Consider the following 111,355-nt stretch of genomic DNA (forward strand, 5'->3'; position numbering starts at 1 on the left):
TGAAGTCCCGGTGACAGCGCGCGCCGGGCGAAACGACCGCCATGGCCGCGGGCGCGAGCCGGGCGGCGGGGCGGTGAATGCTTGTTATGAGCCGGTCCCTCCCGGACCTGGTATCCGTGGGAAAGTCCTTTGAGGTTGAGTATGGACGGATTTCACCTGGGCCTGATCGTCAATCCGCTGGCCGGTATCGGCGGCGCCGCCGCGCTCAAGGGCAGCGACGGCGTGGCTGAGCAGGCCCTGGCGCTGGGGGCCGCGCCGCGCGCGGCCGAGCGCACCCGGCAGGCGCTGGAGGTGCTGCTGCCGTTGCGCGAGCGCCTGCGCTTCCTCACCTTCCCGGGGCCGATGGGCGGCGACCTGCTGGCCGACATGGGCTTCCACTTCGAGGTGATCGGCGAACTGGCAGGCGAGCGCACCAGCGCCGAGGACACCCGCCGCGCCGTGACCCTGCTGCAGGACGCCGGGGTGGCGCTGATCCTCTTCGCCGGCGGCGACGGCACCGCCCGCGACGTCGCCGCGGTGGCGCGCGAGGGCCAGCCGGTGCTGGGCATCCCGGCTGGGGTGAAGATCCATTCCGGGGTCTACGCGGTCAGCCCGCGGGCGGCCGGCGAGCTGGCCCGGCGCCTGGTGGAAGGCGGCCTGGTGCGCCTGGCCCAGGGCGAGGTGCGCGACCTCGACGAGGCAGCGCTGCGCGAGGGCCGGGTGGCGGCGCGCTGGTACGCCGAGCTGACGGTGCCGGAGGAAGGCCGCTTCATGCAGCACGTCAAGCAGGCCGGGGTGGAGACCGAGGAGCTGGTGCTGGCCGACATCGCCGACTGGCTGCGCGACACCTGGGAAGACGGCGTGCGCTACGTCTTCGGCCCCGGCTCGACGCTGCACGGCCTGGCCCGCGAACTGGGCCTGGAGACCACGCTGCTGGGCGTGGACGTGATCGAGAACGGCGAGGTGATCGCCCGCGACGTCACCGAGCAGCAGCTGTTCGAGCTGGTGGACGACTACCCCAGCTGGCTGCTGGTGACGGTGATCGGCGGCCAGGGCCATGTGATCGGCCGCGGCAACCAGCAGATCAGCCCGCGGGTGCTGCGCGCCATCGGCCTGGAGCGCCTGCGGGTGGTGGCCACCAAGCGCAAGCTCGGCACCCTGGAAGGCCGGCCGCTGCTGGTGGACAGCGGCGACCCGCAGCTGGACGCGAGTTTCCCCGACGCGCTGCGGGTCTGGGCCGGCTACAAGGAAGAACTGCTCTACCCGCTGGCCGAGGCGCTGTAGCCGCCCAGGCCGAGGAAGCGGGCGAGCGGGGCGATGCGCGACAGCAGGCAGCGCTCCAGCAGCCAGACCAGCAGCAGCGAGGCGCCCAGCAGCGGCAGGTACAGCCCCAGCAGCACCAGCACGACGAAGGCCAGCGCCGGGTAGCGCGCACCCGCCAGGGCCGCCGGCGCGCCCAGCACGCCCTGCGGGCGGCGCCGCCACCACAGCACCAGGGCGCTGAGCGCCAGGCAGATCAAGCCCAGGGTGGTAAACAGCCCGAGCGCCTGGTTGGCTACGCCGAACAGTTGGCCCTCGTGGGCCGCCACGCCATAGCCGATCACGCGGTCGAGCAGCGGGCGCTGGGCGAAGTCCACGCGCTTGAGCACTTCACCGGTCTGCGCGTCCAGCACCAGGTTGACGCGCTGCGGGCGGTTGGCCGCGTCCGAACGCGCGGTCCACTGCGGGGCCATGGCCGAAGGCGGAGCCAGCAGAACGGGGTAGGGCAGGTCCAGCGCCTGCACGGTCGGCAACATGCGGTCCAGCGCGGCGTAGTCCGGCGTCGGTGGCGGCATGTCGGGCATGGCGTGGTGCATGCCCGACATGTTCGCGTGCTCGTCCGTCGGGGCGGCATTCTGCGCGCGGCGCTGGGCCATCTCCTCGGCGCGGCCGGTGGTCCAGTCCTGTTGCACCGTCTGCTTCGCCGCCCACTGGCGGACCTCCTTGAGCGCGCCGCCCCAGAAGGTCGCCCAGGGCAGGCCGCTCAGGATCAGCAGCAGGGCGAACAGCGACACCCAGAACCCGGTCACCCCATGCAGGTCGCGCCAGAACAGCCGGCCGCGCTGGCCCAGGCGCGGGTAGAGCACCCCGCCCAGGCGCGTGCCGCGCGGCCACCAGAGGTACAGGCCGGTCACCAGCAACAGCACCGTCCAGCAGGCCGCCAGTTCCACCAGGTAGGAGCCGGTGCTGCCCATCAGCAGCTCGCCGTGCAGGTGGAACAGCTGGCGAGTGAAGCGCTGGTCCTCGACGACCTGGTGCAGCACCTGGGCGCTGGTTGGGTCGACATAGACGCGGCGCAGGTCCTCGCCGTTGCCGACCAGGACCTGCGCGGCGTCGCGCGGGCCATCCGGCAACTGGTAGGCATTCAGGCGCGCGCCGGGCACTGCGGCCAGGGCTGCGCGCACCTGTTCGCTGACCGGCAGCCGCGCGGCGGCCGCGTCCACCTGGTTGTAGGGGCTGTCGAGCAGGGCGTCGATCTGCGGGCGGAACAGGTAGATCGAGCCGGTGAGCGACAGGGCGAGGATGAACGGGATGCAGAACAGCCCGGCGTAGAAGTGCCAGCGCCAGATCAGGCGGTACAGCGCGGCGCGGTTGGCTGGTTTCATGGCGGGCCTCAGTAGTCGTAGCTCAGGCCGAGGAAGGCCGTGCGCTGCGGGTAGGGGTGGCTGACGTAGTACTTCTCGTTGCCCAGGTTGTCGATCCCGGCCGAGGCGGTCAGGTGCTCGTCGATGCGGTAGCTGGCCTTGACGTCGAACACGCTGTAGCGGCTGATGCCTCCGTAGGTGTCATGGTTGTCGTCGGTGTTCAGCAGGGTGCCGTAGGAGGCGCTGGCGTAGCGGTAGCCCAGGGCGTAGGTCAGGCGCGCATTCTGGTGGTAGACCGCGGACAGGCGCGCCCGCCAGCGCGGGATGCGCGGGTAGTCGTTGCCTTCGGCGGCCGGGGTCAGGGCGTCTTCGAGGATTCGCGCCTGGGTCCAGGTCAGGCTGGCGGACAGGTCCAGGCCGGGCAGGCCGACGTCCTGCGCATCCAGCGCGCTCTCGATGCCGCGCAGGCGGGCGCGGTCGATGTTGTCGATGCGGGTGACGTTGGGGCTGACGCTGGTGTCGGTCTGCGAGAACAGCGCGTCGTGGCGTTCTTCCTGGAACAGCGAGACGCGCAGCAGGTAGCGGTCCCAGCCGTACTGGGTGGTCCAGTCGAAGGAGCGCACGTCCTCGGGCTTGAGGTCCGGGTTGTTCTGCACCAGCTGGGTGCCGCTGCTGATCTGCTGGAACAGCTCGCCCACGGTCGGGTAGCGCACCGCGCGGCCATAGGAGAAGCGCGTCTGCAGGGCGTCGGTGATGTCGAAGGTCAGCGCCGCCTTGGGCGAGATGTTGTTGCGCTGCTGGTCGTCGTAGCGGACCTGCTGCGGGGTGGTGGTGGCGTCGCGGTTGAAGCCGTCGAAGGCTTCCCAGTGTTCGGCGCGGGCGCCCAGGGTCAGGGTCCAGCGCGGGGCGAACTTCCAGGCGTCCTGCAGGTACAGCGCCTGGGTGCGCGTCTCGCCGCCGGAGGCCGCGACCTTGGCGCCGTTGCCGCCGGACTTCCAGTCGTCCAGCTGGTAGGTGCGCTGCTTCAGCAGGTAGTCGTCGATGTGGTAGCCGAAGCTGACCTCGTGGCTGTCGGGGCGCCAGATGCCGCGCAACTCGCCGGTCTGCCAGCCGGTGCCGTCCTGCACCTGGCGGGTGCCGGCCTGGCTCTGGCCGTAGTTGGAGGCGGTGCGGGTGGAGGAGTCGAGGTAGCGGTAGTCGCTGGCCGAGGCCTGCCAGTCGAAGAGGCCGCCGCTGTGGCTGGCGAACGACAGGCCGTTGAGCAGGTGCAGCTCGTCGGTGCGGCTGGGGTTGAGGCCGGAGACCTTGTACGAATGACCGTCGATGTTGACCGTGCCGTTGTACAGGGTGCGCCCGCTGGCGTCCTTCAGGTAGCTGTCGACGCCGGTGTGGGAGTCGTTGGACCACAGGCCCAGGGTGTAGACCGCGGTGATGTCGTCGTTCAGGTCCCAGCCCAGCTTGAGCTTGCCCTGGTCCTGCAGGCTGTGGTCGATGGAGTAGCCGCCGAACACCAGGCGCTGTTTGCCGTTCTGGTCGCTGTCCGCGTGGGCGCCGCCGGCCGTGGGCGCGCCGGCCACCGGCGCCTTGCTCGACAGGCCGGCGGTGGCGTAGCTCATCGGCTGGCCCTGGCTGTCCAGGTGGTCGTAGGACACCCACACCGACAGCGGCCCGCGGCGGTTGCCGGCGGCCAGGCTGATATTGCCGGTGGCGTAGTCGTCGTGGCTGCCGTAGAGGTCGAAGTCCTGCCGCGAGCCGGTGACCGAGGCGTGGAATTCCGGGCGCGTGGGCATGCGCGTTTCCAGTGTCACCACGCCGCCCAGGGAGTTGCCCGGGTAGAGCGCGCTGAACGGGCCGTAGAGCACGTCGACGCGGGCGATTTCGGCGGGTGTCACCAGACCCCAGCGCGGCGGGAAGGCGTAGCTGTTGCCGAGCAGGTTGGAGAGCAGCAGGTCGTCGGCGTAGACCAGCGACTGCGCGCTGGAAATGGTGCCGGTGGTGCGGGTGGCGAGGATGCCGTTGCGGTCGCCGATGAAGCGCTCGCGCACCTCGAGGCTGGGCAGGTACTTCAGGGCCTGGGCGGAAGTGACCAGGTTGGTGCTCTCGCGCAGCTGTTCGGCCGTGCGGCTCTCGACCACGGCGGGAGCGCTGGCCAGCGCGGCGGGCAGCGGCTGCTGGCCTTCGGCGCTGACTACCACGTCGGCCAGGCGGGTGGGGGCGTCGCCGTCGGCGGCGGTTTCGGCGTGGGCCGGCAGCAACAGGCTGCCGGCCAGGCCGCAGAGCAGGGTGCGGGCGGCCGGGGGCTTCAGTGCGTGGGCAACGCACCGGCACAGGGATGTGGACATCCGGATGATCCTTGTTCAGGACGACGGGAGCGCGGCCGGGCATGCGCGCAGGGGCACGCACGCCGGGGGCGCGGGTTCGGGGTGTCGTGGAACGGGATCAGGCCAGGGGCGGGCCGCGCGGACGGACGTCCAGCAGGTGCAGGAAGGGCGGGAGGGGCAGCGTCGGCGGTGGCGCCTGGGCATTGACTGGCCCCAGCGCCGGGGCCATGGCGATGGCCCAGAGCAGCGCCGGGCTGTCGTGCAGCAGGGTGCAGTAGCCGCAGGCGGGGTCGAGGCTGTTGTGGACCATGCCGCCGTGGTCGCCGGCCGGGGCATGCTGCATGGCCCCGTGGTCCATGGGCATCTGCCCCATGTCATGGGTGGAACACCAGGCGCCCTGGGGCGGCGGGGAGTGCTCGACGGCTTCGAGGGTGCGCGAGAAGGTCGGGGCGAACAGCAACAGCCCGAGGGCCATGACGGCCAGCCAGGTGGCGAGGCGGTACTGTGCTGAGTGACGGCGCAAGATGGAACGTCCCGATCGGTGGGGCCGGGGTCTGGGGGCGCTATGCTGCCATGCCGGGGGTGGGGGCTTCAATGTGGGGGGCTGAGAATGAGGGGGCCGTTCGGAGCGGGCGGCGAATCTGGCGTAATCGTCATGCCCGCGAACGCAGGAACGCAGGGCGGACGGAGTCCGCTCGGTTCCTGGGAAGCACGGGCGTAGGAGCAACTGTCTTGCCCACTGCGCCGGGGTGCTTTTCATAGGATGGGTATCGCTTCGCTCAACCCATCCTACGGACGTTGTGTTTACCGGAGGATGTAGGAGCGGACTCCGTCCGCGATTGGACTCACTGGCCCCGCCGAACTATCCGGTGGCACGGCCAACGGCGGATAACCGCGAACGGTTATGCGCCCTACGTTCCTGTGTTCGTAGGAATGGCGAGGTGAAGTTACCAGGGCCCGCAGCCTAGGCATCCCCCGGCTTCTGCTGGGCGTAGGCGCGGGCCTTTTCCTCCATCAGCCGCAGCACCCGGGTGGCGGTCTCGACGTCTTCCCGGGGGATGCTGCCGAGCACTTCGGCGCGCAAGGCGTTGAGGGCTTTCTCCAGGCGCTCGGCCAATTCCCGTCCCGCATCCTGCAAATGGATGGCGCGCAACCGCCGGTTGCCCGGCACCATGCGCCGTTCCAGCAGGCCGGCGGCTTCTGCCTGGTCGAGGGTGCGCACCAGCGCCGCCGGGTGCACGCCGATGCAGTCGGCCAGCACGTTCTGCAGCACCCCGTCGCCCATGCGCGAGACCAGCAGCACCGGCGTGGCCACCGCCAGCGACAGGCCGCTCTCGGCCAGCACCAGGCTGGCGGCCTGCTGCCAGGCGCGGCGCGCCGGTTGCAGCGAGCCGGTGAGGGCGAACAGGTGATCCTGGGGCGGGCTGGGCATGGGGCGGTCCGTTGCGGGTGGATTTCGCGCCGATGATACGGGCCCGGGCGGGGAGTACCAAACCCGCCTCGGCTTATCTGTGCAAAGTCAATAATTGCATTGACAGCAATTTGTCGCCGGTTCCAGAATTCGCCCAGGCCGGCGGCAGCACCGGCACCTCACGACCCACCCCAGGTTCGCCTTCCATGAGCACCGAATTCCGCCCGCCGAGCCTCGCCCTCACCACCCTCGGCCTGGCCCTGGCCATCTTCATGCAGGTGCTCGACACCACCATCGCCAACGTGGCGCTGCCGACCATCGCCGGCAACCTGGGGGTGAGCGCCAACCAGGGCACCTGGGTGATCACCTCGTTCGCCGTCAGCCAGGCCATCTCCCTGCCGCTGACCGGCTTCCTCTCCCGGCGCTTCGGCGAGGTGCCGCTGTTCATCGGCTGCTCGCTGCTGTTCGTGGTCGCCTCCTTCCTCTGCGGCGTGTCGCAGGACATGGGCATGCTCATCCTGTTCCGCGCGCTGCAGGGCGCCGTGGCCGGGCCCATGTACCCGATCACCCAGAGCCTGATGATCAGCATCTACCCGCCGCACAAGCGCGGCACCGCCCTGGCGCTGCTGTCCATGGTGGCGGTGGTGGCGCCCATCACCGGGCCCATCCTCGGCGGCTGGATCACCGACAACTATTCCTGGCCGTGGATCTTCTTCATCAACCTGCCCATCGGCGCCTTCGCCGTGTTCGTGGTCAGCCGGCAGATGCGCGGCCGCCCCGAGCGCCTGCAGCGCACCCGCATCGACTACGTCGGCCTGGCGACCCTGGTGGTCGGCGTCGGCGCGTTGCAGATCCTGCTGGACAAGGGCAACGACGAGGACTGGTTTTCCTCGCCCTTCATCATCGCCTGCGCGGTGGTGGCGGCCATCGCCCTGGCGGCCTTTCTCATCTGGGAGCTGACCGAGGACGAGCCGGTGGTGGACCTGCGGCTGTTCCGCCACCACAACTTCCGCTACGGCACCCTGGCGCTGGTGCTGTCGTTCTCGGCCTACTTCGCCATCAACCTGCTGCTGCCCCAGTGGCTGCAGCGCAACCTCGGCTACACCGCTACCTGGGCGGGCCTTGCGGCGGCGCCGCTGGGCATCGCGCCCTTGCTGCTGAGCCTGCTGGTGGGGCGCTACGCGGCCAACTTCGACCTGCGCCTGGTGGCCTCGGTGGCCTTCGTCGCCATGGGCGCCACCTGCTTCCTGCGCTCGGACTTCACCCTGGACATCGACTTCCGCCACGTCGCCCTGATGCAGGCGCTGATGGGCGTGGGCGTGGCGCTGTTCTTCATGCCCACCACGGTGATCCTGCTATCGGACCTGGAGGCCCACGAGATAGCCGCCGGCTCCGGGCTGTCGACCTTCCTGCGGACCCTCGCCGGCAGCTTCTCGGCCTCGCTCACCACCTTCCTCTGGGACCGCCGCGCGGTGCTGCACCACGCCCAGCTCAGCGAGAGCATCACCACGTTCGACAGCGGCACGCGCAACAGCCTGGAGCTGCTTGGCCGGGGCGACCCGCACCTGGGCGCCAGCCTGCTGAACCAGATGATCACCCAGCAGGCCTACCAGATCAGCTTCAACGAGCTGTTCCACGCCCTGGGCTGGATCTTCCTGATACTGATGAGCGTGATCTGGCTGACGCGCCCGCCGTTCAGCGGCAAGGCGCGGGTGGCGGTGGCGGACCACTAGGGCCGCCGTGCCCGCGCGGGGCACGGCGGGTCATTCAGTCTCCGGACTTGGGCGGCGTTCAACCGGTCGCCGTGGGCCTCCAGGGTGGCCAGCGCCGCTTCCAGGCGCGCCACCGGCCAGCCTAGTTCGCGGTCGGCGAAGGCGATTTCCGCCTCGGCCACCTGGCAGCGCGCGCGGACTACGGCTTCCGCGGGCCGAAGGCGCGGGCGGCGGCGTTGATCAGGGCATCCATCGGTCGGCTCCCGCAGTCTAGCCAGCGCACCGCTTGTGGGCATTCACACTGCGGCCGGCGAGTGGCGGCTTGCCCATGAGCGGTACACGACGAACGGCGCCAGCCCCGGCAGAGCGGGCGTCGTGGCGGCGCGGGCGGCAGCCGGGCAGGGCGCCAAGGCATGGGCCTTGCTGAACTTGCCGGGCCCCTGGAAGGTCCGTCCCAGGGCGGAAGATGCAGCCGGCGCGCTGGCCGCCCGGTGGATTTTCCCGTGTTAGTCTTTTGCATTCTCATTCGCTTCGCCGTCCGCAGCGACTTTTCGCGGGCGGCCCGAAACGTGGAGATCGGCCCATGTCCCGCCCGATCGATTCAGGTCTGGCCGACGCGGCCATTGCTGCTTGCGGTGATGCCTCGGCCAGGGCCCTGCTCGATGACTGGTTGAGCGAGCGCGACGCACCCTGCGCGCTCTTTCTCGATGTCGACGGTACCCTTCTGGATATCGTCGAAACCCCCGATGCGGTGCGCGTTCCCGACGACCTGCGCGCCGCCCTGCAAAGCCTGCACCGCCAACTGGACGGTGCCCTGGCGCTGGTCAGCGGACGCCCGCTGGCGCAGCTCGACGACCTGTTCGCTCCCCTGCGCCTGCCGGCCAGCGGTGGCCACGGCGCGCAGTGGCGCCTGGCCGGCGGGCAACCCCTGCAACAGTTGCCGGCGGCCCATCTTGGCGCGCCGCAGCGCGACCAGCTGCTGGCCCTGGCCCGGCGCCACCCCGGCGTGCTGGCCGAGGACAAGGGCAGCAGCCTGGCCCTGCATTACCGTGCCGTGCCCGAGGCCGGCCCGGCCCTGGCGGCGGCCCTGGAGCGCCTGCTGCGCGGCCCCGAGGGCGCCGGGCTGCGGCTGCTGCCGGGGAAGATGGTGTTCGAGGTGCTGGCCCATGCCAGCGACAAGGCCCAGGCCATCCGCCGCTTCCTCGGCGAGCCGCCCTTCGCCGGGCGCCGGCCGCTGTTCATCGGCGACGACCACACCGACGAGCCGGCCCTGGCGCTGATGCCGCAGTTGCACGGCCTGGGCCTTTCGGTCGGGCGCCTGGCGCCCGGCGCGCGGGCCGCCTTCGACCACCCGCGCGCGGTGCGCGAGACACTCATTCAGGCCACGAGGAGAACACAGGCATGAGCAAGCACAACGGCGCGCTGGACCTGGGGCTGATCGGCAACTGCCGCGTCGCCGCCCTGGTGAACCGGCAGGCGCGCCTGGTGTGGTGGTGCTACCCGAATTTCGACGGCGACCCGGCCTTCTCCCGGCTGCTGGCCGGCGACGAGGAAAAGGGCTTCTGCGACGTGCTGCTCGACGGCATGGTCAGCAGCCACTCGGAGTACCAGCCCAACACCGCGATCATCCGCACCACCCTCACCGACGCCGCGGGCAACGCCGTGCGCATCACCGACTTCGCCCCGCGCTTCCTGCAGTACGGCCGCTACTTCCGCCCGGCGCAGCTGTGCCGGCTGGTGGAGCCGGTGCAGGGGCTGCCGCGGGTGACCCTGCGCATGCGCCCGACGCACCACTACGGCAAGCCGTGCGAGGCGGTGGCCGGCTCCAGCCACATCCGCTACCTGGGCGGCGACCAGGCGCTGCGCCTGACCACCGATGCGCCGCTGTCCTACGTCATGCAGGAAACGCCCTTCGCCCTCAAGCACCCGGTGAGCCTGGTGATGGGCGTCGACGAACCGCTGGACGAATCCCCCGAGCAGGTGGTGCGCAGCTTCCTCGAACGCACACGCGCCGGCTGGTACGAGTGGGTGCGCTCGCTGGCGATCCCCTTCGAATGGCAGGACGTGGTGATCCGCGCGGCCATCACCCTGAAGCTGTGCAGCTTCGAGGAGACCGGGGCGATCATCGCCGCGGTGACCACCTCGGTGCCCGAGGCGCCGGGCACCCAGCGCAACTGGGACTACCGCTACTGCTGGCTGCGCGACGCCTACTTCGTGGTGCTGGCGCTGAACCGCCTGGGCGCCACCAAGACCATGGAGCGCTACGTCGACTTCATCACCACGGTGGCGGTGGAGGGCGCCGAGCTGCGCCCGCTGTACGGCGTGGTCCCGGCCATGGACCTGACCGAGCGCATCGAGCCGGACCTGGCCGGCTTCCTCGGCCACGCCCCGGTGCGCGTCGGCAACCAGGCGGTGGAGCAGGTGCAGCACGACGTGTTCGGCTCGGTGGTGCTGGCGGTGCTGCAGAGCTTCGTCGACCAGCGCCTGCCGCACCCCGGCGACGAAGGCATGCTGCGCCTGCTGGAAAGCCTGGCCGAGCGCGCCGCGCGCAACGCCTTCGTGCCCGACGCGGGCATCTGGGAATACCGCGGCCGGCAGCGCGTGCACACCCATTCGGCGATGCTCTGCTGGGCCGCCTGCGACCGCGTGGCGCGCATCGCCGCGCGCCTGGGCCACGGCGAGTCGGCGGCGCGCTGGCGCAAGGAGGCCACGCGCATCCGCGAGGGCATCCTGCGCGAGGCCTGGAGCGAGCGGCGGCAGTCCTTCACCGGCAGCTTCGGCGTCGACGACCTCGACGCCAGCGTGTTGCTGATGCACGAGCTGGGGCTGATCGAGGCCGACGACCCGCGCTTCGTCGCCACCGTCGACTGCATCGGCCGCGAACTGAACGTCAACGGCCACCTGCTGCGCTACGCCGCCGCCGACGACTTCGGGGTGCCGGAGACCGCCTTCCTGGTGGTCAAGTTCTGGTACCTGGACGCCCTGGCCGCCATCGGCCGCCGCGACCAGGCCCGCGAGCTGTACGCCGAGCTGCTGGCCGCGCGCAACAGCTTCGGCCTGCTGTCCGAGGACCTGCATCCGCACACCGGCGAGATGTGGGGCAACATTCCGCAGACCTACTCCATGGCCGGCTTGATCAACACCGCCATGCGTCTGTCCATGAGCTGGGAGGAGGGCCTATGTCGCGGCTTGTAGTGATTTCCAACCGGGTGGGCATGCCCGATGCCGAGGGCCGGCCCGCGCCGGGCGGCCTGGCCGTGGCGGTGGCGGCCACCCTGCGCGAGCGCGAGGGGCTGTGGTTCGGCTGGAGCGGCCAGGTGGCGGAAGTGCCGGCCGAGCCGACCACCCTGCAGAACGACAACATCACCTACATGGTCACCGACCTGCCGCCGCAGGACTTCCAGGAGTACTACAACGGTTTCGCCAACCGCGTCCTCTGGCCGATCCTGCACTACCGGGTGGACCTGGCCGAGTTCACCGAGGCCGACTTCGGCGGCTACCTGCGCGTCAACGAGTTCTTCGCCGAGCGCCTGAGCCCGCTGCTGCAGCCGGACGACGTGCTGTGGGTCCACGACTACCACCTGATCCCCCTGGCCGTGGCGCTGCGCGAGCGCGGCCACCGCAACCGCATCGGCTTCTTCCTGCACATCCCCATGCCGCCGCCGGACCTGCTCACCGCGCTGCCGCACCACGAGGAGCTGGTGCGCGCGCTCACCGAATACAACCTGATCGGCTTCCAGACCGAGAACGACGCCGACAACTTCGCCCGCTACCTGACCCGCGTGGTGGGCGCGGCCACCCCCGATTCGCGGCGCTTCAGCCTGGGCCACCAGCACTTCCGCGTCGGCGTGTTCCCGGTGGGGGTGGACGTCGAGGGCTTCCGCCGCCTGGCCGAGGAGGCCGAACACGGCCCGCTGGCTGCCAAGCTGGAGGAGAGCCTGGTGGGTCGGGCGCTGATGGTCGGGGTGGACCGCCTGGACTACTCCAAAGGCATCACCAACCGCCTGGACGCCTACGAGCGCTTCCTGGAGAAATACCCCGAGCGGCAAGGCAAGGTGACCTGCCTGCAGATCGCCCCCGGCAGCCGCCAGGAAATCCCCGAGTACGCCGAGATCGACGCCGCGGTGAGCGCCCGCGTGGGGCACATCAACGGCCGTTTCGCCGCGGTGTCCTGGGTGCCGCTGCGCTTCGTCAGCCGCAACCTGGGCCGCGAGGACATCGCCCTGGTCATGCGCCGCGCGCGCATCGGCCTGGTCACGCCGCTGCGCGACGGCATGAACCTGGTGGCCAAGGAATTCGTCGCAGCGCAAGACCCGGCCGACCCCGGCGTGCTGATCCTCTCGCAGTTCGCCGGCGCCGCCGCCGAACTGGGCGCCGCGCTCATCGTCAACCCCCACGACCGCGACGCCCTGGCCGATGCCATCGAGCGCGCCCTGGAAATGCCGCTGGAAGAACGCCAGGCGCGCCACCAAGAGATGTATTCGGTGCTGGAGGCCAACCACATCCGCTACTGGGGCCACGGCTTCATCGAGGCCCTGACGCGCCCGGGCGTGCCGCTGAACTGGCTGTCCAGCCGCGGGGCCAACCGCTGAGGGGGATGGTGCAGGTTGCACCGAGATGCTCTTCGTAGGAGCAACTGTCTTGCGCCGAGGTGCTCTTCGTAGGATGGGTTGAGCTTGCGAAACCCATGCGGTTGCGGTGATGGGTATCGCTTCGCTCAACGCCATCCTACGAAAAGCCGTGCTTCCTGGAACGTAGGAGCGAGCTTGCTCGCGAACGGGTGTTTACTAAGGTACAAGCCGGCTAACGCGGAAACATCAGCGCACGCCGAACGGTCCCCTCTCCCTTCAGGGCTGGGCGCGCAGCCGAGGGTTAGGGAGAGGGGACGGGACCAAGCCCAAACACCGTCATTCCCGGCCGGCATCAAAAACTCACTCCCCCTCAAACGTCCCCCACAGACAAGCCCTGCCACCAAGCACCACCTGCCGCCCCCGCGCAAAGGCCTGCACCAACTCCAACCGCTCATCCAGCAACAGGATGTCCGCCTCCAACCCCACCGCCAGGTGCCCCTTGCGCCCCTGGAGGCGCAGCAGGTCGGCCACGTTGCTGGTGAACGGCCGCAGTGCCTGCTCCAGCGGCAGTTGCTCGCGCAAAACCAGATCACGCAACTCGTTCATCAGGCTCTTGCAGCCTGCCAGGGCCAGGCCGGTCAGCCGGCCTTCGGCGTCGAACACCGGCTGGCTGCCGTTGGCGTCCGAGCTGATGGTCAGCCGCTGCAGCGCGACGCCCGCGCTCAGCGCCTGGATCACCGCGCGGCTGGACTTCAGCGCCTGCTTGGCGCCCAGTTCGGGGTTGATGCCGCTGGTGAGGTCGATGTTGCCGCCGTCCAGGGCGAAGCGGATCGCCGCCTCGTAGAGCGCCGCCGTGCGGTTGACGTGGGTCGGCAGCAACTGGCCGATGGGGACGTCGCTGTGTTCGAGGATGCCGTACAGCGGCTCCAGCGCCCGGCGGCCGTTGCCCAGGTGGAACACGCTGATGCCCGCCTTGCCGCCCAGCAGGCCGCCGAGCCGGGCTTCGGCGGCGATGCGCGCCAGTTCGCCGATGCTCGGCGCGGACGAGCGATGGTCGGAGATGGCCGTCTTCACCCCGATAATGGGATCGATGAAGGCGATGTCGCGCTGGATGCTGCCGGTGATGGTGGGCGTCGGGACGCCGTAGGCGCCCGTCAGCATGAAGGCTGTGATGCCCTCGGTGTTCAGCGCGCGGGCCTTGGCCAGCAGCGATTCGGGGTGGCGGGTGATGGCGTCGGTGCCGAGCAGGCCGACCACGGTGGTGATGCCACCCTCCAGCAGGCTGGACAGGCGCACCTCCGGCGTGCGGCTGTGGGGCCCGGCTTCGCCGCCGCCGCCGATCAGGTGCAGGTGCTGGTCGATGAGGCCGGGGCAGAGCGTCAGGCCCCGCGCATCGACCTCCTGGCAGCCCGGCAGGTTGGGCGCTTCCAGGTGCTCGGCGATCGCCAGGATGCGTTCGCCGCCGATCAGCAGGTCGCGCCGGCCGAGCTTCTCGGGGGCGTAGAGTTCGCCGCCGCGCAGCAGCAGGAACGCCGGCGGCGCGGGGGCCGCGTTGGTCATCGTCATTCGGCCCAGCCGCCTTGCAGTTGTTCGCGGGTTTCCTCGACGCCGACCTGCCACAGCTCCTGCATCAGCGCGTCATCCTTGTGGTAGGCGCCGCCGTAGTTGCCGTCGCCAATGTAGGCGCGCACGTCCTGGGCGCCCAGTTGGCGCAGGCGGGCCAGGTCGACCATCGGCTTGCGTTCCTCGGGCGGGGTCTGGCCGGGGATGCGCGTCCAGGGGAAGTTCTCCATCCACGAGGCATGGGAGGCCAGCGCGTCTATCTCGCGGACCTTGGCCAGGGTGCGCGGCGTGCTCCACCAGTTGTGCAGCTTGACCCGCGCCTGCGGGTGCCGGCACAGCCACTGCTGGATTTCCGCCTGCACCGGGCAGTTGCCGCCATGGCCGTTGACCAGCAGGATGCGGCGGAAACCCTGCTGGTGCAGGCTGTCCAGCACGTCGACCAGCAGCGCGAAGTAGGTCGCCGGGCGCAGCGAGACGGTGCCGGGGAAGTCGCCGAAGTAGGGCGTCATGCCGTAGGGCAGGGCCGGGAACACCGGCAGCCCCAGGGGCTCGGCGGCCTCGATGGCCACCCGCTGGGCGAGGATCACGTCGGTCATCAGGCTGAGGTAGGCGTGCTGCTCGGTGCTGCCCAGCGGCAGCAGGACGCGGTCGTCCAACTGCACCTGGCGCTCCACCTGCATCCAGTTCATGTCGCCGATGAACATGGCTTGCTCCTGTCGTTGCGGGCGGTTGTGAAGTGCCGTTCCAGCACCTCGCGTTCGACGGCCGGGGTGGCCAGGCTGACGACCACGGCGACGGCCATGCCGAGCAGCCAGGCCGGCAGCAGCGGGTCGGTCCGCAAGCTCAGCCAGCCGTCCAGCCAGCCGGCCTTCAGCACGACGAAGCACAGCTCGCCGAGCAGCACGCCGGCCAGCGCGCCGGCGGCGGTGGCGCGCTTCCAGTACATGCCGAGGATCACGGCGATGACCCAGATGCCCAGGCCGCCGAAGGCGAAGCGCACGATCTCGAAGATGCTGGCGGGCTTGAGCACGCCGATGGCGATGCCGGCCAGGCCGATCAGCAGCGTGACCCAGTGCGACAGCCGGAGCACCCTGGCGTCGCTGGCCGCGGGGTTGATCAGCTTCTGGTAGAGGTCGCGGCTGATGCCGCCGGTGGCCACCACCATCAGCGCCGACACCGTCGACATGCCCGCCGAGACGATGCCGGCGATCATGACCGAGGCCAGGATCGGGTCCAGCGAGCGCTGCAGCAGCATCGGCACCACGAAGTCGGCGTCGCGGCCGACGAGGCCCGGCAGCGAGACGAAGGCGTTGACCCCGGCCCACTCGATCAGGGTGGCCGAGACCAGCATGCCCAGAGTGCCCAGCAGCACGCTCTTGAACAGCACGGCGTGGCTCTTCATGGCGTAGAACTTGGTGAACAGCGTCGGCTGGCCGATGGTGAAGAAGCTCCACATCAGGATCATGGTGACGTAGACGCTCCAGCCGTACTCGCCCTTGCTGCCGGGGTGGGCGAGGTGGCCGGGGCTGTCCGCCGCCAGCTGCGCGTTGATGGCCTCCAGGCCGCCGCCGGCGCGGACGGAGATGACGAAGGTGACCACCGCGGTGAGCACCATCAGGCTGCCCTGCAACACGTCGGTGAGCATGGCGCCGCGCATGCCGCCGTACATGCAGTAGAGGATCACGATGCCGCCGGTCACCACCACGCCGACCCACTCCGGGTAGCCGGTGAAGGTCTTGACGATGATGCCGGCGCCCACCAGTTGCGCGCCGGTCATGGCGACCAGGAACACCACCATGGCGATGGCGTGGATGGCGCGCATCGGCGAGGACTGGTAGCGGTCGGCCAGGTAGTCGCTCATGGTCAGGTAGTGGTTGCGCCGGCCCAGCTCCATCAGCCGGCGGCCGACCAGCAGCGCGGGGATCAGCATGGAGAAGGCCACCCCGGGGATGGTGATGCTCATCCCGGCGAAACCGTTGCCGTAGGCGATGGCCGGCACGCCCATGAAGGTGCTCATGCTGTACTGGGTGGCGAAATAGGCGATGCCCGAGACGATGGCGCCGGCCTTGCCGCCCATCACCAGGAATTCCTTCATGTTGCGCGTCTGGCGCGCGGCGACGTAGCCGATGGCGGCGATGACCAGGAAATAGACGCCCATGGTCAGCAGGAAGGGGCCGGGCGTGGGCGTCAGCAGATGATCGATGTCAGACATGCGCGTCGGCTCCTTCCTGTTTCGCCTGGAAGCCGCGGTATTCCGGGCGCTTCAGGCATTGCACGGCGAACAGCGCGGTGAGTGCGATGACCACGCCGCCGTGGACGATCCAGCCGAAGAGAAACAGCGGCACGCCCCAGGGGCCGGCCACGTAGGTTTCGCTGTAGTACCAGGGCAGCGGCAGCATGATCAGCCCGTACATGAACATGAAGACGAGGAACCAGCCCCGCTCGAATCGGTTTTCCCAGACGCCCATCGTTACTGCTCCTGAATGCGAAGTGTGGTGAGGGGCCCGGCGAACGCGGGGCCCCGCATGTGCGTGCAAGGGCGGGCTACGGAGGCTCGTCCAGGTAGAGGTAGGGCAGCAGCCGTTCGGTCTGGGCGCTGATGGCTTCGAGCGAATCCCCGGTGTGCTGGGCCAATGCCGCGCCCAGGGCCTCGATGAGCGCGACCATGCCGGCGTTGGAGGCGTACAGCAGCGGGTGCTCCGCAACGGCATAGAGCGCGGTGTCGGCCAGCGCTGCGATGGGCGAGGCCGGGCCGTCGGTGAGGGCCAGCACCTTGCAGCCGCGCTGGCGGGCCAGGCCGAGCAGTTCGACGATGCCGCGGGAATAGCGGGGCAGGGCGATGCCGATCACCAGGTCGCCTGCGCGCAGCACGTTGATCCGCCGCAGGGCCGACTCGACGCCGCCCATGGCGGCGAGGTCCTTGACCCCGGCGCGGAACGGCTCCAGGCAGTTGGCGGCGAAGGCCGCGTGGATGGCGCTGACGCCGAGGCCGGCGACGTACACCTGGCTGGCGTTGGCGACCAGCTCGACGGCGCGGCGCACCTGCTCGTCCCGCAGCAGTCCGTGGCTGCGGCGGATGTTGCCGGCGGCGCTGTCGAGGGATTCGCGCACGACGCCGGCGGCGCCGATGTCCCGCGCAAGGCCCAGGCGCAGCTTCTCCACCGGGGCGTAGGCGCTTTCGTAGAGCTTGCGCAGCGTGGCGCGGAAGGGCGGGTAGCCGTCGCAGCCGCAACGGTGGGCGAAGCGGTTGATGGTGGCGACCGAGACGCCGGCGGCCCTGGCCAGCTCGTCGATGTTCATGGTGGAGACCGCCAGCGCGTTGTTCAGCACGAAGTCGGCCAGCTTGCGGAAGGCCGGGGAATAACCCGGGCGGGCGCGGGCGATGGCGCCGAGCAGCAAATGGGAGGGTTCATCGGACATGGCGGCGGGCCCCGCTGCGCTTGTGCCTGGAAAGCGCTGCTGTCTGGAAATCGGTTTTTACTTTTCGTGTTGCCTGAAAATTAATTTACAGGCAGGCACTTATCGGCCTCGCTGAATAGTTGGGAGGGAATATTCCGAAGAACTTGTGCGACTGGATCAGGCCCGCGCCCGGAGCCTGATCGCGGCGGTCATTCGATCTCGAACAGGCCGTTGCGGATCGGCCCCACGCTCAGGCGCTCGCGCACGTCGTCGTCGATGCGCGGGTCGTCCGGGCGGTACAGCTTCACCTGGCGGTAGGCGTTGATCCGGTTGATCTCCGCGCCCAGGTATTCCCAGACCACCCGGGTGCACGCCGGGGTGCGCCGGTCGCCGCTGGAGACGCCGGTCTTCAGGCCGTTGAGGCGGGTGATGCGGCTCTTGAAGCTGGGGATGAGGATGGTCTGGCTCATCTCGTTGACGGTGAGCGATTCGTAGTCGATCAGGAACAGCCGGTCCTGCAGCTGGAAGGCCGCGCCCAGGTAGCGGCAGCGCACCCAGTCCTCGGCCTGCACGTCGGTGCTGCTGGAGCGTTCCTGGCGCTCCTGGCGCTCGAACAGGAAGTTGCCGTCCTCCTCCCACAGGTGCACCAGCGACAGCAGGATGGAGCCGGGCACCGACATGCAGTTGGAGTATTCGAAGTAGTAGCCGCAGTAGCGCGACAGGTTGCCGGCCTGTTCGCGCAGCGGTTCGAGCAGGCGCAGCAGCGGGTCGTTCGCCTGCGTGCCGGCCTGGCTTGCGCGGGCGCCGATCAGGCGGGCGAACTGCTCCGGCGGCAGGCCCAGCTCGTAGTCCTCGACGCCGAAGAAATCGCCGATGCGCTTGAGGTTGAACGGGGTGGGGCGGCTCTGCCCGCTAAGGTACTTGTTGAACTGCGCGCGGTTGATCTGCAACTGGCGGCAGACCTCGGAGATGGAGCGGTAATGGCTGCAGGCGAGCTTGAGGTTTTCGCCCAGGTGATCGGACATCGACGGTATTCCGGTGTGATGCGAGTGGCGCAAGCCTAGCATCAACTCGCGCCAGAGCGTAACAAGATGCGAAATTGTCACGTCCCCTCGTCTTGGCCAACCTTGCCCGCCAGCGCCAGGCCCAACCCGCGCGCCTGGCGCCTCTCTTCCAACCGAAGAACAAGAATCGAGGTCACACCCCATGCTCGAAGCGCTCAACGACTTCCTTTCCGGGAAGGTTCTCATCGTGCTCATCGTCGGACTCGGCAGCTACTTCACCCTGCGCTCCCGGTTCGTCCAGTTCCGCCATTTCGGCCACATGTTCGGCGTGTTCAAGGAGTCCATCCGCGGCCAGGCCGGCCAGCTGAGCTCGTTCCAGGCGCTGATGCTGAGCCTCGCCGGGCGCGTGGGCGCGGGCAACATCGCCGGCGTCGGCATCGCCGTGACCCTCGGCGGCCCGGGCGCGGTGTTCTGGATGTGGGTGACCGCGCTGGTGGGCATGTCCAGCAGCTTCTTCGAGTGCACCCTGGCCCAGGTCTACAAGCGCGCCGACGGCGACGGCCTGTACCGCGGCGGCCCGGCGTACTACATCCAGCACGGCCTGAAGCTCAAGGGCATGGCCGTGGTGTTCTCGGTGCTGCTGCTGGTGACCTACGGCTTCGCCTTCAACGGCCTGCAGTCCTACACCGTGACCCATTCGCTGCAGAACGCCTTCGGCTTCGCCCCGCAGCACACCGGCATCGCCCTGGCCGTGCTGCTGGCCATCGTCTTCATCGGCGGCATCAAGCGCATCGCCGCGGTGTCCGACCTGCTGGTGCCGGTCAAGACCCTGGCCTACATCGGCGTGACCCTGTACGTGATCGGCAGCCAGATCGAGCACGTGCCGGCCATGCTGGAAACCATCTTCAAGAGCGCCTTCGGCCTCGACCCGGCCTTCGGCGGCCTGCTCGGCAGCGCCATCGTCATGGGCGTGAAGCGCGGCGTGTTCGCCAACGAGGCCGGCCTGGGCAGCGCGCCCAACGTCGCCGCCGTGGCCGCCGTGCGCCACCCGGCGTCCCAGGGCGTGGTGCAGGCCTTCAGCGTGTTCCTCGACACCTTCGTCATCTGCACCTGCACCGCGCTGCTGATCCTGCTCTCGGGCTTCTACACCCCGGGCTTCGAAGGCGACGGCATCGTCCTCACGCAGAACTCCCTGGCCGCGGTGGTCGGCGACTGGGGCCGGCTGTTCGTCAGCGTCGCGCTGTCGCTGTTCGTCTTCACCTGCATCCTCTACAACTACTACCTGGGCGAGAACAGCCTGCAGTTCCTCAGCCGCAACCGCCTGGTGCTGATCGGCTACCGCGCCCTGGTGCTGGCGCTGATCGTCTGGGGCTCGGTACAGAACCTGTCCACCGTGTTCGCCTTCGCCGACATCACCATGACCTGCCTGGCCTTCGTCAACCTGCTGGCCCTGGCGCTGCTGTTCAAGGTTGGCCTGCGGGTGATGGGCGATTACGATGCACAGCGTCGCGCCGGCGTTCAGCAGCCGGTGTTCGACTCCGCCCAGTTCGCCGACCTCGACCTGGACCGCGAAGCCTGGCCGGCCAGCCAGCGCGCCGAGGCCGCCCGCGAAATCCCCGCCGGCCTGCCGCAGGCGCAGGGCTGACGGCCGCGCGGGCCGTCCCGGCGGTCGGCCCGCGCCACTACAAGAACGCAGGATCAGCCCATGCGCGCAGTCAAGAACCTCTTCGTCCTCTACACCGGCGGCACCATTGGCATGCTGCAGACCTCCGAAGGCCTGGCCCCGGCCAGCGGCTTCGAGGCGCGCATGCGCGAGTGGCTGGCCGGCAGCGGCCGGCAGCCGACCTTCGCCTGGGCCTTCCGGGAAATGCAGCCGCTGCTGGACAGCGCCAACATGCAGCAGGCGAACTGGCTGGCCATGCGCGACGCCATAGTCGACGCGGTGGAGCAGGGCGGCCATGACGGCGTGCTGGTGCTGCATGGCACCGATACGCTGGCCTATACCGCGGCGGCGCTGTCGTTTCTGCTGCTGGGGCTGGATGTGCCGGTGTTGCTGACCGGCTCCATGTTGCCCGCCGGTGCGCCGGGCAGCGATGCCTGGGCCAACCTTGGCGGTGCTCTGGACGTGCTGGAAGGTGGCCAGGCCATTGGTGTGCAGCTCTACTTCGGTGGCGCGCTGCTGCACGGTGCGCGGGCTACCAAGCTGCACAGTGAGGCCTTCGACGCCTTTGCCACGCTGCCGCGTCAGCGTGATGGTCAGCGCGTGGGGCAGGTGCCGCCGGCCCTGGATTACCGCCAGCCGCGTCAGCCGGTGAGGCTGGCTGTGCAGCCGTTGTTCCCCGGTCTGCAGGCTGAGCAGTTGGAGGCTGTACTGAATAGCGGTGTGCAGGGGCTGCTGCTGGAGTGCTATGGCAGTGGCACCGGGCCTTCCGACAATGAAGCCTTGCTTGCTGCGCTGGGCGCGGCCCGTAAGCGTGGGGTGCTGCTGGCTGCCATCAGTCAGTGTCCGGCGGGTAGTGTGGTGTTCGATACCTATGCGGCCGGCAGTCGCTTGCGCGACACCGGTTTGGTGTCTGGTGGCGGTATGACCCGTGAGGCGGCTCTGGCTAAGTTGTTTGCTTTATTGGGCGCGGGGTTGGATGTGGAAGAGGCAGAGCGTTGGTTTGGCCTGGATCTGTGTGGGGAGTTGGCTGGTTAGTATGGGCCTGATGCCGTTTTTCTCCATGGGAGAAACGGCATTTTTCATAACGAACTCCCCAGCCACGAGGTCCGAACTAGGCGTCCCCCCCACGAGCGTACATCTCTGCAGCCCGCGGGGCTCTCGCGACATCCATGTCGCATGACCTCCTGAGCGCGGGTTTCGCTCGGCCTTCTGAAGGGGCGTTTCGGTGCGCTCGGGTATTTCTCTGGAAGTCCCAAAGCCAGAGCAAGAGCGAGCTTGCTCGCGAACTGGCCGGTGATATCTGCGCACCGGTTCAACGCCGCCCCTCTCCCTAACCCTCGGCTGCGCGCCCCGCCCTGAAGGGAGAGGGAATCGTTGGGCAGACGTTGGTGCTCTGGAGTCAGCCGGCTAGCACAGAGATTGTCGGCTAAAGCCAGGCCTCTTCTCTGCACGGACGGCCCCCTCTCCCGCTTGCGGGAGAGGGTTGGGGAGAGGGCGCTCTTGAGGCCAGCACCAAAAGTCCCCGGCAACTCCTGTTCGCGAGCAAGCTCGCTCCTACGAAAAGCGAAAAGCGCGTCACTCCGGCATTCGCCCCAGCCGCTGTTGCAGGCGCGTCAGGAAGCCGATCTCGAAGGCCATTCGCCGCCAGTTGTCCATGTGCTCTATGCGCCCATGGACGAGGCGCGTCCACAGGTAGCCGTCGGCTTCGCCGGCCAGCCAGCTTTCGGCCAGGAGAATGCCTTGGTCGGCGGCTGGCTGCGTGGGAATCGGCCAGGTGAGCGTCAGGCCGGGCTGGCCGTCGGCGGCGGGGATTTCGACGGGATGGGTGTTGCTGGGGAGGACGATCAGATTGTTGGAATTGGTCATCTAGAGCTGCTCCGTTTCGTTGGATTCAGGAGCTGCCGCCAAAGCTGTCAACCAATGGAGGCAGACCGCGCGGGGTTGACAGACCGGGAAACGGAGCCGGCAGACCCGAAGGTCTCCCCGCGCGATCTGCCATGACACTTGCGGTACGAACCGCGGACACGAGAGGGCCTGCAAAAAGCGTTCGCCGCTTTCGCATGCACCTCGGAGGGCAATCGCGCCGTTTCTTCAGGCTGTCAAACCCGGTCGCGGATGAGCCGCGACCGGCGCAGCTTAGGAACCGGCCGGTAGCGCAACAAGGGCAGAAACACGCTGCAGGAGAGTATCGGATATTTCCCGCAACGGGCACCGATGCGGAAGAAGGGAGACGGCGTAGGAAGAAAGAACTACAGCCCCTGGCCCGCAATGGCCTTGCGCATGAACACCCGGGCAAACCCGTTCTCCGTGGCCCGGTGCGTTTCGCGGTAGCCCAGCTTCGTGTAAAGGGCGATGTTCTCGGTCATCAGCTGGTTGGTGTACAGCTCGATGGCCTGGAAGCCCTGGGCCCGCGCACGTTCCTCGCAGAACGCCAGCAACGCCTTGCCGATGCCCTGGCCCTTGAACGCCGGCGCCACCGCGATGTTCTCCAGCAGCAATGCCGGCCCCTGGGGGCGCAGCACCAGCACGCCGGCGACTTCGCCATCGCGGGTACACACGAACGCATCGGCTTCGGCGATCACCTGCCGGTAGTCGTCGAGCATGGGCGCGGGCTTGCGGCCCATGCGCGGGATATAGGGGCTGTAGGCCTCGTCCACCAGCCGGGCGATGGCGGGTGCGTCGTCGGGAAGGGCCTGGCGGATTGCTGCTACGTCCATTGGCTGTGCCTGGTCATGTCGGGTGGAGAGGGCACTCTAGCGGATTCGCCGTTCCCCCGCCTCCCGCCGGCCATGGGCCGGCGGGATAGCAGCGCTCGCTCAGCCTAGCCGCAGGCTCAGCTCGACGTCTTCGGCGAAGGGCACCGACAGGTAGCCGTTGCCGATGTCGCGTACTCGCGCCAGGTACTCCGGGCTGTGGTCGGCGTTGTCGGCGACGATCAGCGCGCCGGGCCGCAGGCGGCTTTCCAGCAGGGCGAGGATTTCCGGGTAGAGCGCCTTGGCGCCGTCGAGCAGCAGCAGGTCGATACGCTGCGGCAGGTCGCGCGCCAGGGTTTGCAGGGCATCGCCCTCGCGGATTTCCACCAGGTCGGCGAGGCCTGCGGCATTCAGGTTGGCCTGGGCGCGCAGCACCTTGGAGGCTTCGAACTCGCTGCCGATCAGGCGGCCGCCGCCGTTGTCGCGCAGGGCCGCGGCGAGGTGCAGGGTGGAAATGCCGAAGGAGGTGCCGAACTCGACGATGCTGCGTGCCTGGCAACTGCGCGCCAGCATGTAGAGCAGCACGCCGGTGGCGCGCGAGACGGGGAGCGGCAGGTCCTTCAGGCGTCCGTAGAGCTCGCGGTACTCGGTCTTGCTGGCCATCAGGCGCGCCAGTTCCTCGCCGGACAGGCCGGTGACGGCGGGGCTTCTGCCCGGCTCGCTGGCATCGGCCTCGGCGAACAGGCGTTCCAGCAGTGGGGCGACGGGGGCGGTGGTGAGGGTGCTCATGCGGGGACTCCGAAGGTTGGTTGAGCGCTCCAGGGCGCCCGACTAGAATGCGACGAATTCGTCAGGTTTCACTATTCGCATTCCCGGAGCACCCCATGAGCGAACGCCGCAGCCCGCGGATTTCCTCGCGCAAGCAGCCGCGCCAGGCCCGCTCGACCGAGCTGGTCGCCGCCATTCTCGACGCCGCTGTTCAGGTTTTGGCTAAGGAGGGCGCACAGCGCTTCACCACCGCGCGGGTGGCCGAGCGGGCCGGCGTCAGCGTCGGCTCGCTGTACCAGTACTTCCCGAACAAGGCGGCGATCCTGTTCCGCCTGCAGAGCGACGAATGGCGCCAGACCGGCGAGATGCTGCGCGGCATCCTCGAAGACTCCCGGCAACCGCCCCTGGCGCGCCTGCGCACGCTGGTGCACGCGTTCGTCCGCTCGGAATGCGAGGAAGCGGCGGTCCGCACCGCGCTCAGCGACGCCGCGCCGCTGTACCGCGACGCCCCCGAGGCGCGGGAGGCCAAGGCGGCCGGCGAGTGCATCTTCCAGGCCTTCATGGAGGACGTGCTGCCCGATGCGTCGAACGAGGCGCGGGCACTGGCCGTGGACCTGGTCACCACCACGCTCAGCGCGGTGGGCAAGCAGTTCTCCGAAGCGCCGCGCACGGAGGAGGAAATCGAGCGTTATGCCGGGGCGATGGCGGATATGTTCTGCGCCTACTTGCAGGGGCTCGCGGCGGGCTGACGGGGATGTAGGGCGTATAACCGTTCGCGGTTATACGCCGCCATTCCGAGCGGCATGATCAACCGGGCGTCAGATGGGCCCTCCGAACGGCGGATAACGCTTCGCGTTATTCGCCCTACGTATCGCCGTAAGGCACGACGCTGCCGCCGTCGTAGGATGGGTTGAGCGAAGCGATACCCATCGCCACCACCGCATGGGTTTCGCAAGCTCAACCCATCCTACGAAAGCACCTCGGCGCCTAGGATGACGGGGAGGATCGCGGACGGAGTCCTCCTACAGGTTGATGCCGCCGCGGGCAAAAAAATCCCCCGACCACTCGCGCAGCCGGGGGATGAAAACGCCGGCGCAGGGGGTAACGCGCCGGACGCGGTAGGACCTTTTGCCTTACAGCTTGATCAGCACCGATTTCACCTCGGTGTAGTGCTCGATGGCGGCGGCGCCCATTTCGCGGCCCAGGCCGGACATCTTGTAGCCGCCGAAGGGCAGGGCCGGGTCCAGGGCGCTGTGGCAGTTGACCCAGACCGAGCCGGACTTGATCTTCGGGATCATCCGGTGCACCGCGCCCAGGTCGTTGGACCAGATGCTGGCGCCCAGGCCGTAGGGGCTGTCGTTGGCCAGGCGGATGGCTTCGTCGAGGTCGTCGAAGGGCATGGCCACCAGCACCGGGCCGAAGATTTCTTCCTGCACCAGCGGGTTCTTCTGGTCGACGTCGACGATCACCGTCGGTTTCACGAAGTAGCCGGGGCCGAACTGTTCGCCGCCGCAGGCGATGGTGGCGCCTTTCTCGCGGCCCAGTTCGATGTAGTTGTGCACGCGCTGCTGCTGGCGGGCGGAGATCAGCGGGCCCATGTCCACGCTCGGGTCCAGGCCGTTGCCCAGCTTCATGCCGTTGGCGATGCCGGCGATGTCGGCCACCACGTTGTCGAAGTGCTTGCGCTGCACGTACAGCCGCGAGCCGGCGCAGCACACCTGGCCCTGGTTGAAGAAGATGGCCTGGGCGGCGCCGGCGGCGGCGCTGTTCAGGTCGGCGTCGGCGAGGACGATGGTCGGCGACTTGCCGCCCAGTTCCAGGGTCACGCGGGTCATGTTGTCCATGGCCGCCTTGCCGATTTCCTTGCCCACGGCGGTGGAGCCGGTGAAGGTCAGCTTGTCCACCAGCGGGTGGTGGGTGAGGGCGGCGCCGGCGTTGACGCCGGTGCCGGTGACCACGTTGAACACGCCCGCCGGGTAGCCGGCCTCCAGGGCCAGCTCGGCCAGCTTCAGGGCGCTGAGCGGGGTTTCGTCGGCGGGCTTGAGCACCACGCTGCAGCCGGTGGCCAGCGCCGGGCCGAGCTTCCAGCAGGCCAGCAGCAGGGGGAAGTTCCAGGCGACGATGGCGCCGACCACGCCCACGGCCTCGCGGCGGATGAAGCCGTGGAAGTCGTCATTGGGCATCAGCGGCATGGACACCTCGACGCTGGAGCCTTCGATCTTGGTGGCCCAGCCGGCCATGTAGCGCAGGAAGTCGATGCCCAACTGCACGTCCATCACCCGCGCCACGGCGGCGCTCTTGCCGTTGTTCAGGCATTCCAGTTCGGCCAGCAGGTCGGCGTCGCGTTCCATCAGGTCGGCGAGCTTCCACAGCAGGTTCTGCCGCTCGCGCGGACGCATGCGGCTCCAGGGCGAATCGTCGAAGGCCTGACGGGCGGCGCGCACGGCGCGGTCGACGTCGGCGGCGCTGGCGGAGGGCACCTGGCAGAGCACTTCGCCGGTGGCCGGATTGCGCAGGTCCATGAGGGCGCCATCGGCGGCACCGGTCCAATCGGCACCGATGAGCATCTTCGGCGCGCGCTGCAGGAAGGCGCGGGATTCGGGCTTGATGGGCAGGGAAGCGAGCATTGCGGTTGCCTCTTGTTGAGTTGTCCAGGCAGCTATCGCAACCGCTATGCCAAGCCGGTCAATTTCATTCAACTTATTGAATCAAAACGATTTAATCGAAAAAGAGCCGAGCAATTCCGCGCCCCGCTGTCGCAGCTTGCGACAGCCCTGAGACAGCCTCCAACGAAACAGCCCGCGCGGGGCGGGCTGTTTCGCGAGGCGGGCGCGGCTCAGGCGTGGTGGATTTCGCGGTCCTTGGTTTCCGGGAGGAAGAAGGTGCCGAGGATGGCCGTCATCACCGCGATGACGATGGGGTACCAGAGGCCGTAGTAGATGTCGCCGGTGGCCGCCACCATGGCGAAGGCCACGGTGGGCAGGAAGCCGCCGAACCAGCCGTTGCCGATGTGGTAGGGCAGCGACATGGAGGTGTAGCGGATGCGCGCCGGGAAGAGTTCCACCAGCCAGGCGGCGATGGGGCCGTAGACCATGGTCACGTAGATCACCAGCACGGTCAGCAGCAACAGCACCGCCAGGTGGTTGGTCTTGGCCGGGTCGGCCTTCTCGGGGTAGCCGGCGTCCTTGAGCGCGGCGCCCATCTGCGCGGTGAAGGCCTCGGACTGCGCCTTGAAGTCCGCCGCGGGCAGGCTGCCGCCCTCGAAGCTGGCGATGACCTTGTCGCCGATGTGTATCTGGGCCACGGCGCCGGTTTCGGCCTTGACGTTCTCGTAGGGGATGGCTTTCTTCGCCAGCAGGCTCTTGGCCAGGTCGCAGGAGCTGGTGAATCTGGCCTTGCCCACCGGGTCGAACTGGAAGGCGCAGGCGGACGGGTCGGCGACCACGGTGACCGGGTTCTTCTCCTGGGCGGCGAATACCTCGGGGTTACCGAACTCGGTCAGGCCCTTGAAGATCGGGAAGTAGGTCAGGGCCGCGAGGATGCAGCCGGCCATGACGATCTTCTTGCGCCCGATGCGGTCGGACAGGCTGCCGAAGAACACGAAGAAGGGCGTGCCCAGCAGCAGCGAGCCGGCGATCAGCAGGTTGGCGGTCTGCGCGTCTATCTTCAGCGTCTGCAGCAGGAAGAACAGCGCGTAGAACTGCCCGGTGTACCAGACCACGGCCTGGCCGGCGGTGCCGCCGAGCAGCGCCATGATCACCACCTTGAGGTTGTCCCAGCGGGCGAAGGATTCGGTCAGCGGCGCCTTGGACGCCTTGCCTTCTTCCTTCATGCGCTTGAACACCGGCGACTCGGAGAGTTGCAGGCGGATGTACACCGAGATGGCCAGCAGCAGGATGGAGAGCAGGAAGGGGATGCGCCAGCCCCAGTCCTCGAAGGCCTCGGTGCCCATGACGGTGCGGCAGGCCATGATCACCAGCAGCGAGAGGAACAGGCCAAGGGTGGCGGTGGTCTGGATCCACGAGGTGAAGAAGCCGCGCTTGCCCTTGGGCGCGTGCTCGGCCACGTAGGTCGCCGCGCCGCCGTACTCGCCGCCCAGCGCCAGGCCCTGCAGCAGGCGCAGGCTGATGAGGATGATCGGCGCCGCCACGCCTATGCTGGCGTAGCTGGGCAGCATGCCCACCACGGCGGTGGAGATGCCCATGATGACGATGGTGATGAGGAAGGTGTACTTGCGTCCCACTAAATCGCCCAGACGACCGAACACGATGGCGCCGAAGGGGCGCACCGCGAAGCCGGCGGCGAAGGCGAGCAGGGCGAAGATGAAGGCGGTCGTCTCGTTGACCCCGGCGAAGAAGTGCTTGGCGATGATCGCCGCTAGCGAGCCGTAGAGGTAGAAGTCGTACCATTCGAAGACGGTGCCCAGGGAGGAGGCGAAGATGACCTTGCGCTCCTCCCGGGTGATGCCGTTGTGGGGTGTGTTGCCCGCGGTCGGGCTGTAGGTCTGCGCCATGTTCTTCTCCGTCTTGTTCTTGTGATGGGCCGGAGTCCTTGACCACCGTTGCCGCACTCGGGCCATGGGGTTGATGCAGCGGAACACGGATAGTCGAAGCGAGACTGCAGACAGGCTTCAGGCTGGCCCGGCAAGGCGTGCGGGCCATCTAGAAGCATAAACGCCATCTTCCAGATATCCAGCCGCGGCGGATCGGCTAGAACTAAGGGAGCTGTCTCAGGCTGCAATGGCTGTCGCGAATTGCAACGCCGCGCCGCCCCCGGCTTTGCGCCAAGCCACTGTCGCGCAAGGTGTTTTCGGCGCTGGCACACAATATGTAGAGGCCCGGATGCGCAATCCCGCGGACACAAGCGGGAGACATTCCAAGGAGGCCCGATTTGAAGAGGACGTTCACTCCGTTGCCCGTGTTGCCCGGGTTTGGCGCCCTGGTCGCCACCTGCCTGCTGCTCTGGTTCCTGCCGTTGCTGGGCAACGCCTGGCTGTGGATCGCCGCCGTGCTCATCGTCCTCGGCGCCGCGCGGCCTCAGTGGCGTTCCCCGGCCTGGCCGCTGGCCCTGGGGGCGCTGTGCGGCGCCTGCCTGGTGCTGGCCCTGCACCTGCTGGCCGACCATTTCCAGCTGCGCTACGCCTGGCTCTATAGCAGCGCCGGGCTGCCCGGCTACCTGAAGATGGCCAACCTCTGGGGCGGCGACGAGGGCACCGTGCTGCTGCTGGCGACCTTCTGCACGGGCATCGCCGCCGGCCAGGCGCGCCAGGCCGGCTGGGCCGGGCGCGGCATGGCGCTGGTGGCCGCCTGGTATGTGGCTACCGCGGCCTGGCTCGGACCCTTTTCCGCAACGCCGGCGGACTGGCTGGCGGCGCAGCCCAGCCAGGGCATGAACGCCCACCTGCAGACCTTCTGGATGGCCTTCCACGCGCCCCTGGTGTTGGCCGCCTACGCCTGGGCCCTGGCGCCGGCCGGGGCGGCGCTGGATGCCCTGGGCGGTGGTGGCGAGGCCTACGCCGCCGTGGCCCTGCGCTACGGCCGGCGCGCCTGGCTGGTGCTCAGCGCCGGCATCGGCGCGGGCATGGCCTGGGCCATGGAGGACTTCACCTTTGGCCAGCTGTGGCACTGGGACCCGGTGCAGACCTCGGCCTTCGTGGTCTGGGCGCTGCTCGGCGCGGTGCTGCACGGCGCGCGGCGCTGGCGCCCGGACGGGGCCAACCGGCGCCTGCTGCCGCTGCTCAGCCTGCTGGCGGCGGCCATGGCCTGCGGCGCCCTGGCCGTTACCCGCAGCACGGTGCTGGCCAGCTCGCACCGCTACATAGGCACCACCTCCTGGCTGGCCCACCTGGGCCTGGCGGCGGTGCTGCTGGCCCTGGCCGGCTGGGCGACGCTGCGGGCGCCGCGCACGGCGGGGCGCAAGACGCGTTCGGACTGGACCATGGACCTGGCCATCTACCTGTTCGCCGGCAGCGCATTGCTGGCCCTGGGCGCGCTACTGCAAGCGCACCTCTATGAATGGCTGGGGCTGGAGCGGCCGAGCGACCTCAAGCCGTTCTTCGAGACGCTTACCGCCTGGGCCACCACCGACGAGATGAACGGCCTGCGCCGCGCCTTCGACCAGTGGGACGTGGACGGCTACGGCCTGGTGCGCTGGCTGCTGCCGCTGCTGGGCCTGCTCGGCCTGGTCGGCGGCTACAGCTTCCTGCGCCGCAGCGGCTGGCCGAAGCTGGCGTTGCTGGCGAGCCTGGCGATGGCCGTGGCCATGCTGCTGGTGGGTTGGCACGGCGGCTGGCTGAGCGCCGGCTACAGCGGCCAGGGCATGCTTTCGCAGAACATCGTGGTGGTGCTGCCCTGGCTGGATGCGGCGCTGCTGGGCGGGGCCTTCCTGCTGGCGTCCTGCGCCTTCTGGTGCGTGCTAGCCCTGTGGCGCAGCCGGCGCCTGGGCAACCTGCGCTACAGCGGCGGTGTGGCGCTGATCCATGGCGGCGCGGTGGTCGCCCTGGTCGGCGGGCTGGCGGCCACGGCGCTGAACACCTACCTGCAGGTGACCATCCCGCCCGGCGCCTCTTTCGAGCAGTGGCAGGCGCTGGCCAACGGCATGCAGTTGCGGGTACTGCCCGACAGTACCCGGGCGGACCGCGCCGGCTACCACTCGGTGGCGCGGGTGGAGCTGCGCGAGGGCGGTCGCCAGTTGGAGGGCCACGCGCTGTTCCAGGACAGCCGCGGCAACCCGCCGGCCTACCAGGGCCCGGTGCGCCAGCTGTGCGAAATCCTCGACTACCACTACGCGCGCTTCGCCTCGGACCGCGGCTACGTGCTGCACCCCTTCATCATCCGCGGCTGGCTGGGCGACCTGCAGGTGTGGGTGCCGGCCTCGCCGCGGCTTATGGGGCAGAAGGGCGAGGCCATCGAGAGCCTGGTGGTGATCCGCAGCTACCCGCTGCTGTCGTTCGTCTGGCTGGGGCTGGCCTGCATGCTGCTCGGCGCCTTGCTGCTGCCCGGCGCGGGCGTATCGCGCAAGCGCGTCCATACTGCATCCCAGGCGCGCCTCGATGGCCTGTCTCAGAGTTAGACAGCAATCGCGAAATTAGACGCGCCAACTTGTCGCAGGGTGGGCCGGAATACCGTCGAAAGCCTGATTCGACGGGGCTTCCAGGGTAGTGGCACACAACCTGCTAAACAGCTGGAGAGCTAGACGGAACCAGCTGTTCGCCCAGCGGTGGGCACAGAACAATTTCAACAAGAAACACCGAGGAGGCCTGATCTTGAAGATGACACGACTTCGGCACTACCTGGGCGCCGGAGCCCTGGCCACGCTGGCCATGGCGCTACAGCAACCGGCCCATGCCGCCGATGGCCAGACCATCATCAACGCCAAGTGCATGGCGTGCCACACCCCTGAGGGCAACAATTCCCTGAGCCGCATCAGCCACCAGCGCAAGACGCCGGAGGGCTGGCTGATGAGCATCGCGCGGATGCAGGTGATGTACGGCCTGAAGATCAGCGACGAGGATCGCCGCGCGGTGGTCAAGTTCCTCGCCGACAAGCAGGGCCTGGCGCCCAGCGAGACCGACGGCGTGCGCTACGCCCTGGAGCGCCGGTTGAACACCGTCGAGCACTTCGATACCAACTTCGAGCAGATGTGCGCCCGCTGCCACTCGGCCGCGCGCATCGCCCTGCAGCGCCGCCCGGCGGCGGAGTGGGAGAAGCTGGTGAACTTCCACCTGGGCCGCTGGCCGTCGCTGGAGTACCAGGCGCTGTCCCGCGACCGCGACTGGTTCGACCTGGCGAAGAAGGAGATGGTCCCCGAGCTGGCCAAGCGCTACCCGCTGGACAGCAAGGCCTGGAGCGACTGGCAGAAGAGCCGGCCCAAGGCCGAGTCCCTGGCCGGCGAGTGGAGCTTCGCCGGGCACATGCCGGGCAAGGGCGACGTGGCCGGCACCATGAGCGTTTCCGGCGGCGCGGACGACCAGTTCAAGGTCAGCGTCAAGGGCCGGTACGCCGACGGCACGCCGTTCGACGGCGAGGGCAGCGCGGTGCTGTACAACGGCTACGAGTGGCGCGGCAACGTGAAGGTCGGCGACGTGACCCTGCGCCAGGTGTTCGCGGCGCTCAAGGGCCAGATGCAGGGCCGCATGTTCGACAAGGCCCATGACGAGCGCGGGCTGGACTTCGTCGCCGCGCAGAAGGGCACCAGCCACGTGCTGGGCGTGCAGCCGGCGTTCCTCAAGGCCGGCAGCGAGGCCGAGGTCAGCGTCATCGGCAGCGGGCTGAAGGGCAAGCCGTCGTTCGGCAAGGGCGTGGAGGTGATCTCCGTGGTCTCGGAAACCCCCGAGCGCGTGACCGTGAAGGTCAAGGCCGCCGCCTCGGCCGCCGCTGGCGAGCGTGAAGTCAGCGTCGGCAGCGCCAAGGGCGGCAGCCTGGCGGTCTACCAGGACATAGCCGAGGTCAAGGTGGTGCCGGAGTTCTCCGTCTCGCGCATCGGCGGCAACGGCGGTTCCACGCCCAAGGTGCAGGGCAGCTTCGACGCCGAGGCCTGGGGCAAGGGCGCCGACGGCAAGCCGTTCCGCATCGGCGTGTTCCCGGCCAAGTGGTCGGTGGAGCCCTTCGACGACCGCGCCAAGGAAGACCAGGACGTCAAGTTCGCCGGTGTGATGGACGCCGATACCGGCATCTTCACCCCGGGCGACGCCGGCCCCAACCCCGAGCGCAAGATGATGACCAACAACGCCGGCAACCTGAAGGTGATCGCCGCCGTGGACGACGCCGGCAAGACGCACCAGGGCGAAGGCCACATGATCGTCACTGTGCAGCGCTGGAACAACCCGCCCATTCCGTGATCCGGGGTGGGATGAACTGAACGCATGAACCCCCGCCCGCGGGCGGGGCGTACCAAGCAAGTTCCGGGAGGTCGCCATGGGCGCCATCTTGAATCTGGTCGAACGCAACCTGCACGAAGTGCGGGTGGACGCCGACCGCCTGTTGTTCCACATCCCCAGCTCCTCGCTGTTCGCCAGCGACGAGCTGACCGGCGGGATCATCGATGCCCTGCGCGGGCACGCCTGCTCGCCGGACGAGCTGACGCAGCGCCTGGCCGGGCGCTTCGAGGCCAACGAGATCGACGAGACCCTGCGCGAGCTGATCGCGCTGGAGCTGGTCAGCGACGGCTCGCCGCTCACCCCTCTTTCTTCACAAGAATTTGGCGGCATCAAGAAGGTCACCCGCACCGCGCTCAACACCGTGGTGCTGAACGTCAACACCGGCTGCAACCTCAGCTGCACCTACTGCTACAAGGAAGACCTGGACAAGCCCTCGGCCGGCAAGAAGATGGGCGCGGAAACCGCCGAAGCCTCGGTGGAGATGCTGCTCAAGGAATCGCCCGACGAGAAGCGCTACACCGTGGTGTTCTTCGGCGGCGAGCCGCTGTCCAACCGCCCGCTGATCGAGCACATGGTGGCCTACTGCGAGCGCCGCTTCGGCGAGCTGGGCAAGCAGGTGGAGTTCGTCATGACCACCAACGCCACGCTGCTCACCGAGGAGATCGTCGACTGGCTCAACGCCCACCGCTTCGGTCTTTCCGTCAGCATCGACGGGCCCAAGACCGTGCACGACCGCAACCGCATCACCGTGGGCGGGCAGGGCACCTACGACGTGGTGCGGCGCAAGGCCGACATGCTGCTGTCGCGCTACACCAGCCGCCCGGTGGGCGCGCGGGTGACCCTGACCACCGGCGTCACCGACGTCGAGACCATCTGGAACCACCTGTTCAACGAGATGGGCTTCGCCGAGGTCGGCTTCGCCCCGGTGACCTCCGGCGACATCAGCAGCTACAACCTCACCACCGACGAGTTGCAGCAGGTGTTCGCCAACATGAAGGCCCTGGGCCGCCGCTACCTGGCGGAGGCGCTGGAGGGGCGCAACATCGGCTTCTCCAACCTGCACCAGCTGATCACCGACATCCACGAGGGGCAGAAGAAGGCCCTGCCGTGCGGCGCCGGGCTGAAGATGCTGGCGGTGGACCACAAGGGCGAGCTGAACCTGTGCCACCGCTTCACCGGCTCGTCGCTGCCGACCTTCGGCAACGTGCATAACGGGGTGAAGCAGGCCGAGCTGAACGAGTTCCTCTCCCAGCGCCTGGACCGCACCGACACCGGCTGCGCCAGCTGCCGCATCCGCAACCTGTGTTCCGGCGGCTGCTACCACGAGAGCTACGCGCGCTACGGCGACCCGGCGCACCCCACCTACCACTACTGCGAACTGATGAGGGACTGGGTGGACTTCGGCATCGAGGTCTACAGCCGGATCATGGCTTCGAACCCCAGCTTCATCGACCGCCACATCACTCCGCGGAAGGCGCACTGACATGAAACATCTCAAAGCGATCAACAACAAGGCGCAGCAGCTGGAGCAGGCCGCCGCCGAGGACCGCATCGAGGACGTGGTGGCGATGAACTCGGTCGCCGGCTGCGCCTCCACCACCGACCCGGGCTGGGAGATCGACGTGTTCGGCGGGGTTTCCTCGCTGTGCCAGCCGATGGAAGCCGACCTCTACGGCTGCTCCGACCCCTGCTGGTGGCCGGCCCAGGTGCCGGACATGATGAGCACCTACCCCGACTGGAACAAGGACGCGCAGGCCTCCGCGGAGAACTGGCGCAACCTCGGCACCGTATTCCCGGACGACAAATGAGCGGACAGAAGAACAAGAGGAAGCACTGCATGTCCAGAAAAGCATTCGCCGCCGTCCTCGGTGGCCTCTCGCTGGCCTGCGCGCTGCACGCCGCAGCCGCCGCCAACGAGGACAAGGCCCTGGAAAGTGGCCACGAGTACCTGGTGTCCACCAACTACCCGAACAACCTGCACGTCATCGACATGCAGACCGACAAGCTCTACAAGACCTGCACCATTCCCGGCGCCTATGGCCCGGGCATGATCCAGCTGTCGCCCGACCGCAAGATCGCATACGTGCTGAGCAATCACTACGCGGACATCTATGGCCTGCAACTGGACGACTGCAAGCCGGTGTTCCACGCCACCATCGCGCAGAAGCCGGGCGAGAACGCGCGCTCGATGTTCTCCATGACCGTCAGCCACGACGGCAAGGAGGTCTATGCCATCGCCAACCCGACGCTGATCCTCGCCGAGCACTACGAGGTGCAGCAGCCGCGCCTGCAGGTCTACGCCGCCGACGGCGGCATGGACGCCAAGCCGATCCGCACCTTCCCGGCGCCGCGCCAGTTGACCATCATGCAGACCGGCGACGACGGCACCCTGTACGTGGCCGGCCCGGACATCTACAAGGTGGACGTGAAGACCGGCAAGTTCGACGTGCTGATCCCCAGCCGCAACTGGAAGCGCCCGAACTACTCGCCGCCGGACGTGCTCTACGTGTGGAACCAGCAGACCTACCCGCGCGACTTCTCGCTGCTGTACACCACCGCTAAGTTCAAGGACGCCAAGCAGGACCCGGCCACCGCCGACTACCTGTACGGCTTCTTCAACATCGACCTGGCCACCGGCAAGACCGAGACCGTGGACTTCGGCCCGGTCACCGAGGTGTACTTCAGCGGCATCCGCTCGCCGAAGGACCGCAACGTGATCTACGGCGTGCTCAACCGCCTGGTCAAGTACGACATCAAGGCGCAGAAGGTGGAGAAGGCGGCCAACCTCGACCACTCCTACTACTGCCTGAGCGCCAACAAGGCCGGCACCAAGCTGTACCTGACCGGCACCCTGAACGACGTGGCGATCTTCGACGCCGACAGCCTGGAGCGCATCGGCGACCTGAAGCTGCCCGGCGGCGACATGGCGATCACCACCAGCCAGGCCTTCATCCGCTGAAAACGCCGGGCGCCGCCTGCTGGCGGCGCCCGGTCGGGCTTTTTTTCAAGCGCCGGGGTCGACGACCTCCGGCTCCGCCTCCTCCGCGCTCAGGTAGCGTTGTGCGCCGCAATGGCTGCAGCGCTGATGAAGCATCAGCACCTCGCCCACGCGGGTGGGCATGCCCTCGCTCCAGCGGCAGCCCAGGAAAAAGCAACGTAATCGCATGAGACCTCCCGTCGGGAATGGCTCCCGAGCGCAGAACAGGCAGCGTGGGTTCGGATCGTCCCGGCTTGTTCTTGTCTGGCGACGGTCGCGGCCAGCATCCGCCCGGCGCTCTAGAATGGGCAATCTAATCGCCGCAGGGCCCGCGGGACGGGGCTGCGCGGCCTTGTCGCTCCAACTGGCGTCACCTTTTCGGTCGATTGACCCGCCGGGGCATATCCCTAGCATCCGGGGTGGCGGCGGTTCCGCACCCGGTGCGGACGCCAGGTTTCGAACGATGGGGGCCACGAGGGCCCGGGGTGAAGCAATGAGCAAGAACAAGAACGGCCGCGCGCTGGTGACCGGCGCCTCCGCCGGCATAGGCGCGGCCTACGCCCAGCGCCTGGCGTCGCGGGGCCACGACCTGCTGCTGGTGGCCCGCGACCGCGAGCGCCTGATGGCCCTGGCCGCCTGCCTGCAGGCCGAGTACGGGGTGGACGTCGACATCCTGCCGGCGGACCTGACCGAGCCGAAGGAGCGCGCCCGGGTGGAAGCCCGCCTGGCCGCGGACGCCGACATCGACATGCTGGTGAACAATGCCGGGATGGCGGTCAAGGGCAGCATGGTGGAGGCGGGGCTGGACCAGCTGGAGCAGATGATCACCCTCAACGTGCTGGCCTCGGCGCGCCTGGCCGGCTGCGCGGCCAAGGCCTTCGCCGCGAAGGGGCGGGGCACCATCGTCAACCTCACCTCGATCCTGGCCCTGGCGCCGGAGCAGTTCAACGGCGTGTACAGCGGCACCAAGGCCTTCCTGCTCAACCTGAGCATCTCCATGCAGCAGGAACTGGCGCCCCTGGGCGTGCGCGTGCAGGCGGTGCTGCCGGGCGCGACCCGCACGGAAATCTGGGACCGCTCGGGCACCGACGTGCCGGAAGACATCCTCATGGAAGTCGGCCACATGGTCGACGCCGCCCTGGCCGGCCTGGCCCAGGGCGAGGTCATCACCATCCCGGCCTTGCCCGACATGCAGGACTTCGAAGCCTACACCCGCGCCCGGCAGAACCTGGCGCCGCTGCTCTCCGGGCGCCTGCCGGCGGAGCGGTATGGGGTGCGGGTGGATTGAGCCGGGGCATTCCGGAGCGCGCGGCTTTTCGTAGGAGCGAGGGGGACGCCTAGTTCTTGCTCGCGAACGGTGTTTTGCCTGGCGTTGCGGGTGCCGGAGCTGAGAGCGCCCTCTCCCTAACCCTCGGCTGCGCGCCCCGCCCTGAAGGGAGAGGGGACCGTTGGGCAGAGCTGGATGTTCTGGAGTTAGCCGGCAACACAGAAGGTTTCCAGCTGAAACCATTCCTTCTCTCGGCACGGCCTAGCTCCCTCTCCCTTCAGGGAGAGGGTTGGGGAGAGGGAGCGGAGTCAAACCGAGGCGCCGACGCTGCCAGCGAATTCCCCTGTAGGAGCGCGCCCTGCGCGCGAAATCGCGGGCAGGGCCCGCTCCTACACTGGCCGAGAATACCGCGCTTCCCCGTAGGAGCGGACCTTGTCCGCGATAGCCGGACATATCGGCGCGATTCGCGGATGAGATCCGCTCCTACAGTTCACCCGCAATATCGCGCTTCAGGTAACGCCGGGTGCTTTCCAGAATGCGCCCGGACAACGCCGGATCGGCCACACTGCGCGACAGCAGCAGGGCGCCGACCAGCGTCGCCAGGGTCGCCACCGCCTGGTCCGGATCATGGCCCTCGGGCAGAACCTTCTCCAGGCGCTCCAGACGCTCGGCGAGGGCCAGGTCGGTAGTCGGGCTGGGCTTGCCGCGGGCGCCCAGCTCGGCGCTCAGGGTGGGGAAGGGGCAGCCGCGCTCGGGGTGGTCGCGGTGCTGCTCGGAGAGGTAGTCGTCGATGAAGTTCGCCAGCGCGTCCGGCCCGCCGAAGGTCCTGCCGGCCACTTCGGCGAGCTGCTCGGAGGCCGCCTGCAGGGCGATTTCCACCAGCTCTTCCTTGGACTTGAAGTGCGCATAGAAGCCGCCATGGGTCAGCCCCAAGGCCTTCATCAGCGTCTGCAGGCCGGTGGCTTCCACGCCTTCGCTGCGGAAACGCCGCGAGGCCTCGTCGATGATGCGCTGGCGCGTATGGGCCTTGTGGTCTTCGGAGTAGCGCATGGGCGTGTTCCCGGGCTGAATGACATGTCGGTCGTCATTCTAACCCCCAGGACCGATCCTGCGTCGTAGGACTTCAGACCAGGCTGTCGGGATCGCCGACGAACATGCTGATGCGCGAGCGCAGCCAGCGTTCGGCCGGGTCGTTGTCTTGGGCGCCGCGCCAGACCAGCGACAGCTCCGCCGGACGCGGGGTGAAGGGCGGGTCCTCGGCGCGCAGGCCGCCGGCGGCGGTCAGCGCCAGGGCCGCGTAGTCCGGGACGGTGGCGATCAGGTCGGTGCCGGCGAGCAGCGCTCCCAGTCCGTTGAACTGCGGCACCGCCAGCACCACCTGGCGCTTGCGCTCGAGGGTCGCCAGCTGTTCGTCGACGAAGCCTTCCAGGTCGCCGGCGTAGGACACCATGGCGTGGGGCCGGGTGCAGTAGTCGTCCAGGCTCAGCGGGCCGGGCACCGAGTCGGCGCGCAGCACCTTCCATTTGCTGCGGCGCAGGGTCTTGCGCTTGGCATTGGCCGGCAGCTCGTCGGTGTAGCTGACGCCCGCGGAAATCTCGCCGGAGGCCAGCAGCTGCGGCATCAGCAGGTAGTTGGCGCGGCGCACCACCAGGACGATGCCCGGCGCCTCGGAGCGCAGGCGGCGCAGCAGCGCCGGCAGCAGGCCGAACTCGACGTCGTCGGAAAGGCCGATGCGGAACACCGACTTGCTGGTGGCCGGGTCGAAGTCGGCGGCGCGGCTCAGCGCGGTGGAGATGGAGTCCAGCGCCGGCGACAGGTGGCCGAAGATCTCCTGGGCCCGCGCGGTGGGCTCCATGCTGCGGCCGGTGCGGACGAACAGCGGGTCGTCGAACAGGTTGCGCAGGCGCGCCAGGGCCGCGCTGATCGCCGGCTGGCCGAGGAACAGCTTCTCGGCGGCGCGGGTCACGCTGCGCTCGTGCATCAGCGTTTCGAAGACGATCAACAGGTTGAGGTCAACCTTGCGGAGGTCGTTGCGGTTCATGGGGGCTCCCTGACGATGGGGGAAAAGTGAAGCGCGGCGCGTCTGGCGTCAAGGTCTGACGGATAAGTCCTTGATCATTTTCCGCATTCTTCCTTAGCAAGACGCTTCATTGCCGTTATCCTTCCCTACTGCGCAGCCGTATTTTTCGGGCGTTGCCTGGCGCTCCGGCCTGCGCGATCGATAGGCCTGCGGAATCATCGGCATTTATGTCGACTATCGATAGCGGTGGGTAGCAAGCACAAGAAAGCCCGGATAGAGTCCGTGGCTATAAAGCATCAAAGGCGAGGTATGTGATGTCCCGCATGATCCGATTCCACCAGTTCGGTGATGCCTCGGTACTCAAACTCGAGGAAGTCCCGACCCCACGGCCGGGGCCAGATGAAGTCCTGATCCGCACCCAGGCGCTGGGCGTGAGCTGGCGCGACGTGCTCTGGCGGCAGAACCTGGCGCCCGACCAGGCCCAGCTGCCCGCCGGGATCGGCTACGAACTGGCCGGCGTGGTCGAGGCGGTGGGCGCGAACGTCACCGATCTTGCGCCCGGCATGGCCGTGGCCAGCTTCCCGGCCGACTCGCCGAACCAGTACCCGGCCTGGGGCGATTACGTGGTGATGCCGCGCACCTCGCTGACGCGCTACCCGGACAACCTGAGCCCCGTCGAGGCCGCGGTGCACTACACCGGCCTGCTGTACGCCTACTTCGCCCTGGTCGAGCTGGCCGGGCTGCAGCCGGGCCAGCACGTGCTGATCACCGAGGCCGGGCACTGCCTGGCGCCGCAGTCGATCCAGCTGGCCAAGGCCCTGGGCGCCAAGGTGATCGCCACCACCAGCCACGAGAACACCCGCGACTTCATCCGCAGCCTGGGCGCCGACAAGGTGATCTACACCGAGGAGCAGGACCTGGTGCTGGAAGTCGAGCGCTTCACCGACGGCAAGGGCGTGGAAGTGGTCCTGGACCAGTGCGCCGGCCCGCAGATGAAGCTGCTGGGCGACGTCGCCGCGCCGCGCGGCAAGCTGATCCTCTACGGCATCAACGGCGGCAACGACGCCACCTTCCCGGCCTGCGCGGCCTTCAAGAAGCACCTGCAGTTCTACCGCCACTGCGTGCTGGACTTCACCGGCCAGCCGGAAATCGGCCTGACGCGCAACGACGAGGCGGTGCAGCGGGCGTTGCAGGCGATCAACCAGATGACCGCCGACCAGTTGCTCAAGCCGAGCATCGACAAGGTCTTCGACTTCGCCAAGTTCCGCGAGGCCAGCAACTACATGGAAACCTGCCCCGGCGGCGGCCGGGTGGTGATGAAGGTCGCCGACTGACCTGCCTTCCCGCGCCATGCCAGAAGCCACTCCCCGGAGTGGCTTCGACGTTTCTGCGCACCCGTTTTTCGTAGGAGCGCCTCGGCGCGGGGAAACCTGTAGGAGCGGGCCCTGCCCGCGATTCGCGCGCAGGGCGCGCTCCTACAAGGGGCACGGTGCGAGGCAACCCGTAGGAGCGGATCTCATCCGCGAATCGCGCCGGGACCTCCGGCTATCGCGGACAAGGTCCGCTCCTACGGGGACATGCTGTGCCTCCCGGAGACCTGTAGGAGCGGGCCCTGCCCGCGATTCGCGCGCAGGGCGCGCTCCTACAAGGGCACGGCGCGAGGCAACCCGTAGCGGATCTCATCCGCGAATCGCGCCGGGATGTCCGGCCATCGCGGACAAGGGCCGCTCCTGCAAGGAATGGCGTGGGTGGGCCGCATCCACCGCAGGATCGGGCAAGCCTGCGCAGGACCGGGCAAGCCACTGGGCGGGGTTTTCCCGTATCGTCGCGGCATTCGGCCAGGGAAGCGCCTAGGCTGAATCCATTCCCCACGGAGCGGCCTTGGCTCCGGACTTCCACATCACCCGAACAAAGAGGTGAGCGCCTGATGATCAAGCTGAAACTCAACGGCAAGGACCACGAATTCGACGCGCCCGGGGAAATGCCCCTGCTCTGGGCGCTGCGCGACGTCGCCTTGCTCACCGGCACCAAGTATGGCTGCGGCATGGCCCTGTGCGGGGCCTGCACCGTGCACGTCGACGGCCAGCCCACGCGCTCCTGCGTGACGCCCCTGGCGGCGGTGGCCGGCAAGCAGGTCGCCACCATCGAGGCGGTGGCCGAGCAGGCCGCCGGCAAGGCGGTGCAGGAGGCCTGGCGCAAGCTGGACGTGGTGCAGTGCGGCTACTGCCAGTCCGGCCAGATCATGTCGGCCACGGCGCTGCTGGCCGGCAACAAGAGCCCCAGCGACGCCGACATAGACGCGGCCATGAGCGGCAACATCTGCCGCTGCGCCACCTACGTACGCATCCGCGCGGCCATCCACGAAGCCGCACAGAACCTGGCCTGAGGAGGCGCGACATGGCAGACCTGCAGCAACGAGCCAGCCGTGAGCCGGAAGACGCCGGCGCCGGCATCCTCAACGTCAGCCGCCGGCATTTCCTGCGCGGCGCCGGCGGCCTGGCCCTGGGCATCTACTTCGCGCCGCTGCTGGGCCGCTTCGGCGACCCGCAGGCCGCCGCGGCAAAGGCCTTCGAGCCCAACGCCTTCGTGCGCATCGCCCCGGACGGCACGGTGACGGTGATCGCCAAGCACGTGGAAATGGGGCAGGGCAGCTACACCGGCCTGGCCACCCTGCTGGCCGAGGAACTGGACGCCGACTGGAGCAAGGTCCGCGTCGAAGGCGCCCCGGCCGACGCCAAGCGCTACGCCAACCTGGCCTTCGGCACCCTGCAGGGCACCGGCGGCAGCAGCGCCATGGCCAACTCCTTCGAGCAGATGCGCAAGGCCGGGGCCACGGCCCGGGCCATGCTGGTGGCCGCGGCGGCGCAGCAGTGGAAGGTGCCGGCCGAGCAGATCGAGGTGCACGACGGCGTGGTCGAGCACAAGGCTTCCGGGCACAAGGCCGGGTTCGGCCAACTGGCCGAGGCGGCGGCCAAACAGCCGGTGCCGGCGGAGGTGAAGCTCAAGGCGCCGGAGGACTTCAAGCTGATCGGCCAGGTGAAACTGCCGCGCAAGGACAGCCAGGACAAGACCGACGGCCAGGCGCGCTTCACCCAGGACGTGCACCTGCCGGACATGCTGGTGGCCGTGGTGGCGCACCCGTCGCGCTTCGGCGGGGTGCCGGCGAAGGTCGACGACAGCAAGGCCAAGGCCGTGCCCGGCGTGGTGGCGGTGGTGCAGTTCCCGGGCAGCGACTCGCGCTTCGCCGGCGTCGCCGTGCTGGCGAAGAACACCTGGGCCGCGCGCCAGGGGCGCGACGCCCTGCAGGTGGAGTGGGACGAGAGCAACGCCTTCCGCATGGGCAGCGCCGAAATCTTCGCCAAGTACCAGGAACTGGCGGCCAAGCCCGGCGTGGTGGCGCGCAACGAGGGCGACATCGCCAAGGCGCTGGACAAGCCGGCCAAGCTGATCGAGGCGCAGTACCAGTTCCCATTCCTGGCCCATGCCTCCATGGAGCCGCTGAACTGCGTGGTCAGGCTCTCCGACGGCGCCTGCGAGATCTGGAACGGCGAGCAGTGGCAGACCGGCGACCAGATGGCGGTCGGGCAGTTGCTGGGCATCGCCCCGGAGAAGGTCTCGATCACCCAGCTGTACGCCGGCGGCAGCTTCGGCCGCCGCGCCAACCCACACTCGGACTATGTGCTGGAGGCCGTCTCGATCGCCAAGGCGGCCCGCGAGCACGGCCACAAGGGGCCGGTGAAGATGGTCTGGACCCGCGAGGACGACACTCGCGGCGGCTACTACCGCCCGGCCTTCCTGCACAACGCGCGCCTGGCGCTGGACGGCCAGGGCAACCTGGTGGGCTGGGAGCAGCATCTGGTGGGGCAGTCGTTCATCGTCGGCACGCCCTTCGAGAAGGTGATGGTCAAGGACGGCATCGACAAGGTGGCGGTGGAGGGCGCGGCGGACCTGCCCTATGCGGTGCCCAACCTGCGCGTGGAGCAGACCCTGGTGCCGGAGATCAAGGTGCCGACGCAGTGGTGGCGCTCGGTGGGCCACACCCACACGGCCTATTCCACCGAAACGCTGATCGACGAAGCCGCGGTGGCCGCCGGCAAGGACCCCTACGAATTCCGCCGCGCCCTGCTGGAGAAACACCCGCGGCACCTGGGCGTGCTCGACCTGGTGGCCGACAAGGCTGGCTGGAAGCAGCCGCTGAAGGCCGGCGGGGAAGGCGAGAAGCGCGGCCGCGGGATCGCCGTGCACGAGTCCTTCGGCAGCTTCGTGGCGCAGGTGGTGGAAGTCACGGTGAAGGCCGACAAGAGCTTCCGCATCGACCGCGTGGTCTGCGCCGTGGACTGCGGCCTGGCGATCAACCCGGACGTGATCCGCGCGCAGATGGAGGGCGGTATCGGCTACGGCCTGGCCATGGCCCTGCACAGCGCCATCACCCTCAAGGAGGGCGTGGTCGAGCAGTCCAACTTCCACGACTTCCAGGTGCTGCGGATCAACGAGATGCCGGCGGTGGAGGTGCACATAGTGCCGTCCAGCGAGGCGCCCACCGGCGTCGGCGAACCCGGCGTGCCGCCGGCGGCGCCGGCCCTGGCCAATGCCCTGGCGGCGGCCACCGGCAAGCGCATCCGCAACCTGCCGATCGGCAACCAGCTGCAGGCCTGAGGCCGGTGATGAGGGCGGCCCATTGCCTCGTGCAGCGGGCCGTTGCCTTTTCCGCGGCCGGCGCCCGATATTTCCGGCGCGGCCGCGCCAAGGCAGGTATCCTTGTCGGCAGGCGTCCGCCCGGATGCCCCTTTCTACTGGAGCTGTGACATGACCCGCGACAAGCAACTCTTCCCCGACGACGAGATCGGTGACGCCCTGTGGGCCCTGCAGGAAGATGGCGAGGACCTTTCGTTCGAGCGTGAGGTGGAATTCGCCGTGATCTTCCCGGAAGAGCAGGCGGCGCTGGATTTCGCCATCCTCCTGCTGCAGAACGGCCAGAAGGTGGCCTATTCCGAATACGACGGCGACCCGGCCAACCCCTGGCAGGTCCTGGCCTACCCGGTGATGGAGCCGACCCACGAGAGCATCAGCGGCTACGAGGAACTGCTGGCCGAGCATTCCGAACCGCTGGGCGGCAAGACCGACGGCTGGTCGGCGCTCTGAGGCGGGATGTGGTGGAAAAAGCCGGGGCAGGTCCCCGGCTTTTTTGTGGGCGCGGGATCTTATCCGCGATTGGGCATTACCTGTAGGAGCGGGCCCTGCCCGCGATTCGCGCGCAAGGCGCGCTCCTACAGGGGGATGGCGCGGGTGGGGTGGCGTAGGAGCGGATCTTATCCGCGAATCGCGCCGGGACGTCCGGTCATCGCGGACAAGGTCCGCTTACAGGTCGACGCCAAGCTTCCCGTGCGCGCCGAACGGCCCCCTCTCCCTCTGGGAGAGGGCTGGGGTGAGGGAACGGAATCACCCCGAACCCCAGCGGCTACCGGCCAACACCGTCGATTGCCCGCATCAGGATTTCAACTCCTCCAGCTCCCGATACAACTCCAGCGCCTGCGGGTTGGCCAGGGCGTCGGTGTTCTTCACCGGCCTGCCGTGCACCACGTTGCGTACCGCCAGCTCGACTATCTTGCCGCTGAGCGTGCGAGGGATGTCGGCCACCGCGATGATCTTCGCCGGTACGTGGCGCGGGGTGGTGTTGGCGCGGATGGTCCGGCGGATTTTCTCCTCTAGCGACTCGTCCAACTGCACGCCTTCGCGCAGGCGCACGAACAGCACCACGCGCACGTCGCCTTGCCAGTCCTGGCCGATGGCGATGGATTCCAGCACCTCGTCGACCTTCTCCACCTGGCGGTAGATTTCCGCCGTGCCGATGCGCACGCCGCCGGGGTTGAGCACGGCGTCGGAGCGGCCGTGGATCACCAGGCCGCCGTGGGCGGTTTCCTCGGCGTAGTCGCCGTGGGCCCAGATGCCGGGGAAGGTGGCGAAGTAGGCGTCGTGGAATTTCTCGCCCCGCGGGTCGTTCCAGAAGCCCACCGGGATCGACGGGAAGTGCCGGGTGCAGACCAGCTCGCCCTTGCCGCTGCGCAGGCGCCTGCCCTCGTCGTCCCAGACCTCCACCGCCATGCCCAGGCCCTTGCATTGCAGCTCGCCGCGCCACACCGGCGCCGTGGGGTTGCCCAGGGCGAAGCAGGAGACGATGTCGGTGCCGCCGGAGATGGACGACAGGCACAGGTCGGCCTTGATGTCGCGGTAGACGTAGTCGAAGCTCTCGTGGGCCAGCGGCGAGCCGGTGGAGAGCAGCGTCTGCAGGCTGTCCAGGCTATGCGTCTGCGCTGGCTTCACGCCGGCCTTTTCCAGCGCGGCGATGTACTTGGCGCTGGTGCCGAAGACCTTGATGGCCTCGGCGTCGACCAGGTCCATCAGCCGTTCCGGGCCGGGGTGGAAGGGCGAGCCGTCGTAGAGCACCAGGCTGGCGCCCACCGCCAGGCCCGAGACCAGCCAGTTCCACATCATCCAGCCGCAGGTGGTGTAGTAGAACAGCACGTCGCCGGAGTGCAGGTCGGTGTGCAGCGCGTGCTCCTTGAGGTGCTGCAGCAGCACGCCGCCGGTGGAGTGGACGATGCACTTGGGCACGCCGGTGGTGCCGCTGGAATAGAGGATGTACAGCGGATGGGCGAAGGGCACCGGGGTGAATTCGGGCTCGCCGCCGCTCTGGTAGAAGTCGTTCCACAGGGTAGTTAGAGCAACTGACTTGTAATCAGTTGGGCGAGCCTCTGGCCGCGCGTAGGGCACCACCACCAGTTGCTGCAGCGATGGCAGCTTTTCCAGTATCTCGTTGAGCTTGCCGGTCAGGTCCAGCACCTTGCCGGCGTAGCGGTAGCCGGCGCAGGCGATCAGCACCTTGGGCTCGATCTGGCCGAAGCGGTCGATCACCCCCTGGGTGCCGAAGTCCGGCGAGCAGCTCGACCAGGTGGCGCCCAGGCTGGTGGCGGCGAGCATGCCCACCAGAGTCTGCCAGGTATTGGGCATGAAAGCCGCCACGCGGTCGCCCACGCCCACCCCGGCAGCGCGCAGGCTGCGTTGCAGGCCGGCGACCTGGGCGGCCAGCTCGGCATGGCTGAGGCTTTCGCGGCTGCCGTCTTCGCCTATGGCCACCACTGCCGTGGCTTCGTCGCGGCGGCGCAGCAGGTGTTCGGCGAAGTTCAGGGTGGCGCCGGGGAACCAGCGCGCGTCGGGCATCCGCGGGCCTTCCTCCAGCACCGTGCGCGGCGGGCTGTGGAAGCGCACGTCGAAGCTGTCGACGATGGCCTGCCAGAAGGCCTCGCGGTGTTCGATGCTCCAGGCGTGCAGGGCGGGGTAGTCGGCTAGCGCCAGGCCATGGCGCTGGTTGACCTGCCGGCGGAAGGCGTCCATCCGGCTGGCGGCGATGCGTTCGGCGGAAGGGGTCCACAAGGGCTTCATAGGGGCGTCCGTCCATCCACTGCTTGTCCTGTCAGTGTGGCACGGGATTGCGACGTCTTCCGCCCGGCGACGATCCGGCGCTGGCCCCCGCCGGCTGGCGGCGGGGGCGGACGCTCACTGGGCGACCCAGCCGCCGTCCATGTTCCAGGCGGCGCCGCGCACCTGGGCGGCGGCCTCGCTGCAGAGGAACAGCGCCAGCTCGCCCAGTTGTTCGGGGGTGACGAACTCCAGGGACGGCTGCTTTTCCGCCAGCAGGTCGTGGCGCGCCTGCTCGGGGCTGGCGCCCTCGGCTATGCGCGCGTCTATCTGCTTCTGCACCAGCGGCGTCAGCACCCAGCCGGGGCAGATGGCGTTGCAGGTGATGGGCGTGGTGGCGGTTTCCAGGGCGACGCTCTTGGTCAGGCCGATCACCCCGTGCTTGGCGGCCACGTAGGCGCTCTTGCCGGCGGAGGCCACCAGGCCGTGGGTGGAGGCGACGTTGACGATGCGCCCCCAGTTGCGCCGGCGCATGCCCGGCAGCGCCAGGCGGGTGCTGTGGAACACCGCGGAGAGGTTGATGGCGATGATCGCGTTCCAGCGTTCCACCGGGAAGTCTTCCACGGCGTCCACGTGCTGGATGCCGGCGTTGTTGACCAGGATGTCCAGCGCGCCGAACTCGCGCTCGACGTAGGCGATCATCTCGGCGATCTGCGCCGGCTCGGCCATGTCCGCCGGGTGGTGGCCGATCCGCGTGCCGTGGCGGCCCAGCTCGGTCAGGGCGCCCTCGACATCGCCGAAGCCGTTGATCACCACCTGGGCGCCGGCCGCGGCCAGGCTGTGGGCGATGCCCAGGCCGATGCCGCTGGTGGCGCCGGTGACCAGCGCGATCTTGCCTTTGAGGTTCATGGTCGTTTCTCCTGCCTGTGGCGGCCCTCAGCGGGCCGCCGGGTGGTACTCGGCATCAAACGATGCCGGTTGCGTAGAAGGTAGCGATCACCACGAAGACCGCCAGGGTCTTGATCAGGGTGATGGCGAAAATGTCCTTGTAGGCCTCGCGGTGGGTCAGCCCGGTGACCGCCAGCAGGGTGATGACCGCGCCGTTGTGCGGCAGCGTGTCCATCCCGCCGCTGGCCATGGCGGCGACGCGGTGCAGCACCTCCAGGGGGATGTTGGCGGCATGGGCGGCGGCGATGAACTGCTCGGACATGGCCGCCAGGGCGATGCTCATGCCACCGGAGGCCGAGCCGGTGATGCCGGCCAGGGTGGTGACGGTGATGGCCTCGTTGACCAGCGGGTTGGGGATGCTCTTGAGCGCATCGGCCAGCACCAGGAAGCCCGGCAGCGAGGCGATGACCGCGCCGAAGCCGTATTCCGAGGCGGTGTTCATGGCCGCCAGCAGGGCGCCGGACACCGCGGTCTTGCTGCCTTCGGCGAGGCGGCTGCGGATCGCCCGGTAGCTGCTGACCAGTACCAGCAGGATGCCCAGCAGCAGCGCCGCCTGCACCGCCCAGATGCCGGTGAGCTTGCTCACGTCGCTGGCCACCGGCGCGGCCATGCCGGCCAGCTGCAGGCTGTGGGTCTTGCCGTAGAGCTGCGGAATCCAGTGGGTGAACAGCAGGTTGGCCACGCCCACCAGCACCAGCGGCGACAGCGCCAGCAGCGGGTGGGGCAGGGCGATGTCGCTGGCGGTTTCCGGCTCGTTGCGCAGCTCGTGGCCGTAGCCCTCGCCGGCGGCGCGGGCGCGTCCGGCCTGGCGGCGCAGGAACAGCATGCCGACGAAGAACACGAACAGGCTGCCGATCAGCCCCAGCCAGGGCGCGGCCCAGCCGTTGGTGCCGAAGAAGGCGGTGGGGATGATGTTCTGGATCTGCGGGGTGCCGGGCAGGGCGTCCATGGTGAAGCTGAAGGCGCCCAGGGCGATGGTCGCCGGGATCAGCCGCTTGGGGATGTCGCTCTGGCGGAACATCTCGGCGGCGAAGGGGTACACCGCGAACACCACCACGAACAGCGACACGCCGCCGTAGGTGAGCAGGGCGCACACCAGCACTATCACCAGCATGGCCTGGCGGGTGCCGAGCAGGCGGATGGCCGCCGCGACTATGGAGCGCGAGAAGCCCGACAGCTCGATGAGCTTGCCGAACACGGCGCCGAGCAGGAACACCGGGAAGTAGAGTTTGACGAAGCCGACCATCTTCTCCATGAACACGCCGGTGAAGGCCGGCGCCACCGCCGACGGGTCGGTGAGGAGCACGGCGAGCAGCGCCGCGATAGGGGCGAAGAGGATGACGCTGTAGCCGCGGTAGGCGGCCAGCATCAGCAGGGCGAGGGCGGCGAGGGCGATGACCACGCTCATGGGCAGTTCTCCTGGAGCCGCGCGGCGCCGTGGCCGCGCATGATTATTGTGATGGTGGCGCGAATGCCGGCGATTACCAGAGCGGCAGCACGTAGCTGAGGATCAGCCGGTTCTCGTCCAGGTCGTTGCCGAAGTGGCTGGAACGCACGGTAGCGTTGCGCCATTTGACGCCGAAGTTCTTCAGCGGGCCGCTCTGCACCACGTAGCCGATGTCCGTGTTGCGCTCCCACTCCTTGCCCTCCGGCTTGCCGGCGCCCAGCTCGATGTCGTCGCCGGACAGGTAGCGCGTCATGAAGGTCAGGCCGGGCACGCCCAGGGCGGCGAAGTCATAGTCGTAGCGTAGCTGCCAGGACTTCTCGTCGCGGTTGGCGAAGTCGCCGATCTGCACGAAGTTGACCAGGAAGGCGTCGGTGCCGCCGATGTAGGCGAAGCCGGTGTCGCCGTTCATGACCTGGTAGCCGGCGCCGAAGGCATGGCCGCCGAGGCTGTAGGTGAGCATGGCGCCGAAGGCGCGGTTGTCGACGTTGCTGTGGCCGTCGTCCTTGGAGCGGGCGAAGCGCAGGTCGGTCTTCAGCGATTGGCCTTCGGCGATGGGCAGCACGTGCAGCAGGTTGACGATGTGCTGGTCGTACAGGCCGTCGAGCCTGGCGTAGTTGTAGCCGGTGGTCAGCTGCGGCGTCCATTTGTAGCTCAGGCCGGCGAAGTCGAAGCGGTCGCTGTCGGCGCTGGCGACGATGCCGCGGGCGTTGCCGGTGGTGAGCGTCATGTCCTCGCTGTCGGAGGAATCGCGCTGGCTGACCTGGCGCAGGCGGCCGGCGTCGAAGGTCAGGCCGGCGAATTCGGCGGAATTCAGGTGCGCGCCCTGGAAGGTCTGCGGCAGCAGGCGCGAGTCGTTGGCCAGCACGCTGGGCAGCTTGGGCAGCAGGGTGCCGACCTTGAGCACGCTGTGGGAGGCGCGCAGCTTGGCGGTCAGGCCCAGCTCGCTGTAGTCGTCCTGGGCGCCGTGGACCTTCTCGCGATCGCGCGGCAGCAGGCCGGAGCCGGCGCGGTCGGGGCTGGAGTCGAGCTTCACGCCCAGCAGGCCGATGGCGTCGACGCCCACGCCTATGGTCCCCTCGGTGAAGCCGGATTCGTAGCGCAGCAGGAAGCCCTGCGCCCATTCCTCCTGTTTCGACTGGGGCGCGGCGTCCTGGCGGAAATCACGGTTGAAGTAGAAGTTGCGCAGTTCGAGGCTGGCCTTGCTGTCGGCGAGGAAATCGGCCTGGACGGGGAGCGCGATGCCGAGGGTGGAGCCCAGGGTGGCGAGGGCGACGGCATGGTTGAGCGGGGTTCTGCTCATGTTTGCTAGTACTCCTGGCGCGGCGCGGCGGCGAACCGGGGCGGGCCGTGGGCCCCATGGGTAACGTTCGTGCGCGGACGGCGTTGGTTGTTGTTATGTCGGCGTGCGGCGGATGGCCGCTCGGGCCGGATAGCGAGAACCGTGCCAGATGTTTAACTAGTTGATTTTAAAGGGATTTATTTTGGTTTGCGGAAAGCGTGCGCCGGGCTTTGTCTCCATTCGTGGACAAAGACGGTTGCCATGTACCTGAAGGCGCGTGGAATCCGGGTTGTCTCTGAATATAGAAAAGTCTCTGTTTCAGGACGAAAGGCCCAGGGCGGCCATCTTCTTGTACAGCGTCGAGCGGCCCAGCCCCAGGCGCCGCGCGGCCGCCTCGACGTTTCCGGCCTGTTCGGCCAGCACGTTGCTGATCAGCTCGCGTTCGAAGGCCTCGCGCGCGGCGTAGAAGTCCTGGCCCTCGGCCAGGCTGGCGCGGTTGCCGTCCGCCTGCGCCGGCGGCGCCTGCAGCGGGCCGAGGGCGGTGCGCAGGGCCTGGGCGTCCAGTTGCGCCCGGTCGTTGAGCAGCACGGTGCGCTCCAGCAGGTTGCGCAGTTCGCGCACGTTGCCCGGCCAGGCGTGGCGGCGCAGCAGGGCGAGGGCGTCGGCGTCCAGCTCGTAGAGGGCGTGGTTGTCCTCGCGCAGGTCGTCGAGGATCGCCTCGCACAGCGCCGGCAGGTCCTCCAGGCGCTCGCGCAGCGGCGGTATCCCGATGGGCACCACGTTGATGCGGTAGTACAGGTCGGCGCGGAAGCGGCCCTCGCGCACGGCCTTGTCCAGGTCGATGGAGGTGGCTGCGATCAGCCGCACGTCGCTGCGCAGCACTTCGTTGGAGCCCACCGGTTCGAATTCCTTCTCCTGCAGCACGCGCAGCAGTTTGCTCTGCAGCGGCAGGGGCATGTCGCCGATCTCGTCGAGGAACAGGGTGCCGCCCTGGGCGATCTGCAGCTTGCCCGGGCGGCCCTTGCGGTCGGCGCCGGTGAAGGCGCCCGGCGCGGTGCCGAAGAATTCCGCCTCCAGCAGGGTTTCCGGAATGGCCGCGGCGTTGATGCTGACGAAGGCCTTGCCGGCCCGCGCCGAGGCGCTGTGGATGGCGTGGGCGAGCAGCTCCTTGCCGGTGCCGGTCTCGCCCAGCAGCAGCACCGGCGCCTCGCTGGTGGCGGCGCGGCGGGCGCGGCGCTTGACCTCCAGGCTGGCGCTGCCGTTGCCGATGAAGTGCGCCAGGCTGTACTTGGCCTGGCGCGCCTGCAGCAGCGAGCGGGTTGAGGCCAGTTCCTGGCGCATGCGCTGGTAGCGGCTGAGCAGCGGCGACAGCGAGCGCAGCTCGTCGAACAGGGCAAAGCCGATGGCGCCGATGACCTGCCCGGCGTCGTCGCGGATCGGCATGCGCATCACCACCAGCGGGTCGCGCGGCATGTCGAGGATGTCCAGCAGCATCGGCCGGCCACTGCGCACCACCTCGCGCATCAGGCTGCCGGGGATCACGCTCTCCACTGGCCGGCCGACGGCCTGCTCGGCCTCGTCCAGGCCGAAGCGCTGGGCGTAGCGCTGGTTGATCCAGACGATATTGGCGTCGCGGTCGACGATCACGGTGCCCTCGCTGAACTGCTCGAAGATTTCGAACAGCGAGCGGATCGCCAACTGGCGGACGCTCTGGTAGTCCGTGAGGGGAGAGTTGTCGTGCATGGGCGGCCTGGTGCTTGGGGGCTTTGAGCGGGCACTGTACCGGGATGTGGGAGGTGGGTCAGTAGGGAAGGGGGAGAAAGCGGGAGTGGAGTATGGGGTGGGTTCTGGTGTGGCGGCGGAGTCCGCAACCCTCTCCCCAGCCCTCGGCTGCGCGCCCCGCCCTGAAGGGAGAGGGGGCTAGTCCGTGCCGAGAGAAGAAAGGGTTTCAGCCGGAAACCTCCAGCGTTGCCGGCGAACTCCGAAATACCCGAGCACACCGAACGGTCCCCTCTCCCTTCAGGGAGAGGGTTAGGGAGAGGGCGCTCTCACCCCCGAACACCCAAGCCCCCGGTAAACACCATCACTCCGCCGCCTGCATCCCCTGCGTCTGCTTCGCCTGCTTGTAACGCAGCGCCACCGCCGGCACCGGCGAGGCCTTGCCGGTTTCCACCCAGCGGCGGATGCGCGCGGCGTCGGCCACGTGGGTGCGCTTGCCGAAGGCGTCGAGCAGGGCCAGGGCCACCGGGCGGCCGTTCATCACCGTGACCATCACCAGGCAATGCCCGGCCTGGTTGGTGAAGCCGGTCTTGGTCAGGCGGATGTCCCACTTGCCGGCGCGCACCAGCGGGTTGGTGTTGAAGAAGCTCAGCGCGTAGTTCGGGTGGCTGAAACGCGCGTCCTTGGTCGCGGTGGTGCTCAGCTCGCGGATCAGCGGGTACTGGTAGGCGGCCTTGACCAGGCGGATCAGGTCATGGGCGGTGGAAGTGTTGTCGATCGACAGGCCGGTGGGCTCGACGTAATGGGTGTGCAGCATGCCCAGGGACTTCGCCTTGGCGTTCATCGCCTTGACGAAGGCCACGCTGCCGCCCGGGTAGTGGTGGGCCAGGCTGGCGGCGGCGCGGTTTTCCGAGGACATCAGCGCCAGCAGCAGCATCTGCCGGCGGTCGATGCGGCTGCCCAGGTGCACGCGGGAGAACACGCCCTTCATCTCGGCGGTCTCGGAGATGTCCACGTCGATCTGCTCGTCCAGCGGCAGCTTGGCGTCGAGCACCACCATGGCGGTCATCAGCTTGGTCACCGAGGCGATCGGGCGGACCATGTCGGGGTTGCTGGAATACACGACCTTGTCGGAGTTCAGGTCCACCACCAGGGCGCTGCCGGAGGCCAGGACCAACTGGCTGGGGGTGACTTCCGCCTTGCTGGCGGCGAGGGCGGGCAGGGCGAAGGCAAAGGTACAGGTGAAGAAAAGGCCCAGGATCGAACGACGAATGTTCATGGATGTGATTCGCACAAGTGGGAGGGTCTACATCCATGTAGGCAATTTCCCAGAATTCTAATCCATGACCGGTGAGCGTGCATCAGCCTGGCAGCGGGCCAGGGGAAAGAATTTCAAGGGCTTGCAGGCACAAGTGCGTGTATCACTTTGAAAGCGCAGCGGCGGGAATGAGAAAGTGTCTCGCCAAGTGTTGCGAAATGCGAATCCCGCGCCCGGGTGTCGGCTGTCGGATTATTCCAAGTGTCTGATTCTCAAGGTGTTGTACTTCTGTGGCATGAAGCTTGACTGGCTAAGCTGTAGAGAACGAGGCGGATTGCGGGCTTGCGTTTACCTTTACGTTAACGTAAAGATGCTCCGCGAGCCGCCGACCGGCCGGTCATGCCCATGCCTGTGGGCCCGGTCGTGAGCCCAGTCCCAGAACAAGCACAACAAGGGAACGCCATGAACCACCCGAGCTATACCCGTGGCCGCCAGGACAAGCCGCTGCTGGCCATGACCATAGGCGCTGCCTTCGACGACACCGCCAGCCGCTTCGCCGACCGCGAAGCGCTGGTGGTGCGGCACCAGAACCTGCGCTACACCTGGGCCCAGCTGGCCGAGGTGGTGAACGCCACGGCCCGCGCCTTCCTCGCCCTGGGCCTGCGCCAGGGCGACCGCCTGGGCATCTGGGCGCCGAACTGCGCGCAGTGGTGCATCACCCAGTTCGCCAGCGCCAAGATCGGCGCCGTGCTGGTCAACATCAACCCGGCCTACCGCGCCAACGAGCTGGAATATGCACTGAAGCAGTCCGGCTGCCGCTGGCTGGTGTGCGCCGACGCCTTCAAGACCTCCGACTACCACGGCATGCTCGCCGAGCTGCTGCCGGAGCTGCGCGACTGCCGCCCGGGCGAGCTGAACAGCGCGCGCCTGCCGGAGCTGAATGGGGTGGTCAGCCTGGCCGCCCAGGCCCCCGCCGGGTTCCTCCGCTGGGACCAGCTGGAAGGCATAGGCGCCTCGGTATCCGCCGAGGAACTGGCGCAGCGCCAGGCGCTGCTGCAGTTCGACGAGCCGATCAACATCCAGTACACCTCCGGCACCACCGGCTTCCCCAAGGGCGCCACCCTCAGCCACTACAACATCCTCAACAACGGCTACATGGTCGGCGAGAGCATCGGCCTCACCGAGCACGACCGCCTGGTGATCCCGGTGCCGCTGTACCACTGCTTCGGCATGGTGATGGGCAACCTCGGCTGCATGACCCACGGCGCCACCATGATCTACCCAGCGCCCAGCTTCGAGCCGGAAGCGACCCTCGCTGCCGTGGCCGAGGAACGCGCCACCGCGCTGTACGGCGTGCCCACCATGTTCATCGCCGAGCTGGACCACCCGCGCCGCGCCGAATTCGACCTGTCCAGCCTGCGCACCGGGATCATGGCCGGCGCCACCTGCCCGATCGAGGTGATGCGCCGGGTCATCAATGAAATGCACATGGCCGAGGTGCAGATCGCCTACGGCATGACCGAGACCAGCCCGGTGTCGCTGCAGACCGGCCCGGACGACGAGCTGGAAATCCGCGTGACCACCGTCGGCCGCACCCAGCCGCAGCTGGAGAGCAAGATCATCGACGGCGACGGCCGCATCGTCCCGCGCGGCACCATCGGCGAGCTGTGCACCCGCGGCTACAGCGTGATGCTCGGCTACTGGAACAACCCCCAGGCCACGGCCGAGGCCATCAGCCCGGCGCGCTGGATGCTCACCGGCGACCTGGCGGTGATGGACGAGGCGGGCAACGTGCGCATCGTCGGGCGCAGCAAGGACATGATCATCCGCGGCGGCGAGAACATCTATCCGCGCGAGATCGAGGAATTCCTCTACACCCACCACGCCGTGGCCGACGCCCAGGTGATCGGCATCCCCGACGACAAGTACGGCGAGGAGCTGGTGGCCTGGGTCAAGTTCCATCCCGGCCACGGCGTCGACGAGGAGGAACTGCGGGCCTTCTGCAAGGCGCGCATAGCCCACTTCAAGGTGCCGCGCTACTTCCGCTTCTGCGACGAGTTCCCGATGACGGTGACCGGCAAGATCCAGAAGTTCCGCATGCGCGAGATCAGCATCGAGGAACTGCGTGGCTGACAGACGCGAGGCGCCATGCCGGTAGAGAAGGGCACCATCTCCATCCGCCTGGTCAACGAGGCCCTGGCCGAACCCGTTCGCCAGGGCCTCGACGCGTCCGTGCTGCTGGCTGCGGCGGGCATCGCCGGCGAACTCGTCGGCAAGCCTTACGCGCGGGTGCCGATCCAGGCCTATTCGCGGCTCTGGCTGCGCCTGGCGAAGGCGCTGGACGACGAATTCTTCGCCATGAACCCGCGGCGGATGAAGTCCGGCAGCTTCAACTTCATGGCCCGCACGGCGATCCACGAAGCGACCCTGGAGGCCGCGCTGGAGCGCGCCCTGGCCTTCCTCGGCCTGGTCTTCGACGGCCTGCAGCCGCGCCTGGTGAGCCAGGACGGGGTGGCCGCCATCCAGCTCGACGAGGGCGCGGCGCCGCCGCAGCGGGCCTTCTGCTACTTCACCCTGTACCTGATGGTGCACGGCCTGGCCTGCTGGCTGGTGGGCCGGCGCATCCCCATCCTCGCCATCGACCTGCGCAGCCCGCAGCCGGACTACATCGAGGACTACCGGGTGATGTTCAGCGACAACCTGCGCTTCGCCCGCCGGCAGACGCGCCTGCTGTTCAACGCCGAGGCCCTGGCCCTGCCGGTGCGCCGCGACGAACGCGAGCTGCGGCGCTTCCTGGTCGGCGCCCCGGCCAACATCCTGGTGCGCTACCGCGACCCGCAAAGCCTGGCGGCGCGCATCAAGGCCTACCTGCGCAGCCAGCGCTGCGAGCGCTGGCCGGACCTGGAGGCGCTGGGCAGCCACTTCTACATGGCGTCCTCGACGCTGCGCCGCAAGCTCGCCGCCGAAGGCCAGTCGTACCAGGCGCTGAAGGACCAGCTGCGCCGCGACCTGGCCATCGCCCGCCTGGACGCCGGCGAAGGCAACTTCGCCGAACTGGCCGAGGAACTCGGCTTCGCCGACACCAGCGCCTTCTACAAGGCCTTCCGCAAGTGGACCGGCTCCACCCCCGGCCAGTACCGCGCGCTGATGCAGCAGGAAAACGACTGGCCCGACGCCTGCAGAAATCCTCCGCCAGGCCGATAGCCTGGGGCACTCCCACGTTCCTAGGACCTCCGCCCATGTTCCTGACGCGCCTTTCGATCCAGTGGAAGATCACCCTGCTGGCCGGCCTCTGCCTGTTGTGCACCGTGGCTTTGCTGGTGGGCAGCTCGCTGCTGCGCATGAACCACAACCTGCAACTGGTGAAGACGGCCAACGCACAGATGCTCGAGGACGCGGCCCAGGCGCGCATGCAGGCGCGGGCCGAGCAGCAGGCGGAGACCATCCAGCGCTTCTTCACCGACGTCTACCACTTCGGCGACCAGTTCAGCCGCCAGGTCGCCCAGTTGCGCGCCCAGAGCGCCCGGCACGGCGTCGATGCGCAGGTGCTGCGCGAAGACCTGGTGAAGCTGGTGCACGATGGCCTGAAGTCCAACCCGACGCTGCTCAGCCTCTACGTGGTGTTCGAGCCCGAGGCCCTCGACGGCCAGGACGCCCGCTTCGCCGGCCAGGAAGCCTTGGGCAGCAACGAGAAGGGCCGCTTCGGCGCCTACTGGGCGCAGAAGGCCAGCGGCGACAGCAGCCTGGCGGTGACCGAGGCGATGATCGCCGACACCACCGCGATGCTCGACGGCACCCCGTTCAACACCTGGTACCAGTGCCCGAAGCAGAACTTGCGGCCCTGCGTGCTCAACCCGTACTTCGACGACGCCTCCGGCCAGCGCGTGCTGATGACCACCGTGGTGTTCCCGCTGATGGAGAACGGCAAGCTGCTGGCCGTGGTCGGCGCCGACATCAGCCTGAGCCGCCTGCAGCAACTGGCCCTGGACGGCGACCGCGCGCTCTACGACGGCCAGGGCGCCATCCGCATCCTCAGCCCGGCCGGGCTGCTGGCCGGCGACAGCCAGGACGCCAACCAGCTCGGCCAGCCGCTGGCCAAGTCGGTGGCCAACGCCGCCGAACTGCTCGCCGTGCAGGCCGCCGGCACGCCCAGGGCGCTGATGGGCGAGGACAAGCTGCAGGTGGTCGAGCCGCTGCAGGCCATCCCCGATTCGAAGAACTGGGGCGTGCTGCTGGAAGTGCCGCGCGCGGTGCTGCTGGAGCCGTCGCTGAAGCTGCAGGGTGAGCTGGATGCGCGCAACCTCAGCGGCGCGCTCTGGGAAACCGCCTTCGGCGTCGGCCTGGCGCTGGTGGTGCTGGTCCTGCTGTGGCTGACCGCCCGCGGCGTGACGCGCCCGATCCTCGGCGTGGCCGGCATGCTGCGCGACATCGCCAGCGGCGAGGGCGACCTGACCCAGCGCCTGAAATACCAGGGCCAGGACGAACTCGGCGAGCTGGCCGGCTGGTTCAACCGCTTCCTCGACAAGCTGCAGCCGATCATCCGCGACGTGAAATCCTCGGTGCAGGACGCCCGCGCCACCGCCGACCAGTCCGCCGCGCTGTCGACCCAGACCAGCGCCGGCATGCAGCAGCAGTTCCGCGAGATCGAGCAGGTGGCCACCGCCTCCCAGGAAATGAGCGCCACCGCCCACGACGTGGCCAACAGCGCGGCCATGGCCGCCGACGCCGCCCGCGGGGCCGACGGCGCCACCCGCGACGGCCTGGCGGTGATCGACCAGACCACCCGCGCCATCGACGAACTGGCCCGCGACATGAGCCAGGCCATGACCCAGGTCGAGGGCCTGGCGGCCAGCAGCGAGCAGATCGGCTCGGTGCTGGAAGTGATCCGCGCCATCGCCGAGCAGACCAACCTGCTGGCCCTCAACGCCGCCATCGAAGCGGCCCGCGCCGGCGAGGCCGGGCGCGGTTTCGCGGTAGTGGCCGACGAAGTGCGCAACCTGGCCAAGCGCACCCAGGACTCGGTGGAAGAAATCCGCCAGGTGATCGAAGGCCTGCAGAACGGCACCCGCGAGGTGGTCCATGCCATGCACAGCAGCCACCAGCAGGCCCAGGGCAGCGTCAGCCAGGTCGAGCAGGCGGTGGCCGCGCTGCGCCGCATTGGCGAAGCGGTGGGGGTGATCAACGACATGAACCTGCAGATCGCCAGCGCCGCCGAGGAACAGAGTGCGGTGGCCGAGGAGATCAACCGCAACGTGGCGGGCATCCGCGACGTGACCGAATCGCTGTCCGGCCAGGCCCAGGAGTCGGCGCAGATCAGCCAGTCGCTGAACGACCTGGCGAATCACCAGCAGGGGTTGATGGGGCAATTCCGGGTGTGATCGGCGGGCTCCCATACACCCGTAGGATGGCGTTGAGCGAAGCGATGCCCATCACCACGGCCGCATGGGTTTCGCAAGCTCAACCCATCCTACGAAGAGCGCCTCGGCGCAGGGGCGTAGGGCGCATAACCGTTCGCGTTTATCCGCCGCTGGCCGAAACACCGATGCCTCGGTCCCACACACAACCCCCGTAGGATGGCGTTGAGCGAAGCGATACCCATCACCCCGCCCGCATGGGTTTCGCAAGCTCAACCCATCCTACGAAGAGCGCCTCGGCGCAGGGACGTAGGGCGCATAACCGTTCGCGGTTATCCGCCGCTGGCCGGAGCACCAATGCCCCGGTCCACACACCCGTAGGATGGCGTTGAGCGAAGCGATACCCATCACCGCGGCCGCATGGGTTTCGCAAGCTCAACCCATCCTACGAAGAGCGCCTCGGCGCAGGGACGTAGGGCGCATAACCGTTCGCGGTTATGCGCCGCTGGCCGGAACACCGATACCTCCGCCCCACACACAACCCCCGTAGGATGGCGTTGAGCGAAGCGATACCCATCGCCACGGCCGCATGGGTTTCGCAAGCTCAACCCATCCTACGAAAGCACCTCTGCGTCAGCCCTTGCTCACGCTGGCCGCGGTCTGGCCGAAGAGGATCTTCTTGCCTTCCTCGGTCACCGACGGCCGCGACGAATACGCCTGGCCCTTCTCGTAGGCGCGCACGGTCGCCGGCCGTGCCGCTATGCCTTCGAACCAGCGCTTGAGGTGGGGGAAATCGTCCAGGTCCTGCTGCTGGCGCTGCCACGGCACCACCCAGGGATAGCTGGCCATGTCGGCGATGCTGTACTGCTCGCCGGCGAGGTAGGGCACTTTCGCCAGGCGCTTGTCCATCACGCCGTACAGGCGGTTGGTCTCGTTGATGTAGCGCTGCATGGCGTAGGGCAGCTTTTCCGGCGCGTACTGCACGAAGTGGTGGTTCTGCCCGGCCATCGGGCCCAGCCCGCCGACCTGCCAGAACAGCCATTCCAGCACCGTCTTGCGCCCGCGCACGTCGGCCGGCATGAACTGGCCGGTCTTTTCCGCGAGGTAGACGAGGATGGCGCCGGATTCGAACACGCTGATCGGCTCGCCGCCGTCCGCCGGGGCGCTGTCGATGATGGCGGGCATGCGGTTGTTCGGCGAGAAGGCGAGGAACTCCGGCTTGAACTGGTCGCCGGCGCTGATATCGACGGGGTGGATGCGGTAGTCGAGCCCCGCCTCTTCGAGGAACAGGGTGATCTTGTGGCCGTTGGGGGTGGGCCAGTAGTACAGCTCGATCATGGGACCTCCTGAAATGGCGACGCCCCGGCACCATGCCGGGGCGTGCAACGCCCGCGCCCAGGAGAGCGGCGCGGGCTGAAAGCCAAGGCTATAGCTTTACTTGCGGTCGATCCAGACGGTCTGCGGGTTGAGGAACTCGCGCAGGCCGAAGTGCGACAGCTCGCGGCCGAAACCGCTCTTCTTCACGCCGCCGATCGGCACGCGCGGGTCGGAGGCGGAGAAGCCGTTGATGAACACGCCGCCGCTGACCAGGCGCCGCGCCATGTGCTGGGCCTTGGCCTTGTCGGCGCTCCAGATGGCGCCGGACAGGCCGAACTCGCTGTCGTTGGCCAGTTCCAGGGCGTGCTCGGCGTCGCGCGCGACTATCACCGAAGCCACCGGGCCGAAGATTTCCTTGGCGAAGGCGGTGTTGCCCGGCTTCACGTCGGCCAGCACGGTCGGCGCGTAGTAGTTGCCTTCGCCTTCCAGCTTGTGGCCGCCCAGCAGCAGGCTGGCGCCGTCGGCGATGGCCTGTTGCACCTGGCCGTGCAGTTCGTCGCGCAGGTCGAAGCGGGCCATGGGGCCGACGAAGGTGTCGTCCGCCAGCGGGTCGCCGATCTTCAGCGCCTTGACCGCGGCCAGCAGCTTCTCGGTGAAGGCCGGGGCGATGGATTCCTCGACGATCATGCGCTTGGCGGCGATGCACACCTGGCCGCAGTTGCCGAAGCGGCTGGCCACGGCGGCCTTCACAGCGGCGTCCAGGTCGGCGTCGGCCAGCACGATGAAGGCGTCGGAACCGCCCAGCTCCAGCACGCACTTCTTCAGCGCGGCGCCGGCCTGGGAGGCGATGGCCGCGCCGGCGCCCACGCTGCCGGTCACGGCGATGGAGGCGATGCGGTCATCGACGATGGCCTTGGAAACCAGCGGCGGCTCCACGTTCAGCACCTCGAACACGCCCTCGGGCAGGCCGGCCTGCAGCCAGGCATCGCGCAACTGATAGGCGCAGCCCATGACGTTCGGTGCGTGCTTGAGCACGTAGGTGTTGCCGCCGAGGATGATGCTCACCGCGCCGCGCATGACCTGCCAGGTGGGGAAGTTCCACGGCATCACGGCCAGCACCGGGCCCAGCGGCAGGTAGGAGATGTACGCGCCTTCGATGCTGGTCTTCTCGTCTTCCAGCATGGCCGGGCCGTGCTCGGCGTACCAGTCGCAGAGGTTGGCGCACTTGTTGATCTCGCCGCGCGCCTGAGTGACCGGCATGCCCATTTCCCGGGCTTCCATGCGGGCCATGGGCTCGACGTTGGCGCGCAGCACCTCGGCCATCCTGCGCAGCACGGCGACGCGCTCGGCCACCGGGGTTTCGCGCCACTGGCGGAAGGCGGCGTCGGTACGGGCCAGGGTGCTTTCCAGCTGGGCGGCGTCCTCGAAGGGGTAGCGGGCCAGTTCCTGGCCGGTGGCGGGGCTGCGCGAGATGGCAGCGGGGATGGCGGCGATCTGGTTCATGGAAGGTCCTTGCACGGCAGGTGGGGCTGGCCGCCGTCGGTCGGCGGCGTCGGTTGTCCGGCCGGCGTCACTGGCGCCGGCATGGGGAAGAAAGTAAGGTGGCGCTTCATTCATGACAAATGAATAATTCAGAAAGGATCATTCTCCCGGAGAGAAACGTGGACCTGACCCAACTGGAGTTCTTCCGCGCCGTCGCCCAGGACGGCAGCATCACCGCCGCCGCGGGCCGCCTGCACCGCGTGCCGTCGAACCTGACCACGCGCATCAAGCAGCTGGAAAGCGAACTGGGCGCCGAGCTGTTCATCCGCGAGAAGTCGCGCCTGCGCCTGTCGCCCACCGGGCGCAGCTTCCTCGACTACGCCGAGCGTATCCTCGACCTGGTGGAAGAGGCGCGCCAGGTGGCCAGCGGCGCCGAACCCCACGGCAGCTTCTCCCTGGGTTCGATGGAAAGCACCGCGGCGGTGCGCATCCCCGAGCTGCTGGCGCGCTACCACCAGCGCTTCCCCAAGGTGCAGCTGGACCTCTCCACCGGCCCCTCGGGCGAGATGATCGACGGCGTGCTCTCCGGGCGTTTCATCGCTGCCTTCGCCGACGGCCCGGCCAACCACCCGCAGCTGGACGGCCGCCCGGTGTTCCAGGAGGAACTGGTGCTGATGAGCGCCCAGGGCCACCCGCCGGTGCGCGACGCCCGCGACGTGGCGGGGGAGACGGTGTTCGCCTTCCGCGACACCTGCTCCTACCGCAAGCGCCTGGAAGGCTGGTTCGCCGAGCAGCGCGTGGTGCCGGGCAAGATCATGGAGATGGAGTCCTACCACGGCATGCTGGCCTGCATAGCCGCCGGCGGCGGGGTGGCGATCATCCCCAAGGCGCTGTTCGACAGCCTGGCCGGCGGGCGCAACGTGACCATCCACCACCTGGCCCCCAGCCACGCCGAAGCCACCACCTGGCTGTTCTGGCGCCGCGGCACCGACACCCCGGCATTGCGCGCCTTCATCGGCCTGCTGGAACCGGAGCAGCGGGAGGCGGCGTAGGGCGTATAACCGCGAACGGTTATACGCCCTACGGTGCTGTTAGGGATCAGGATGACTCTGAACTCCCCGGCCCCTCAGGACAGCCCCCTCTCCCGCTTGCGGGAGAGGGTTGGGGAGAGGGCGCTCTTCGTCATCAATGCGCCGCAGCCTTCACCGTCCTTGGCGGCGCATGTTCGGCCTGTTCGTGCTCCTCGTCGATCACCGGCACTTCGTTGCCATCCTTGTCGTGCAGCCTGCCGTTGAGGAAGTAGTCGCCCTCGTTCAGCGCGGCGATGTCGCGGTAGCGCAGGGTGCGCTCCTCGGCGGCGACGAACACCGACTGCTGGTCCGAGTTGCCGGTCTTGAAGTGGTTGAACAGCAGGTTCAGGGCGATGGCCATGATGGCCGAGGAGCTGATGCCGGAGTGGAAGATGGTTTCCACCCAGCCGGGGAAGTTGTGGTAGAAGTTCGGCGCCGCGATCGGCAGCATGCCGAAGCCCAGGGCGGTGGCGACTATCACCAGGTTCATGTTGTTGTGGTAGTCCACCTTCGACAGGGTGCGGATGCCGCTGGCCGCCACGGTGCCGAACAGCACCAGGCCGGCGCCGCCGAGCACCGCCGGGGGCACCGCGGCCACCACCCGGCCGACCACCGGCAGCAGGCCGAGGGTCACCAGGATCAGCCCGCCGGTGGCCACCACGTAGCGGCTCTTCACGCCGGTCACCGCCACCAGGCCGACGTTCTGGGCGAAGGCGCTCTGGGTGAAGGAACCGAAGATCGGCGCCAGGATGCTCGACAGCATGTCGGCGCGCAGGCCGTTGCCCAGGCGCTTGGAGTCCACCTTGGTGCCGATGATCTCGCCCACGGCGAGGATGTCCGCCGAGGTTTCCACCAGGGTCACCAGGATCACGATGCTCATGGAGATGATCGCCGCCAGGTGGAAGGTCGGCATGCCGAAGTGGAAGATCTCCGGCATGGCCAGCATCGGGCCTTCGGCGACCTTGGAGAAGTCGGTCATGCCCAGGGCGTAGGCGATGCCGGTGCCGATCACCATGGCCAGCAGGATCGACAGGCGCGAGATAGCGGCGCTGCCCAGCTTGCTCAGCAACAGCACGATGACCAGGGTCACCGCGGCCAGGCCGATGTTCGCCGTGCTGCCGAATTCCGCCGCCTTGGGGTTGCCGCCCATGGCCCAGCGCGCGGCCACCGGCATCAGCGTCAGGCCGATGGTGGTGATGACCACGCCGGTGACCAGCGGCGGGAAGAACTTGGTGATGCGCGAGAACACCGGGGTGATCAGCAGGCCGATGGCCGAGGCCGCCATTACCGCCCCCAGCACCGCGGGGATGCCGCCGCCCTCGTAGCCGGTGGTGAGGATGGCGAGCATGGTCGCCACCCCGGCGAAGGACACGCCCTGCACCAGCGGCAGCTGGCTGCCGAAGAAGGGCAGGCCGAGGGTCTGCAGCAGCGTGGCAAGGCCGCCGGCGAACAGCGACGCGGCGATCAGGGTGCCGATCTCGGCGGGCGACAGGCCGGCGGCCTGGCCGAGGATCAGCGGCACGGCGACGATGCCGCCATACATGGTCAGAACGTGTTGCAGGCCGTACGCCAGGTTGGCGCCGACACCGAGGTTCTCGTCTTCCGGGCGAGTGCTGGAAGACGCTACAGCTGAACGGTCATTCATGGCTGGAGGACTCGCTTGTTTTTGTTGTGCCGAGCACTGTAAACACGGTTGTTCCTGTTTGGCTACTGCCTTGTATACAAAATCTCGTTCGACAATCTGAACTATCTGATTCGAAAGAGAAAATAATCTTCCGAGAAATGCGCAAGCGACCGCCTGCACGCCGTCCGGAGCGAAGCAAGAATCTGGCCAGGTCGTCAGGAATTTTGGATACAAGGGTGTCGCTGGTCGGCACGGCCCGCGTGGCGCGAGGGCATGGCCATTGCGTCGGCCATGGAGCCAGGTGGCCAGAGGGAAGAAGTGCACGGAAGTCGGGCGCCGCGGCCTCAAGATGGTGCCGCCTACGCCCGGCTTCACGGAATGCGGGCGCGCAAATGAAAAACGCCGCGACGGGGAACCGTTCGCGGCGTTTTCGCAAGCTGCCGGGAGGGGCTTCAGATCATGAAGCGCAGGATGTCCGCCCGGTTCATCTCGGTGCGGCCTTCCTCGTACCAGCGCGGGATGACGTCCTTCAGGCCTTCCTTGGTGTCGTCCAGGTTGAATGGCGCCGGGTAGCGCTTCTTGCGGTAGGAATAAATGTAGTAGGTGCCGTCGCGGTAGAGGATGCGGTCGAAGGTGTAGAAGCCGATGTGCGAGCCGTTGCAGCGCGCGGTCAGCACCACGTCGCCTTCCTCGTAGGGCAGGGCGCCCTCGGCGCATTCGTAGGTGAAGAACTCGCGCACGTCGTCCCAGTCCACGCCGCTACTGGCGCGCAGGAAGCCCTCGGCGGTGGTCTCGGAGTCCTCGGAGTGGTCGCTGTACCAGATGAACAGCGGGATGCTCTGATTGGACTCCTCGCCCAGCCAGCTCTCGCCGTCCAGGTACTGCGCGGTGCGCGCCAGGCCCGCCTGCATGCGGCGGTGGTTCCAGCGGTAGGTTTCCAGCGCCTCGTCGAAGGCCTCGGTCTGGGTGCTGGGCAGCACGCCTTCGGTGGCCTTCAGCTGTTCGACGCGGGCCAGGTGCTGCTGGTAGAGCGCGGCGTCCTGGATGACCACGGCGTTGTCGCGGGACAGGCCGACGCCCAGTTCGGTGAAGTTGGCGCTGCCGAGGATGACCACGTCCGGCTCGATCAGGTAGAGCTTCCAGTGGATGCTCTTCTGGTAGCGGAAGTCGACGGACAGGGCCAGGTCGTCGCCGCCTTCGCCGATGCAGTACTCGATGAAGTCCGGCGAGGTGAAGGAGTTGATGGTCCCGACCACTATGTCCAGACGGTTGCCGTTGGCGCGCAGGCTTTCCACCAGGGGTTCGGTGCCGGCGGCGAAGGCGGTGACGACCGTGATCTTCTTGTCGCGCTGTTGGCCGAGGTAGCCCGCGAGGTCGTTCCGATTATCGAGGATCTGCATAGGTTCTCCAGCAGCATGGGTTCCGCAAAATGTAGGCATTGTCGCACGCCGTTGGGGGAGGTTTCACGCTTGGCGCGTAAAGGCTTGCGGTAGAGCAGGGGGCTTGGTTTTTTTGTAGGAGCGAGCTTGCTCGCGAACCGTGCTCGCCGGCGATCATGGTATTTCCGGTTGACTCCGCACCCTCTCCCCAGCCCTCTCCCTGAAGGGAGAGGGGGCCAGACCGTGCCGAGAGAAGGAATGGTTTCAGCCGGAAACCTGCGGCGTTGCCGGCTGACTCGGGAAAACCAGACCGCGCCGAACGGTCCCCTCTCCCTTCAGGGAGAGGGTTAGGGAGAGGGAAAGGAGCTGAAATCGGCGCCGAAGCAACCAGCAAGCACCGTTCGCGAAAAGCCAACCAAAAAAAAGCCCGCCGTAAGGCGGGCCGAAGCGGAACCAAAGGAGTCTTTCAGTCGCCCATGCCATCCTCGATGGCGATGCCCTGCTTGCGCATCTGGGCGATCAGCTGGGCGCGGGTTCCCGGCAGGTTGAGCATGGTTTCGTGGCGAATCCCCGCCACTTCCTCCGCGCTGTACGGCTGGTAGCTGGCCGGCATGCTGTTGCCGGCCATGCCGTCCTTGCGCAGCAGCCAGTTGAGCATGTCCGCCAGCTGCGCATCGTTGAGCGCCGACATCGACATGCCCGGCACCCGCACCAGGAACTGGCGGCCGCCCTCCACCTTGAGGAAGTTGCCGACGAAGCCGAGCATCCTCGGCACGTCGTTGGCCTTGGAGCCGGCGCCGTCGGACAGGTGGCAGCCCGCGCACTGCAACTGGTAGTTGGTGGCGTTGCTGTAGCCGGCCTCGGCGATCGGCGTCTGCGGCGCCTCGTTGCCCGGCGCGTGTTTCTGGTGCGGGTCGGGGATGCTGCGGGCCTGGGCCGCCGAGGCGGCCAGCAGGCACAGCAGCGCGAGGGTCGGCAGCGAGCGCTTCATCTGCCTTATACCGCGACGCCGCGGATGACCGAGACGGTGCAGTGGTAGATGTGCGACTTGGCCGCCAGGCACCAGTTCACGTCGTTGTTGTTGAACGGACGGTAGGCCGGTTCCTCGCTGTCGTTGCGGGTGCAGGCGCACTGGTTGCAGCTGTGCTTACCGCAGCAGTCGTTATAGGAAATGATGTAGTTCTTGCCGTCGGCCGGGTTGTGGCAGGTGCCCACCCAGGCCACCTGCGACACCTCGGTGCCCGGCGGGCAGCTGGACACGCTGCCGCCGCAGCAGGAGCAGAGGAAGCCGTCGATGGAGCAGTAGCGCCAGTAGTCGCAGCTGTTGGGGTCGCCCGGGTCGCCGGCCATCGGCTTGTCGGCGGCCAGGGCCTTGCCGGTGCGGTCGATGGGCAGCAGCACCGGCAGGGCGGCGCCGGCCACCAGCAGCGAACCCATGCGCGAGAGCAGCTTGCGCCGCGAAGTGGTATCGGCGATGCGACGGGAGGAGCGCTCGAAGAGCTGGTCGAGGAATTTCATCGGTTATCCCTTTTTATTGTTCAGTGGGCGCTGTGCGAGTGCGCGTGGCCGGGCTCGTGGCTATGAACCTGAGGCTGCTGGGCCTGCAGGTACTGCTGCAGGGTGGCGCTGCCCAGGTGCTCGGCCTCGAACAGGCTGTCCAGGTGCTCGCGGGAGTTGACCAGGCCCTTGGCGCGGAGGATGCCGTTCCGGTCGATCAGCGCCGCGTAGGGCAGCTTGCCGATCTGATAGGTCATGCCCACTTCCGGGCCGACCACGTAGGTGGCGCCTTCGAGCTTGTGCTCGGCGATCAGCGCCTGCTGCGCGGCCGGCTCGCCGTCGCTGACGAAGACCACGTCCAGGCGCTGCGCCTGTTCCTTGGCGATGGACTTGATCGCCGGCAACAGCGACTTGCAGATCGGGCAGGTGGGCGAGAGGAAGAACAGCAGCTGGGCCTTCTCGCCGGCGTAGCCGAAGTTCACCGGGCGGCCGTGGCGGTCGGCGGCGGTGACCTGCGGAGCCGGCTCATTCACAGCGACGCCCTTGTCGACCATCAGCGCGCCGGCCGGGGCGATGCGCCCGTGCAGCACGCCGATCTGGCGCACCAGGCCCATGACGACGAATGCCAGTGCCAGCAGCAGGCACCAGAGCAGGATGTTGGAAACGATCATGGCTTCCATGGTTCACCTTCCAATGAGTTTGAGCAGACGGGGGCCGTTGGCCAGCAGGCCGTCGGCGGAGACGTAGAGGAGCAGGGCGACGGCGCTGGCGGCCAGCGTCACGAAGCCGTCGAACAGGCCCAGCTCGCGGACCTGCGGCGGCAGGCTGGCGAGCAGGGCCAGGGCGATGAGCACGGCGTTGCGCGCCAGCAGCACCGGGCGCAGCGGCTGGGCCTGGTCGGGCCCGGCGCAGCCGCAGTCGATGTCGCGGCGGCCGCGCCACAGGTTGACGCCGATGGCCGCGGCGTACAGCGCCAGCAGCGCGGCGGCGGCCAGGGCCGCCAGCGAACGGCTGGCCGGCACCAGCAGGGCGAAGGCGACGGCGCCTTCCACCAGCGGCAACACGCGGGCGGCCGGCTTGAGCAGGGCCTGCGGCAGCAGCTGGTAATCCTCCAGCTGCCGCGCGAAGCGCCCCGGCGCGCGCCACTTGTGGCTGGCGGCGCTGGCCAGGATCACCGCCACCGAGACGGCGCCGGCGATCACGTAGATGGGATCGGCTTGCATGGTCGTGCCTCTGTCAGTGGGTCAGGACCTGGGTGGCGGTCTTGGCGATCTTTTCCACGGTGCCGGTGTGCTTGCCGGCCTTCAGGTCGAAGATCTCCAGGCCGCCTTCGATGTTGGCGCCATACAGCAGCGGGGCGTCGTCGCTGGTGGCGGTCATGCTCCAGACCGGGGCCGGGGCGCTGAGGGTGCCGATCTTCTTCTGCGTCTTCAGATCGTAGACCCAGATGTCGGTGCTCGGGTCTTCCCACTTCATCGGCTCGTGCTGGTCGTGCATCAGCACGTACAGGCGGTTCAGCTTCGGCGCCAGGGCCAGTTCCTGCCAGCCGCCCGGGGCCCAGCCGGCCTTGCGCTCGGCGTCGGTGACCAGCGACCAGCTCGGCAGTACCTTGGGCTGCTTGCCGGAAAAGTCGATGGCATGGATGACGCCTTCGGTGGTGGTGAAGTAGTAGGTCTCGCCATTGTTGATGGCGCGCTCCACCAGCTTCTCCTTGTTCGGGTCGAAGAACGGCGTGCGGCTGCGGGCGGTTTCCTTGCCGTCCTCGCCGAGGGTCACCAACTGCACGCTGCCGTCGCCGCACAGCGAGGCGAAGGCGCGCTTGCCCACCGGGTAGTTGAGCACGCAGCCGGGGATGGCGATCTCGGCGGTCACCGCCTTGGCCTGGGTGTCGACCACGGTCACCGAGGTGGACGGGGTGAAGTTGTAGACGTAGGCGAAGCGGTCGTCGCCGCTGACCGCCAGGCCGTAGCGCTGGGTCAGGGATTCGGAGCGCTTGCTGGGGATCACCACTTCCCAGGACGGCGACAGGGTGGAGGTGTCCCAGGCGGTCAGCACGTCGGTGCGGGTGCCGCGGGTGCCGCGCGAGTAGTACAGGTCGGCGGTGTACAGGGTGTGCTGGTCGTGGCTGAGGGTCGAGGGCGCGGCGAAGCCGGTGCTGACCATGCCGAGCATCTTCTTCTGCGCCGGGTCCACCACGGTCACGCGGCCGGTCACGAAGCTGTCGAACTCCACGTCGACGACGTAGGCGCGGTGCGGGTCCGGCGGGAACGGCAGGGTCGTCTGGCCGACGGTCTCCGGCGGCAGGTCGGCGAATGCGCCGCCGACGGCGGCCAGCGAGACGCCTAGCGCCAGCGTGGTACGAGCAAGGATCCTGGTTATTCGCATGGGGGGTGGCTCCCTCGATTTTATTGGATGGTCGGACCGCGGACCGGTGTGGACAGAAGACTGCAGCCCTAGTCTGCCCGGCGTTGCCCGCTGCTGCCTTGTTCTGCGTGCCAAGCCCTTGTCTATCCCTGACAGGGCTTGTGCCGGCGTGCCAGGGCAAGCATCGGCGGGGTTTGCGCGGCGCGCCCTACCGTTGGTCGGCGGGTTTCACGCAGGGCAGGGCGATGCAGAACATGGCGCCATGGGGCTCGACGTTCTGCGCCCAGATGTCGCCGCGGTGGCGCGAGACGATGTTGCGGCACAGCGCAAGGCCGATGCCGTTGCCGCTGACCTTGGAGCTGAAGAAGCCGTCGAACAGCCGCTCCCGCGCGCCGGCGTCGATGCCGCGGCCGCGGTCCTCGACGCAGAGCAGGGCGCTGTCGCCCTCGCGGCGGGTGTGGATGCGCAGCCGGCGGCGCTCGGCGGGCAGCTCGGCCATCTCCTCGATGGCGTTGAAGGCCAGGTTGAGGATCACCTGGCCGATCAGTACCTTCTCGCAGCTCACCGGCAGCGCCTCGGCGCAGGGCGCCAGCTCCAGGCGCACGCCGGCCGGCTGGCCCTTGAGGTCGATGAAGTAGCGGGCGTCGGCCAGCAGCTCGTTGAGGTCGACGCACTGCTCGGCCTGCTCCAGGCGCACCACGTACTCGCGCACGCTCTTGATGATCTCCGAGGCGTGCTCGATCTGCCGCACCGCGCTGTCCAGGCCCCAGGCCACGTTCGGCTCGACCTCGCCCTGCTGGCCGAGGCGGATCACCGAGCCCTCGATGAAGTTGCGCGTGGCCGCCAGCGGCTGGCTCAGCTCGTGGGCGATGGCCACGGCCATCTCGCCCATGGCGTTGTAGCGCGCCAGGTATTCCAGCTTCTGCTCGCTCTGCCGCCGGGCTTCCTCGGCGCGCACCTGCTCGCTGACGTCGCGGAACAGCAGCAGGTGGCCCTTGAGGTCGTCCTCGATCTCGATGTAGCGGCAGGTGGCGTGGTGCCAGCGCCAGTCGCCGTCGCAACGCCGCAGGTGGTAGCCGACGCTGTAGGGCTCGCGGCTCGGCGGCGTGCGCGAGAGGTGCTGGAGCAGGCGCTGGCGGGATTTCTCGTCGCAGGCGTCGAGGAAGTTGCGCCCCAGGTGGCGGCGGTCCGCGGCGCCCAGCAGGGCCAGGGCGGAATCGCTGATGAAGCGGATGTCGCCGTCGGGGCCGAGCACCGCCACGCCTTCGGCCAGGTCCTGCATGAAGGCCTTGAGGCGGCTTTCGGTGCGCTTCAGCTCGCGCTTGACCTTGTCTTCCTTGGAAATGTCGCGGAACTGCACCATCAGCACGTCGCGCTCGGCCAGGTGGACCAGGGTGGCGGTCGCCTCGGAAAGAATGTCCACGCCCTGCTTGGAGCGGTAGCACCACTCGATGGCACGCTGCCCGGTGCGCGCCGCGCCCTCCAGCCAGCGCAGGCCGATGGAACGGCGGTACTTGGGCGCCGGGTTGGTCATGTCCGGGGCCTTCAGCGGCACCAGTTCCTCCAGGCTGAAGCCCAGGGCCTGCAGCGCGGCGCTGTTGGCCCAGAGGATCTCCTTGGTCTGCGCGTCGTGCAGCAGGATGCACAGCGGCATGGCCTCGATGAGCGCGTGGAAGTCGGTTTCGGCAGGCTGGAACATGGCGGGCAACTCTTGGCGATGCGCGTTCCCGGACGCGGGGCACGGCTTTTATAGCGCGCAGCCTAGCGCGTCGGCGCTAGGAAACAACCCGGCGGGCACTAGGGGATTCCTTTAGCGCGCGGGCGGCACGCCCCAATAGAGGCCCGCTCGGCACGCTCCCTACACTGGGCCCCATCGACGGCCGCCGGCTCCCACCGGACGGCCGGCCCACAAGAACACAGGGAGACGCCCATGCCGCGTTCAGCCGCCGCCACAGATTCGCCCCTCGCCAGCCGTGCCAGCCTGTTCGAGCAGGTGCTCGACGAGGTCCGCCAGCGCCGCGACGAGTTCGATGTCCGCTCCCACGTGCCGCGCGACATGATCGAGCGCTTCATCGAGGCCGGCATCTACCGCTCCGCCACCCCGCGCTGCTTCGGCGGCGACGCGCTGCCGCCGGCCGAGTTCCTGCGCCTGGTCGAGCGCATCGCCGAGGCCGACGGCTCCGCCGGCTGGGTGGCCAGCTTCGGCAGCGCCAGCACCTACCTCACCGCGCTGCCGCGCGAGACCCTGGCCGAGCTGTACGCCGAGGGCCCGGACCTGGTGTTCGCCGGCGGCCTGTTCCCCATTCAGCCGGCCGAGCAGGTGGAAGGCGGCTGGCGCGTCAGCGGCACCTGGAAGTTCGCCAGCGGCTGCAAGGGCGCCGACGTGCTCGGCGTCGGCATCGGCCTCGGCGGCCCCGGCGGCAAGCCGCGCACCGCGCTGCTGCGGGCCCGCGACGTGGAGATCGTCGAGAACTGGGAAGTGGTCGGCCTGAAGGGCACCGGCAGCCACGACCTGCGCCTGGACAAGGTCTTCGTGCCCGACGCCTGGACCTTCATCCGCGGCGGCCAGAGCAGCATCGACGAGCCGCTGTACCGCTACCCGACCATCGCCTACGCCGCCCAGGTGCTGGCGGTGGTCAACCTCGGCCTGGCCCGCGCCGCCCTCGACGAGATCGCCCGCATGGCCTCCGGCAGCGGCGTGACCGGCGCGCCCAGACTGGCCGACCGCGCCTACGTGCGCATCGAGCTGGGCAAGGCCGAGGCGCAGCTGCACGCCGCGCGCGGCTTCTTCTACGACGCCACCGGGCAGGTCTGGGAATCCATCCTCGCCGGCAATGCCGTGACGCCCGAGCAGGTCAGCCTGCTGCGCCTGTCCGCCGTGCACGTGTCCCGCGCCGGCGCCGAGGTGGTGCAGCGCGCCTACGCCCTGGCCGGCACCACCGCCATCTACCTGCGCCACCCGCTGCAGCGCTACCTGCGCGACGCCATGGTGGTGACCCAGCACGCCTTCCTCAGCGACGGCATGTACGACGGCGCAGGTTCCGTGCTGCTCGATGTGCCGCCGTTCCCCGGCTACCTCTGATCGACCACAAGGACAACAAACCATGACCCGACCCACCGCCGAACCCATGCGCGTGCTGTTCTGCATCGGTATCACGCAGAACTTCTTCGACCTGCCCACCGGCGAAGGCATCAGCGTCTGGAAGGGCTTCAGCCAGATGCTGGGCGAACTGGGCGCGCTGCCCGGCATGAACGTGCTTGGCGTGCTCGACGACGACCGCCTGATGGTCGGCGCCTCCAGCACCGCGCCCTGGACCGTCTACATCATGGCCGACGTCGACTGCCACCAGACCGTGGTCGACGCCTGCAACCTGTTCCGCACCGTGCAGGTCGGCCAGTACAGCCTGTGGAAGTACGCCCGGATCGAGGCTCGCGTCGGCCGCCCGCTGAGCATTCCCGAAGCGGCGCGGAGCTGAGCCATGGGCCAGGCCCTGGAGCAGTTGCAAGCACGCCTGGCGCGCCTTGAAGGCGAGGCCGCGGTGCGCCGCCTGATGGCCCGCTACATGGACCTCTGCGACGTCCCGCGCGACAGCCTGGCGCTGCAAGCCGAGCTGGCCGGGCTGTTCGCCGAGGACGCCGTTTGGGAAGGCCTGGGCGCCCGCGCCGGGCAGAGCTTCGGCCGCCATGAAGGGCGTGCGGCGGTGGCGGCGTTCGTCGCCGGCTACCTGCCGCCGGCCGAGCATTTCGCGCTCAACCTGCACTTCCTCGGCAGCGAGTCGATCGAGGTCGGGGAGAGCGGCGACACCGCGCGCGGCCAGTGGCTGATGCAGCAGCTGTCGACCTACGTCGACGGCCGTAGCGAGCTGTTCGGCACCCGCCTGAACCTGGACTTCCGCCGCGTCGGCGAGGCCTGGCAGATCACCCATTTCCGTACCCGGCGGCTGCTGGCCATGCCGCTGGGCGCACTCGCGGAGGGCGAGGCATGAGCATCTTCGTCAGCGAATTCGTCATTGAATTAGAACCTGGCGGCGCCGGCAAGCGCGTCGCCGTCAAGGACACCATCGACATCGCCGGCCATCCGACGCGCTGCGGCAGCCGCGCATTGGCCGACAGCGCGCCCGTGCAACACCACGCCGAAGTGGTGCAGCGGGTGCTGGACGCCGGCTGGCGCATCGTCGGCAAGACCAACCTGCACGAGCTGGCCTTTGGCGTCACCGGCATCAACGACTGGAGCGGCACGCCGCTCAACCCGCAGGCGCCGGAGCGCGTGCCCGGCGGCTCGTCCAGCGGCTCCGCCGCGGCGGTTGGCGCGGGCCTGGCCGATATCGCCCTGGGCACCGACACCGGTGGCTCGGTGCGGGTGCCGGCGGCCTGCTGCGGCGTGGCCGGGCTCAAGCCGAGCTTCGGCCGCGTCAGCCGCGTGGGCGTACATCCGGAACACAGCAGCCTGGATTGCGTCGGCCCGTTCGCCGCGAACATGGCCGACCTCGTCGCCGCCATGCAGGTGCTCTGCCCCGGCTTCGGCGCCGTGAACCTGCCCGGCGCCAACGCCCGCGTGGCCTTCCTCGAAGTGCCCGCCGACCCGCACATCCAGGCCTGCCTGGGCGCCGCCGCCGACCGCGCCGGCTGGCGCCGGGCGAGCCTCTACCTGGGCGAGTTCGAGGCGGCCTTCGAGGCTGGCCTGGTGGTCATCAACCACGAGAACTGGGCGGCTCTGGGCCAGTTCACCGGCAAGGGCTTGCTGGGTGCCGACGTCGAGCAGCGCCTGCTCGCCGCCGGGCGCACCGGCGCCGCGCAGCTGGCCGAGGCCGAAGGCGTGCGCGCGAGCTTCACCCGCGCCATCGATTCCGCCCTGGACGATTACGAAATCCTGCTGCTGCCGACCCTGGCCAGCCTGCCGCCGCTGCTCAGCGATGCGCGCAGCGGCAAGAGCGTGGCCGCGCTGACCTCCCTGGTCCGCCCCTTCAACCTCAGCGGCCACCCGGCGCTGAGCGTGCCGGTGGAGCTGGAGCACGGCGGCCTCAAGGTCGGCCTGCAGATCGTCGGCCGCAAGGGCGACGACGAACGCGTCTGCGCCTTCGGCGCGCAGCTGGAACAGGCACTGGCCGCCGAGCGGCCGACGAACAAGAAAATGGCATGAGGAGACATCCATGAGCGCCCCCGAGTACCGGCTGATCGCCAAGACGGGCAGCCCCGAGCAACTGGTCCAGAGCGACCGCGTCGACGTTTCGCTGTACCACGACCCGGCGCTGTTCGAGGCCGAGCTGGAGAAAATCTTCTACCGCACCTGGGTGTGGGTCGCCCACGACAGCGAAGTGAGCAACCCCGGCGACTTCAAGACCACGATGATCGGCCGCCGCCCGGTCATCGTGGTGCGCGATAAGAAGGGCCAGGTCAACGTCCTGGAAAACCGCTGCCGCCACCGCGGCGCCACCGTCTGCGAGAAGCACAAGGGCAACGCCACCGGCTTCACCTGCCCGTACCACAGCTGGTCCTACGGCCTGGACGGCAAGCTGCGCGCGCTGCCGTACCCGGACGGCTACGAGGACATCCTCGACAAGGCCGAGCTGCCGCTGACCAGCCTGCGGGTGGAAAGCTACGCCGGCATGATCTTCGCCAGCTACGACGCCGACATCGAGCCGCTGGAAGACTTCCTCGGCGGGGCGAAGCACTGGATGGACCTGTTCATGAAGCAGGGCGCCGGCTTCCCGATCAAGGTCCAGGGCGAACACAAGTTCACCTTCAAGGGCAACTGGAAGATCCAGCTGGAGAACACCACCGACGGCTACCACTTCCCCATCGTGCACAAGTCGTGGATGTCCTCGGTGGACGACGAGACCAGCGAGATGCTCTCGTTCATGACCGACCCGCAGGCGGTGACCCACGCCCTGGGCAACGGCCACAGCGTGATGGTGATGGTGCCCGAGCACGTCGACCTCGACCACGACGACGGCACCGAGCAGCTGCAGGAGCGCTTCGCCCACGTCACCGAGGAACTGTCGAAAACCATGGAGCCTGCACAGGTGCGCCGTATCGTCCGCTCGCTGCACGGCGCCGGCTTCAACCTCAACCTGTTCCCCAACGTGGCCATGTCCATGTCGTTCTTCCGCGTGTTGCGCCCGGTGTCGGTCACCGAGACGGAAATCCGCCACGTCGCCCTGGGCATGGACGGCGGCCCGGAGATCGCCAACCGCGAGCGCCTGCGCATCCACGAGCACTTCCAGGGCCCGTTCGGCTTCGGCAGCCCGGACGACGCCGAGGCCTGGGACCGCGTGCAGCGCGGCTCCTACGCCGGCCCCGACGCGCCGATCCTGGTCAACCGCGGGCTTAACCGCGAAGTCGTGGCCGAGAACGGCGACAAGGTTTCCCATGCCACCGACGAAGGCGGCATGCGCGAGGCCTACCAAATGTGGAAAAGGATGATGAGCCAATGAGCAACGACACCCTGAACGGCTTCTCCGGCCCGCTGGCCAAGGCCATTGAATTCATCTGGCGCGAGGCCGAGCTGCTCGACCGCAAGGACTACGCGCAGTGGAGCGGACTGTGGAGCGAGGAAGGCATCTACGTGGTGCCCATCGACGCCGAGGGCGACGACTTCGCCGCCAGCCTCAACTACGCCTTCGACGACGCGCGCATGCGCGCCCTGCGCATCGAGCGCCTGAGCGCCGGCTTCTCGCCCTCGGCGGTGGATTCGGCGAAGACCGTGCGCACGGTGTCGCGCTTCCGCCTGGTGGAGGCCGCCGGCGATCTGGTCGAAGTGCATTCGGCGCAGATCCTCTACGCCTACAAGCGCGGCGTGCACACGCCCTTCGTCGCCGACCTGGAGCACCGCATCCGCTTCGCCGCCGAAGGCCCGCGCCTGGAGCGCAAGGTGGTGCGCCTGATCAACGCCCAGGACGCCCTGGGCGCCATCGGCTTCCTGCTCTGAGGATGCAGCCATGACCCGTACCGCACTCGTCACCGGGGCCTCGCGCGGCCTCGGCGAATGCATCGCCCGGCGCCTGCATGGCGCCGGCTACCGCGTGGCCCTGGCCGACGTGCGCCTGGGCGACGCCCAGCGCCTGGCCGATGAACTCGACCCCAGCGGCGCCAGCGTGCTGGCGGTGGAGCTGGACGTGCGCGAGAAGGCCGACTTCGAACGCGCCCGCGACCTGCTGCAGGCCAGGTGGGGAGGCTGCGACATCCTGGTGAACAACGCCGGGGTGTCCAGGGTCGCCGCGCTGATGGACATCACCCCGGAGGAGTTCGACGCCTCGCTGGCGGTGAACCTGCGCGGCACCTTCGTCGCCTGCCAGGTGTTCGGCGCGCACTTCGCCAGCCGTGGCTTCGGCCGCATCGTCAACATCGCCTCCCTGGCCGGGCAGAACGGCGGCACCGCCACCGGCGGCCACTACGCCGCGGCCAAGGGCGGCGTGGCGACGCTGACCAAGGTTTTCGCCCGCGAACTGGCGCCGGCCGGCGTCACCGTCAACAGCATCTCCCCGGGCCCGCTGGACCTGCCGGTGGTGCGCGAGACCGTGGCCCCGGAGCGCCTGGAACAGATTCTCAAGACCATCCCGGTGGGCCGCCTGGGCGACCCGGACTACGTGGCCGACAGCGTGCTGCTGCTGGTCGCCGACAACGCCAGTTCGGTGACCGGCGCCTGCTGGGACATCAACGGCGGCCTGTTCATGCGCTGAGGTTTACGCAGGACTCCCAGCACACACCATACAATCCCCTCTCCCTTCAGGGCGGGCCGCGTAGGCGAGGGCCGGGGAGAGGGTGCCGAGCCCATCAATACACTACGCCTTGCAGGTAACAACAATGATGAAGGTAAGAATCGAAAGGATCGTCGACGAAGCCCTGGGCATCCGTTCCTTCCGCCTCGTGCGCAGCGACGGCCAGCCGTTCGATGCCTACGAGCCGGGCGCCCACGTCGACGTCACCGGCCCCACCGGGGTGACCCGCCAGTACTCCCTGTGCAGCCCGCCGGAAGACCGCGCCGCCTACCTGGTGGCGGTGAAGAAGGAAGCCGCCTCCCGCGGCGGCTCCGCGGCCCTGCACGAGCAGGTGGAAGAGGGCATGGAGCTGGAAATGGGCGCCCCGCGCAACCTGTTCCGCCTGGCCGCGGAAGCCCGCGAGCACGTGATGTTCGCCGCCGGCATCGGCGTGACGCCGCTGCTGAGCATGGCCTACAAGCTCAACGCCCGGGGCGAACCCTACGTGCTGCACTATTTCGCCCGCTCGCCGGAGCACGCGGCCTTCGTCGAACTGCTGTCCGGCCCGGTGTTCGCCGGCAAGGTGGAGTTCCACTACGGCGTGGAGCCGGCCGACCTCGAAGCCGAGCTGGCCGCCAGCCTGGCGCGCGCCCCGGCAGCGGCCCACGTCTACACCTGCGGCCCGGCGCCGTTCATGAACAAGGTGGTGGACGTCGCCAGGCGCAGCCGCAGCGAAGACGCCATCCACCTGGAACACTTCCAGGCCGACCCGGCCGCCAACGCCGTCCCGGCCGGCAGCTTCGAAGTGGAACTGGCCAGCAGCGGCGTGGTACTGCAAGTGCCGGCCGACGCCAGCCTGGTGGACGTGCTCCAGGCCCACGGTTGCGACATCGACACCGAATGCCGCGAAGGCATCTGCGGCACCTGCATCGTGGAAGTGCTGGAAGGCGAGCCGGAGCATCGGGACAACTGCCTGTCGAGCAAGGAGAAGGCTTCGAACAGGCAGATTTGCGCCTGCGTTTCGCGGGCCAGGTCGGCGCGGTTGGTGCTGGACCTCTGACACCTGCTTTTCGTAGGAGCGAGCTTGCTCGCGAACGGGAGTCTGCCGGCGGCATTGGTGCCTTGGGTTGACTCCGCCCCCTCTCCCCAGCCCTCTCCCTGAAGGGAGAGGGGGCTTGTCCGTGCCGAGAAAGCTGATGGTTTCCGCCGGAAACCGCCGAGGTCGCCGGCTAACGCCAAAACATCAAACCCTGCCCAACGGTCCCCTCTCCCTTCAGGGAGAGGGTTAGGGAGAGGGAGCAAGGCAGGCCGAAAGCACCGTTGTTCCAGGGAGATACGGTTCGCGAGCAAGCTCGCTCCTACAGGAAAGCCCCGAAGCTCCCCTACGGCACCCCCAGATCCAACACCTCCCGCACCAACAGCGCAATGCTCGAAACCCCCATCTTCTCCTTGATCTTGGTGCGGTGCACATCCACCGTCTTCACGCTGATGTTCAGCTCGCGGGCGATCACCTTGCTGGCCTTGCCGTCGATCACCATGCCCAGTACCTCGCGCTCGCGCCCGGTGAGCAGGTCCAGGCGCTGCTGCAGCTGGCGCTTCTGCTCGGCGCCGGCGTGCACCTGCACCGCGGCTTTCAGCGCGGCCTGGATGCGCTCCAGCATCTGCTGCGGGTTGTAGGGCTTCTCGACGAAATCCAGCGCGCCGTTCTTCATCGCCTGCACCGACATGGGGATGTCGCCGTGGGCCGAGACGAAGATGATCGGCAGCGCCGCGCCGCGCTCGTTGAGCATGGCCTGCAGCTGGAAGCCGCTGGTTTCCGGCATGCGCACGTCGAGCACGAGGCAGGCGGGGCTGCTGGCGTCGTAGTGGGCGAGGAATTCCTCGGCGCCGGCGAAGCACTGCGCCTGGATGCTGACCGACTCCAGGAGCCAGGCCAGCGAGGTGCGCAGGTCCTTGTCGTCGTCGACGATGTAAACAACGGGTTTGCGGGTATCCATCAGGGCACTGCCACGGTTCTTCTTATTAGGTCTGGCTCGCAGTCTTCGCTGCGGCACGCACGGGCGGGCGCACAGGCGCCCAGGGGCCAGCATACCCAGGCGGCGCCGGGCTGGCGATAAAGAAACCCCCTAGTCGACTAAAGGCCAGCCACCGCCGCCATGGGATTCGCCTGGATACCGCGCCTGGCCGCGGGGCCGTAGATTGGCAAGCATCGACAACCGGCCACAAGGGCGCGCCATGAACAACCTGAGCCAGACCCAGATCGACTTCCGCAACGCCATGGCGCGGCTGCCCGCCGCGGTGAACATCATCACCAGCGACGGCCCCGGCGGGCGCTGCGGCATCACCGCCAGCGCGGTCTGCTCGGTCACCGACTCGCCGCCCACGGTGCTGGTGTGCATCAACCGCGGCAGCGCCAGCCACGAACCCTTCCGCGCCAACGGCCACCTGTGCATCAACGTGCTGCGTGGCGAACAGGAGGAACTGGCCCGGCACTTCGCCGGCATGACACAGGTGCCCATGGAGGAACGCTTCGCCTCGGCCCTGTGGGAAGAGGGCTGCGCCGGCGTGCCGGTGCTGCGCGATGCCCTGGTGACCCTGGAGGGGCGCATCAGCGAGTGCAAGGAAGTCGGCTCGCACTCGGTGCTGTTCGTCGAACTGGAACGCGCCGCGGTGCGCGAGCAGGGCGACAGCCTGGTGTACTTCAACCGCCTGTTCCATCGCCTGGACGGTGTGTCGGCGGCGGCCTGAGGGCCGGGGCAGGGGGCTTTCATCACTGCGCGGCATGATGACTATCGACGCCGACGCGTGGTCATGCGCCAGGCATGTGGTTAGAGTCCGGCTCAAAGCCACGCCCGCGCGCCTGCCGCGCGGGCCCTGACCGGAGCCTCCATGAAGTCCCTGTCCGAAACCGCCTTTTCCATGCTCGACCTGGTGCCCATCCGCGACCAGGGCACCGTCAGCGAGGCGCTGAACAACGCCGTCGAGGTGGCCCGCCACGTCGAGCGCCTTGGTTTCACCCGCTACTGGCTGGCCGAGCACCACAACATGGACGGCATCGCCAGCTCGGCGACTTCCGTGCTGATCGGCCACATCGCCGGCAAGACCGCGCGCATCCGCGTCGGCTCCGGTGGGGTGATGCTGCCCAACCACCCGCCGCTGGTGATCGCCGAGCAGTTCGGCACCCTCGCCAGCCTTTACCCGGGGCGCATCGACCTGGGCCTGGGCCGCGCCCCCGGCGCCGACCAGGCGACCATGCGCGCCCTGCGCCGCGACCGCATGCTCGGCGACGGCGAAGACTTCCCCGAGCAGGTCGCCGAGCTGGAAATGCTCCTCGGCCCGCGCCGCCCGCAGCAGAGCCTGCTGGCCATCCCCGGCGAGGGCACGCGGGTGCCGATCTGGCTGCTCGGCTCCAGCCTGTTCAGCGCCCGCCTGGCGGCGGAGAAGGGCCTGCCCTATGCCTTCGCCTCGCACTTCGCGCCGCGCTACCTGCACGACGCGCTGCGCATCTACCGGCAGAACTTCAAGCCTTCGGCCATTCTCGAACAGCCCTACGCGATGATCGGCGTGCCGCTGATCGCCGCGCCCACCGACGAAGAGGCCGAGTACCTGGCGACCACCGCGTTCCAGCGCGTGCTGGCGCTGATCCGCGGCGAAAGCCTCAAGCAGAAGCCGCCGGTGGAGCGCATGGCGGGCCTGTGGCTGCCCCACGAGCAGGAGGCGGTGGGCAACTTCTTCGGCCTGGCGGTGATCGGCGGCCCGGAGAAGGTGCGCAGCCGCCTGGAAATCCTCGTCGAGCAGACCGAGGCGGATGAGATCATCTTTACCAGTGATATCTACGACCATGCCTTGCGCTTGCGTTCGTTGGAGATTGTTGCTGGGTTGCGTTGAGGTCATCGACGCTTTGGTGTTTGTCGGTAACTTTGGCGCTGGGGGGAATTCCTTTCCCTCACCCCAGCCCTCTCCCAGAGGGAGAGGGAGCCCGTTCGGCGCAAGCTGGGAGTTCCATGCTCGCCGGCCACTCCGGTGCTGCCGGCGAACACCATTCTCACCACAGGCACGGACGGCCCCCTCTCCCCCCGGGAGAGGGCTGGGGTGAGGGGGCGAAGCCAACCCCAGGCACCCCCACCCCCAGCCACTCCCCGCTGTCCAATCCGCTCATCCACATAAGTCCCTTTCGACATTGCCGCGGCAACCGCCCGGCGCGAACATCCCGCTACTCCCTACAAGAACAAGCCAGGAGTTCCGCGATGCGCCCCTATGCCGCCGCCGCTGCCGAATTCGATTACGCGGCCACCGCCCGAGAGACCCTCGCCGGCAGCCTCGACGCCCTCAACGCCTGCGTCGAATGCTGCGACCGCCATGCCCCGTCCGGGCGCGTCGCCCTGTACTGGGAAGGCCGCAACGGCGAGCGCGCCGAATACAGCTTCGCCCAGCTGCAGGCCCTGTCCGCGCAGTTCGCCAACCTGCTCCACGACCTGGGCGTGCGCCCCGGCGACCGCGTCTCCGGCATGCTGCCGCGCACCCCGGAACTGCTGGTCACCATCCTCGGCACCTGGCGCCTGGGCGCGGTCTACCAGCCGCTGTTCACCGCCTTCGGGCCCAAGGCCATCGAGCACCGCCTGGGCATCGCCGGCAGCCGCGTGCTGGTCACCGACGCCGGCAACCGCGCCAAGCTCGACGAAGTGCCCAACGCCCCGCAAATCATCACCGTCAGCGGCGGCCAGGCGATCCCGGCCGGCGACCTGGACTTCAAGCAGGCCCTGGAAAGCCGCTCCGAGCAATTCGAACCGGTCCTGCGCACGGGCGAAGACCCCTTCCTGCTGATGTTCACCTCCGGCACCACCGGCCTGGCCAAGCCGCTGGCGGTGCCGCTCAAGGCCATCCTGGCGTTCACCGGCTACCTGCGCGACGCCGTGGACCTGCGCCCCGAGGACCGCTTCTGGAACCTGGCCGACCCGGGCTGGGCCTACGGCCTCTACTACGCCGTCACCGGCCCGCTGGCCCTGGGCCACGCCACCACCTTCTACGAAGGCGCCTTCACGGTGGAGAGCACCTGCCGGATCATCCGCCAGTACGGCATCACCAACCTGGCCGGCTCGCCCACCGCCTACCGCATGCTCAAGGCCTCGGCCGCCGAGGTGGAACGCGAGCTCAAGGGCCGCCTGCGCGCGGTGAGCAGCGCCGGCGAGGCGTTGACCCCGGAGGTGATCCGCTGGTTCGCCGAGGGCCTGGGGGCGACCATCCACGACCACTACGGGCAGACCGAGCTGGGCATGGTCCTGGCCAACCACCATGGGCTGCAGCACCCGGTGCACCTGGGCGCGGCCGGCTACTCCATCCCCGGCCACCGCGTGGTGGTGCTGGGCGAGAACGGCGAGGAACTGCCCGCCGGCCAGCCGGGCATCCTGGCCATGGACCGCAAGCGCTCGCCGCTGATGTGGTTCGCCGGCTACCAGGGCATGGAAACCAAGGCCTTCGTCGGCGACTACTATCTCAGTGGCGATACCGTGGAGCTGAACGCCGACGGCAGCATCAGCTTCGTCGGCCGCTCCGACGACCTCATCACCACCTCCGGCTACCGCGTCGGCCCCTTCGACGTGGAGAGCGCGCTGATCGAGCATCCGGCGGTGATGGAAGCGGCGGTGATCGGCAAGCCCGACCCGGAGCGCACCGAGCTGGTCAAGGCCTACGTGGTGCTCTGCCCGCAGCACCAGCCCAGCCCGGAGCTGGCCGAGGAGCTGCAACAGTACGTGCGCAAGCGCCTGTCGGCGCATAGCTACCCGCGGGAAGTGGAGTTCATCGCCGAACTGCCGAAGACCCCCAGCGGCAAGATCCAGCGCTTCCTCCTGCGCAACCAGGAGATAGCCCGGCAACAAGAGGCGGCCGAACGCGCGGCCGCGCAGCACTGATTCGGAGAGATTTCATGCACATCCAGGACAAGGTCTTCCTCATCACCGGCGGCGGCTCCGGGCTCGGCGCGGCCACCGCGAAAGCCTTGGTGGAGGCCGGCGCCCGCGTGCTGCTGGCCGACGTCAACGCCGAGGCCGGCGCCGCCCGCGTGGCCGAGCTGGGCGAGGGCAGGGCGCGCTTCGTGCGCACCGACGTGACCAGCGAGGCCGACGGCCGCGCCGCCGTGGAAGCCGCGCTGGAAAGCTTCGGCGCGCTGCACGGGCTGGCCAACTGCGCCGGCGTGGCGCCGGCCGAAAAAGTCCTCGGGCGCAACGGCCCGCACGGCCTGGACAGCTTCGCCCGGGCCGTCAACATCAACCTGGTGGGCAGCTTCAACATGCTGCGCCTGGCCGCCGAGGCCATGGCCCGCAACGAGCCGGACGCCGGCGGCGAGCGCGGCGTCATCGTCAACACCGCCTCGGTGGCGGCCTTCGACGGGCAGATCGGCCAGGCCGCGTATTCGGCGTCGAAGGCCGGGGTGGTCGGCATGACCCTGCCCATCGCCCGCGAACTGGCGCGCCACGGCATCCGCGTGATGACCATCGCCCCCGGTATCTTCGAAACGCCGATGATGGCCGGCATGCCCCAGGAAGTCCGCGACGCCCTCGGCGCCAGCGTGCCCTTCCCGCCGCGCCTGGGCCGCCCCGACGAATTCGCCGCGCTGGTCCGCCACATCGTCGAGAACAGCATGCTCAACGGCGAGGTGATCCGCCTCGACGGCGCCATCCGCATGGCCGCCAAGTGACAGGAGTAACGAAAATGAACGATCCCGTAGTCATCGTCAGCGCCGTCCGCACCCCCATGGGCGGCTTCCTCGGCGACTTCAAGGACGCCAGCGCCGCCACCCTCGGCGCCGCCGCCGTGCGCGCGGCCATCGAGCGCGCGCAGCTGGGCGCCGACCAGATCGACGAAGCCATCCTCGGCTGCGTGCTTTCCGCCGGCCAGGGCCAGGCCCCGGCGCGCCAGGCGGTGCTCGGCGCCGGGCTGGACCGCGGCACGCCCTGCACCACCATCAACAAGATGTGCGGCTCGGGCATGAAGGCCGTGATGCAGGGCCACGACGCGCTGCTGGCCGGCAGCGCCGGCGTGGTGCTGGCCGGCGGCATGGAGAGCATGTCCAACGCGCCCTACCTGCTGGAGCGCGCCCGCACGGGTTACCGCATGGGCCACGGCAAGGTGCTCGACCACATGTTCCTCGACGGCCTCGAGGACGCCTACGACAAGGGTCGACTGATGGGCACCTTCGCCGAGGACTGCGCGCAGGGCTACGGCTTCACCCGCCAGCAGCAGGACGACTACGCCATCGCCTCGCTGACCCGCGCCCAGCAGGCCATGCGCGACGGCCGCTTCGCCGCCGAGATCGTCCCGGTGACGGTCAAGGCCGGCAAGGAAACCCGCGAGATCGCTCAGGACGAGCAGCCGCCGAAGGCCAGGCTGGACAAGATCCCGACGCTGAAACCGGCGTTCCGCGAGGGCGGCACCGTCACCGCGGCCAACTCCAGCTCCATCTCCGACGGCGCCGCCGCGCTGGTGCTGATGCGCCTGTCCGAGGCCGAGAAACGCGGCCTGGCGCCGCTGGCGGCGATCCGCGCGCACTCGTCCTACGCCGCCGCGCCGAACCTGTTCCCCACCGCGCCGGTGGGCGCCATCCAGCGCCTGCTGCAGCGCAGCGGCTGGGGCCTGGGCGAGGTGGACCTGTTCGAGGTCAACGAAGCCTTCGCCGTGGTGGCCATGGCCGCCATGCGCGAGCTGGACATCCCCCACGCCAAGCTCAACGTCCACGGCGGCGCTTGCGCCCTGGGCCACCCGATCGGCGCCTCGGCGGCGCGCATCCTGGTGACTCTGCTCTCGGCGCTGCAGCAGTACGACCTGAAACGCGGCATCGCCTCGGTGTGCATCGGCGGCGGCGAAGCCACGGCCATCGCCGTCGAGCGCCTGTAAGGAGCGAAGCATGATTCCCAGCGAAGAAGACCTGCAGATCCGCGACGTCGCCCGCCAGTTCGCCCAGGAGCGGCTGAAACCCTTCGCCGCCGAGTGGGACCGCGAGCACCGCTTCCCGGCCGAGGCGCTGAAGGAAATGGCCGACCTCGGCTTCCTCGGCATGCTGGTGGCCGAGGAGTGGGGCGGCGCGCAGACCGGGCACCTGGCCTACGCCATGGCCCTGGAAGAAATCGCCGCCGGCGACGGCGCCTGCTCCACCATCATGAGCGTGCACAACTCGGTGGGCTGCATGCCCATCGCCAAGTTCGGCAGCGAAGAACAGAAGCGCCAGTTCCTGATGCCCCTGGCCCGTGGCGAAATGATCGGCGCCTTCGCCCTCACCGAGCCCCAGGCCGGCTCCGACGCCAGTTTCCTGAAGACCCGCGCGCGCCGCGACGGCGACCATTACGTGCTGAACGGCAGCAAGCAGTTCATCACCTCCGGCAGCCACGCCGGACTGGTGATCGTCTTCGCTGTGACTGACGCGGCGGCCGGCAAGAAGGGCATCAGCGCCTTCATCGTGCCCACCGACACCCCCGGCTACCGTGTGGTGCGGGTGGAAGACAAGCTCGGCCAGCACGCCTCGGACACCTGCCAGATCGCCTTCGACGACCTGCGCATCCCGGCTGGCTACCGCCTGGGCGAGGAGGGCCAGGGCTACGCCATCGCCCTGGCCAACCTGGAAGGCGGACGCATCGGCATCGCCTCCCAGGCGGTGGGCATGGCCCGCGCCGCCTTCGAATACGCCCGCGACTACGCCCACGAAAGGGAAACCTTCGGCAAGCCGATCATCCAGCACCAGGCGGTGGCCTTCCGCCTCAGCGACATGGCCACCGAGATAGCCGTGGCCCGGCAGATGGTCCACCACGCGGCGAGCCTGCGCGAAGCGGGCCTGCCGTGCCTGACGGAAGCCTCCATGGCCAAGCTGTTCGCCTCGGAGATGGCCGAGCGGGTGTGTTCGGCGGCGATCCAGACGCTGGGGGGGTATGGTTACCTGCAGGATTATCCGGTGGAGCGTATCTATCGGGATGTGCGGGTGTGCCAGATCTATGAGGGCACCAGTGATGTGCAGCGGTTGGTGATTGCGCGGAGTTTGTAGAGCGCTCTTGTAGGAGCGAGCTTGCTCGCGAATGGTGATAGCCCCGAAGAGCGCCCTCTCCCTAACCCTCTCCCTGAAGGGAGAGGGGACCGTTCGGCGTGCTTGGATGTTCTGGAGTCAGCCGGCAGCACCGAAGGTTTCCGACTGAAACCATCACCTTTCTCGGCACGGACAAGCCCCCTCTCCCTTCAGGGAGAGGGCTGGGGAGAGGGGACGGAGCCAGGCCCAGACACCTGCGTTGCCGACGAACTCCATTCGCGAGCAAGCTCGCCCCCACGCCCTCTCGAACCCTACCCATCCCCCCGAAACCGCCCCCGATACTCCGTCGGCGTCACCCCCAGCCTCTGCACGAACACCAGCCGCATCCGCGCCGCGCTGCCGAAGCCGCAGCGCCAGGCCACCACCTTCAGCGGCAGCCCGCTGCCCTCCAGCAACCCCCGCGCCGCGTCCAGCCGGGCGCGCTGGACGAACTCCGCCGGGGTGATGCCCGCCTCGCGGACGAACAGCCGGGCGAAGGTGCGTTCGCTCATGGTCGCTACCGCCGCCAGTTCCGCCACCGACAGCGCATCGGTGAGATGGGCCTGCACGTGGCGCTGCACCCGGGCGATGGGCGAGTCGCCATCCGCTGGCGCCTGCAGGTAGGGGCTGAACTGCGACTGGCCGCCCTGGCGCTGGGCTACCACCAGCAGGCGCTTGGCCACGCTCAAGGCCACCGCCGGGCCGTGGTCCTCGGCCAGCAGCGCCAGGGCCAGGTCGATGCCGGCGGTCACCCCTGCGGAGGTCACCAGCGCGCCGTCGCGCACGTGGATGCTGTCGGGCTCCACCCTTGCCCGCGGGAACAACTGCGCCAGCTGCGCGGCGTCGCCCCAGTGGGTGGTGACGCGCTTGCCGTCCAGCAAGCCGGCATGGCCGAGGAGGAAGGCGCCGGTGCAGATCGAGCCGTAGCGCGGCGTCTCGGCGCAGGCCCGGCGCAGCCAGGCGAGGAGGGCGGTGGAAGGTGTCTCGGCGGGCAGTTGCGGGCCGCCGGGCACCAGCAGGATGTCGAAGCCGCCGACGGCGCCGTCCAGCTCGTGCTGCGCGCCCAGCAACTGGCCGTTGGAGGCGGGGATGGGAAAGCTGCGTTCGGCCAGCGTCAGCACCTGGTAGCCGCTGCCCGGCGCGACGAAGGCATTGGCTTCGGCGAAGACGTCCAGCGGGCCGGCGACGTCCAGCGCCTGCACGCCGGGGAACAGCAGCATGGCCACGCGTTTCATGGCGGAGTCCTGGCGACGAATGGGCTTGCCATTGTGGCGCCGTGATTGGCTGGCAGCAAAGCGGAAAATGAATCGAATCCTGCCAGTCCAGGGGCTTTTTACCGCAGGTGAAAGGGCGGTCAATCCATTCAGCCAGGTTGGCAAGCCCTTATTGTTACGTGTTGCGCAGTAATCCCTTGTCGTATTGCCTCTGTGTCCGGAACGGCCGTTCAACTAAATTTGTATACACGGCAAGGCCAAATGGCCAGCACGCCGGAAACCGGAGAATCCCACCATGAAACGCACCCTGTTCAGCCTGTTCGCCATCCCCCTGATGGGCGCCGCCCTGGCCGCCAATGCCGCCGACGCCGCGCCCGTGGTCTACCACTACGGCATGCAGCTCGACGTGGCCAAGGTGATCAGCATCGAGCAAGCCAACGACCGTTGCGAAGTCGCCCCGGCGAAAATGACCTACGCCGACTCCAAGGGCCAGGTCCACGTGCTCGAGTACCTGCGCCAGACCGAGATGTGCAGCGACATCTGACCCTCCCGGCGCAACGGGCGGCATTCTCCCGCCGCCCGCGCCGCGCGGACCTTCAGTCCGCCGCTTCCCCCTCGCAGCCTTCGCGCTGCAACCTCGGCCAGTCGGCTATCTGCAAGAGCACGTCGCTCAGCGCCTGGGCGGCGCTGGAGAGCTTGTGCTCGACCAGGCTGAACAGGCCCACGCGGCGTTCCACCGTGGGTTCGTAGAGGTCCACGCAGCGCGCGCCCAGCTCCTCCATCTGCTTCACGCACAGGCGCGGCACCGCGCTCACTCCCAGCCCCTGGGCGACCATGCGCCCGACGGTGACCAACTGGTGGCTCTCGAAGGCCACCGCCAGCTTGCCGTGGCTGGCCGCCACGCTGTCTTCCAGCAGCAGGCGCACCGCCGAAGGGCGCTGCAGGGTGATGAAGGGCTGCTCCAGCAACTGCGCCCAGGTCAGCCGGCGCTGCCCGGCCAGGGGCGAGCCGGCCGGCAGCAGGGCGACGAAGCGGTCGCTGTAGAAGGCCTGGAAGCTCAGGCCGTCGAGGCTGTCCGGCTCGAAGGCGATGCCCAGCTCGACGCGGCGGTTGCGCACCATCTCCAGCACCTGTTCGTTGATCACGTCGTGCACCGCCACGTTCACCTTCGGGTAGCGCTGGCGGAAGGCCATGAGCGCGCCCGGCAGCAGGTTGCCGGCGAAGGAGGGCATGGCGGCGATGGAGACCTTGCCCAACTGCAGGGTGAAGTGCTGGCGCAGCAGCTCCTCGGCGTTGTCCCAGTCGGCCAGCAGGCGCCGGGCGATGGGCAGCAGGGTCTCGCCCTCGGGGGTGAGGGCGACGCTGCGGGTGGTGCGCACCAGCAACTGCCCACCGAGGGATTCCTCCAGGTTCTTGATCGCCAGGCTCAGGGCCGGCTGCGACAGGTGCAGGCGCTCGCCGGCCTGGGCGAAGCTCAGGCTCTGCGCCACGGCGAGGAAGGCGCGCAGTTGCTTGACGGTCATTGATAAGCAAAGCCGAATAATCGATTGGAAAAACAAACTTAACAAATCAGTCCCCAGCGGTGAAGCTGCAGACGCTCTCCGACCGGCCGGTCGGAAACCCAAACTACAAGAGAGGCAGCAGCAGATGGCAGGACTCGACAAGCGGGTTGGCAGTTACGCGGAGGCCCTGGCCGGGCTCACCGACGGCATGACGGTACTGGCGGGCGGCTTCGGCCTGTGCGGCATCCCCGAGAACCTCATCGCCGAAATCCGCCGCCTGGGCGTGAAGGGCCTGACGGTGGTGTCGAACAACTGCGGCGTCGACGGCTTCGGCCTGGGCGTGCTGCTGGAAGACCGGCAGATCCGCAAGATGATCGCCTCCTACGTGGGCGAGAACGAACTGTTCGAGCGCCAGCTGCTGTCCGGCGAACTGGAAGTGGAACTCACCCCGCAAGGCACCCTGGCCGAGAAACTGCGCGCCGGCGGCGCCGGCATCCCGGCCTTCTTCACCGCCACCGGCTACGGCACCCCGGTCGCCGAAGGCAAGGAAGTGCGTGAGTTCAACGGCCGCCCGCACATCATGGAGCAGGCCATCACCGGCGACTTCGCCATCGTCAAGGGCTGGAAGGCCGACCACTACGGCAACGTCATCTACCGCCACACCGCGCAGAACTTCAACCCGGTGGTGGCCACCGCGGGGCGCATCACCGTGGTCGAAGTGGAAGAGATCGTCGAGCCGGGCGAGCTGGACCCCACCCAGATCCACACCCCCGGCATCTACGTCGACCGCATCATCCAGGGGACCTTCGAGAAGCGCATCGAAAAGCGCACCGTGCGTTCCTGAGCCCACCGGACAAGAGAGACAAGAAGATGGCACTGACCCGCGAACAGATGGCCCAGCGCGTGGCGCGCGAACTGCAGGACGGCTACTACGTGAACCTCGGCATCGGCATCCCGACCCTGGTGGCCAACTACGTGCCCGAGGGCATGGAAGTGATGCTGCAATCGGAGAACGGCCTGCTCGGCATGGGCGCCTTCCCCACCGAGGAAACCCTCGACGCCGACATGATCAACGCCGGCAAGCAGACCGTGACCGCCGTGAAGGGCGCGTCTATCTTCTCTTCCGCCGAGTCCTTCGCGATGATCCGCGGCGGCCACGTCGACCTCACCGTGCTCGGCGCCTTCGAGGTGGACGTGCAGGGCAACATCGCCTCCTGGATGATCCCCGGCAAGCTGGTGAAAGGCATGGGCGGCGCCATGGACCTGGTGGCCGGCGCCGACAACATCATCGTCACCATGACCCACGCCTCCAAGGACGGCGAGTCCAAGCTGCTCGACCGTTGCAGCCTGCCGCTGACCGGCGCCGGCTGCATCCGCAAGGTGCTCACCGACCTGGCCTACCTGGAAATCATCGACGGCGCCTTCGTCCTGCGCGAGACCGCGCCGGGGGTAAGCGTCGCCGAGATCGCCGAGAAGACCGCCGGGCGGCTGATCGTGCCGGATGACGTCAAAGAGATGACCTTCTGACACCCCCTGTAGGAGCGGGCCCTGCCCGCGATCGCGCGCAGGAGTAGCACTCGTAGGATGGCGTTGAGCGAAGCGATACCCATCACCACCACTGAGTTAGTCGCGCTGTAAGAGCACCCTCTCCCTAACCCTCTCCCGCAAGCGGGAGAGGGGACTGGTCCGGCGCCGGGATGAGCACATGAGTCATCCTGGCACGGACAGCTCCCTCTCCCTTCAGGGAGAGGGCGGGGGGAGAGGGCAGCCCAAGCCACCGGAGTGAGCCAATCATGCAAGACGTAGTGATAGTCGCCGCCACCCGCACCGCCATCGGCGCCTTCCAGGGCAGCCTGGCGAACATCCCCGCCCACGAACTGGGCGCCATCGTCATCCGCGAGCTGCTGCAGCGCAGCGGCGTGAAGCCCGAGCAGGTGGACGAGGTGATCCTCGGCCAGGTGCTCACCGCCGGCTCCGGGCAGAACCCGGCGCGCCAGGCCGCCATCGCCGCCGGGCTGCCCCATGCGGTGCCGGCGCTGACGCTGAACAAGGTCTGCGGCTCGGGCCTCAAGGCCCTGCACCTGGCCGCCCAGGCCATCCGCTGCGGCGACGCCGAGGTGGTGATCGCCGGCGGCCAGGAGAACATGAGCCTGTCGCCCTACGTGCTGCCCAAGGCCCGCACCGGCCTGCGCATGGGCCATGCGCAACTGCTCGACAGCATGATTGTCGACGGCCTGTGGGACGCCTTCAACGACTACCACATGGGCATCACCGCCGAGAACCTGGTGGAGAAATACGGCATCACCCGCGAGGAACAGGACGCCTTCGCCGCCGCCTCGCAGCAGAAGGCCGTGGCCGCCATCGAGGCCGGGCGCTTCCGTGACGAGATCGTCCCGGTGAGCATCCCGCAGCGCAAGGGCGAGGCGCTGAGCTTCGACACCGATGAGCAGCCGCGTGCCGGCACCACCGCCGAGGCCCTGGCCAAGCTCAAGCCGGCGTTCAAGAAGGACGGCTCCGTTACCGCCGGCAACGCCTCCAGCCTCAACGACGGCGCCGCCGCCGTGCTGCTGATGAGCGCCGCCAAGGCCAAGGAACTGGGCCTGCCGGTGCTGGCACGCATCGCCTCCTACGCCAGCGCCGGCGTCGACCCGGCGATCATGGGCATCGGCCCGGTCTCCGCCACCCGCCGCTGCCTGGACAAGGCCGGCTGGCAACTGGCCGAGCTGGACCTGGTCGAAGCCAACGAAGCCTTCGCCGCGCAGTCCCTGGCGGTGGGCAAGGAACTGGGCTGGGACGCCGCCAAGGTCAACGTCAACGGCGGCGCCATCGCCCTCGGCCATCCCATCGGCGCTTCCGGCTGCCGCGTGCTGGTCAGCCTGCTGCACGAAATGCTCCGCCGCGATGCGAAGAAGGGCCTCGCCACCCTGTGCATCGGCGGTGGCCAGGGCGTGGCCCTGGCCCTGGTCCGCGACTGATCGAGCCCCGCGTGCCCGTGTGACGGACGCCCCGGACGAACTCCGGGGCGTTCGGCGTTACAAAGAAAAAATAAATCCAAGAAACAGAGGTAGGAAAAATGAACGCGAAACTGCAGCTGCAGGAAAGCCGTTCCGCGCGCTTCGCCATGGCCTGCTCGGCCTGGGCCGAGCGCTGGTTCCCGGACTCCTGGGTGTTCGCCACCCTGGCGGTGCTGATCGTGGCCGTGGCCACCCTGGCCATGGGCGCGGCCCCCGGCGATACCGCCAAGGCCTTCGGCGACGGCTTCTGGAGCCTGATCCCCTTCACCATGCAGATGGCCTTCGTGGTCATCGGCGGCTACGTGGTCGCCAGTTCCGGCCCGGCCTCGCGGCTGATCGCGCTGCTGGCGCGGGTGCCGAAGAACGGTCGCTCGGCGGTGGCCTGGGTGGCCGTGGTGTCGATGCTCGCCTCGCTGCTCAACTGGGGCCTGAGCCTGGTCTTCGGCGGCCTGCTGGTGCGCGCCCTGGCCCGCCGCACGGACCTGAAGATGGACTACCGCGCCGCCGGCGCCGCGGCCTACCTGGGCCTGGGCGCCGTCTGGGCGCTGGGCCTGTCGTCCTCCGCCGCGCAGCTGCAGGCCAACCCCGGCAGCCTGCCGCCGTCGATCCTCGCCATCACCGGGGTGATCCCCTTCACCGAGACCATCTTCCTCTGGCAGTCCGGCCTGATGCTGCTGGCCCTGGTGGTGGTGTCGGTGGTGATCGCCTACATGACCGCGCCGGGCGAATCCAGCGCCCGCGACGCCGATGCCTGCGGCGTGGACGTCAGCTTCACCCCGCCGAAGATGAGCAAGCCCAGCCGTCCCGGCGAGTGGCTGGAGCACAGCCCGCTGCTGATCCTGCTGCTGGTGGCCCTGGCCGCCGGCTGGCTGTTCCATGAGTTCGCCACCAAGCCGGCGATCCTCGCCATCTCCGGGCTGAACACCTACAACCTGCTGTTCCTTATGGTCGGCGCGCTGCTGCACTGGCGCCCGCGCAACTTCCTCGACGCTGTGGCCCGCGCGGTGCCCACCACCACCGGGGTGCTGATCCAGTTCCCGCTGTACGGCTCCATCGCAGCCATCATGACCACCGTGAAAGGCACCGACGGCGCCACCGTGGCGCACCACATCTCCACCTTCTTCGTGCAGATCGCCTCCCACGACACCTACGCGTTGCTGATGGGCGTGTACTCCGCGGTGCTGGGCTTCTTCATCCCCTCCGGCGGCGGCAAGTGGATCATCGAGGCGCCCTACGTGATGCAGGTGGCGACCGAGCTGAAGTACCACCTGGGCTGGGCGGTGCAGATCTACAACGCCGCCGAGGCGCTGCCGAACCTGATCAACCCCTTCTACATGCTGCCGCTGCTCGGCGTGCTGGGCCTGAAGGCCCGCGACCTGATCGGCTTCTCCTTCGTCCAGTTGCTGGTCCACGTGCCCCTGGTGCTGTTCCTGCTCTGGGCCCTGGGCACCACCCTGCAGTACCTGCCGCCGGTCATGCCGTAACCACGCAGACGGCCGCCAACGGCAGAGGCCCGGGCACCGCGAGGTGCCCGGGCTTTTTCATGGGCGGCCCGCCGGAGGTTCCGGCAATCGCGGAGATGGCTCGCTCCTACGAAGAGCGCTTCGGCGCGGCCTGCAAGACAGTAGCGTAGGCCCGAAACACCGTTGCGACGGCCAACCTGTAGGAGCGGGCCCTGCCCGCGATTCGCGCGCAGGGCGCGCTCCTACAGGGAATGGCGCGGGTGGGGCGGCGTAGGAGCGGATCTCATCCGCGAATCGCGCCGGAACCTCCGGCTATCGCGGACAAGGTCCGCTCCTACGCTGTTTTCCGGGTTCCCGTAGGATGGGTGGAGCGAAGCGATACCCATCGCCATGGCCGGAGGCAAAGCCCGGTTCGACCATGGCGTTGGGGAATGACACAGGTGTAGCGGCGAAGGACCGCGAACGGTTACGCCACCACCACCCGCTGCGGGTCGGCGGCTTCGCGGGCGGCCTTGCGGCTGGGCAGGGGCGGGTAGATCCACTGGGTGTTGATCTGCCGCTTGAGGGCCTTGGCCTCGGCGCCCTGCAGCTTGACCTGGCGGTCCCAGCCCTCGGTGTAGACCGCGCCCCAGGGGCCCAGGTCGAGGCAGGTGACGTAGACCGGCTGGGCGTAGGCCTGGGTGGGCAGGCCGAGAAGGTCGGCGGCGACGTTGTAGCCGGCGCTGCGGCCCATGTTCATCGCGTGCTGGCAGGACATCAGCGCGTGGTTGCCCGCATCGTCCACCTGCGCCAGGGCCACGTCGCCGGCGGCGAATACCGCGTCCACGCCTTTCACCCGCAGGTCGCGCGTCACGTGCAGGCGGCCGAGGGCGTCGCGTTCGCCGGGCACCTGGGCGGTCAGCGGGCTGGCCTGCATGCCGGCGGTCCAGATCACCGTCTTGGCTTCTATGCGCTCGCCGGTGGTGGTGCTCAGGCCGTCGGCGTCGATGGCGTTGACCGCGGCGCCGAGGAAGCGCACCACGCCCAGCTCGTCCAGGGCCTGCTCGATCTGCGGGCGCGGGCCGGGGCCCAGGTCGGGGCCGATGACGTGGCTGCGCTCGACTATCACCACCCGCACCTCGGCATCCTCGCCCAGCACGCGGCGTACCCGCGCGGGCAGTTCGCAGGCGATCTCGATGCCGGTGAAGCCGCCGCCGGCCACCACCACCGTGTTGCGCGCCTCGCTCGGCGGCAGGTCGGCCAGGCGCGCCAGGTGCACGTCCAGGGCGCTGGCTTCGTCGGTCTGGTCGATGCTGAAGGCGTGCTCGGCCAGGCCGGGGATGGCCGGGCGGAACAGGCGGCTGCCGGCGGTCAGCACCAGGCGGTCGTAGGCGAGGGTGAAGCGTTCGCCGCGCTCGTTCACGGCTTCGACGCTGCGCTCGCCGGTATGGATGCGCTCGACGTTGCCCTGCACGTAGCGCACCCCGGCGGCTTCGAACAGCGGCAGCAGCGGCGTGGTCATGGCGTGCGGGGCGGCCTCGTGCAGGCGCGGGCGCAGGTGCAGCAGCGGCTCGGGGGCGACCAGCGCGACTTCGACGTCGCCGCGGCCGTGCTGGTCGAGGACGCGGGCGGCGCCCAGCGCGGCCCACATGCCGGCGAAACCGGAACCGATGACGAGGATGCGTTGTTGCATGGCGGGACTCCTGGGAAGGGAAATTTCGTGAAGGGGATACTAGGCGTTCGGCGGGCGGGGAATAACGGACAATCCGGGCGAAAAGCGGCAGTCCAATCCTGCGGTGCTTGGACGTGATTGCCGGCAGCGCCTAGGCTGCAGCACATCGTCGCCCAGCCCTTGTTCGCGTAACCCCGCAGCGGAATCCGTTCGCGAGCAAGCTCGCTCCTACGAAAATCGAGAATCGAAAACAACCGAGAGCAGTGCCATGAATTTCAATCTGCAAGACAAGCTCGCCCTGGTCAGCGGTTCCACCAAGGGCATCGGTTTCGCCATCGTCCAGGGCCTGGCGCGCGAGGGCGCGCGGGTGGTCCTCAACGGCCGCAGCCAGGCTTCGGTGGACGCCGCCCTGGCCAAGCTGCGCGCGGCCCAGCCCGACGCCAGCGTCGAGGGCTTCGCCGGCGACCTGTCGCAACCTTCCGTCATCGCCGAACTGGTGCGTCTGCACCCGCAGGTGGACGTGCTGGTGAACAACCTGGGCATCTTCGATCCCAAGCCCTTCGCGGAGATTCCCGACGAGGACTGGGAGCACTTCCTGCAGGTCAACCTGCTCTCCGGCGTGCGCCTGAGCCGCGCCTACCTGCCGGGCATGAAGCAGCGCAACTGGGGCCGGGTGGTGTTCATCAGCAGCGAGAGCGGCGTGCAGATTCCGGTGGAGATGATCCACTACGGCGTCACCAAGACCGCCCAGCTCGGCCTGTCCCGCGGGCTGGCGGAGGACTGCGCGGGCACCGGGGTAACGGTCAACGCGGTGCTGCCGGGGCCGACGCATTCCGAGGGCGTCGACGAGTTCGTCGGCAAGCTCTCCGGCGGCCAGCCGTTCGCCGAGTTCGAGGCGGAGTTCTTCCGCAGTGCGCGGCCCAGCTCGCTGCTCAAGCGCTTCACCACGCCGGAGGAGGTGGCCAACCTGGTGGTGTACGTCTGCTCCGAGGCGTCCTCGGCCACCAATGGCGCGGCCCTGCGCGCCGACGGCGGGGTGGTGCGCTCGGCCTTCTGAGGCGCGGGCTGCGCGGCTTCAGGCGATCTGCCGGAGCAGGTCGCGCAGCTTGTCCAGGGCCGGGTCGATGTCCAGCTTCTCGATGGCGCCGAAGCCCATCAGCAGGCCCTGGCGCACCGGCTCGCGGTCGTAGAAGCCGTCCAGCGGATAGATGCCGACTTCCAGCTTGCGCGCCAGCTCCACCAGCAGCGGCAGCTTCACCGGCACCTTGAACAGCAGCGCCAGGTGGAAGCCGGCGTCGGACGGCACCGCCTGCAGCCAGGGCGAGAGGTCGCCCTCGACGCGCGCCAGGATGCGTTCGCGGCGCGTGGCGTAGATGCCGTGGCAGCGGCGGATGTGCTTGAGCAGGCAGCCGTCGGCGATGAACTTGGCCAGCGCCCACTGCGCCAGGGTCGAGCTGTGCCAGTCGTTCAACTGCCGCGCACGCAGCAGGGCCGGGCGCAGGCCCGGCGGCACCACCAGGTAGCCCAGGCGCAGCTCCGGCAGCAGCGTCTTGGAGAAGGTCCCGACGTAGGCCACCAGGCCCAGGCGGTCGAGGCTGTGCAGCGTCTCGTGGGGGCGGCCTTCGTAGCGGAACTCGCTGTCGTAGTCGTCTTCGATTATCACCGCGCCCAGCTCCGCGGCCCGCGCCAGCAGGGCCTGGCGCCGCGCCTCGCTCATCGGCATGCCGAGGGGGAATTGGTGCGCCGGGGTGCAGTAGATCAGTTGGGTGCCGTCGGGGATGCGCTCCACGCACAGGCCCTCGGCGTCCACCGGCACGCTGGCGATTTCCGCGCCCTGCATGGCGAACTGCAGGCGCGCCGGCGGGTAGCCGGGGTCTTCCATGGCCACCCGGGTGCCGGGGCGCACCAGCACCCGGGCCAGCAGGTCGAGGGCCTGTTGCGCGCCGTTGCAGACGATGACGTCCTCGTCGCGGCACTGCACGCCGCGGCTGTAGGCGATGTGCCGGGCGATGGCGTCGCGCAGGCTGGGCAGGCCCTCGGGCTGCGCGTAGACCGCCCGCGGGCCCTGCATCTGGCGCAGGGCGAAGTGCACGCAGCGGCGCCAGTCCTCGTGGGGGAAGGTATTGAGGCTGCTGGCGCCGCCGAGGAAGTCGGCGCGCAGGGTGACGCCGGCGTGGGGGTGGACGATGCGCGTCTGCAGCGCCTCCCAGGTGTCGATGGCCTCCTGAGCGGCGTAGCGGATGGCCTGCGGGCGCTGCTCGTGGCGTGGCACCCGGGCGTTGACGAAGGTGCCGCTGCCGACGCGGCCGACCAGCACGCCCTCGTAGGTGAGCTGGGCGTAGATGTCCGACACCGTCTTGCGCGACAGGCCCAACTGCTCGGCCAGCAGGCGGCTGGGCGGCAGCCGCGCGCCGGCGGCCAGGCGCCCGCTGTCGATGGCCTCGCGCAGCTGCGCGTAGAGTTGCCCGCCAAGGTCCTTCTGGCCCTGGATGACGATGTGCAACTCCATGAATGCCTCTCCGCGCTCGCTGTGTATTGGCGGAAGATTAGCCAGCGGCCGGGCCGGGCGCGAAGTTACGTAGCAGTTTTTCGTCGGATTGGCCACCCTGGCGCGGTGGCACGCCCGGCAGAATGGTCTTCATCTACCTTCGAGGAATTTCGCCATGGAACCACGCCTGGACTACTACACGGCCTCGCCGGAAGCGCTCAAGGCGATCCTGGCGCTGGAGGCGGCGACCTTCGACCTATCCATCGAGAAGCCGCTGCTGGAGCTGGTCAAGGTGCGCGTCTCGCAGGTCAACAACTGCGCGTTCTGCGCCGACATGCATGCGCTGGAGGCGCGGCGCAGCGGCGAGTCGGAGCGGCGCCTGTACGCCGTGGCGGTGTGGCGCGACTCGCCCTTCTTCACTGAGCGCGAGCGGGCCGCGCTGGCCTGGTGCGAGGCGGTCACGCTGCTGTCGCAGTCCAACGTGCCCGACGAGGTCTACCAGCAGCTGCGCAGCCAGTTCGACGAGCGCGAGGCGGTGGACCTGACCGTGGCCATTTCCGCCATCAACTGCTGGAACCGCCTGGCGGTGAGCTTCCGCCAGCTGCCGGCGCTCTAGCGCCGCCGGGGTTGCCGCGGCAGGCTGCCGGGCAGGGCATAGTAGCGGGCCCGCGCGCCCGGGCTGGCGCGCCAGCGGCGTTCGGCGGCGAGGTCGTCGGCCCAGCGGTCCAGGTCTTTTTCGGCGGGGTGCGGGAAGAGTCGGCGCAGCAGTCGGGCGAACATGGCAGGTCACCTCTGTAACTCTTTAAGCGTTTTTATGCGGTTACTCAAGGCTGTATTCTGCGCTCGCCTTGTAACCTGTCAATAACTGCTTAAAGAGTTACCGTGCCATTCGTCCGGGCCGACGCCGTCCGGCATCCGGGATAGGCCTTGGCGGGGAAGGAGAAAGTCGGCTGCGGCGGGTGCCGCAGCCGGGGCGGGGTGGGACTCAGTCGAGGATGGTCAGGGTGACGTCGATGTTGCCGCGGGTGGCGTTGGAGTACGGGCAGACGATGTGCGCGCGGTCCACCAGGGTCTGCGCCTGGTCGCGCGGCAGGCCGGGCAGGGAGATGCGCAGCTCCACCTCGATGGCGAAGCCGGTGGGCACCGGGCCGATGCCGACCACGCCCTCGATGGACGGGTCCTTGGGAATCGCCAGCTTGTCGCGGGCGGCGACGAACTTCATGGCGCCGAGGAAACACGCCGAGTAGCCGGCGGCGAACAGTTGCTCCGGGTTGGTGCCGCGGGCGCCGTTGCCGCCCAGTTCCTTGGGCGTGGTCAGCTCCACGTCGAGCACGCCGTCGGAGGAAATGGCGCGTCCCTCGCGGCCACCGGTGGCTTCGGCGTAGGCGCGGTACAGCACGTTGTCGATGGACATGGCAGGGCTCCTGATCAGGGAAGGGGACTGAACAGTCTTGGCCAGGCCGGCGCGGCTCGCCAGTCGCCCGATGCTGTAACTTGAAAACGCCTGGACGAGGGTTACCATGGGCTCGACACCTCGATCCCGGAGCGAGCATGCGCGAAACCACCCCCCAGCCGCCCTACATCCTCGCCGACCACCCGGTGCTGGACTTGCTCAACAGCCTGAGCCGCGCCGATGCCGCGGCCCTGTCGGCTTCCGATGCCTGGCACAGCGATGCCGACGTGCAGCACTGGCTGCGCCTGCTGGGCTTGCCGGCGGAGGGCGCGGACTTCGCCGAGGGCGAACTGCTGGCCGCCGCCATCGAGCTGCGCGAGACCCTGCGCGAGCTGGTGGGCAAGCGCAAGCGCGGCGAGCCGGCCGACCCGGCGCGCTTCAACGCCTTCCTGCGCAAGGTCGCGAGCTACCCGCAGCTGGATTGGGACGGGCAGGGTGCGCATCTGCGCCACCAGGCCGTGAAGCCCGGCGCCGAATGGCTGCTGGCGCCGCTGGCGGAGCAGGGCGCGCAATTGCTTGCCGAAGGGGATTTCGACCTGGTCCGCGTGTGCGAGCACCCGGACTGCACCCTGTGGTTCTACGACCGCACCAAGTCGCACCGTCGGCGCTGGTGCAGCATGGCCCTGTGCGGCAACCGCCACAAGGTCGCCGAGCACCGCAAGCGCCAGCGCCAGGGCGACGCCTGAGGCTCAGCGCGGGCAGCTTGCGGCGGCCCGCGCCGGCTGCCAGGTGCAGGCCGCCCCCAGCAGCAGGGCGGCGCCGGCCGCCAGCAGCGCCGGGCTGAAGCTGCCGTCCAGGTGGTAGAGCGCGCTGGAGGCCAGCGGCCCGACGATCTGCCCCACGCCGTACACCGCGGTCATGGCCGCCAGCATGTTGAAGCGCACCTTCGCCGCCGCCAGGCGCGCGGCGGGCAGGGCGATGGTCGGCGTGCCCATGAAGGTGCCGCCCACCAGCAGGGCGCTGGCCAGGTAGGCCGGGGCGCTGTGCTGCAGCACCGGCAGGATCACCCCCAGCGCCTGCACCAGCAGGTTCGCCGCCAGCGCCCGGCGCGTGCCCAGGTGCCCGTGCAGCCAGTGCCAGAAGAAGCACGACGGCGCCGCCGCCAGGCCGAACACCGCCCAGGCCTGCAGCGGCGACAGCGCGCCGCCGCGCATCAGCAGCGGCAGGTAGGTGGCGGTGATGATGTAGCCGAAGCCGGCCAGGCCGTAGATCAGCAGCAGGCTCGCCGGCGCCATGGGTACGGCGGGCGCCGCATGCGGCGCCGTCTTGGCGGGCGCGGGTGCGGGGCGACCCAGCGCCGCCCAGGCCAGCAGGGCGAGAACGCTCCCGGCGCCGGCCAGCAGCAGCCAGATCGCCGGGCTGCCCAGGCCCGCGCCATGGCCGCCGGCGATCAGCTCGGCGGAAATCAGGATGCCCAGGCCCACCCCGGAGAACATCAGCGGCGCGCCGCCGTGGCGTTGCATCACGTGCAGCAGCCACCCCGAGGCGCCCACCAGCGCCACCGCGCTGAGTACCCCGGCCAGCAGGCGCACGCCGATGGCGAACCAGGCTGGCGCCGGCACCGCCATGGCCGCCAGCCCCAGCAGGGTGCCCACCAGGGCCACGCGGCACAGGCTCGCCGCCAGGCGCTCCGGGCAGCGCGCCAGGGCCAGCGCCCCCAGCAGGTAGCCGGCGTAGTTGGCCGAGGCGGCCAGCGAGCCGCCGTTCACGCTGAGCACGCCTTCGCCGACCATCAGCGGGTAGAGCCCGGTGAAGGCGAAGCGGCCGAAGCCCATGCCGATGGCCAGGATGAGCGCGGCGCTCAGCGCCAGGGCGAGTTCGCTGCGTTGCTTCACGAGGCGGCCCCCAGGGTTTCGCGGAAACGTTCGAAGGCGCCGGTGGCGTAGCCTTCGCGCCAGACCAGGAGGGTGTCCACGCTCATGATCGGCAGCAGTCGCAGCGCCGGCGGCTCGCGCTGCAGGTCGAGCAGCGAGCGCGGCAGGATGCCCACGCAGGCGCCGGCGGCGACGCAGGCCAGGATGCCGTGGTAGGAGCCCACTTCCTGCACCTGCACGCGCGGGCCCTCGGCGTTCAGCCAGTCCTCGGCGATCTGCCGGTAGGTGCAGCCGCGGGCGAAGCCGGCCAGGGTCCGCACCTGCACGTCGCCCGGCCCGCGCACCGGCGGGTGGTCGCCGGGCAGGGCCAGCAGCAGTTCCTCGCGGAACACCGCCTGGCCCAGCAGGCCGCGCTCCAGGGCCGCCTCGAAGCCGGGTTCGGCGCGCAGCGCATCCGGGTGGGCCACCAGCGCGCAATCCAGGCGCCGCGACAGCACGCCGTCCACCAGCGCCTGGCTGGTGCCGGTGCTGACTTCCAGTTGCACCTGCGGGCAGGCGCGGTGGTAGGCCGCCAGCGGGCCGGGCAGGCGGCTGGCGGCGGTGCTCTCCATGCTGCCCAGGCGCAGGCTGCCGCTGGCCTCGTGGGGGTGCAGCGACTGCCGCGCCTCGGCGGCCAGGGCCAGGAGCTTCTCGGCGTAGGCGAGGAACTCGCGGCCCGGGTCGGTCAGCGCCATGCGCTTGCCGTCGCGCAGGAACAGCGCCACGCCCAGGTCTTCCTCCAACTGGCGGATGCGCGTGGTGACGTTCGACTGCACCCGCTGCAGGCGCGCGGCGGCGCGGGTCACGCTCTGTTCCTCGGCGACGCAGCGGAAGATTTCCAGGCTGGACAGGTCCATCGATGATCTCTGTTGGAGAATGTATTGCGTAGAATATTCTCTGTATGAGATTTTAAGTCAACCAGCGATCAGCCCAAGAGATCACCGCCATGCCCCTTCGCCAACTGCTCGGCATCGAACACCCCATCATCCAGGCGCCCATGGTCGGTGTCTCCACCCCGGCGCTGGCCGCCGCCGTGTCCGAGGCCGGCGCCCTGGGCTCCATCGGCCTGGGCGCGAGCAGCCCGGCGCAGGCCCGCGAGCTGATCGCCCAGGTGCGCGCGCTGACGGCGAGGCCGGTGAACTTCAACCTGTTCTGCCACCGCCCGGGGCAGGCCGACGCCGCCCGCGAGGCCGCCTGGGTGGAACACCTGCGGCCGCTGTTCGATGAGCTGGGCGGCGAGCCGCCGGCGGCGCTGCGGGAGATCTACCGCAGCTTCGTCGATGATCCGCAGATGCTGGAGGTGCTGCTGGAAGAGCGCCCGGCGGTGGTCAGCTTCCACTTCGGCCTGCCCGCGCAGGGCTGGATCGACCGGCTGAAGGCCGCCGGCATCGTCCTGCTCGGCTGCGCCACCAACCTGGCGGAGGCCCGCGCGGTCGAGGCCGCCGGGCTGCACGCGGTGGTCGCCCAGGGCTACGAGGCGGGCGGGCACCGCGGCATCTTCGAGCGTGATCACGATGAGCGCATCGGCACCCTGGCCCTGGTCGGCAGCCTGGCGCCGGCGCTGAAGGTGCCGGTGATCGCCGCCGGCGGCATCATGGACGGCCGCGGCATCCGCGCCGCCTTCGCCCTGGGCGCGCAGGCGGTGCAGATGGGCACGGCCTTCGTCGCCTGCCCGGAGTCCTCGGCCAACGCCGCCTACCGCGCGGCGCTGCGCAGCGAGCGGGCCTGGCACACCGAGGTGACCGCGGCCATCTCCGGGCGCCCGGCGCGCGGCCTGCCCAACCGCCTGTTCAGCGACCTGCAGCGCGCCGACGCCCCGGCGCTGCCGGACTACCCCATGGTCTATGACGCCACCAAGGCCCTGGTCGCCGCGGCCAAGGGCAATCCCGACTTCGCCGTGCAATGGGCCGGCCAGGGCGCGCCCCTGGCCCGCGAGCTGCCGGCGGCGCAACTGGTGGCCACGCTGGTTGAAGAGTTGAATCGGGCGTAGGGCGTATAACCGTTCGCGGTTATACGCCCTACGTTCCCTGTCGGTTCGTCGTCAGGCCCGCCGCTGGCCGCCAGCGCTCGGCAAGGAACACCCCGGCGAGGGTCAGCGCACCGCCATACAGGTGGTGCACGCCCAAGCGCTCATCCAGCAGCACGGCGGCGATGGCCGCGGTGACCAGCGGCAGCAGGTTGAAGAACAGCGCCATGCGGTTCGGGCCCATCTCCTGCACCCCGCGCATCCACGCCAGGGGCGCGGCGATGGAGGCCAGCAGGCCGGCGTAGGCCACCAGCGGCAGGTTGCCGGCGTCCAGTCCATGGTGCGGCGAGAGCAGGTACATCGGCAGCATCGCCAGCACCGCCACCAGCACCTGCAGGTACAGCAGCTGCAACCCCGGCAGGCGGATCTGCCACTTCTTCAGCAGCACGCCGTAGAGGCCGTAGGCGAGGGTGGCCACCAGCATCATGCCGTCGCCCGGGCCGATGCCCTGGTGCAGCAGGCCGGCCAGGTCGCCGTGGGCGATCACCAGCAGCACGCCCAGCAACGACAGCAGCGAGCCGAGCACGCCGCCGGCGTTGAGCCGCTGGCCGAGCAGGGCGCTGGCCAGGCCCAGGGACATCAGCGGCATCAGCGCGAGGATGATGCCCATGTTGGTGGCGCTGGTCAGGGACGCGGCGTAGTAGGCCAGGCTCTGGTACACGGCCATGCCCAGCAGGCCGAGCACCACGATCTTCGGCAGCAGCGGGGCGATCTGCGCGCGCCGCGCCAGCAGCGGGCGCAGCACGAAGGGGCTGAGCAGCACGGCCACCGCCAGCCAGCGGAAGAAGCCGATCTCGGCCGGGGCGATGCGGCCCACGGCGAGCTTGTTGACCACGGTGTTGCCGCCCCAGACGAGCACGGCGAAGAGCGGGAAGAAATAGGTCATTGCAGCGGACATCTTTGAAGGACGGGCGCCATTGTCCCGCCGTCCGGAATGGCGCTTATACTTCATTCCGGACAACTCGCCACGTCATCCGGACATGCCCACGAAGAAATACATCCCCCTGCCGCTGCCGGACCATGCAGCCCTGCCGGCGCCGCTGTACTTCCGCTACGACGAGTTCGGCGCCGACACCCGTTCGGCGCCCCACAGCCACCCCTGGGGCCAGCTCAACTACGCCTCCCACGGGGTGATGCAGCTGGACGTCGGCGGCCAGCGCTTCCTCTCGCCGCCGCAGTACGCGGTGTGGGTGCCGCCGGGCGTGGAGCACGGCTGCTACAACCGCGAGGCCATCGTCTACCGCTCGCTGTACGTCAGCGCCGAGCTGTCCCGCCAGTTGCCGACAGGGCCCTGCACGCTGCAGATCGGCGACATCCTCAAGGCCATCCTTTCGGATTTCGCCGCGCGCGGGGTGAACATCCCCGAGAGCGCGGCCGACAAGCGCCTGGCCCAAGTGGTGCTGGACCAGCTGCAAGCCTCGCCGCGCCACGAGGACTACCTGCCGTTCGCCCAGAGCGCGCTGCTGGGCGAACTGCTCGCCGCGCTGCAGGCCGAGCCCGGCGACAACCGTTCCCTGGCCGACTGGGCCAGGCAGGTGCACAGCACCGAGCGCACCCTGGCGCGCATGTGCCAGCGCGAGCTGGGCATGAGCTTCGGCGAATGGCGCCAGCGCCTGCGCTTCCTCGCCGCCATCGAGGCGCTGGAGGCCGGGCGCGGGGTACAGGAAATCGCCTTCGACCTGGGCTACAGCAGCGCCTCGGCCTTCATCGCCATGTTCCGCCGCCAGGCCGGCACCACGCCGGAGCAGTACCGCCTGGCGAGCCGGGGGTGAAAGGTAGAACGGCGTAGGGGCCGCGCCGAGGTGCTTTTGTAGGATGGGTTGAGCTTGCGAAACCCATGCGGTCGTGGTGATGGGTATCGCTTCGCTCAACGCCATCCTACGGGGTGTTCCGTGACGCCACAGGATTCCCCTTGTAGGAGCGGGCCCTGCCCGCGAATCGCGCGCAGGGCGCGCTCCTACAGGTGGCGATGGGCGGTTCAGCGCGCCGCAGTCACCGGCTGCGCGCCCGGCACCGCGGCCTGCACGGCCTTTTCCTCGCGCGGGGTGCCTTCCGGTACCCAGCTGTAGTCCACCGGCAGGGCGCGGTATACCCAGTTGCTCACGGCGTCGCCCAGCGGCGCCTTGCCGAAGTAGGGGCTGACGTATTCCCAGACGATCTCGCCGCCCGGGGTGACCTGGAAGAAGCGGCCGTTCTGCCCCTCGTCGATCAGGGTGTTGCCGTTGGGCAGGCGCCGGGCGCTGCTGATGAACGAGCTGAAGAAGGCCCAGCCCGGCTGCTTCGAGCTTTCCGCGGTGTACTGCCAGACGATCTGCTTCTTCTGCGGATCGATCTCCAGCACCCGCGAGCCGGAGATCACCCCGCGCTGCACCGAGGGGTAGCCGGCGTCGCCCTGGTTGTCGAACACCAGCAGGTTGCCGGCGCCGGGCAGGCCCTCGGGGATGATGTGCGCGTCGTGCTGGCCGCTGATCTGGTCCACCGGGCGCGGCAGCTTCTGCGCGTTGCGCGGGTCGATCGGCGGCAGGTTCGGGCCCAGGCGCCAGACCACCTTGCCGCTGGCCTTGTCGATGATGGCGATGAAGTTGGCGTTGCGCGAATCGAACAGCAGGTTGTCCGGGGCGAAGCGCTTGTCGCCGGCGGCGTGCCAGCGGTTCGCGCCCAGCGGCGCCAGGTTGTTGATGTGCAGGTAGTCCGGGTTCTTGGTCGCGTGCACCAGCTTGAGCTGCTCAGCGCCGAAGCCGAACTCGTGCAGGTGCTCGGAGGCGGTCCAGCTCCAGGCCACCTGGCCTTGCGGGGTGACTTCGTAGATCACGTCGTCGATCACCTCCGGCACCTGGAAGCCCTTCACCGCATGCACGCGGTTGGCCAGCACCAGGGTGTTGCCGTTGGCCAGCCGGCGCAGGTCGTGGTGCTGGCGGGCGGCGCCGCCGGGGGCCTGGTCGCCCCATTGCCAGACGGTCTTGCCGGCCCAGTCCAGCTCGCCCACGGCCTGGTTGCGCAGGCCGTTGCCGGCGGAGGCGAGCTTGCCCGGCTCGGCCAGGTCGGCGGTCTGCAGCAGCACGTGGCCGCGCTCGCCATTGGCGAGTTTCGGCTCGAGGATGGCCGAGGGGAAGCCGGGGCGGTCCCAGCGTTTCACCTCGTTGCCGTTCATGTCGATCAGGTGCGTCCAGTTGTCGGCGCCGCTGAAGATCACGTACTGATTGAAGGCCTTCTGCGGGTCGTAGCGCGTCACCCCGGTGGGGTAGACGCTGGGCGCGGCGCTGACGGCGGCGGCCAGCAGCGGGGCGGAGAGAGCGAGCAGGGCGGTGGCGCGGGCATGCTTCATGGCAGTGGTCCTCGGGTCAGAAGTCGTAGCGGGCGGTCACGCCCAGGGTGCGCGGGGTGCCCAGCACGCCGGCGTAGCCGCCGTTGGCCGAGTTCCACAGGCTGGTGTAGTAGGTCTTGTCGAAGGCGTTCTTCAGCCACAGCGACAGGTCCCAGCGGCCGTCGCCGTAGTCGCCGCGCAGGCCCAGGGCGGTGTTGACGATGGCGTAGCTGGGGATCTGCCCGTAGTCGGAGTCGTCGATGGTGCCCACGGCCTTGGAGCGGAAGGCGTAGCTGGCGGTAACGTAGGGCTCCAGGTTGTCTTCCAGGTGCCACTTGTATTCGCCGTTGGCGTTGAAGATGTACTTGGAGGCGCCCACCACCTGGTGTCCGCTGAGGTCGCAGGACGCCGGTGCGCCGCTCTGGAAGGAGACTTCCGGCGGGCAGGGCGCGTTCTTGTACGACAGGTAGCGCACGTCGTTGTACGAGCCGTTGAGGTTCAGCGTCAGCCCGCGGACGGGCAGGGCGGTGGCCTCGAACTCCACCCCGCGCGAGCGCACGTCGCCGGCGTTGGTCAGGTAGGAGGTGCGGGTGGCCTCGTCGTAGGCGTTGGCCTGGTAGCCGTGGACCACGGTGGCGAACAGGTTGGCGTTGAGGATCAGGCGGTGGTCGAACAGCGTGCTCTTGATCCCCAGCTCGGCGTCGTTGGCCCGCTCGCTGCCCACCAGCAGGGAGTCGGCGCCGGCGGTGGGGGCGCTGGCCACGGTCAGGTTCACCCCGCCGGACTTCTCGCCGTGGGACAGCGAGGCGTAGCCCATCAGGTTGTCGTTGAAGTGGTAGTTCAGGCTGAGCAGGCCCGAGGGCGAGAAGCTGTACACCGAGAGGTCGCCGGAGTCGTAGGCGCCGGCTCGGCCGTTGCGCGCGGCCAGAGCCGCGCCGCTGACGGCGGCCCCGCCGAGGGGCGCATCGCGGCTGACCGAGGCGGATTTCTCCTCGTAGGTGCCGCGGATGCCTGCGGTGAAGTCGAGCCTGTCGGTCAGGTGCCAGGTGCCCTGGGCGAACAGCGCGTAGCTGTCGGTGTCGATGTGGCCGTCGCCCAGGCTGGTGACGTTGGCCAGCGCGCCGCTGGCGGTGCCGTTCCAGATGTCCGCCTGGGGGCCGTAGAGGTTGAAGGAGTGGTTGTCCAGGTCCTGGCCGAAGTAGTAGGCGCCCAGCACGTAGTCGAAGAAGCCGCCGGTGGGCGAGGCCAGGCGCAGTTCCTGCGACCACTGCTTGTCGCGCACCGAGACGCCGGCGTTGTAGGCCGCCGCCACGTTCAGGCCGTCGTCGTTGCGCGGGGTGAAGTCCCACCAGCGGTAGGAACTGATGGAGGTCAGCGAGAAGTCGTTGGCCAGCTTCCAGTTGGCCTCCAGCGAAGTGCCGCCCTGGAACACGGTGACGCGCTGGGCGGCGTCGAAGTTGACCTTGCGGTCGTCGCCGTACACCAGCGTGGCGCCGGCGGCGCGGGCGCGCTGCTCGTAGCGGTTGACGCCGTTGATGGTCGGCCCGGTGCTGAACAGGGTGAGGATGCCGTTGCTGGAGTTCTCCTCGTTGTAGTCGCCGATCCAGCGCAGGCTGAAGTCCTCGTCGGGCTTGTACAGCAGCTGGCCGCGGAAGCCCTGGCGGGCGCCGCCGTTGAGGGTGTTGCCGTCGAAGACGTTCTTCACGTAGCCGTCGTCGCGGGTGCGGTAGGCCGAGAAGCGCCCGGCCAGCTCGTCGGTGAGCGGCCCGGAGACCGTGGCCTTGCCCTGGAAGTAGCCGTCCTCGCCGCCGGACACCTCGACGCTGCGCTCGGGGGTGAAGCTGGGCAGGCGGGTGGAGATGTTGATCACCCCGGCGGTGGTGTTCTTGCCGAACAGCGTGCCCTGGGGCCCGCGCAGCACTTCCAGCTGCTCGATGTCCAGCAGGTCGAAGGAGGCCATGCCGGGGCGGCCCAGGTAGACGTTGTCCAGGTACAGCCCGACGCTGCCTTCCAGGCCGTCGCTGGCCGGGTTGTTGCCCAGGCCGCGGATGGACACGCTGGACTGCCGCGCGTGGACGTAGGCGACGTTGGTGCTGGGCACCAGCTGCTGCAGGTCCTGCACGCGGTAGATGCGCTGGCTTTCCAGCGTCTCGCCGCCGAGCACGCTCATGGCGGTGGGCACGTCCTGGGAGTTCTCCTCGCGGCGCCGCGAGGTCACGGTGACGGTGCCCAGGGTGCTGGCCTCGCCCTGGGCCTGGGCGGCGGCCTCCTGCGGGGTGGCTTCCTCGGCGTGCAGGGCGCCCATGGCCAGGCCGCCGGTGGCCAGCAGGATGGACAGCGGCAACAGCCGGCGGCGGAAACGGGGCGCGGAATCTCGGTGGTGCATGGAAAGGTCCTGGAGAAGAGGTCGTGTCGCGCAGGACCGGTTTGGCCTGCAATCTTTTTATTCCGTATCGATCTTTATTTATGTATTTCGATTTATTTACGGAATAAGAGATTGCCTTTATAAGAAGGCCGTCCACCTTCGGACAATTGCATTTGCCCAATATTTTTTATGTAGAAAATGCATATAGACCTTCGCCAGCTCCGCCATTTCATCGCCCTTGCCGAGCACCGCAGCTTCGTCGCCGCGGCCGACGCCGTGTGCCTGTCGCAATCGGCCTTCAGCCGCAGCATCCAGGCCCTGGAACACAGCGCCGGCTGCCGCCTGGTGGACCGCGCAAGCAAGGAACTCAACCCCACCAAGCAGGGCCTGATCGTCCTGGAGCACGCGCGCCGGCTGGTCAGCGGCGCGCACAAGCTGGCCAACGAGATCGCCCTGTTCAATGGCCTGGAGGCGGGCGAACTGCGCTTCGGCGCGGGCCCCGCGCCGGCGGCCTGGCTGGTGCCGCGGGCCATCGCCGCGTTCAACGGGCGCTACCCCAAGGCGCGGGTGGCCTTCCAGGTGGAGCACTGGCAGGTGCTGGGCAAGCGCCTGCAGGCCGAGGACTTCGAATTCTTCGTCGCCGACACCCGCCATTTCGAGGCCAACCCCGAGTACCGCACCCTGCGCCTGAAGCCGCGCAAGTGGCACTTCTGCTGCCGCCCCGGCCACCCGCTGGCCGGCCAGGGGCAGGTGAGCGCGGCGCAGCTGCTGAGCTACCCCATCGCCACCAACCTCAGCCCGCCGAACATCCGCAAGGTGCTGGTGGACCTCAGCGGTCGCCCCGACTTCCGCCCGGACATCGAATGCGAGAACGGCCACGGCCTGAACGCCGTGGTGCTGGCCTCCAACGCCATCGGTATCGCCAGCGGCCCGGGGCAGGGCGCCGGCGAGGCGCTGGTGGCGCTGACGGTGGCGGAGCTGCCGGAGGACCTGGAGGAGCTGCATACCCGCTACGGCATCGTGCACCGCGCGGGGTACAGCCTGTCGCCGCTGGCGGAGGCGATGATCGGGGAGTTGCGGCGGATCGATGAGGAGACGGTGTAGGGGGGCTTTCTTCTTTTCGTAGGAGCGAGCTTGCTCGCGAAGGGTACCTCCCTGTGGCTACGGTGTTTCGGGGTTACTCCGCTCCCTCTCCCCAGCCCTCGGCTGCGCGCCCCGCCCTGAAGGGAGAAGGGGCTTGTCCGTGCCGAGAAAAGTGATGGTTTCAGCCGGCAACTCGGTACAAGCCGGCTAACGCCGAAACATCAGCGCACACCGAACGGTTCCCTCTCCCTTCAGGGAGAGGGTTAGGGAGAGGGCGCTCTCAACCCCAGTCCCCACAACTCCCGGTGAACTCTGTTCGCGACCAAGCCCGCCTCCACACCACCCACCCCATGCATTCCACGCATGCAAATCTTGCTGCAAATGCGTTTGCCAGAACGCCCCCGCGCCCCGCGAAATGACCGCTCCATCCGTCATCCCCGAACGCCCCATGAGCCAGCCCCAGCCCATCCGCAACGTCCTCTACATCATGTGCGACCAGCTGCGTCGCGATTACCTGTCCTGCTACGGCCACCCGCACCTGCACACGCCGAACATCGATCGCCTGGCCGCCGAGGGCGTGCGTTTCGCCCGGGCCTATACCCAGGGCACCATCTGCGGGCCTTCGCGCATGTCTTCGTACACCGGGCGTTACGTCAGCAGCCACCAGGTGAGCTGGAACGCCGTGCCGTTGCCGCTGGAGGAGCTGACCCTCGGCGACTACCTGCGCCCGGCCGGCATCCGCACCGCGCTGGTGGGCAAGACCCACGCCACCGCCAACCTCGAAGGCATGCAGGCGCTCGGGGTGGACCCGCAGAGCGAGCGCGGCCAGCAACTGGCCGAGGCAGGCTTCGAGCCCTACGACCGCAACGACGGCATCTACCCCGACGGCGAGCTGTTCGCCGACAAGCGCGAAAGCGCGCCCTACACCCATTACCTGCGCGGCCTCGGCTATGCCGGCGACAACCCCTGGCACGACTGGGCCAACGCCGCCGAAGGCGCCAACGGCGAGGTGCTCAGCGGCTGGCAGATGCGCAACGCCGGGCTGCCCACGCGCCTGCCGGAGCCGCACAGCGAAACGGTCTACGCCACCAGCCGCGCCATCGACTTCATGCGCGAGCAGGGCGACAGGCCCTGGTGCCTGCACCTGTCGTACATCAAGCCGCACTGGCCCTATATCGCGCCCGCGCCGTACCACGCGCTGTACGGCCCCGGGCAGGTGCTGCCGGCCCTGCGCGCGGCGCCGGGGGAGGAGAGCGAACACCCGGTGTACAAGGCCTTCCAGCAGCACCAGGAGAGCCTGAACTTCTCCCGCAAGGAGGTGCGCAACACCGTGATCCCCACCTACATGGGGCTCATCAGGCAGATCGACGACCAGCTCGGCCGGCTGTTCGAGCACATGCAGTCCAGCGGCCGCTGGGACGACACCCTGATCGTCTTCACCAGCGACCATGGCGACTACCTGGGCGACCACGGCCTGGGCGAGAAGGAGTTCCTGCTGGAACCGGCGGTGGGTGTTCCGCTGCTGATCCGCGACCCGCGCGCGGCAGCCGACGCCAGCCGCGGCACGGTGGAGCAGGCCCTGGTGCAATCCATCGACGTGCTGCCGACCCTGCTCGACGCCTTCGCGGTACCGCTGGCGGCGCACCGCGTCGAGGGCCGTTCGCTGCAGCCGCTGCTGCATGGGCAACGGCCGGCGGACTGGCGCGACTACGCCATCGCCGAATACGACTACGCCTTCCAGGCCCCGGCCCGCGAGCGCCTGGGCCGGCCCATCGACGCCTGCCGCATGTACATGGTGCGCAGCGAGCGCTGGAAGTACCTGGCCTACGACGGCTTCCGTCCGCAGCTGTTCGACCTGCAGGCGGACCCGGGCGAGCTGCGCGACCTGGGCGCCGAGCCGGCCTACGCGGACGTGCGCGAGCAGCACCAGCGCTACCTGTTCGACTGGCTGCGCGGCCTGAAGCGGCGCACCACCATCAGCAACGAGGAGATCGACCTGCGCGGCCAGGCCTTCCGCTATGGCGAGCCGGAAGGCGGCAAGCTGGTGCGCATCGGCGAGTGGTAGCGGCTCAACCCAGTTCGCGCAGGTAGCTCCAGGGATAGATGCCGCGCTCGTGGCCGTCGTCGAACACCAACTGTACGCCGTAGCCCTGGGGGGTCACGGCGCGCAGCCCGACTTCGGCGCCGACCAG

The 111,355-nt window shown here is 68.8% G+C and carries 94 protein-coding genes and 3 pseudogenes (1 of these 97 running past the window's edge); 49 read left to right on the forward strand and 48 right to left on the reverse strand.

What is annotated here, in order from left to right:
* The first annotated feature begins 141 nt into the window (after window positions 1–141).
* Entirely contained in the window at window positions 142–1,263 is a 1,122-nt protein-coding gene (locus tag PcP3B5_RS14425; protein ID WP_009620309.1) for an ATP-NAD kinase family protein, read from the forward strand.
* On the opposite strand, the gene PcP3B5_RS14430 is transcribed toward PcP3B5_RS14425, so the two are convergent.
* The 4 genes from PcP3B5_RS14430 to PcP3B5_RS14445 form a co-directional block, all read right to left on the reverse strand.
* Window positions 1,239–2,624: a PepSY-associated TM helix domain-containing protein gene (locus PcP3B5_RS14430; RefSeq protein ID WP_061561651.1), complete on the reverse strand. Its 1,386-nt coding sequence runs from the start codon at window positions 2,622–2,624 to the stop codon at window positions 1,239–1,241. The genes PcP3B5_RS14425 and PcP3B5_RS14430 overlap by 25 nt on opposite strands.
* An 8-nt stretch (window positions 2,625–2,632) precedes the next feature.
* Complete coding sequence (locus PcP3B5_RS14435; RefSeq protein ID WP_061561652.1) at window positions 2,633–4,945, reverse strand: TonB-dependent receptor; 2,313 nt, start codon at window positions 4,943–4,945, stop codon at window positions 2,633–2,635.
* Between the two features lie 97 nt (window positions 4,946–5,042).
* Window positions 5,043–5,447, reverse strand: a complete 405-nt coding sequence (locus PcP3B5_RS31830; protein WP_160336932.1) for a DUF2946 domain-containing protein — start codon at window positions 5,445–5,447, stop codon at window positions 5,043–5,045.
* Between the two features lie 441 nt (window positions 5,448–5,888).
* Window positions 5,889–6,356 (reverse strand): MarR family winged helix-turn-helix transcriptional regulator, encoded by a 468-nt coding sequence (locus PcP3B5_RS14445; protein WP_058072162.1) that lies wholly within the window; start codon window positions 6,354–6,356, stop codon window positions 5,889–5,891.
* 185 nt (window positions 6,357–6,541) lie between these two features.
* Here PcP3B5_RS14445 and PcP3B5_RS14450 point away from each other — a divergent pair, with 185 nt between their 5' ends.
* Window positions 6,542–8,068 (forward strand): DHA2 family efflux MFS transporter permease subunit, encoded by a 1,527-nt coding sequence (locus PcP3B5_RS14450; RefSeq protein ID WP_061561654.1) that lies wholly within the window; start codon window positions 6,542–6,544, stop codon window positions 8,066–8,068.
* Window positions 8,069–8,103: 35 nt separating this feature from the next.
* Here the strand turns inward: PcP3B5_RS14450 and PcP3B5_RS32430 are convergent.
* Window positions 8,104–8,294, reverse strand: a pseudogene (locus PcP3B5_RS32430) (helix-turn-helix domain-containing protein); the annotation flags it as partial.
* A 336-nt stretch (window positions 8,295–8,630) separates the two neighbouring features.
* On the opposite strand from PcP3B5_RS32430, the gene otsB reads away from it, so the two are divergent.
* Genes otsB through otsA form a run of 3 tightly spaced genes read left to right on the forward strand, consistent with a single transcriptional unit; the run spans window position 8,631 to window position 12,639 of the window.
* Window positions 8,631–9,452 (forward strand): trehalose-phosphatase, encoded by an 822-nt coding sequence (gene otsB, locus PcP3B5_RS14455; RefSeq protein WP_061561655.1) that lies wholly within the window; start codon window positions 8,631–8,633, stop codon window positions 9,450–9,452.
* Window positions 9,449–11,242, forward strand: a complete 1,794-nt coding sequence (locus PcP3B5_RS14460) for a glycoside hydrolase family 15 protein (RefSeq protein WP_043272632.1) — start codon at window positions 9,449–9,451, stop codon at window positions 11,240–11,242. Before otsB ends, PcP3B5_RS14460 begins: the two co-directional genes overlap by 4 nt.
* Window positions 11,227–12,639: an alpha,alpha-trehalose-phosphate synthase (UDP-forming) gene (gene otsA / locus PcP3B5_RS14465; protein ID WP_009620325.1), complete on the forward strand. Its 1,413-nt coding sequence runs from the start codon at window positions 11,227–11,229 to the stop codon at window positions 12,637–12,639. The genes PcP3B5_RS14460 and otsA overlap by 16 nt, the downstream gene beginning before the upstream one ends.
* Before the next feature lie 339 nt (window positions 12,640–12,978).
* Here otsA and iadA read toward each other — a convergent pair whose 3' ends face one another.
* The 6 genes from iadA to PcP3B5_RS14495 form a co-directional block, all read right to left on the reverse strand.
* Window positions 12,979–14,184, reverse strand: a complete 1,206-nt coding sequence (gene iadA / locus PcP3B5_RS14470; RefSeq protein WP_061561656.1) for a beta-aspartyl-peptidase — start codon at window positions 14,182–14,184, stop codon at window positions 12,979–12,981.
* A complete protein-coding gene (locus tag PcP3B5_RS14475) occupies window positions 14,181–14,885 on the reverse strand; it encodes a creatininase family protein (RefSeq protein WP_061561657.1) in 705 nt (234 codons plus the stop codon). Before PcP3B5_RS14475 ends, iadA begins: the two co-directional genes overlap by 4 nt.
* Window positions 14,867–16,393: a sodium:solute symporter family protein gene (locus PcP3B5_RS14480; RefSeq protein WP_061561658.1), complete on the reverse strand. Its 1,527-nt coding sequence runs from the start codon at window positions 16,391–16,393 to the stop codon at window positions 14,867–14,869. Before PcP3B5_RS14480 ends, PcP3B5_RS14475 begins: the two co-directional genes overlap by 19 nt.
* Window positions 16,386–16,649: a hypothetical protein gene (locus PcP3B5_RS14485; protein WP_061561659.1), complete on the reverse strand. Its 264-nt coding sequence runs from the start codon at window positions 16,647–16,649 to the stop codon at window positions 16,386–16,388. Before PcP3B5_RS14485 ends, PcP3B5_RS14480 begins: the two co-directional genes overlap by 8 nt.
* A gap of 76 nt (window positions 16,650–16,725) precedes the next feature.
* On the reverse strand, window positions 16,726–17,601 hold the full coding sequence (locus tag PcP3B5_RS14490) for a MurR/RpiR family transcriptional regulator (protein WP_070065498.1): 876 nt from the start codon (window positions 17,599–17,601) through the stop codon (window positions 16,726–16,728).
* A gap of 188 nt (window positions 17,602–17,789) precedes the next feature.
* Window positions 17,790–18,605, reverse strand: coding sequence for a helix-turn-helix domain-containing protein (locus PcP3B5_RS14495; protein WP_043314855.1), 816 nt, complete (start codon window positions 18,603–18,605; stop codon window positions 17,790–17,792).
* A gap of 181 nt (window positions 18,606–18,786) precedes the next feature.
* On the opposite strand from PcP3B5_RS14495, the gene PcP3B5_RS14500 reads away from it, so the two are divergent.
* Both PcP3B5_RS14500 and PcP3B5_RS14505 read left to right on the forward strand, forming a co-directional pair.
* Entirely contained in the window at window positions 18,787–20,229 is a 1,443-nt protein-coding gene (locus PcP3B5_RS14500; protein WP_009620340.1) for an alanine/glycine:cation symporter family protein, read from the forward strand.
* Window positions 20,230–20,289: 60 nt separating this feature from the next.
* On the forward strand, window positions 20,290–21,282 hold the full coding sequence (locus tag PcP3B5_RS14505; protein ID WP_061561661.1) for an asparaginase: 993 nt from the start codon (window positions 20,290–20,292) through the stop codon (window positions 21,280–21,282).
* Window positions 21,283–21,822: 540 nt separating this feature from the next.
* On the opposite strand, the gene PcP3B5_RS14510 is transcribed toward PcP3B5_RS14505, so the two are convergent.
* The 3 genes from PcP3B5_RS14510 to PcP3B5_RS14520 form a co-directional block, all read right to left on the reverse strand.
* Window positions 21,823–22,113, reverse strand: a complete 291-nt coding sequence (locus PcP3B5_RS14510) for a LasR-specific antiactivator QslA (protein WP_009620344.1) — start codon at window positions 22,111–22,113, stop codon at window positions 21,823–21,825.
* Between the two features lie 383 nt (window positions 22,114–22,496).
* A complete protein-coding gene (locus PcP3B5_RS14515; protein WP_061561662.1) occupies window positions 22,497–22,964 on the reverse strand; it encodes a GNAT family N-acetyltransferase in 468 nt (155 codons plus the stop codon).
* 99 nt (window positions 22,965–23,063) lie between these two features.
* Window positions 23,064–23,729, reverse strand: a complete 666-nt coding sequence (locus tag PcP3B5_RS14520) for an O-methyltransferase (RefSeq protein WP_061561663.1) — start codon at window positions 23,727–23,729, stop codon at window positions 23,064–23,066.
* Window positions 23,730–23,824: 95 nt separating this feature from the next.
* Here PcP3B5_RS14520 and PcP3B5_RS14525 point away from each other — a divergent pair, with 95 nt between their 5' ends.
* Window positions 23,825–24,457: a TetR/AcrR family transcriptional regulator gene (locus tag PcP3B5_RS14525; RefSeq protein ID WP_061561664.1), complete on the forward strand. Its 633-nt coding sequence runs from the start codon at window positions 23,825–23,827 to the stop codon at window positions 24,455–24,457.
* 384 nt (window positions 24,458–24,841) lie between these two features.
* Here the strand turns inward: PcP3B5_RS14525 and PcP3B5_RS14530 are convergent, their stop codons facing one another.
* Entirely contained in the window at window positions 24,842–26,335 is a 1,494-nt protein-coding gene (locus PcP3B5_RS14530) for an aldehyde dehydrogenase family protein (RefSeq protein ID WP_061561665.1), read from the reverse strand.
* Between the two features lie 209 nt (window positions 26,336–26,544).
* Window positions 26,545–28,221 carry an MFS transporter gene (locus PcP3B5_RS14535; protein ID WP_061561666.1) on the reverse strand — a complete coding sequence of 559 codons (1,677 nt, stop codon included), beginning with the start codon at window positions 28,219–28,221 and terminating at the stop codon, window positions 26,545–26,547.
* A 377-nt stretch (window positions 28,222–28,598) separates the two neighbouring features.
* Here PcP3B5_RS14535 and ccsA point away from each other — a divergent pair, with 377 nt between their 5' ends.
* The 5 genes from ccsA (at window position 28,599) to peaD (ending at window position 35,545) form a co-directional block, all read left to right on the forward strand.
* Window positions 28,599–30,779 (forward strand): cytochrome c biogenesis protein CcsA, encoded by a 2,181-nt coding sequence (gene ccsA / locus PcP3B5_RS14540; protein WP_082816330.1) that lies wholly within the window; start codon window positions 28,599–28,601, stop codon window positions 30,777–30,779.
* Window positions 30,780–31,029: 250 nt separating this feature from the next.
* A complete protein-coding gene (gene peaA, locus PcP3B5_RS14545) occupies window positions 31,030–32,547 on the forward strand; it encodes a quinohemoprotein amine dehydrogenase subunit alpha (protein WP_420820170.1) in 1,518 nt (505 codons plus the stop codon).
* Window positions 32,548–32,623: 76 nt separating this feature from the next.
* Window positions 32,624–34,069: a quinohemoprotein amine dehydrogenase maturation protein gene (peaB, locus tag PcP3B5_RS14550; RefSeq protein ID WP_061561668.1), complete on the forward strand. Its 1,446-nt coding sequence runs from the start codon at window positions 32,624–32,626 to the stop codon at window positions 34,067–34,069.
* A gap of 1 nt (window position 34,070) precedes the next feature.
* Window positions 34,071–34,394: a quinohemoprotein amine dehydrogenase subunit gamma gene (qhpC, locus tag PcP3B5_RS14555; RefSeq protein ID WP_009620363.1), complete on the forward strand. Its 324-nt coding sequence runs from the start codon at window positions 34,071–34,073 to the stop codon at window positions 34,392–34,394.
* A gap of 29 nt (window positions 34,395–34,423) precedes the next feature.
* Window positions 34,424–35,545, forward strand: a complete 1,122-nt coding sequence (peaD, locus tag PcP3B5_RS14560; protein ID WP_043272641.1) for a quinohemoprotein amine dehydrogenase subunit beta — start codon at window positions 34,424–34,426, stop codon at window positions 35,543–35,545.
* 45 nt (window positions 35,546–35,590) lie between these two features.
* On the opposite strand, the gene PcP3B5_RS32435 is transcribed toward peaD, so the two are convergent.
* Window positions 35,591–35,752 (reverse strand): PSPA7_2676 family Cys-rich small protein, encoded by a 162-nt coding sequence (locus PcP3B5_RS32435; protein WP_338052370.1) that lies wholly within the window; start codon window positions 35,750–35,752, stop codon window positions 35,591–35,593.
* A gap of 304 nt (window positions 35,753–36,056) precedes the next feature.
* On the opposite strand from PcP3B5_RS32435, the gene PcP3B5_RS14565 reads away from it, so the two are divergent.
* Window positions 36,057–36,851 (forward strand): SDR family NAD(P)-dependent oxidoreductase, encoded by a 795-nt coding sequence (locus tag PcP3B5_RS14565; protein ID WP_061561669.1) that lies wholly within the window; start codon window positions 36,057–36,059, stop codon window positions 36,849–36,851.
* Window positions 36,852–37,313: 462 nt separating this feature from the next.
* Here the strand turns inward: PcP3B5_RS14565 and PcP3B5_RS14570 are convergent, their stop codons facing one another.
* Window positions 37,314–37,880, reverse strand: coding sequence for a TetR/AcrR family transcriptional regulator (locus PcP3B5_RS14570; protein WP_061561670.1), 567 nt, complete (start codon window positions 37,878–37,880; stop codon window positions 37,314–37,316).
* Between the two features lie 73 nt (window positions 37,881–37,953).
* Entirely contained in the window at window positions 37,954–38,871 is a 918-nt protein-coding gene (locus tag PcP3B5_RS14575; protein WP_009620382.1) for a LysR family transcriptional regulator, read from the reverse strand.
* Window positions 38,872–39,164: 293 nt separating this feature from the next.
* Here PcP3B5_RS14575 and PcP3B5_RS14580 point away from each other — a divergent pair, with 293 nt between their 5' ends.
* From PcP3B5_RS14580 to PcP3B5_RS14595, 4 genes are all read left to right on the forward strand, one after another.
* Window positions 39,165–40,184, forward strand: a complete 1,020-nt coding sequence (locus PcP3B5_RS14580; RefSeq protein ID WP_061561671.1) for a zinc-dependent alcohol dehydrogenase family protein — start codon at window positions 39,165–39,167, stop codon at window positions 40,182–40,184.
* Between the two features lie 593 nt (window positions 40,185–40,777).
* Entirely contained in the window at window positions 40,778–41,236 is a 459-nt protein-coding gene (locus tag PcP3B5_RS14585; protein ID WP_061561672.1) for a (2Fe-2S)-binding protein, read from the forward strand.
* An 11-nt stretch (window positions 41,237–41,247) separates the two neighbouring features.
* Window positions 41,248–43,506: a xanthine dehydrogenase family protein molybdopterin-binding subunit gene (locus PcP3B5_RS14590; RefSeq protein WP_061561673.1), complete on the forward strand. Its 2,259-nt coding sequence runs from the start codon at window positions 41,248–41,250 to the stop codon at window positions 43,504–43,506.
* 150 nt (window positions 43,507–43,656) lie between these two features.
* A complete protein-coding gene (locus PcP3B5_RS14595; RefSeq protein ID WP_009620390.1) occupies window positions 43,657–43,992 on the forward strand; it encodes a ribonuclease E inhibitor RraB in 336 nt (111 codons plus the stop codon).
* 345 nt (window positions 43,993–44,337) lie between these two features.
* Here the strand turns inward: PcP3B5_RS14595 and PcP3B5_RS14600 are convergent, their stop codons facing one another.
* The 6 genes from PcP3B5_RS14600 to pbpG all read right to left on the reverse strand — a co-directional run bounded on the left by PcP3B5_RS14600 (window position 44,338) and on the right by pbpG (window position 52,938).
* Entirely contained in the window at window positions 44,338–46,290 is a 1,953-nt protein-coding gene (locus PcP3B5_RS14600; RefSeq protein ID WP_061561674.1) for an acetoacetate--CoA ligase, read from the reverse strand.
* Between the two features lie 114 nt (window positions 46,291–46,404).
* Window positions 46,405–47,175: a 3-hydroxybutyrate dehydrogenase gene (locus PcP3B5_RS14605; RefSeq protein ID WP_009622234.1), complete on the reverse strand. Its 771-nt coding sequence runs from the start codon at window positions 47,173–47,175 to the stop codon at window positions 46,405–46,407.
* 55 nt (window positions 47,176–47,230) lie between these two features.
* Window positions 47,231–48,622 (reverse strand): GntP family permease, encoded by a 1,392-nt coding sequence (locus PcP3B5_RS14610; RefSeq protein WP_009622233.1) that lies wholly within the window; start codon window positions 48,620–48,622, stop codon window positions 47,231–47,233.
* Between the two features lie 73 nt (window positions 48,623–48,695).
* Entirely contained in the window at window positions 48,696–49,961 is a 1,266-nt protein-coding gene (locus PcP3B5_RS14615; protein WP_061561675.1) for an OprD family porin, read from the reverse strand.
* 297 nt (window positions 49,962–50,258) lie between these two features.
* Entirely contained in the window at window positions 50,259–51,683 is a 1,425-nt protein-coding gene (locus PcP3B5_RS14620) for a sigma-54 interaction domain-containing protein (protein ID WP_061561676.1), read from the reverse strand.
* A gap of 340 nt (window positions 51,684–52,023) precedes the next feature.
* On the reverse strand, window positions 52,024–52,938 hold the full coding sequence (pbpG, locus tag PcP3B5_RS14625; RefSeq protein WP_061561677.1) for a D-alanyl-D-alanine endopeptidase: 915 nt from the start codon (window positions 52,936–52,938) through the stop codon (window positions 52,024–52,026).
* A 441-nt stretch (window positions 52,939–53,379) separates the two neighbouring features.
* Between pbpG and PcP3B5_RS14630 the strand changes: the two genes are divergently transcribed.
* The 4 genes and pseudogenes from PcP3B5_RS14630 to PcP3B5_RS32595 form a co-directional block, all read left to right on the forward strand.
* Window positions 53,380–55,050, forward strand: coding sequence for an AMP-binding protein (locus PcP3B5_RS14630; RefSeq protein WP_061561678.1), 1,671 nt, complete (start codon window positions 53,380–53,382; stop codon window positions 55,048–55,050).
* A 15-nt stretch (window positions 55,051–55,065) separates the two neighbouring features.
* Window positions 55,066–56,121: an AraC family transcriptional regulator gene (locus tag PcP3B5_RS14635; protein WP_061561679.1), complete on the forward strand. Its 1,056-nt coding sequence runs from the start codon at window positions 55,066–55,068 to the stop codon at window positions 56,119–56,121.
* 206 nt (window positions 56,122–56,327) lie between these two features.
* Window positions 56,328–57,389, forward strand: a pseudogene (locus PcP3B5_RS32590) (PDC sensor domain-containing protein); the annotation flags it as partial.
* Between the two features lie 381 nt (window positions 57,390–57,770).
* Window positions 57,771–58,295: pseudogene (locus PcP3B5_RS32595) on the forward strand (methyl-accepting chemotaxis protein); the annotation flags it as partial.
* Window positions 58,296–58,904: 609 nt separating this feature from the next.
* Here PcP3B5_RS32595 and PcP3B5_RS14645 read toward each other — a convergent pair.
* Both PcP3B5_RS14645 and PcP3B5_RS14650 read right to left on the reverse strand, forming a co-directional pair.
* Window positions 58,905–59,609, reverse strand: coding sequence for a glutathione binding-like protein (locus tag PcP3B5_RS14645; protein WP_061561681.1), 705 nt, complete (start codon window positions 59,607–59,609; stop codon window positions 58,905–58,907).
* 96 nt (window positions 59,610–59,705) lie between these two features.
* The gene (locus PcP3B5_RS14650; protein ID WP_061561682.1) at window positions 59,706–61,091 is read right to left on the reverse strand and encodes an NAD-dependent succinate-semialdehyde dehydrogenase; all 1,386 of its coding nucleotides are present in this window, start codon (window positions 61,089–61,091) and stop codon (window positions 59,706–59,708) included.
* Window positions 61,092–61,249: 158 nt separating this feature from the next.
* On the opposite strand from PcP3B5_RS14650, the gene ptrR reads away from it, so the two are divergent.
* Entirely contained in the window at window positions 61,250–62,122 is an 873-nt protein-coding gene (gene ptrR, locus PcP3B5_RS14655) for a putrescine utilization regulator PtrR (RefSeq protein WP_043272657.1), read from the forward strand.
* Window positions 62,123–62,255: 133 nt separating this feature from the next.
* Here the strand turns inward: ptrR and PcP3B5_RS14660 are convergent, their stop codons facing one another.
* From PcP3B5_RS14660 to PcP3B5_RS14695, 8 genes are all read right to left on the reverse strand, one after another.
* A complete protein-coding gene (locus PcP3B5_RS14660) occupies window positions 62,256–63,785 on the reverse strand; it encodes a nucleobase:cation symporter-2 family protein (protein ID WP_058489540.1) in 1,530 nt (509 codons plus the stop codon).
* Between the two features lie 431 nt (window positions 63,786–64,216).
* Window positions 64,217–65,164 (reverse strand): phospholipase D family protein, encoded by a 948-nt coding sequence (locus tag PcP3B5_RS14665; RefSeq protein ID WP_043272659.1) that lies wholly within the window; start codon window positions 65,162–65,164, stop codon window positions 64,217–64,219.
* Window positions 65,165–65,609: 445 nt separating this feature from the next.
* Window positions 65,610–66,134 (reverse strand): cytochrome c family protein, encoded by a 525-nt coding sequence (locus PcP3B5_RS14670; RefSeq protein ID WP_058072469.1) that lies wholly within the window; start codon window positions 66,132–66,134, stop codon window positions 65,610–65,612.
* Window positions 66,135–66,139: 5 nt separating this feature from the next.
* Window positions 66,140–66,661, reverse strand: coding sequence for a methylamine dehydrogenase light chain (locus PcP3B5_RS14675; RefSeq protein ID WP_009622218.1), 522 nt, complete (start codon window positions 66,659–66,661; stop codon window positions 66,140–66,142).
* A gap of 20 nt (window positions 66,662–66,681) precedes the next feature.
* Window positions 66,682–67,320, reverse strand: coding sequence for a methylamine dehydrogenase accessory protein MauD (mauD, locus tag PcP3B5_RS14680; protein WP_009622217.1), 639 nt, complete (start codon window positions 67,318–67,320; stop codon window positions 66,682–66,684).
* Between the two features lie 3 nt (window positions 67,321–67,323).
* Complete coding sequence (locus PcP3B5_RS14685) at window positions 67,324–67,863, reverse strand: MauE/DoxX family redox-associated membrane protein (RefSeq protein ID WP_061561683.1); 540 nt, start codon at window positions 67,861–67,863, stop codon at window positions 67,324–67,326.
* A gap of 13 nt (window positions 67,864–67,876) precedes the next feature.
* Window positions 67,877–69,025 (reverse strand): amine dehydrogenase large subunit, encoded by a 1,149-nt coding sequence (locus PcP3B5_RS14690; protein WP_061561684.1) that lies wholly within the window; start codon window positions 69,023–69,025, stop codon window positions 67,877–67,879.
* A gap of 187 nt (window positions 69,026–69,212) precedes the next feature.
* Window positions 69,213–70,703, reverse strand: coding sequence for a sensor histidine kinase (locus tag PcP3B5_RS14695; RefSeq protein ID WP_061561685.1), 1,491 nt, complete (start codon window positions 70,701–70,703; stop codon window positions 69,213–69,215).
* A 231-nt stretch (window positions 70,704–70,934) separates the two neighbouring features.
* Between PcP3B5_RS14695 and PcP3B5_RS14700 the strand changes: the two genes are divergently transcribed.
* The 8 genes from PcP3B5_RS14700 (at window position 70,935) to PcP3B5_RS14735 (ending at window position 77,761) form a co-directional block, all read left to right on the forward strand.
* Complete coding sequence (locus tag PcP3B5_RS14700) at window positions 70,935–72,086, forward strand: acyl-CoA dehydrogenase family protein (RefSeq protein WP_061561686.1); 1,152 nt, start codon at window positions 70,935–70,937, stop codon at window positions 72,084–72,086.
* 22 nt (window positions 72,087–72,108) lie between these two features.
* On the forward strand, window positions 72,109–72,480 hold the full coding sequence (locus tag PcP3B5_RS14705; protein ID WP_058072463.1) for a hypothetical protein: 372 nt from the start codon (window positions 72,109–72,111) through the stop codon (window positions 72,478–72,480).
* A gap of 3 nt (window positions 72,481–72,483) precedes the next feature.
* Complete coding sequence (locus tag PcP3B5_RS14710) at window positions 72,484–72,990, forward strand: nuclear transport factor 2 family protein (protein ID WP_061561687.1); 507 nt, start codon at window positions 72,484–72,486, stop codon at window positions 72,988–72,990.
* A complete protein-coding gene (locus PcP3B5_RS14715; RefSeq protein WP_061561688.1) occupies window positions 72,987–74,144 on the forward strand; it encodes an amidase in 1,158 nt (385 codons plus the stop codon). The genes PcP3B5_RS14710 and PcP3B5_RS14715 overlap by 4 nt, the downstream gene beginning before the upstream one ends.
* 10 nt (window positions 74,145–74,154) lie before the next feature.
* Complete coding sequence (locus PcP3B5_RS14720; protein ID WP_061561689.1) at window positions 74,155–75,438, forward strand: aromatic ring-hydroxylating oxygenase subunit alpha; 1,284 nt, start codon at window positions 74,155–74,157, stop codon at window positions 75,436–75,438.
* Window positions 75,435–75,932: an aromatic-ring-hydroxylating dioxygenase subunit beta gene (locus PcP3B5_RS14725; protein WP_043272669.1), complete on the forward strand. Its 498-nt coding sequence runs from the start codon at window positions 75,435–75,437 to the stop codon at window positions 75,930–75,932. Before PcP3B5_RS14720 ends, PcP3B5_RS14725 begins: the two co-directional genes overlap by 4 nt.
* A 10-nt stretch (window positions 75,933–75,942) precedes the next feature.
* Window positions 75,943–76,683, forward strand: a complete 741-nt coding sequence (locus tag PcP3B5_RS14730; protein WP_061561690.1) for an SDR family NAD(P)-dependent oxidoreductase — start codon at window positions 75,943–75,945, stop codon at window positions 76,681–76,683.
* A 124-nt stretch (window positions 76,684–76,807) separates the two neighbouring features.
* Complete coding sequence (locus PcP3B5_RS14735; RefSeq protein WP_061561691.1) at window positions 76,808–77,761, forward strand: PDR/VanB family oxidoreductase; 954 nt, start codon at window positions 76,808–76,810, stop codon at window positions 77,759–77,761.
* A 322-nt stretch (window positions 77,762–78,083) separates the two neighbouring features.
* On the opposite strand, the gene PcP3B5_RS14740 is transcribed toward PcP3B5_RS14735, so the two are convergent.
* Window positions 78,084–78,698 (reverse strand): response regulator transcription factor, encoded by a 615-nt coding sequence (locus PcP3B5_RS14740; protein ID WP_043272672.1) that lies wholly within the window; start codon window positions 78,696–78,698, stop codon window positions 78,084–78,086.
* A 238-nt stretch (window positions 78,699–78,936) separates the two neighbouring features.
* On the opposite strand from PcP3B5_RS14740, the gene hpaC reads away from it, so the two are divergent.
* From hpaC to PcP3B5_RS14770, 6 genes are all read left to right on the forward strand, one after another.
* Complete coding sequence (gene hpaC / locus PcP3B5_RS14745) at window positions 78,937–79,449, forward strand: 4-hydroxyphenylacetate 3-monooxygenase, reductase component (RefSeq protein ID WP_058489552.1); 513 nt, start codon at window positions 78,937–78,939, stop codon at window positions 79,447–79,449.
* A 141-nt stretch (window positions 79,450–79,590) separates the two neighbouring features.
* A complete protein-coding gene (locus PcP3B5_RS14750; protein WP_061561692.1) occupies window positions 79,591–80,589 on the forward strand; it encodes an LLM class flavin-dependent oxidoreductase in 999 nt (332 codons plus the stop codon).
* A 359-nt stretch (window positions 80,590–80,948) separates the two neighbouring features.
* Window positions 80,949–82,610 (forward strand): acyl-CoA synthetase, encoded by a 1,662-nt coding sequence (locus PcP3B5_RS14755; RefSeq protein ID WP_061561693.1) that lies wholly within the window; start codon window positions 80,949–80,951, stop codon window positions 82,608–82,610.
* Between the two features lie 14 nt (window positions 82,611–82,624).
* The gene (locus PcP3B5_RS14760; RefSeq protein WP_061561694.1) at window positions 82,625–83,395 is read left to right on the forward strand and encodes a 3-hydroxyacyl-CoA dehydrogenase; all 771 of its coding nucleotides are present in this window, start codon (window positions 82,625–82,627) and stop codon (window positions 83,393–83,395) included.
* 14 nt (window positions 83,396–83,409) lie between these two features.
* Entirely contained in the window at window positions 83,410–84,591 is a 1,182-nt protein-coding gene (locus PcP3B5_RS14765; RefSeq protein ID WP_058072455.1) for an acetyl-CoA C-acyltransferase, read from the forward strand.
* Between the two features lie 10 nt (window positions 84,592–84,601).
* Window positions 84,602–85,729 carry an acyl-CoA dehydrogenase family protein gene (locus PcP3B5_RS14770; RefSeq protein WP_061561695.1) on the forward strand — a complete coding sequence of 376 codons (1,128 nt, stop codon included), beginning with the start codon at window positions 84,602–84,604 and terminating at the stop codon, window positions 85,727–85,729.
* Between the two features lie 290 nt (window positions 85,730–86,019).
* Here PcP3B5_RS14770 and PcP3B5_RS14775 read toward each other — a convergent pair whose 3' ends face one another.
* Window positions 86,020–86,982 carry a GlxA family transcriptional regulator gene (locus PcP3B5_RS14775; protein ID WP_061561696.1) on the reverse strand — a complete coding sequence of 321 codons (963 nt, stop codon included), beginning with the start codon at window positions 86,980–86,982 and terminating at the stop codon, window positions 86,020–86,022.
* A 274-nt stretch (window positions 86,983–87,256) separates the two neighbouring features.
* Between PcP3B5_RS14775 and PcP3B5_RS14780 the strand changes: the two genes are divergently transcribed.
* Complete coding sequence (locus PcP3B5_RS14780; protein ID WP_009622183.1) at window positions 87,257–87,505, forward strand: DUF2790 domain-containing protein; 249 nt, start codon at window positions 87,257–87,259, stop codon at window positions 87,503–87,505.
* Between the two features lie 52 nt (window positions 87,506–87,557).
* Here the strand turns inward: PcP3B5_RS14780 and PcP3B5_RS14785 are convergent, their stop codons facing one another.
* Window positions 87,558–88,484, reverse strand: coding sequence for a LysR family transcriptional regulator (locus PcP3B5_RS14785; RefSeq protein ID WP_061561697.1), 927 nt, complete (start codon window positions 88,482–88,484; stop codon window positions 87,558–87,560).
* A gap of 124 nt (window positions 88,485–88,608) precedes the next feature.
* On the opposite strand from PcP3B5_RS14785, the gene PcP3B5_RS14790 reads away from it, so the two are divergent.
* The 4 genes from PcP3B5_RS14790 (at window position 88,609) to PcP3B5_RS14805 (ending at window position 92,961) form a co-directional block, all read left to right on the forward strand.
* Complete coding sequence (locus PcP3B5_RS14790) at window positions 88,609–89,307, forward strand: CoA transferase subunit A (protein WP_009622180.1); 699 nt, start codon at window positions 88,609–88,611, stop codon at window positions 89,305–89,307.
* Between the two features lie 26 nt (window positions 89,308–89,333).
* Window positions 89,334–89,990, forward strand: coding sequence for a CoA transferase subunit B (locus PcP3B5_RS14795; protein WP_061561698.1), 657 nt, complete (start codon window positions 89,334–89,336; stop codon window positions 89,988–89,990).
* Window positions 89,991–90,256: 266 nt separating this feature from the next.
* Window positions 90,257–91,438: an acetyl-CoA C-acetyltransferase gene (locus tag PcP3B5_RS14800; protein ID WP_061561699.1), complete on the forward strand. Its 1,182-nt coding sequence runs from the start codon at window positions 90,257–90,259 to the stop codon at window positions 91,436–91,438.
* Window positions 91,439–91,536: 98 nt separating this feature from the next.
* On the forward strand, window positions 91,537–92,961 hold the full coding sequence (locus tag PcP3B5_RS14805; RefSeq protein WP_061561700.1) for a short-chain fatty acid transporter: 1,425 nt from the start codon (window positions 91,537–91,539) through the stop codon (window positions 92,959–92,961).
* Between the two features lie 445 nt (window positions 92,962–93,406).
* Here the strand turns inward: PcP3B5_RS14805 and PcP3B5_RS14810 are convergent, their stop codons facing one another.
* Window positions 93,407–94,612: an NAD(P)/FAD-dependent oxidoreductase gene (locus PcP3B5_RS14810; RefSeq protein WP_061561701.1), complete on the reverse strand. Its 1,206-nt coding sequence runs from the start codon at window positions 94,610–94,612 to the stop codon at window positions 93,407–93,409.
* 247 nt (window positions 94,613–94,859) lie between these two features.
* On the opposite strand from PcP3B5_RS14810, the gene PcP3B5_RS14815 reads away from it, so the two are divergent.
* Window positions 94,860–95,648, forward strand: a complete 789-nt coding sequence (locus tag PcP3B5_RS14815) for an SDR family NAD(P)-dependent oxidoreductase (protein ID WP_061561702.1) — start codon at window positions 94,860–94,862, stop codon at window positions 95,646–95,648.
* 18 nt (window positions 95,649–95,666) lie between these two features.
* On the opposite strand, the gene pdxR is transcribed toward PcP3B5_RS14815, so the two are convergent.
* Window positions 95,667–97,100: a MocR-like pyridoxine biosynthesis transcription factor PdxR gene (gene pdxR, locus PcP3B5_RS14820; RefSeq protein WP_061561703.1), complete on the reverse strand. Its 1,434-nt coding sequence runs from the start codon at window positions 97,098–97,100 to the stop codon at window positions 95,667–95,669.
* Window positions 97,101–97,254: 154 nt separating this feature from the next.
* Between pdxR and PcP3B5_RS14825 the strand changes: the two genes are divergently transcribed.
* The gene (locus PcP3B5_RS14825; RefSeq protein ID WP_009622167.1) at window positions 97,255–97,695 is read left to right on the forward strand and encodes a carboxymuconolactone decarboxylase family protein; all 441 of its coding nucleotides are present in this window, start codon (window positions 97,255–97,257) and stop codon (window positions 97,693–97,695) included.
* Here the strand turns inward: PcP3B5_RS14825 and PcP3B5_RS31835 are convergent.
* Together PcP3B5_RS31835 and PcP3B5_RS14830 are read right to left on the reverse strand one after the other, a co-directional pair.
* Window positions 97,692–97,859 carry a hypothetical protein gene (locus PcP3B5_RS31835; RefSeq protein WP_160336933.1) on the reverse strand — a complete coding sequence of 56 codons (168 nt, stop codon included), beginning with the start codon at window positions 97,857–97,859 and terminating at the stop codon, window positions 97,692–97,694. The two genes, PcP3B5_RS14825 and PcP3B5_RS31835, sit on opposite strands and share 4 nt — an antisense overlap.
* 205 nt (window positions 97,860–98,064) lie before the next feature.
* Window positions 98,065–98,493: an organic hydroperoxide resistance protein gene (locus PcP3B5_RS14830; protein WP_009622165.1), complete on the reverse strand. Its 429-nt coding sequence runs from the start codon at window positions 98,491–98,493 to the stop codon at window positions 98,065–98,067.
* 137 nt (window positions 98,494–98,630) lie between these two features.
* On the opposite strand from PcP3B5_RS14830, the gene PcP3B5_RS14835 reads away from it, so the two are divergent.
* Window positions 98,631–99,218 (forward strand): CGNR zinc finger domain-containing protein, encoded by a 588-nt coding sequence (locus PcP3B5_RS14835; RefSeq protein WP_061561704.1) that lies wholly within the window; start codon window positions 98,631–98,633, stop codon window positions 99,216–99,218.
* A 3-nt stretch (window positions 99,219–99,221) separates the two neighbouring features.
* On the opposite strand, the gene PcP3B5_RS14840 is transcribed toward PcP3B5_RS14835, so the two are convergent.
* Window positions 99,222–100,367, reverse strand: coding sequence for a YbfB/YjiJ family MFS transporter (locus PcP3B5_RS14840; protein ID WP_061561705.1), 1,146 nt, complete (start codon window positions 100,365–100,367; stop codon window positions 99,222–99,224).
* Entirely contained in the window at window positions 100,364–101,242 is an 879-nt protein-coding gene (locus tag PcP3B5_RS14845; RefSeq protein WP_061561706.1) for a LysR family transcriptional regulator, read from the reverse strand. The genes PcP3B5_RS14840 and PcP3B5_RS14845 overlap by 4 nt, the downstream gene beginning before the upstream one ends.
* Before the next feature lie 89 nt (window positions 101,243–101,331).
* On the opposite strand from PcP3B5_RS14845, the gene PcP3B5_RS14850 reads away from it, so the two are divergent.
* Complete coding sequence (locus PcP3B5_RS14850; protein ID WP_061561707.1) at window positions 101,332–102,375, forward strand: NAD(P)H-dependent flavin oxidoreductase; 1,044 nt, start codon at window positions 101,332–101,334, stop codon at window positions 102,373–102,375.
* Window positions 102,376–102,403: 28 nt separating this feature from the next.
* Here PcP3B5_RS14850 and PcP3B5_RS14855 read toward each other — a convergent pair whose 3' ends face one another.
* Complete coding sequence (locus tag PcP3B5_RS14855) at window positions 102,404–103,297, reverse strand: DMT family transporter (RefSeq protein WP_061561708.1); 894 nt, start codon at window positions 103,295–103,297, stop codon at window positions 102,404–102,406.
* A gap of 94 nt (window positions 103,298–103,391) precedes the next feature.
* On the opposite strand from PcP3B5_RS14855, the gene PcP3B5_RS14860 reads away from it, so the two are divergent.
* Entirely contained in the window at window positions 103,392–104,183 is a 792-nt protein-coding gene (locus PcP3B5_RS14860) for an AraC family transcriptional regulator (RefSeq protein ID WP_061561709.1), read from the forward strand.
* A gap of 206 nt (window positions 104,184–104,389) precedes the next feature.
* Here PcP3B5_RS14860 and PcP3B5_RS14865 read toward each other — a convergent pair whose 3' ends face one another.
* Both PcP3B5_RS14865 and PcP3B5_RS14870 read right to left on the reverse strand, forming a co-directional pair.
* Complete coding sequence (locus tag PcP3B5_RS14865) at window positions 104,390–105,736, reverse strand: aryl-sulfate sulfotransferase (RefSeq protein WP_061561710.1); 1,347 nt, start codon at window positions 105,734–105,736, stop codon at window positions 104,390–104,392.
* A gap of 16 nt (window positions 105,737–105,752) precedes the next feature.
* Window positions 105,753–108,101, reverse strand: coding sequence for a TonB-dependent receptor (locus tag PcP3B5_RS14870; protein WP_061561711.1), 2,349 nt, complete (start codon window positions 108,099–108,101; stop codon window positions 105,753–105,755).
* A gap of 177 nt (window positions 108,102–108,278) precedes the next feature.
* Here PcP3B5_RS14870 and PcP3B5_RS14875 point away from each other — a divergent pair, with 177 nt between their 5' ends.
* Together PcP3B5_RS14875 and PcP3B5_RS14880 are read left to right on the forward strand one after the other, a co-directional pair.
* Window positions 108,279–109,184 (forward strand): LysR family transcriptional regulator, encoded by a 906-nt coding sequence (locus PcP3B5_RS14875; RefSeq protein ID WP_009622153.1) that lies wholly within the window; start codon window positions 108,279–108,281, stop codon window positions 109,182–109,184.
* A 427-nt stretch (window positions 109,185–109,611) separates the two neighbouring features.
* Window positions 109,612–111,228: an alkaline phosphatase family protein gene (locus PcP3B5_RS14880; protein ID WP_061561712.1), complete on the forward strand. Its 1,617-nt coding sequence runs from the start codon at window positions 109,612–109,614 to the stop codon at window positions 111,226–111,228.
* A gap of 4 nt (window positions 111,229–111,232) precedes the next feature.
* Here PcP3B5_RS14880 and PcP3B5_RS14885 read toward each other — a convergent pair whose 3' ends face one another.
* On the reverse strand, window positions 111,233–111,355 hold the final stretch of the coding sequence (locus PcP3B5_RS14885) for a gamma-butyrobetaine hydroxylase-like domain-containing protein (protein WP_061561713.1). The gene runs 156 nt beyond the window's last position; the window shows 123 of its 279 coding nt (coding positions 157–279); its start codon lies off the right edge, out of view; its stop codon occupies window positions 111,233–111,235.

This window comes from Pseudomonas citronellolis, from assembly GCF_001586155.1.
GTDB lineage: Bacteria > Pseudomonadota > Gammaproteobacteria > Pseudomonadales > Pseudomonadaceae > Pseudomonas > Pseudomonas citronellolis.

What these genes read in the sequence shown, in the direction of transcription:
- PcP3B5_RS14845 (WP_061561706.1), bottom strand. Translation starts at nt 101,242, where the DNA reads ATGGACCTGTCCAGCCTGGAAATCTTCCGCTGCGTCGCCGAGGAACAG.
- peaD (WP_043272641.1), top strand. Translation starts at nt 34,424, where the DNA reads ATGTCCAGAAAAGCATTCGCCGCCGTCCTCGGTGGCCTCTCGCTGGCC.
- PcP3B5_RS14825 (WP_009622167.1), top strand. Translation starts at nt 97,255, where the DNA reads ATGGAACCACGCCTGGACTACTACACGGCCTCGCCGGAAGCGCTCAAG.
- PcP3B5_RS14600 (WP_061561674.1), bottom strand. Translation starts at nt 46,290, where the DNA reads ATGAAGCCCTTGTGGACCCCTTCCGCCGAACGCATCGCCGCCAGCCGG.
- PcP3B5_RS14450 (WP_061561654.1), top strand. Translation starts at nt 6,542, where the DNA reads ATGAGCACCGAATTCCGCCCGCCGAGCCTCGCCCTCACCACCCTCGGC.
- PcP3B5_RS14700 (WP_061561686.1), top strand. Translation starts at nt 70,935, where the DNA reads ATGCCGCGTTCAGCCGCCGCCACAGATTCGCCCCTCGCCAGCCGTGCC.
- PcP3B5_RS14770 (WP_061561695.1), top strand. Translation starts at nt 84,602, where the DNA reads ATGATTCCCAGCGAAGAAGACCTGCAGATCCGCGACGTCGCCCGCCAG.
- PcP3B5_RS14765 (WP_058072455.1), top strand. Translation starts at nt 83,410, where the DNA reads ATGAACGATCCCGTAGTCATCGTCAGCGCCGTCCGCACCCCCATGGGC.
- PcP3B5_RS31835 (WP_160336933.1), bottom strand. Translation starts at nt 97,859, where the DNA reads ATGTTCGCCCGACTGCTGCGCCGACTCTTCCCGCACCCCGCCGAAAAA.
- PcP3B5_RS14865 (WP_061561710.1), bottom strand. Translation starts at nt 105,736, where the DNA reads ATGAAGCATGCCCGCGCCACCGCCCTGCTCGCTCTCTCCGCCCCGCTG.
- PcP3B5_RS14810 (WP_061561701.1), bottom strand. Translation starts at nt 94,612, where the DNA reads ATGCAACAACGCATCCTCGTCATCGGTTCCGGTTTCGCCGGCATGTGG.
- PcP3B5_RS14485 (WP_061561659.1), bottom strand. Translation starts at nt 16,649, where the DNA reads ATGGGCGTCTGGGAAAACCGATTCGAGCGGGGCTGGTTCCTCGTCTTC.
- hpaC (WP_058489552.1), top strand. Translation starts at nt 78,937, where the DNA reads ATGAACAACCTGAGCCAGACCCAGATCGACTTCCGCAACGCCATGGCG.
- PcP3B5_RS14575 (WP_009620382.1), bottom strand. Translation starts at nt 38,871, where the DNA reads ATGAACCGCAACGACCTCCGCAAGGTTGACCTCAACCTGTTGATCGTC.
- pdxR (WP_061561703.1), bottom strand. Translation starts at nt 97,100, where the DNA reads ATGGAGTTGCACATCGTCATCCAGGGCCAGAAGGACCTTGGCGGGCAA.
- PcP3B5_RS14760 (WP_061561694.1), top strand. Translation starts at nt 82,625, where the DNA reads ATGCACATCCAGGACAAGGTCTTCCTCATCACCGGCGGCGGCTCCGGG.
- PcP3B5_RS32435 (WP_338052370.1), bottom strand. Translation starts at nt 35,752, where the DNA reads ATGCGATTACGTTGCTTTTTCCTGGGCTGCCGCTGGAGCGAGGGCATG.
- PcP3B5_RS14475 (WP_061561657.1), bottom strand. Translation starts at nt 14,885, where the DNA reads ATGTTCATCGGCGACATGAACTGGATGCAGGTGGAGCGCCAGGTGCAG.
- PcP3B5_RS14690 (WP_061561684.1), bottom strand. Translation starts at nt 69,025, where the DNA reads ATGCGAATAACCAGGATCCTTGCTCGTACCACGCTGGCGCTAGGCGTC.
- PcP3B5_RS14670 (WP_058072469.1), bottom strand. Translation starts at nt 66,134, where the DNA reads ATGAAGCGCTCGCTGCCGACCCTCGCGCTGCTGTGCCTGCTGGCCGCC.
- PcP3B5_RS14460 (WP_043272632.1), top strand. Translation starts at nt 9,449, where the DNA reads ATGAGCAAGCACAACGGCGCGCTGGACCTGGGGCTGATCGGCAACTGC.
- PcP3B5_RS14515 (WP_061561662.1), bottom strand. Translation starts at nt 22,964, where the DNA reads ATGGACGTAGCAGCAATCCGCCAGGCCCTTCCCGACGACGCACCCGCC.
- PcP3B5_RS14730 (WP_061561690.1), top strand. Translation starts at nt 75,943, where the DNA reads ATGACCCGTACCGCACTCGTCACCGGGGCCTCGCGCGGCCTCGGCGAA.
- PcP3B5_RS14445 (WP_058072162.1), bottom strand. Translation starts at nt 6,356, where the DNA reads ATGCCCAGCCCGCCCCAGGATCACCTGTTCGCCCTCACCGGCTCGCTG.
- PcP3B5_RS14510 (WP_009620344.1), bottom strand. Translation starts at nt 22,113, where the DNA reads ATGACCAATTCCAACAATCTGATCGTCCTCCCCAGCAACACCCATCCC.
- PcP3B5_RS14880 (WP_061561712.1), top strand. Translation starts at nt 109,612, where the DNA reads ATGAGCCAGCCCCAGCCCATCCGCAACGTCCTCTACATCATGTGCGAC.
- PcP3B5_RS14520 (WP_061561663.1), bottom strand. Translation starts at nt 23,729, where the DNA reads ATGAGCACCCTCACCACCGCCCCCGTCGCCCCACTGCTGGAACGCCTG.
- PcP3B5_RS14790 (WP_009622180.1), top strand. Translation starts at nt 88,609, where the DNA reads ATGGCAGGACTCGACAAGCGGGTTGGCAGTTACGCGGAGGCCCTGGCC.
- PcP3B5_RS14650 (WP_061561682.1), bottom strand. Translation starts at nt 61,091, where the DNA reads ATGAACCAGATCGCCGCCATCCCCGCTGCCATCTCGCGCAGCCCCGCC.
- PcP3B5_RS14720 (WP_061561689.1), top strand. Translation starts at nt 74,155, where the DNA reads ATGAGCGCCCCCGAGTACCGGCTGATCGCCAAGACGGGCAGCCCCGAG.
- PcP3B5_RS14430 (WP_061561651.1), bottom strand. Translation starts at nt 2,624, where the DNA reads ATGAAACCAGCCAACCGCGCCGCGCTGTACCGCCTGATCTGGCGCTGG.
- PcP3B5_RS14590 (WP_061561673.1), top strand. Translation starts at nt 41,248, where the DNA reads ATGGCAGACCTGCAGCAACGAGCCAGCCGTGAGCCGGAAGACGCCGGC.
- peaA (WP_420820170.1), top strand. Translation starts at nt 31,030, where the DNA reads ATGGCGCTACAGCAACCGGCCCATGCCGCCGATGGCCAGACCATCATC.
- PcP3B5_RS14755 (WP_061561693.1), top strand. Translation starts at nt 80,949, where the DNA reads ATGCGCCCCTATGCCGCCGCCGCTGCCGAATTCGATTACGCGGCCACC.
- PcP3B5_RS14500 (WP_009620340.1), top strand. Translation starts at nt 18,787, where the DNA reads ATGCTCGAAGCGCTCAACGACTTCCTTTCCGGGAAGGTTCTCATCGTG.
- PcP3B5_RS14800 (WP_061561699.1), top strand. Translation starts at nt 90,257, where the DNA reads ATGCAAGACGTAGTGATAGTCGCCGCCACCCGCACCGCCATCGGCGCC.
- PcP3B5_RS14860 (WP_061561709.1), top strand. Translation starts at nt 103,392, where the DNA reads ATGCCCACGAAGAAATACATCCCCCTGCCGCTGCCGGACCATGCAGCC.
- PcP3B5_RS14870 (WP_061561711.1), bottom strand. Translation starts at nt 108,101, where the DNA reads ATGCACCACCGAGATTCCGCGCCCCGTTTCCGCCGCCGGCTGTTGCCG.
- mauD (WP_009622217.1), bottom strand. Translation starts at nt 67,320, where the DNA reads ATGGAAGCCATGATCGTTTCCAACATCCTGCTCTGGTGCCTGCTGCTG.
- otsB (WP_061561655.1), top strand. Translation starts at nt 8,631, where the DNA reads ATGTCCCGCCCGATCGATTCAGGTCTGGCCGACGCGGCCATTGCTGCT.
- PcP3B5_RS14645 (WP_061561681.1), bottom strand. Translation starts at nt 59,609, where the DNA reads ATGATCGAGCTGTACTACTGGCCCACCCCCAACGGCCACAAGATCACC.
- PcP3B5_RS14750 (WP_061561692.1), top strand. Translation starts at nt 79,591, where the DNA reads ATGAAGTCCCTGTCCGAAACCGCCTTTTCCATGCTCGACCTGGTGCCC.
- PcP3B5_RS14595 (WP_009620390.1), top strand. Translation starts at nt 43,657, where the DNA reads ATGACCCGCGACAAGCAACTCTTCCCCGACGACGAGATCGGTGACGCC.
- PcP3B5_RS14685 (WP_061561683.1), bottom strand. Translation starts at nt 67,863, where the DNA reads ATGCAAGCCGATCCCATCTACGTGATCGCCGGCGCCGTCTCGGTGGCG.
- otsA (WP_009620325.1), top strand. Translation starts at nt 11,227, where the DNA reads ATGTCGCGGCTTGTAGTGATTTCCAACCGGGTGGGCATGCCCGATGCC.
- PcP3B5_RS14565 (WP_061561669.1), top strand. Translation starts at nt 36,057, where the DNA reads ATGAGCAAGAACAAGAACGGCCGCGCGCTGGTGACCGGCGCCTCCGCC.
- PcP3B5_RS14830 (WP_009622165.1), bottom strand. Translation starts at nt 98,493, where the DNA reads ATGTCCATCGACAACGTGCTGTACCGCGCCTACGCCGAAGCCACCGGT.
- PcP3B5_RS14620 (WP_061561676.1), bottom strand. Translation starts at nt 51,683, where the DNA reads ATGCACGACAACTCTCCCCTCACGGACTACCAGAGCGTCCGCCAGTTG.
- PcP3B5_RS14695 (WP_061561685.1), bottom strand. Translation starts at nt 70,703, where the DNA reads ATGTTCCAGCCTGCCGAAACCGACTTCCACGCGCTCATCGAGGCCATG.
- PcP3B5_RS14705 (WP_058072463.1), top strand. Translation starts at nt 72,109, where the DNA reads ATGACCCGACCCACCGCCGAACCCATGCGCGTGCTGTTCTGCATCGGT.
- PcP3B5_RS14530 (WP_061561665.1), bottom strand. Translation starts at nt 26,335, where the DNA reads ATGCTCGCTTCCCTGCCCATCAAGCCCGAATCCCGCGCCTTCCTGCAG.
- PcP3B5_RS14735 (WP_061561691.1), top strand. Translation starts at nt 76,808, where the DNA reads ATGATGAAGGTAAGAATCGAAAGGATCGTCGACGAAGCCCTGGGCATC.
- PcP3B5_RS14525 (WP_061561664.1), top strand. Translation starts at nt 23,825, where the DNA reads ATGAGCGAACGCCGCAGCCCGCGGATTTCCTCGCGCAAGCAGCCGCGC.
- PcP3B5_RS14740 (WP_043272672.1), bottom strand. Translation starts at nt 78,698, where the DNA reads ATGGATACCCGCAAACCCGTTGTTTACATCGTCGACGACGACAAGGAC.
- PcP3B5_RS14615 (WP_061561675.1), bottom strand. Translation starts at nt 49,961, where the DNA reads ATGAGCAGAACCCCGCTCAACCATGCCGTCGCCCTCGCCACCCTGGGC.
- PcP3B5_RS14585 (WP_061561672.1), top strand. Translation starts at nt 40,778, where the DNA reads ATGATCAAGCTGAAACTCAACGGCAAGGACCACGAATTCGACGCGCCC.
- PcP3B5_RS14815 (WP_061561702.1), top strand. Translation starts at nt 94,860, where the DNA reads ATGAATTTCAATCTGCAAGACAAGCTCGCCCTGGTCAGCGGTTCCACC.
- PcP3B5_RS14630 (WP_061561678.1), top strand. Translation starts at nt 53,380, where the DNA reads ATGAACCACCCGAGCTATACCCGTGGCCGCCAGGACAAGCCGCTGCTG.
- PcP3B5_RS14835 (WP_061561704.1), top strand. Translation starts at nt 98,631, where the DNA reads ATGCGCGAAACCACCCCCCAGCCGCCCTACATCCTCGCCGACCACCCG.
- PcP3B5_RS14855 (WP_061561708.1), bottom strand. Translation starts at nt 103,297, where the DNA reads ATGACCTATTTCTTCCCGCTCTTCGCCGTGCTCGTCTGGGGCGGCAAC.
- PcP3B5_RS14580 (WP_061561671.1), top strand. Translation starts at nt 39,165, where the DNA reads ATGTCCCGCATGATCCGATTCCACCAGTTCGGTGATGCCTCGGTACTC.
- PcP3B5_RS14875 (WP_009622153.1), top strand. Translation starts at nt 108,279, where the DNA reads ATGCATATAGACCTTCGCCAGCTCCGCCATTTCATCGCCCTTGCCGAG.
- qhpC (WP_009620363.1), top strand. Translation starts at nt 34,071, where the DNA reads ATGAAACATCTCAAAGCGATCAACAACAAGGCGCAGCAGCTGGAGCAG.
- pbpG (WP_061561677.1), bottom strand. Translation starts at nt 52,938, where the DNA reads ATGAACATTCGTCGTTCGATCCTGGGCCTTTTCTTCACCTGTACCTTT.
- PcP3B5_RS14605 (WP_009622234.1), bottom strand. Translation starts at nt 47,175, where the DNA reads ATGAACCTCAAAGGCAAGATCGCGCTGGTCACCGGCGCCACCAGCGGC.
- peaB (WP_061561668.1), top strand. Translation starts at nt 32,624, where the DNA reads ATGGGCGCCATCTTGAATCTGGTCGAACGCAACCTGCACGAAGTGCGG.
- PcP3B5_RS14495 (WP_043314855.1), bottom strand. Translation starts at nt 18,605, where the DNA reads ATGTCCGATCACCTGGGCGAAAACCTCAAGCTCGCCTGCAGCCATTAC.
- PcP3B5_RS14425 (WP_009620309.1), top strand. Translation starts at nt 142, where the DNA reads ATGGACGGATTTCACCTGGGCCTGATCGTCAATCCGCTGGCCGGTATC.
- PcP3B5_RS14725 (WP_043272669.1), top strand. Translation starts at nt 75,435, where the DNA reads ATGAGCAACGACACCCTGAACGGCTTCTCCGGCCCGCTGGCCAAGGCC.
- PcP3B5_RS14780 (WP_009622183.1), top strand. Translation starts at nt 87,257, where the DNA reads ATGAAACGCACCCTGTTCAGCCTGTTCGCCATCCCCCTGATGGGCGCC.
- PcP3B5_RS14785 (WP_061561697.1), bottom strand. Translation starts at nt 88,484, where the DNA reads ATGACCGTCAAGCAACTGCGCGCCTTCCTCGCCGTGGCGCAGAGCCTG.
- PcP3B5_RS14635 (WP_061561679.1), top strand. Translation starts at nt 55,066, where the DNA reads ATGCCGGTAGAGAAGGGCACCATCTCCATCCGCCTGGTCAACGAGGCC.
- PcP3B5_RS14665 (WP_043272659.1), bottom strand. Translation starts at nt 65,164, where the DNA reads ATGCAGATCCTCGATAATCGGAACGACCTCGCGGGCTACCTCGGCCAA.
- PcP3B5_RS14480 (WP_061561658.1), bottom strand. Translation starts at nt 16,393, where the DNA reads ATGTCTGACATCGATCATCTGCTGACGCCCACGCCCGGCCCCTTCCTG.
- PcP3B5_RS14805 (WP_061561700.1), top strand. Translation starts at nt 91,537, where the DNA reads ATGAACGCGAAACTGCAGCTGCAGGAAAGCCGTTCCGCGCGCTTCGCC.
- PcP3B5_RS14570 (WP_061561670.1), bottom strand. Translation starts at nt 37,880, where the DNA reads ATGCGCTACTCCGAAGACCACAAGGCCCATACGCGCCAGCGCATCATC.
- PcP3B5_RS14490 (WP_070065498.1), bottom strand. Translation starts at nt 17,601, where the DNA reads ATGTCCGATGAACCCTCCCATTTGCTGCTCGGCGCCATCGCCCGCGCC.
- PcP3B5_RS14505 (WP_061561661.1), top strand. Translation starts at nt 20,290, where the DNA reads ATGCGCGCAGTCAAGAACCTCTTCGTCCTCTACACCGGCGGCACCATT.
- PcP3B5_RS14850 (WP_061561707.1), top strand. Translation starts at nt 101,332, where the DNA reads ATGCCCCTTCGCCAACTGCTCGGCATCGAACACCCCATCATCCAGGCG.
- PcP3B5_RS14660 (WP_058489540.1), bottom strand. Translation starts at nt 63,785, where the DNA reads ATGAATGACCGTTCAGCTGTAGCGTCTTCCAGCACTCGCCCGGAAGAC.
- PcP3B5_RS14610 (WP_009622233.1), bottom strand. Translation starts at nt 48,622, where the DNA reads ATGAGCGTGGTCATCGCCCTCGCCGCCCTCGCCCTGCTGATGCTGGCC.
- iadA (WP_061561656.1), bottom strand. Translation starts at nt 14,184, where the DNA reads ATGACGATGACCAACGCGGCCCCCGCGCCGCCGGCGTTCCTGCTGCTG.
- PcP3B5_RS14775 (WP_061561696.1), bottom strand. Translation starts at nt 86,982, where the DNA reads ATGAAACGCGTGGCCATGCTGCTGTTCCCCGGCGTGCAGGCGCTGGAC.
- PcP3B5_RS14710 (WP_061561687.1), top strand. Translation starts at nt 72,484, where the DNA reads ATGGGCCAGGCCCTGGAGCAGTTGCAAGCACGCCTGGCGCGCCTTGAA.
- PcP3B5_RS14675 (WP_009622218.1), bottom strand. Translation starts at nt 66,661, where the DNA reads ATGAAATTCCTCGACCAGCTCTTCGAGCGCTCCTCCCGTCGCATCGCC.
- PcP3B5_RS14535 (WP_061561666.1), bottom strand. Translation starts at nt 28,221, where the DNA reads ATGGCGCAGACCTACAGCCCGACCGCGGGCAACACACCCCACAACGGC.
- PcP3B5_RS14795 (WP_061561698.1), top strand. Translation starts at nt 89,334, where the DNA reads ATGGCACTGACCCGCGAACAGATGGCCCAGCGCGTGGCGCGCGAACTG.
- PcP3B5_RS14435 (WP_061561652.1), bottom strand. Translation starts at nt 4,945, where the DNA reads ATGTCCACATCCCTGTGCCGGTGCGTTGCCCACGCACTGAAGCCCCCG.
- PcP3B5_RS14715 (WP_061561688.1), top strand. Translation starts at nt 72,987, where the DNA reads ATGAGCATCTTCGTCAGCGAATTCGTCATTGAATTAGAACCTGGCGGC.